Source organism: Bacillus massiliigorillae, assembly GCF_000380245.2.
GTDB lineage: Bacteria > Bacillota > Bacilli > Bacillales > DSM-1321 > Bacillus_AD > Bacillus_AD massiliigorillae.
This window is the reverse complement of record NZ_HG428741.1, coordinates 1,924,775-2,009,716: the sequence shown is the minus strand read 5'-3', so window position 1 is coordinate 2,009,716 and position 84,942 is coordinate 1,924,775. Positions and strand designations below refer to the sequence as shown.

The window sequence follows — 84,942 nt, the reverse complement described above, 5'->3', positions numbered from 1 at the left end:
AAAAAGAAAGAATTATTGCATGCCTAAATAATTTTTTCTATATATTGCATCATATTCATTGAAAGATATATTGAATTTTTTAGTTACTATATCAGCAATCATTTTTGTATCATCATCGTAATAGTCACTTCCGTGTTTTGTTAGTGATCTAAAAAGGTAACTTGCATATTGAAGAACTTCCTTTTCGAATTCAGAAGTAGATGAAGAAAAAAGATACCCATTTCCCGTCCCACTTAAATAAATATTTGAATAAATTTTCTTCTTATCTTTATATAAGGTGCTTTCAGAATGATATAGCCTATTCTTATTCAAGTAAATATTTGTAAAAGTGTAGGTGGATGTATTGGCGTTTACAAGAAGGGTAATGCTTTCTTTTTGTTTTTGGCTTAAGTACTTACTATTACGTATAAAATAACGAAACTGTCTTTGAAAAGCCTCTAAAAACTCGAATTTTTCAATGGTTTTGTAGCCATTATATTTCGAATCTAAAGTAAGAGTAATTTTAATAGTCTTATTATTGTATTGGGATTCAGCTTTTTCAATAATATTTTTAAAGCTGGAAGAATGGGTAAGTTCATTTGTGATTTTTTTGAATTCTCGAACATGATAGTTTTCATATAGACAAATAAAAACAAGGATTAAGAAAGAAATCATTAATCCAATTTTTACACACATAAATTTTTTCATCATATGTCTCCCCTATATAAAATAACCATCGTAGATTATATCAAATTGATAGATATGATTATATAGGTGAACTTTGGAAACAAAAGAGTAATGGAATTTCATAAATTGCTGGTTAGGAGATAGTTATGCAGTTAACTAAACAGGTTTTACTTGATATAGAGCAAGAACGTATTAATCAGGTTTGTAAGTGGGGTAAACAAAATCATTCACTAGAAAAATGGTTTGTCATCTTATCTGAAGAAGTTGGAGAAGTAGCACAAGCCATTCAATCTGATGATGATTGGAGAAAGGAATCGGATAAAAGTAATATTTATGAAGAACTAATCCAAGTAGCTGCCGTTGCCGTGTCAATTGCTGAACAAATCAAGGAAGCGAGTGTGATTCATCATGAAGAAACCAATGTTACCGGTTGTTATACATCGCCAACGAAAACACGAAGCTGAAAGAGCTATTCAAGATTTAGAGAAAAGAGGATATGAAGTTGTTTTTCCTCTTACTGAGATTCATAAGGACGGAAAGAAGTTTAAAACGGATAGTTATAACCGCAAAATATTTATGGAAAACACTTTTGCTAGTGTATGGGTAGCAAAACTAAGAAGAAAGGCAACGTCTTAATCATTATGAATCTTAATTTAGCAAACTTATCAGAATTACAGTATTTAGCTAGATATACAGATTATAGAGAAGAAGCAATTTGTGAGCTGAATAGGAGGATTAATGATGAAATGTCCAATATGTGGTGGTAAAACAAGAGTAATTAAGAAGAAACCAGGAAAAAATGGATCTAATCGTGCCAGAGAGTGTGTAGAATGTCTTACTCGATTTACCTCTTATGAAACATTGGTTATTACTTCTCTTGATCCATATTTGCAAAATAAATACTTTGAACGCTGCAATAAATAAAAAAGCCAGGATTGCTCCCAGCTACGCCAACTTAATTATAACATCGGGAGTGGTTCTGGTGAACGTAAATATTGAAAAAATGATTGTTGAAATAGATTTAAGTGAAAATGCTGCATATGTAGTTATAGATGGTCAATTAACAAAAGTTACGCCTAAACATTTTGGAGAAGATACGATAGTTTGGCAGAACGGCAAGGTGCTTGATGTCATAAGAAGTGAACGTCATCGAATGATAGGACAAACCCAAATTTAATATAGCCTAACGGAAAAACCGAGGGCACTGAATGGGCGCATATAGCGTTTGTTTGGTGCTCTTTTTGTTTTATTACTCTAGGCAATGAATTTACCTTTTTCCATTGATTTTGGCAACAAAAGATACTTTTTAGGAGATGAACATCATGAAAGTTAAGAAACCAGATTGTCCATGTAAATATTGTGTGTGGCTTAACAAAGATAAGTTATGTATGTTTTCTCGTTGCGTTGTTTGTAACGGATGGACTTCTACTAATGATAAGGGAGATGTTAAAAATGATAAGCCAAAAGCAGATTGAGGACATTTTAAAAGACTATCATTGGATGATTAATTCTATAAAAATATTAAACAGTTCTTTGCAAGATGCTGGTGAAGGCTTAACAGCACAATATGGTCTTGAATCATCATTACCAAAAGCAAAAGGGACCAATGGTGATCCAGTATTCCGTGAAGCTGTTAGAAGAGAAAAACGATTTTCAGTTATTGATAAATATAGATATAAGGTTTCAATAATTCAAGATAGAATTCCTTTAATTACAGATGAAAGAGAAACAGAAGTACTACATTGGTTGTTAGAAGGAAAAAGCTATAGATGGATTGGTATGCATATGGGGTTATCTGACCGTCATATTAGAAGAATTAGAGATTCTATCGTTGAAAAAATGTCGGATATGTCGCATTTGTCGAAGACGTCGTGAATTATTTAAATGCTAAAAAATAATGTAACATGGAAGGCAGGTCGGGGAGTTGAAATATTCGTTGATACTAAATAAACATAATGATTTATAGAAAAATATATTATTCTTTTTATCATAAATACCTGGATGATAATCTATGTTTCTTTAATCATCATGTTACCAGATTGATGTTACTCACGAATAACGCAAACTGGATCTTTGCAAAATAATATTTACAGCATTATTTTTAGTTGGGTGTTTTATAAAGTGAAAAAGGCGGTACTGGTAACCTCGATTGGTTCGGCAGTATCGTCTTTTAGTTATCTATCCAATATAAAAACCCTATCAAATGACAGGGTTAAATGTTTTTCTTCATGCCGCATTGTCGACATTCACGTAATAACTTTTTATTACCGATGCTGATTTGAAAGTGTGAGTTTCCGCAGTTGTCGCATTTTCCATCACGAATATCTGGTTGATCTTTATATTCGTAAATAAAATCTGTGCTAAATGTACCGTAATAATCTTCAGGCTTTTTAGGTTTAGAGGGTTCAATTATTTCTTCATTCATTAGTTCGTCTGACATGGTATCACCTACAAGTTTATTTAATCTTATCATTGTATCAAAGTGAGATTGCAGATGCATCAAAGCGTTTAGATGATTTTGTTTTGCCAGCAAGTCATAAGGTTTGCCACTAAAATCCTCCCTGATTTTCCTTGTGGCTTGCTGAGAAAACGAAAAGAGGTGTTATTCATATGGTTGTTATGGCTAGTCATTATCGTTCCAGTAGTGATTTTTAGCGTTATACACTATGAAGCACTTAGAGAACGAAAGTCATTAGAAAAGCTATTAGGAAGTGAATATGAACAGATTAAGAATATAAAGAAGTAGATTATTCACTTTAATTATCATAAGGAGGTAGGTGTTATGTAGTATGAATAAACTTACTGAAAAACAGAAGAGATTTGCTGATTATTATATTGAGCTTGGTAATGCTACAGAAGCTTATTTAAAGGCTGGATATAAAGAGAAAGGCGCTAGAGCTAACGCAGCTAGATTGATAGCAAAAGATAGCATTAGAGCCTATATTGATGAGCGTTTAAAGGATATCGAGAGCGAAAGGATAGCAAAAGGTGAAGAAGTTCTAAAGTTTCTTACTTCTGTTATGCGTGGTGAGTTAACGGAACAAATTCCAGTTGGATTAGGTGAAGGAGCTCAAAGATTAGAAGATAAAGATACTTATTTAAAGGACCGTGTAAAGGCTGCTGAATTATTAGGTAAACGCTATTCTATGTGGACTGAAAAGCAACAAGTAGAATTAACAGTTCCTACGTTTGTGGATGATGTACCAGATGAAGATTAACATGAAAGAAACTATTGGTGGTGGATACAATCGTTTTTGGAATTGTAAGCAGTTCTATCGGGTTGTGAAAGGTTCACGTGGTTCTAAGAAATCTAAGACAATAGCAATCAATAAGATTTATAGAATAATGAAGTATCCTTGGGCTAATCTGTTGGTCATTCGTCGTTTCTCAAATACATTAAAACAATCTTGCTACACAGATTTAAAATGGGCCATTAATAAATTACAAGTAAAGCATCTGTTTAAATTTAATGAATCGATGCCTGAAATCACATATATTCCTACTGGACAAAAGATATTGTTTAGAGGTCTTGATGATCCACTAAAGATTACATCTATTACTGTAGATACAGGTGTTCTTTCGTGGGCTTGGTTTGAAGAAGCTTTTGAAATTGAGGACCAGCATAAATTTGAAACGGTTGTTGAATCTATTCGCGGTTCATTTGATGATAAAGACTTTTTTAAACAAGTAACTGTAAGCTTTAACCCTTGGTCAGAACAACATTGGTTAAAAGCTTATTTTTTTGATGAAAAAACACAAGCATTTGATACATTTGCTGTAACTACTACTTACAAGTGTAATGAATGGCTAGATAAGCAAGATAGAGACCGTTATGAGAGTCTATATACTAAGAATCCTAGACGTGCCAGAATCGTTTGTGATGGAGAATGGGGCGTTGCTGATGGCTTGGTGTATGAAAACTTTATGGTAAATGAATTCGATATATCAGAGCTTAGAGGAAGACCATCTTTCAAAAGTGCTTTTGGTTTGGACTTTGGTTATACGCAGGACCCAACAGCTTTTTGTTGTTCTTTAGTTGATATTGAAAACTCAATCATCTATGTATTTGATGAATATTATGAGCAAGGAATGAGTAATAAGAAGATTGCTCAAATGATTGAATCTAAAGGTTACTCAAAAGAAAGAATTATAGCTGATTCAGCAGAGCCGAAAAGCATTGATGAAATTAAATCGAATGGTATTAGAAGAATTACTGGAGCTAGAAAAGGTAAGGATTCTATTAATAATGGTATTCAATTCATTCAAGGATTTAAAGTAGTTGTCCATCCAACTTGTGTGAACTTCATTAAAGAAATCAATAACTATATTTATGATACTGACCGTAAGACCGGTAAAAGATTAAACAAACCAATTGATGATTTTAATCATTTAATGGATGCTTGGCGTTATTCAATGGAGCAATTCGTTGTGAAGAAGTCGTTAAGAACATTAAACAAAGAATCATTGGGCTTATAGGAGGTGAGGGATTGCTAAGTATTAAGCAAGCTAAGGAATTATATGAATATCATAAAACAAATGAATTACCACGATTACAAAAGCTGTATAACTATTTCATTGGTAAGCATGACATTTTAAATAAGCAAGACCGTAAAGGGAAAGTTGATACTAAGGCAGTTAACAATTTTGCTCGTTATATTTCTACTATCTCTACCGGTTATTTCATTGGTAATCCAGTTACTTATGTCTCAACAGAAAATGAATTTGAAGAGATGCAAAACGTACTCGAAAAGAATGATGAACAAACGGTAAATTACAATAATGCTTTAAACTGTAGCATCTTTGGAAAGGCTTATGAGCTCCAATATTACGACGAGAATGGAGATTATAACTTCATCGACTTAGATACAAGGAACGTTATCGTAATCACTGACAGCAAAGTGAAGCCTAAAATAACGGATGCTATTATTTTTAGTGAAACACCAACAAAAGAAAATAAGTTGTTAGTGAAGATGGATATTTATGATGATATGAATGTGCAGAAATATGAATTTACAGTAGATCGCTCTCAATCAGAAAACAAGAGCTTTGATTATAAGTTTATTGATGAAGAAGCACATGATTTTAATGGCGTCCCTGTTGTTGAATACAAAAACAATACATTTTCGTTAGGTGATTATGAAACAGTTATTTCTCTCATCGATGCTTATAACGATGCTGTTTCTACTAACATTGATGATTTAAAAGACTTTACCGATGCATTTCTAGCATTACGTAATATGTCTGGTACAGAACAAGCTGATATTGATGCTGCTAAATCTTCTAAAACATTGCTATTGGATGATGATGGCGATGCTTTTTGGCTTGTCAAAAATGTGAATGATTCTTATAGCGAAAACATTAAAAATAGAATTAAAGAAGATATTCATAAGTTCTCTTTCGTTCCAGATATGTCCGATAAGAACTTTGGTAATAACCTTTCTGGAGTAGCTATTAAATACAAATTGCTTGCATTAGAGCAATTGAGAGGGCAAAAGAGCCGTATGTTTAAGAAAGGCTTAGTTAGTCGTTTAAACTTCATGGCTGATTACCTTGCTAAAACTGGTGATGGTGCCTTTGCTCATGACATGGTTAAGATTCAATTCAACGAGAATGTTCCTAAAAACCTTCTTGAAATGGCTGATATGATTAGCAAGCTTCATGGTATTGTTCCTACTGAATATTTATATGGTGAATTACCAATGATTCAAGATGTTCAACATGCTATGGAGTTAATGGAAGAAGAGGAATCTAAGAAATTGGTTTCTGTACCTTATGAATTTAATAATCAAGAAGTGAACAATGATGAATAATAGAGACTATTGGTTCAAACGTGCTCAACAGCATGACAAAGAAGTCTATAAAGCCGTTGCTGATTTAGAGAAAGAGTTGAAAAAGCTATATTCAGAGGCATTAGATGAGATTATGAAAGACTTTGAATCATATGCTCAACGTTATGGTATGAATTATAAGTCGCTATGGAAAGAAGCAAGCAAACTAGACCAAAAAGGATTCAAAAAATATGTTGCAGAAAATGCAGAGAAGCTTCGAATGAATAGTTTGGCCAGTGAAGAAATGGTTGATAAGTTCTTTCCTGCTTATGATCCAGCAAGAGTTAACCGTAATGCTTTGATTTATAAGCAGTTATCGATGCGAATAGCTCCATTAGCTTATGCGTTTGAAGAGACATTAACTAAATTACTAGAAAACATCTATGTTTCTACTCTCTTACGAAACAAATATGATTTTGCAAAAGAATTTAATGTATCTTCTCCATTCTATAAATTTGACGAGAAGAAGATTAATGAACTAATGACATACAAATGGTCAGGTGAGAACTTTTCTACTCGCATTTGGGCTAATACTGACGATTTACGCTATGTTCTACAGCAAGAGTTTGTTAAGGCAACTATTAAAGGTGAAAGCATACCGAAGTTAGCTAAAACCGTAAGTCAAAGAATGTCATCAAGTTATCAAGATGCGGTCAGGTTAGTAAATACCGAGGCTGCATATTTTGATAATAAAGCTTCTATCGATTCTTATGCAGAATGCAAGTTAGATAAATATGAATTTTTAGCAACACTAGACAGTCGTACATCTCATGTGTGCCAAGTATTAGATGGAAAAGTATTTTACGTCAAAGATGCTGTTCCTGGTGTTAATTATCCTCCAATGCATGTTCGTTGTAGGTCTACTACAATTCCTTACTTTGAAGATGATGATGAAGAAAGAATAGCTAGGGATAGCAACGGTAAAAACATGATTGTTGATGGGAACATGACATATAAAGAGTATGAAAAATTGTTTTTAGGATGAGGTGTTTTAAATGGATTTTTGCAAGGCATATAAAGAAATGCGAGATGGTAAGAAAATAAAGAGAAAAGAATGGGGTGGTTATTGGGTAATAGAGAATGGAACCATCATGATTTACTGTAAAGATGGAACTGTACTTGATATTTTAGATACAAAAGACTTGTTTTTCACCATAGAGAACATGTTGGAAGATGATTGGGTTGTAATTGATGAAGATATTAGTATTAATGAAATAACGATAAATTTTCAATTGAATAATGTTGATGACATTTTAGCTAAAATGAATGAAATGTTGAAAGAAGATATAAAGAAACACATTGAATTAGCATAGGAAGGAGGTGGTCTACTATCTCCCTTTGGCACTGGGTTAAGTGCCTTTTTTTATGCCTAAATTGTCGTACTTGTGGACGCTATAAACACATGGAATTATAGTCGACGGACTTAAAACGGTGGAGGTTTTATTATGCCAGAATTATTACGATTAAATTTACAGTTCTTTGCTGATGATGTAGATACAAATAACGAAGATTCACAAGGCACTGACCGAACAGGCAGTGACCAAGAAACTGATGTAAAGACGTTTACACAGGATGAAATGAATGCTGTTATTTCTAAGCGTTTGAAGCAAGAACAAAAGCGAATTCGTGAAGAAATTGATAAAGAGTATAAAAAGAAAGCTATGTCAGAAGAAGAACGAAAGCAAGCTGAATTAAAAGAGGCATTACAAGTAGCTGAAGAGTATAAACAACGTGCTCGTATGGCTGAGTTGAAAGATACAGCTGCATCTACTTTACGAAGTTCTAATATTCCAAGTGTATTTGCTGATTACTTACTTGGTGAAGATGAGGAAAAAACGCTTGGAAATGTATCTCAATTTAAGGATGCATGGGAAAAGGAACTAAATAAAGCAGTTAAAGGACGTTTAGCAAAAGAAACGCCAGAAAAGCATGAGAAAACAGAAGAAAATAACAAAGACAATAAACTAACAAGTGCATTCAATGATGCGTTTAATATTTAAGGAGAGTGTTATAGGATGGCGATTACATTAACATCAAAATTTTCACCATTAATTGATGAGAAATTTAAACTTGGGGCACTATCTACTCCAGGTGTAAATAATGATTATGAATTCGTAGGAGCACAAACGGTAAAAGTTACTTCTGTAAATACAGTTGCTCTTACAGATTATGCTCGTTCAGGCGGTTCTCGCTTTGGTACACCTACTGAACTAGAGAATACTATTCAAGAGCTAACACTATCTCAAGATAAAGCATTTTCTTTCACAATTGATAAGATGAATGAAGAAGAAACAGAAATGAAAGCAGCTGAGGCATTAGCTCGTCAATTACGAGAAGTAGTTATTCCTCATGTTGACACATACCGTTTTGCTCAAATGGTTGCTAAAGCTGATAAAAAACATGTCAAAGAGGTTGAACTAACAAAAGATAACGTTCATGAAGAAATTTTAACAGGTACTGAAGCTCTTGATGATGAGGAAGTACCTGATAATCGTATTATTTTTGCGACACCTGCAGGTATTAAGTGGTTAAAATTATGTGATACATTTGTAAAAACATCTGATATGTCTAAAGATGCTATCTTACTAAAAGGACAAGTTGCTGAATTAGATGGTATGCCTGTTATTAAAGTACCTACAACTCGTCTTGGTGCTAATGTGAATTTCATCATTACTCATCGTTCTGCTACTGTTGCACCTATTAAACTTGAAGACTATCGTTTACACGTAGATCCTCCAGGTATTTCAGGAACATTAGCAGAAGGTCGTATTTACTTTGATGCATTCATTCTTAACAACAAGAAAAAAGCAATCTATGTATGTAAAGCACCAGCTGGAGCATGATAGAGGAGTTTATCTCCTCTTTTTGCATTGAGGTGATTTAATGACGAATGAAGAATTATTAGTGTTAGTAAAAGAATTTGCAGGTATTAATGATGATACACAAGATGCACAGATTAATATTTATATCCGTCGTGTTACTAGACGAGTATTGAACTATTGCAATCTATTAGAGATACCTGTTGAACTTGGTGAAATTGTTGCTGAAATGGTTGTGGATATGCTGAAAAGTGGAGGTTCAACAATCATAGAAGGTAGTGGATCTATTAAACGAGTTTCTCGTGGTGATACAACCGTTGAATATGACGTTGGTTCTCAGGTTGTAAATGGTGATTCTGTTGATGATGTACTTACTAACTATAAACAGCAATTGAACCAGTTTAGACGATTGAGGGTGTTGAAATGAACGAAATGGAAGCTATTGAAAGCACCTATTTTGATAAATGTACCGTTTATCGTGATGTTGAAATAACAAATGAGTGGAATGAGACTATCATCGATGAACATGCAACTATCTATAAAAATATTAGTTGCGCTATAAGTAAGAATACATTAGCTACTACTAGTCAAACCGATACTGCAAACACCATTACGTATTCATTACAGCTATTTCTTAACCCTTTATACATCATTGAAAAAGGCGATGAAATAGAAGTTACGTATCAAAATAGAACGATTAAAACCGTTGCAGGACAGCATCATGTCTATCCTTCACATCAAGAGGTTATCTTGAAATATGATGGTGAAATTTAATGGCTAATCGTATATTTGGTTTCGAAGAGTTTGAAAGAGATCTTGAGATTGTTAAAAGACGATTTCCGGAAGAGATTGAAAAGTTCTTAATCGAAATAGCTAATCGTGGATTACGAAAGGTAAAGAAACGTACTCCAGTTGGTGTTTATACTAACGGTAATACTGGCGGTAATTTGCGCCGTAATTGGAAGGTTTCAGACGTGAAACGAAATGGTGATAGATTAAGCATCGAACTATATAACAACGTAGAATACGCTCCTTACGTAGAATTAGGGCATAGGACAAGAAATGGTGGTTTTGTACCAGGTGTTTATATGCTTGAAATGTCTATTATGGAATTAGAAAGAGAGTTACCCAAACATGTTTATGCTCTATTAAGAGAGGTGTTAGGCAAACTATGATTAATATAAGACGAGCAATTACAAAGAAATTAGGCATTTTGTATCCTAATGTAAAAGTATATACAGATAAGCTAGAGCAAGGCATGAAGAAGCCTTGTTTTTTTGTGTTCATTAGGCCTGTTATTGCAGATTCGATATCTAAACTTCAAGAGAGCAACACGTTGCTTATTGAAATTGTTTATTTCCCTAAAGATGAGTACAAATCACAAGATGATTGGTTATCAATTTGTAGCCTATTCAAACGTGAATTTAGAGTCATTAGAGCAATAGACTTTAGTTATCTTACTCGTAATCATCGTGGTAGTGAAGGTGATGGATTTAGGTATCTAATGGACATTGATTATATTGAAATACTTAAGGATACAACGAAATATCCAGATATGGGTGATGTTAATGTCTCTGTTATAAAAGACATACAAATCAAAGAAGGTGATAAGTAATGGGTTTACCTCAAATAAATATGATTTTTAAGAAATTAGCACAATCAGGTGTTCAAAGAGCTGCACGAGGAATCGTGGGGCTTTTTTTATTAGAAACAACTAAAACTGGTGTTTTTGAACTGTATAGTATGGATGATATTCCTGAAGGTTTAACAGAAGCCAATCAAAATATGATACAAATGGCTTTTAAAGGTGGAGAAAACAAACCTCGTAAAGTGATTATTGCATGCGAATCTACACAAGCGAAGGGATTAGCTTTGCTAGAAACAGTTAATTTTAATTATTTAGCCATTCCATCTGTACAAACATCAGATTTAACTACAGTTGCTACGTGGGTAAGTAATCAACGTGATTTGAGACGAAATATTAAGGTTATTCTCCCTGATCATGCAGCTGATAAATTCTTTGTTATTAATTTTACGACTGATGATATTAAAGTCGGAGAAACAACGTATACAACAGCACAATATTGCGCAAGGATTGCTGGTCTTATTGCTGGTACTCCACCTTCTATTGCAACGACTTATCAGGTATTAAATGAAGTTGATAGTGTTAAATCGTTAACTCGTCCAGAAATCAATACAGCTATTGATAATGGAGAGTTTGTCATTTTTCATGATGGTGAGAAAGTAAAAGTTGGTCGTGGTGTTACTTCATTAACAACGGTTACTGCTACTACTCCAAAGGATTTCAAGAAGATTAAGATTGTTGAAATCCTAGATATGATTGATGAAGATGTCCGAATGACATTAGAAGATAATTATATTGGTAAAGTTCCAAATACCTATGATAATAAAGTTCTTCTTATGCGTGCCTTAAGTAACTACTATGGAACGTTAGAAGATGAAGGTTTATTGCAACCAGGAACAACAGTAGAAATTGATGTAGATGCACAAGCTGCCTATTTAAAAGAACAAGGTGTAGATGTTAATTCGATGTCAGAGCAAGAAATTAAAGAAGCAGATACCGATGACAAAGTGTTTATTAAAGTAACTTTACGTGTTGTCGATGCAATCGAAGATGCTGATATCAATGTTTATATGTAAAGGATGGTGATATAAATGCCAGAAAATTATACTGCTGACCAACGCATTTCCGGTACATTTGGAGAGTGTTGGATTGATGGAGAAAAGTGGGCAGAAGTATATGGCTTACAAATTAAGATTAACATTTTAAAAGAAGATGTATTAATTTGTGGTCGTCGTAATGGACGTGGCAAAAAGGTAATGGGATGGGACGGAACTGGTTCTGTTCGTTTTACAAAAGTTAATTCTCGTATACTGAAAAAGCAACTTGAAGCTCTTAAAGAAGGAAAGCCATTGGTTACTGAAATTATTAGTAAGCTTGCTGATCCAGCTTCACTAGGTTCGGAGCGTATCGCTATTACAGGCGTACAATTTGATGATATTACTCTTGCTGATTGGGAATCTAATAAAGTTATTCAAGAGGAAAAACCTTTTACATTTGATGATTATGAATTAATTGATGCTATTGCGTAGGCTTTTGCCTACGCTTTTATTTTTGAGGAGGATTTTAAATGAATACTATTGATTTATTAATGAGCATGGATAAAGGTACGTTTAAACCACATACAAAACAAATTAAAATATCTCGTTTATCTACAGAAGAAAATCCATTCGTTTTAGATGTTAGTGGTTTGTCGCAACCTGAAGTTGAAGAAATAACTGACCAGATTTTGAAGACAGATGCTAATGGAAAACCATTTTATGATAATGCTGAAAGAATTTATTTAATGCTAATAAAAGGTATTAAAAATATCGATTTAAAAAGCACTAAACTAATGGAGTACTTTGGTGTGAAAACACCATATGATTTGATTAAAAAATTATTTCTGCCTGGTGAAATCGATAAAATCGATAGTGCAATAAATGAACTTAGTGGTTATAAAGGCGATGCAATTACTGAAGTAAAAAACTAATAGAGACGGACAGTGAAGCTTTTTACATGCATTGGGCATGGGTAAGGCATCATGTTCGTCCTGATGAGTTTTATAAAATGCCACTTGGTGCTAAGACGCTTCTTATTGCTTGTATAGAAAAAGAAATTAAGGATGAATCTGATTCAACTAAAGAATCTAATACGAAATAGAGGTGATAATATGGCTGATGAAACAAGAATTGGTGCCGAAATCACTTTAGAAAATAGATTTTCTCGTGAAGTAGATAGAGTGCTTGCTTCAAATAGATTAATGCAAGAATCTCTTGAGGGGAGTTTAGAACGAATGCAGAGATTAAATTCTCAAACTGTTCGTCCTCGTATCGAACCACCACGCACAAATGCTTTTACTAGTAAACTAGAGTCTCTTGTATCGCATAGTAAAACTGTTGCAGGAAGGATTACTAGCATTTTTAGTAAGCTTAATCCTTTTAGTGGTATGCAAATGTTAATTGGTGCTGTAGGTGGTATATATGCTGGAAAAAGTGTTTTTGAAAAGACGATTGGACAGGCTATGTCTCGTGAAACACAGCAAGTAATGATTCAAGGAATGATGGGTAACGACAAAAAGGGTAATCAGTATGTAGATATGCTACGTAATATGGCCATTCAATCTCCTGTTTTAAATACTGATGATATGATTAACAACTCAAAGTTTTTCATTAGCTCTACTAAAAACATGGGTGATTTAAAAGAAATGTGGAAGCTAACCGAAAAATTAACAGCATATGATCCAACACAAGGTGTAGAAGGTGCTGCCTTTGCTTTGAAAGAGTTATTTAGTGGTGATGGTGTTTCTATGTCTGAACGATTTGGTATAAGTAAAGCTGATGTTAACCGTATTAAAACATTACCCATCAAGCAGCAAGTGAAAGAGATGGATAAGCTTCTTAATAAGATGGGTATCACGGATAAAACTATTAAGAAGATTGGCAAGACATCTGGTAGTGCTTGGAACCAATTTAAAGAGAGTGCTAATGAAGCACTTATCAAAGTTGGTAAACCAGCATTAGATAAAGCTATTGGTCCGTTTATTAAGAAGTTAAATAAATTCATGGGTGATCCTAAAAAAGTTAATGGCGCTATTAAATTCACTTCTAATCTAATAACAACCATTACAAAAGGATTTACGGAAACGGCATCTGCTGTTGGCACATGGATTAATAAAATTATTAACGATCCAGAATTCCAGAAACTTGATACCATTGGTGAGAAATTTAGATTCTTTTTAGATAAAGCTGGTCAGGAATTCAATAAATGGTGGGATGAGGACGGTAATGAAAAAGTATCTACTTTAATTTCTAAAATTACAAGTGCAACAGCAACTGGTTTAGAAGCAGCAGCGCCTCAAATAGCAACAGCCACAATGAAAATAGGTGGAGCTATTATTGATGGTATTATTCAAGGCCTTAAAAACCACCCACAAGGTCAAATAGTTGCAGCTGCTGTTCTTGGTTATGGTGTTGGTGGTCCTGCAGGTGCTTTATTCGCTGGTGTAGGTATGGGTGTACAAAAAGGAACGGACTGGCTTACTAATAAGATATTTCCGGGAACTAGTGAAGCACGTGAAGAGATTAATAATCGAGCTAAAAACGACTGGGAAAAAGTAAAAAACTTTGTAACTGGCGGAAGTAAAAAAGCTGTTGGAGCTCGTCGAATTACAAAAGATAACACTCCAATTTTAGCTCATGAAGGAGAACGACTATTAACAAAACAGCAAGCCAAACAAGCTGACAGCAAAGGTAGTGGAGGTAACGTTTATACATTTACTGGTGATATTGTCCTTCATGGTGTGGGTGGAGATATGAGAAAAGTATCTAAAGAAATAATGAAACATATTGTTCGCGAGATTGAAATGTCTGGTGGTGCAGGAGCATGATTATGAAAGAAAATCTTAATGTGGAATTTTGGTTGATTTATAATAAGCAGAACCAATTAAGATTACCTGTAAATCCGGAAGCGAATACGTATGAATCACCATTTAATTATGAGGACTATGAAGTAGAGGGGCTTGGTGAGGTTACCAACATTAAACAAAGAGGTTTACGAGAATTCACAATCGAATCTTTTTTTCCATCTGTTTATAATCCAAGTTATTGTGAATATAATAATTTTCCTAGTCCGCAAGATTGCTATTCATTAATTAATGGATTGAGAAATAAACGTGAACCGATTCGATACTTAGTTACAGGTGCTGGTGGTGTTGATGTTAAGGTTACTATTCGTGATTTTAGTATTAATGCTAATAAATATGGTGCTCCAGGAGACATTTACTATACTTTAATTTTAAAAGAATATCGTGATGTGAAAGTAACTGTTACTGATTTATCTAAACCAAATACGAAACCTAATAACGGATCTAGTAGTTCTCGTCCACCAGCTCCAACTCCAACTAAAGTGGCGTCATATACTGTTAAAAGTGGAGATAGTTTGTGGTTAATTGCAAAGAAAAAAGAGATATATGGTGACGGAAATCAATGGAGAAAAATCTATAACGCTAACAAAAATGTGATTGGCTCCAATCCTAATAAATTAAAGATTGGAATGAAGTTGGTGATACCGAGATGAGTGCTTCTTTACCATTTCGTGTAGCACATTATGCTAATAATAAAATCACATATCTTACGTATCTAATGACTGATATTGCATGGAGTGGAAATATCGCTGAATGCGGACGTAGTTGTCAAATTACATTAAAAAATACGATAAATGCTTCTTCTAAAGTTGTGTCTGGTATTGAATGTGGCCATGAAATAAGATGTGAAAAACGTAGTAAAGAATTCTTTCGTGGGAATATTTTTAATACTGAAATGAATAGTGATGGTACGATGACTATTACAGCTTGGGATTCTAATTATTATCTTGCGAAAAACAGCGATTCTAAAGTGTTTAAAAATAAAAAAGCATCTATTATTGCGCAAGAGATTTGCAAGCAATACGGCATTAAATATGGAAAAATAGATGATACAGGATATGTTATTCCTAAACTTATCCTTCGAGATATGACGTTATACGATATGATTACCACAGCCTTAACGGAAACTAAGAAGAAGACCGGTAAGGTTTTTTTGTTGTACAACGAGCAAGGGAACTTAACATTACGTGAAAGAAAAGCACAAATGGTCCAACTTATTGTTTCTGATTCTACTAATCTTTTAAGTGCTACTTACTCAGAATCAATTGAAGATATGAAGAATAGTATCCGTTTAACTGGATCTAGTGGAGAAGATGCAAAAGGTGTTAGTGTATCTGATGCTGCTTCTATACGGAAATACGGCATTTTACGAGAAAAACAACATGAAAGTGAAAAAACAGATGCACAATTGAAACCGATAGCAGAAACATTATTAAAAGAGCTTAACAAAGTAACGAAAGAAGTATCAGTTGAATCTATTGGTGATACTTCCGTATTCTCTGGTAAGTCGGTGAGAGCATATAACCATATGACAGGTATTCAAGGCGGTTTTTATGTTACTGCTGATGAGCATAGCTTTGATGCAGATGGTGTTCATCGTATGTCACTTACATTATCTAGAACATTAGATGTTGCTGAATTGGATTATGAACCACCTGAAGAAAATACAAGCAATGTTGTGACATCTTCTACTAGCAACGCTAATGAAAATGTATCGATTGGTGGTACTAAAGCATCTGCTGTAGTTTCATTGGCTCGCAGTTATGTTGGTAAATTACGTTATGTATTTGGTAGCAAGTCGATTACAAATGGCACTGGTGATTGCTCTGGATTTACAAATTATATTTATAAACAAGCAGCAGGAATCGATATAGGTCATGGTACAAGCTCACAGATTGCTAAAGGAACTAAGATATCTACTGCTAACGCTCAAGCTGGTGATGTAGTCTTTTTCCAAGGAACATACAGATCTGGAGTTTCACATGTAGGAATTGTAGTTTCAAAAGGTACATGCGTTAGTTTAGCTTCAAGTGGTTGTAAAGTTCATTCTTATACAAGTGGATATTGGGGCAATCATTTTATGCAGATTAGGAGGGTTTTATAATGGACAAGCGTTCAACTATAGAAGGTTCACCAGCTGCTAAGATGGTTCAATTAATGAAAAAGCATGGATTTAATAAAGAAATGTCCATTGAAACAGCTACTGTTGTATCTCCGTTACCTAATCTTTCATTACATCTAGAATCTGATGGTATATTACTTGATTGTGATGATTTAATTATCGCAGATGATCTTACAGACCATACTCGATTTATTGAACCGATTATTATAGGTAATACAACGATTTCGCAAGTGACTTTTAAGAGTTGTTTAAAAGCTGGTGATAAGGTAACAGTAATTGGAGATAACGATACACAATATTATTACGTAATTAATAAAGTAGGTGATTAAATGGCGCTTACACCAGAAAACAACAGTTATTTGTATGATGAATATATGGAAAATGAAAATGTAGAAATACCTAGTAAGACATGGTTTATTGATTTTGAAAATGGACGTATTGGTAGCTTTATTGTTGGAGAATTAGCTTTGCGGCAATTTGTACAGAAGGCTATATCGACAGCAAGAAATAAATATCCTATTTATACTGATCAATATGGAAGTGAGATTGAAGAAGAGTTGATTGGGAGAGGAACAACTGAAGGATATCTTAATGCTGTAGTTCCACGTATGATACAAGAGGCACTTATTTATGATGACAGAATTGAAGATGTACAGGTATCTTATGAACGTTTAGATAATAGCTTAGCGATTAGTGTATTCATCGTTCCAATGATTGGAGAAGCGTTCACAGAGGAGGTGTCTATTAATGGCTTATGAGGATAAAACACCTGATTTATTGCATGCTGCTATGCTTGATAATATATCGCATGATGTTGATAAGCGTGAAGGTTCAGTTGCATATGATTTAACAGCTCCTGCAGCTATTGAAGTAGGTAATGCTTATACTGAACTTGATACCGTTTTAGGACTTGGTTTTCCTGATACTTCAGAAGGAATCTATTTAGAATATATATGTACTCCGTTTGGTGTACCAAGAAAACCAGCCATAAAAGCTACAGGTGAGATTACATTATCAGGACCTGCTGGAACGCTAATACCGATTGGCACCCGTTTACAAACAACGGTTGGTGAATCGGTATTTTTTGTGACTAAAGAAGAAGTTACTTTGACAGAAACGCCTAGTATTGTAACTGCAGAAGCTGAAATAGCTGGTGCTGCTGGAAAAGTAGCTGCTGGAGAAATAAATGCATTAGCTCCAGGCGATTTATATGGAATTGTTACAGTAATTAACGAGCAAGCTTTTGAAGGTGGAGTAGATGAGGAAAGCGATGAATCATTACTGAAAAGACTTAAAAATCGTGCTCAAAATCCTGCTACTAGTGGTAATGCTAATCATTATAAGCAGTGGGCTCTAGAAGTATCTGGTATTGGTGATGCAAAGGTGTTTCCTACTTGGAATGGTGGAAATACAGTAAAAGTAGTGCTTCTTGATGACAATAAGCGATGTCCAGACCAAACAATAATTGATGCAGCTGCTAATCATATTGAAGAAGAAAGACCAGTCGGACCTACTATTACAACAATAGGAGCACCAGAAGTAAATATTAATGTTTCAGCAACTCTTACACTAGCGACAGGAAAAACATTAGATGAAGCGAAACAAGAATTTATAGAATTACTAACGGATTATCTAAAGTCTCTAGCTTTTAAAGATCCGATTGTTAGATACGCTAAAATAGCTAGTTTATTAATAGATGTACCATCTCTTATTGATTATTCAAACCTCACAATAAATGAAGGAACAACTAATATTACTATTACGAGTGAACAAGTAGCTGTAGTTGGAACGGTGACGTTTACATGAGCGATTATAAACGAGATATAAAACAATCAATGATGAATTATCTACCTTACTACTATCGTGACATTAGAGAGGCTAATGAAATCATAAGAGTTGAATCAGAAATGATAGATCAACTGAATGCTGATATACAAGATTTACTTTTGCAATTTAGTGTAGAGACAGCCACGTGGGGATTGTCGCGATGGGAAAAGTTATGCGGTATAAAAACAGATGAAAGCAAGCCTATTGATCAGCGTCGTAGTGTTGTTCGTTCTAAGCTTCGTGGTATTGGAACAGTCACGGTTGATTTAGTGAAAAATGTAGCTGAATCATATTTAAATGGAGAAGTTGAAGTCGTTGAAAATAGTGCAGAGTATACGATATTAATTCGTTTTGTTGGAAAGTTAGGTATTCCACCAAATTTAGATGATATTAAAAACGCTTTGCGTGAAATCATTCCTGCTCATCTTCTTATTGACTATGAATTCACGTTCACAACATGGGACCGATTTGATTCTTTTAATTATACATGGGACCAAATAGATGCATTAAATAAAACATGGGATGAAGTAGAGGTGATGTAACTTGGCAACGAATACTCCAAATTTGAACATACCTAAACCAGATGGTAATGAGTATTTTAATAGAACACAATTTAATGCAATTTTAGATGTAATCGATTTGAATGCAGCAACAAAACAAGAAGTTCAAGACGCAGTTGGCAACATTGATTTAAGTAAACTCGCTACTAAAGAAGAAGTTAATACAGTTGATAGTGCGCTTACGTCACATAAGAACGATTATTTGCCACATAAATTTATAGATGGAGCAACAACATATCGTTATGGATTTAGCGTAATAAATGGTGTTCTTACTTTTAATTATGAGGAGGTAGTGTAAGATGCCTAGTATTGGTATTGCAGATAAAACTACATTAGATAGTGTTAAGAATGATACAACTAACATTAAAACAACTACGACAAATATTAAATCTGATACTACTAATATTTTGACTAAAGTTAATGGAATGGGTGATGGATATGATCCTTCTTTTAAAATGTCAGCGTATGCATCTACAGCCGCAAACGACACGAGTAATGCAAAAGAAGTTTTAAATGTTACTGGTAAATGTAAAATAGTAGGTGTAGTAATAGGAAATCCTAATGGTGGTTCTGAATTGCGAATTAAAGTAGCTAGTACAGCAATCGAAACTTATGATTTAGGAATAGGAATCCACCGTACTTATATTCCTATTAATAGAGAAGGTACTAACATAATTGTAAGTATTAGAAATTCAGGAAGTGGAACAGGACAGGGTTCTTGTGGCTGTACCGTATTATATAAATTATTATAGTAGGTGATGAAATGATTATTCTAAATGAATATATTGAAGGTAATATGAACGTAATAGAATATTCACGAGATGGAGTAACAGTTTCGCATGTTGTAAAAACAACTATACAAGTAGATGTTCCTATAGAACCACAACCAACAATAGAAGATTTGCAAATGCAAACACTTTTAAATACAGAATACCTAGTAGCGTTAGCAGAAATAAAAGGATAAGGAGAGATTTATATGAGCTGTTACAAATTATGTAAAACAATGATTGAAAAAGGCAACTACGAATACCAATCAATGATTGGTAAATTGGATGCCTTTTTATTAGTAGGAAGAATTACCCCTGATGAGTACACTGAGTTAGTTGGTTTAATGGATGCTCAGAAAACTGCGTAAGGCAGATTTTATAGAGTAAAGTTGAATAAATTCTTGTTGCGATTTATGGTATATTGAAGAAAAGTTTAAGGAGTATATTATGAGTTGGACTAAGAGGATTTATTTTGATGAAGGTTATAGAGATAAACCAAAATGTAAAAAAGCGTTATTAAATGTAGGAGTTCGGTTTGAGTATTTTGAAACAAGAGTTAAAATTACACATGGAACGTGGGAAATTATTTCAAATGAAAAGGCACCGTATTACTTATGTCGAAAAGTGTTAAAAAATGGAAATTTATCTTCAAGTAAAACATTGCAAAATCAAAGAAATTTTAGTGAGTCTGAGATTTATAGAGTCCTTAATTAAAAGGCTCTTTTTTTATACGCTATAGGCAGATTATGCGACACAAACATAGCACCTTAAGAGGTGTATTTTTTATGCCTAAAACAAGGAGGTTAACATGAAAGAGGAACTGATTTATAAGTGGGTAGCAATTGCGGCAGGCGGTATATTTGGATATTTAGGTGGTTTAGATAAATTGTTAACAGTATTGATTACATTGACAGTATTAGATTATGTAAGTGGTATTATTGCAGCTGGTGTGATGGGTAAATTAAAAAGTAAAGTTGGGTTCAAGGGCATCGCTAAAAAAGTGATGCTCTTTTTATTGGTTGCTGCTGCACATGTAGTTGATCAAGCGATTGGAAGTAATGCAATGTTCAGAGAAGCTGTTATTTTCTTTTTCATTGCAAATGAGCTTTTATCATTAATTGAAAATGCCGGAAACATTGGTTTGCCAGTACCGCAAGTACTTACAAATGCTGTAGAAATTTTAAAAGGAAAAGGTGAAGGAAAATGAAATCAGTAGTAATAAGCTCTGGACATGGAAAGTACGTGTCTGGAGCAAGAGGATATATAGATGAAGTAACAGAAGCACGTAATGTCGTTGTACGTGTAGCAACTTACCTCAAACAGCTTGATGTAGAAACATATGAGTTTCATGATAACACTTCGAAATCACAAAATGAAAACCTAAAAACAATCGTAAAATACCATAATAGTAAGCAGCGTGATCTAGACGTATCTGTCCATTTTAATTCTGGAAATACAGAAGAAGGTGGCGTAGAAGTATATTATTATGATGATAGTTCATTAGCTGCTAAAGTTTCGAAAGCTATAGGTGATGCAACAGGTATGAAAAATCGTGGAGCTAAACAAAATAAGGAGCTATATGTATTAAAGAATACGTCCAAACCAGCTATTTTAATTGAAGTATGTTTTGTAAATGTAAAATCAAATACAGATGCATATGGTAAACATTTTGATGCTGTTTGCAAAACTATTGCAGAAACACTTGCAAATAAAAAACTAGCTAATTCATCTGCTAACCAGCCTACTAATAATAAGAGATATCGTTTGTATACTGGTACATTCGCTACAGAAGCATCTGCTAAAGCATTTAAAGAAAAAGTAGAAAAAACATTTGATGTTACTTTGCAGATGCGAGAAGAATAAATAAAAAATCCATCTTACTCTATCGTATTATGTGGTGCATAGGATGTAATACGATAGAATATGATGGATTTTAAATTATTTAAACCAATCAAGTGCTTCTATTTCATCTATATCGATTTCGTTCTCAGCACATAATTCATTAATAGCACCTAGTGCCCAGGATTTTCTAGCTAAAGCTTGATGTTCTATTGTCCACTCAGGACCGTTTTTTTCGATATTGAATTGTTTTTTTAATTCAGGTAAAAGCACAGCGTATAACATTAAGGAGCCAAGATCTAAATTTAAATAAAAAGGAATAACTTCTCCATTAGTTCCATTGAGTCCAGATTCATAATTATTTATTATAGCCTCTCCATTTGCCAATAGGTGAAATCTAATTGTTCCTTCAGACGTAATTAAGGTAGTTCCAACTTGGCCAACAGTTGTGTTAATACCTAGACCTGTTTTCGGTACAGCTTCATCCAAAAGATTTTTTCCTGTACTTTCATGAGTTATATCTTTACGGTCGACTGATTGAGAAAGATTTCTTATATCGCTAATACTAATTTTTAATAAAGAGTCACATTCTTCTTTTTCACAACATCTTTCCTCATTACAACTGGAAACCTCTTGATTTTCTTTACTAATTAACCAATAAAAAAAATCACTCGAAAAAGAATAGTTAGGTATATCTTTGAATTGTACTTTTTTCCATTCTTTATGAGCTTCATCTGCTTTTCGTCCTGCTCCCATAAGTACAGATCTAATAGATCTAATTTTGTATTCAGGTCCTTCTACGATTACAAAAACTCTGCCAAATGATTCGAAAAAGAACACATTTTGAATATTTTGATGTATTCTTTTCGAACGAGGAATTACATAATCGTTATATATGACTTCTCCTTCGGGAGCTGATGTTTCAATAAAGCTTTTAGTTGGAATACACTTTATTTCTTGCCCTAGGATTGTATAGGTTTGAATTTTAAATTCTTCTTCATCATCTGAAAAAGGTTTCCAACTATTCACTAGTGTTCTATCATATCTAGGAATGTCATTTCTATTACTCAAGTAATCTATTGTTTTAGAATAATTCAGTTTTAATAGAGTAATAACATTTTCTAATGATAGTTCAGGATCTAATGCCCATAGAGTTAATCTTGTTTCTTTGCCAGCCAATATTATATCTCCCATCTGAAGTTTACTATATGTTCGGACGTGTTGGATTTAATGAAAAAATTAAGCCAAAAAGGTGCTACTTTTCCGTTTAGCATAAGTGTTGTTATTATTTGAATAGTTTCAGTACTTACGATATTTGTAATATCTTCTGTGATAAAATAATCACAGCCTTTGCTGTTCTCTATATCAATATTAGCTCTTTCGAGAATCTGGGTAACATAGTTATGGAGTAGTATTTCAAATCCACTTGGTGTTGATTCTATGTCTTGGCGTAAAGATTCGTTAGTCGCTTCAAGTAAAATACCTGGAGTTACTGGTTCAACAAGAATAGACAGTTTCAGCCTTTTTAATATTTTACAGCAAATCCACATCCATATTGAATTTCTTTTCAAAAGACCGATTTTTAACTCTACGATTCTTTCATGGTCTTGAGTTTTTTTACTACCATTAATAGAAAAATTAGTATTAGGTTGTTCGAAATGTTGATTGTATTGTTCAATGACTATATCGATAGGGCGAGTAAATATAGTTAGCGCTATTGATACAATAAAAAGTATTATCCCGATTAAAAGGAAGGTAATTAGCTCTTCTGCCTTATCTTCAAACCAATTGGAGTCCTTCCAAATAGCTTTTGTAATAAAGTAAAATAAAACGATTACGATTGTATCTTTAACTAAAAGAGTAAGAGTTTCTTGTTTATTCAATCATACCTCTCCATTCTTTTCTTCTGTAAATGGAAAATATGTTCCAGCTAATAGTCCAATAGGTCTGCTTGAAATTATATCTTCAAGTTTATTTTCCTCAATTTCGGCAGTTAATACAGCATTTCGAGAAAATGATATATTTTCATGAATTCTTTTTTGTTTATCTTTGAATGTTATTTCCTCGATGTCATTTCCGAACTCGTACCTTTGCTCATTTACAAACTTTATCAATCCATCAATATCTTTTGAACGGATTAGACTTAATAAATCTGCATGTTCATCATCAAACAGGTCATTTGTAAAGGATATTTTAATCAAATCAGCGTTGAATTTATCAAGAGATAAGAGAAGCTGGTCGAATTTATTTTGGCGAACTTCAAAAGGTTTGATTATATACTCATTTCTGAAATTTTTTATTTTATGATCTTTCCAGTTGCTTCGATCAAGACCTAAAATTGTATTGTTTTCCGAAATAAATATACCGTCATCCAAATTAGTGTGTAGAGGAGGCTTATTTTGATTGTATTTACTTAGTAATTTAAATAAATATAACTTTTTAACCATAAATCATTCCTCCTTTTTCTAAACTAAAAATTGTTGGTAAACAGTTAAATTATAAATCAGCGTAAATTTTTATACAATATAATATGTACAATAAATATTTTCACCGTTAACCTAATTTTTAAACATATTAGTTATTAATGTATTGGGTTGTATTGGGTTTATTCCATTAATCAAAATTGAATTTGGAAGCAATATTACTCGATAATTCATTTTTTTCTAAAAGATTTCATGTATGATTAGTTTGAAACCATCCAGAAAAGAGCTGATTGTTTATGAAAAAGATTATTACATTATGTATTATTATTTTAGCTGTTATTGGATTAGCAGGAGCATTTTTTAATAGAGATAATACTCCTTCGTTTAAATCGGCAGAAGGAATGACCAAAGAGGAAAGAGTTGAAAATGATAATTCCATTCTAAAAGAAGAATTAAAAGATGTAGATCGTATTGATGTTAGACATGATGATGATGCTATTGTTATTTATATTCCATATGAAAAGTCTAAACAGAATATAGATGAAATTGCTGCTAATTATGTTGATGATGTAAAAAGTGCTTTGATTGATAGGAAAAGTGATTTAACTTTAGAGAAAAATTCTTATTTAATTTATATTTATAGTTCAGATGGAAGATTGATTGATTCTGCTTCTAGTTAATAATGATTTGATTATTGACCACATTATTGACCACATTTTATCTAAAACAATATGGAAATATATGAACCGACATTCTGAAGTCTGTATGAAAATCTATGCACAATAACTGTTTTCGAAATTAATTAAAAACTGATGAAATACATTGAAAATAAGGGATACTTGTGTGCCTTTAACAGTCAAGGTGATTTAACATTTGATGTTGTGGCAACAGGAGAATCTGGCTATCACATTATTGATTTATATCCGGGGATTTATAAGCAAAAAGAAAAATCTACAGATATGACATTAATTCCACAACTTACTTATTCAACGGATCATCCAGGTTCGGCAATGCCTGCTATTCGATTAGGGTTTGAAGTAACGAAATAAAAAACAGAGGCTATTCTCTAAGCTGATTGTATGACTTAGAAATAGCCTCTATTTTATTAGTAATCATAAATTAATTATTAATAGTTGAAGGTGTATGTGGAGGATGTGATTGTTTACCTTTTCGTAAGATGAAACTGTTATATCCAATATAGTAAACCATCAAAATAAATAAAATAATAATAGTTGATGGATCTTTCGTAAAATGTTGACTATATTGAAGACTATTCATGTCGGTTACTTCGTTAGAAATTTGAAGTAAGATGATTATTCGATAAATAAATCGACCTAGGAAGAGTGCAAGTACTAAAGATTCAATCCATAAATGAGTTCTGTAATAAAATAAATAATTTCTAACTTCGAATTTACTATGTTTAATAGCATATGACACTAACAAGACTCCTAATATGAGTCCAATTGCAACATAGAGAAAGGTTACAGGGTGAAGAAAACAGCTAGTAAGAACGAATAATGAGACAAGACTGAAAATAATAATTCGAAATATTAATCTTCTTGGTTTATAAAGTTGAAAGCCAATGGAACGTTTTACTTTTCTGTATAAGATGAAACCAACTAATGCAATCGTATATGAATATTGAAGTGCTATATTCATTCAATACACCTCCTAAGTGAAGCCTGATTAAATCATAAAGCCAAAAACCATGCAAGTAAATATGTTTTTGCTAAATTAAGGAAAAAACAGAGTGTGCATCGGGGTATTTTTGTATTTTGCAGTACTATTACGAAGTCATGAAAAACATAAGAAGATATAATGTTGAAATATAATAAAATTATAATAATTTTTATTTTTCTGTTAATTATGTATTGACTATTCTATTCTATCTGTATATTATTGTGTTTAATTACATAAAAACAAGCGAAGATTGGAAATAGTAAAGGGATTTATAAACTTTTAGAGAGCCGATGGTTGGTGGAAATCGGTAGTTATAGCCTTTGAACTCATCCATAAGCTACTCCCTGAACATAATCAGTAGGGGAAGTCGGTTTTCTACCGTTAAGAAGATAGGTGGTAATAGCCACCGAAAATGAGTGGGTTAATATTATTATTAATCAATTAGAGTGGTACCGCGAGCAATGCCTCGTCTCTATATATAAATAGAGACGGGGCTTTTTTATTTTCTTAATAAACTAAATAATATAAATAAAAAAGGTGGGAGTATTGATGAAAAATATCGAAAAATATACTAGAGGTTACTTTATGCCCCCAGTGAAAAGCTTGAAATGGACAGAAAAGGAATATATTACAGAAGCGCCTACATGGTGTAGTGTGGATCTTCGAGATGGAAATCAAGCTTTGATCGTACCTATGAATCTGGAGGAGAAGCTAGAGTATTTTCAATTACTTTTGGAAGTGGGCTTTAAAGAAATAGAAGTAGGTTTCCCTGCTGCATCAGAAACAGAATACGCTTTTTTACGTACATTAATTGAAGAAAATTTGATTCCAGATGATGTGACAATTCAAGTATTAACACAGTCAAGAGAACATATTATCAAAAAAACATTTGAAGCGTTACAAGGTGCGAAAAAAGCAGTGGTGCATTTGTACAATTCCACTTCAGTGGCACAGCGTGAGCAAGTATTTAGAAAATCTAAGGAAGAAATTATTAATATAGCAGTTACTGGAGCGAAAATGCTAAAAAAATATGCTGCTGAAACGGAAGGGAATTTCCAATTTCAGTATTCTCCAGAAAGCTTCACAGGTACAGAAGTAGAGTTTTCACTTGAAATATGCAATAAGGTACTAGATATTTGGCAACCTGCAGAGGATAACAAGGTAATAATCAACCTTCCAGCTACAGTATCAATGTCAATGCCACACGTATACGCAAGCCAAATTGAATATATGAGTGATAATCTTAAATATAGAGACAATGTCGTTCTATCACTTCATCCACACAATGACAGAGGAACAGGGGTAGCAGATGCCGAGCTAGGTATGTTAGCTGGAGCGCAAAGAGTCGAAGGAACACTGTTTGGAAATGGAGAAAGAACAGGGAACGTCGATATCGTAACACTTGCATTAAACATGTACTCACACGGAGTAGATCCAAAGCTGAATTTCGAAAATATCCCTGCTATTATTTCTAAATATGAAAAATTAGTGAGAATGACAGTACATGAAAGACATCCATATGGTGGTGAACTTGTATTTACTGCATTCTCTGGCTCTCACCAAGATGCTATTGCCAAAGGAATGAAATGGCGTGAAGAAGAAGACTGCCAATATTGGACAGTTCCTTATCTATTAATTGATCCAATGGATATCGGAAGAGAATATGAAGGAGACATCATCCGAATTAACAGCCAATCTGGTAAAGGTGGAATTGGTTATATCCTTCAACAAAATTATGGAATTGACCTTCCTAACGAAATGCGTGAGAGCTTTGGATATAGTGTGAAGAATGTTTCGGATCATAACCAGAAAGAGCTTATGCCGAATGAAATTTATGATATTTTCATGAATGAATACGTCAATATTAATACACCTTTTGAATATATTCGTTATCAATACAAGCAAAATGGTCAATACGAAACAATTGTATCGCTTCGAGTCAATAATGAGGAATGTGAATTAACAGGTTATGGTAATGGTAGATTGGATGCAATTAGCAACGTAATCCAAACACAACTAGGAATTGATTATAAAGATTTAATTTATAAACAGCATGCATTAGAAATAGGCTCAGGTTCTCAGGCTGTATCTTATGTAGGAATTACTTCAAACAATGGTACTGTATATTGGGGTTGTGGAATTGACACTGATATTATGAATTCATCAGTAAAAGCGCTGTTTAGTGCTGTTAATAAAATGGTAACTAGCTTACAACTTTCTGTAGAAAGAGAATTAATTAAATAAGTACAGAGAGATAGTAAATATTCAAATTGAATTTTTGAAAAGGACAATTACTAACAATTGTGCAATGATTCAAGTTTTTAGAAACAATTCAAACTAAAATGATGCCTGCCGACTAACTTTAAAAACACTAAAGAAGGTACTTATTGTAATAAGATATACTTAAAAAGACAGTGAGCAACTTAAAAGCTCACTGTCTTTTAATTTGAATAATTAAATATCGAGTTTATTAGATTTGAGATTTCTTTTGGAAATAGACTATTAAGAAGATAGAAAAAGTTATATAAATGGGAGTATATGCAAGGTATTGCAAATATACTTGTGTTTATATTCGATATAGGTCTAATAGAAAAGATATTAACTAGGCGAATCTGGACTAGTATTTAACCGTTGAAATAAAAAGGATGTTTTGACACCGTATAGACTGATTAAGTGTATCTAAGAATATAAAAAATATTATAGTATAAAAAAGCACATTATCAGATTAATGTGCCTTTGCATAAATGACCAATCTAATTGGATTTTGGGCTCCTATATAAAACATCTTGTCTTTTTATAATCATTGTTTTACATATTTTACGGTATATTTTAATTCTTGTTCATATTGGTTGATTAAACTACCGTTCTCATACTTATCTAAGTATTCTATGATTGACTCCCAAATTCCTACACTCATTATATCCATTAAATTTGACATCTCAGTATCTCTATTTGCACTTTGTATTTTCTTTAATTCAAGCATACGTTCAGCTATTTCCTTGAATCCAGTTAGTGAGACCTCGTCTTTGTAAATTAAATTCCTTTCTAATTCAGTATTTTTAAGTTCTTGTTTGTATTTATTTATTGTTTCTATTCTATGCTTTTGTGCCATGTCAGCTTGATATTGTAATGGACCAAAACGGAAATTTGTTCTCCAACGTACAAATGTATCTTCTGGAACACCTAGTTCCTTGGCACCATCCCATTTCTCCATACCTCTTTCTATGCATATCTCATACATTATTTCTTTTAATGGTTTATTAAATTTTTTCTCTATTATTTCTTTATATTCATTATTAGTTAGCATATTACTCCTCCATAAGTTAAATTATAAGAACAAATGTTTCTGTTTTATTATAACCCTTTATTACTTTTATTAAAAATTATTGATTTGGGTTGTGTAGGCATAATTACTAGCTAGTAATTAAAGGGTGAGTGATTGAGGGGGCAGGCTAGTTTTAACGGGAGGATTATTAGGGATTAGAGTACATGATACGGCATTTATATGTAAGGGGAAATAATGATTCAATAACTTTTTTCAATGTAATACTGTTAAGTCGTTTGCGTCTTTCTGTTGGAGATGAATTGGAAATTCAGATGATATCCTCATTAATGAAAATGGACATATATTTGACATGAATTTAAAATAGCTTTGAATTCAAAATTGGAAGGTCAATTATGGCTGGATTCAACAGAAAAGTGAGAAAAACACTGGTCGGGTGTTTTTGTATAGTGTGAATTTCTTATAAACCTACTTGCAGATATCGATCCGATAGTTCAGTGGGAGGATACATCCTTGACAGGGATGGGGTCGGGGGTTCGAATCCCTCTCGGGTCATCACTTTTTAGGCGCCAGAAACCTTTATATATCAAGGGTTTCTGGCTTTTTGTTTGGAGTAGTTTTTCTTGGTTGGTGCTCCGTTCTGGCGAATTGCTCACATAATGCTCACATCAGGCTGTTTTTTCTGCATCAAGGCGTTGTGGAAGATATCGGCGACTTGATCTTGATCATTTGGTATCAGGTGAGCATACGTATCTAATGTTGTTTTAGGTTTGGAATGACCGAGGCGATTTGCGACTTTGACGATATCTACACCTTCTCTAATCAAGATAGAGGCGTGAGTATGGCGAATCTCGTGTATACAGATTGATGTGACATTTGCCATTTCGCATAATCGCTTCATTACACGTAATAAATTACGTGGATCTTGAAAGGTTCCTTGTTCCGTACAAATAACCAAGTTGTTATCCTGATAGGTTCCACCTAATCGATCTTTCCACTCTTCCTGCTGCTCTTTATGAGTGATTAGCTCATTTAGGATGTAATCAGTAATAGGAACTTGTCGCCTCGACTTGAAAGTTTTCGGAGAAGATAGTTGATAGCCTTTTTCAGGAATGTGAATCAATGTGCGTTCTACACGGATGATTTTTTTCTTGAAATCAATATCACTCCATTTGAGCCCAAGAATTTCACCTCTACGCATTCCGGTATAGATGGCAAGTAAGAAGGTGATGTAATGTCTCTCTTCCTTACAGTGTTCAAGAAAGCGGTGTATTTCATCAAAAGACCATATTACTGTGTCTTTTGTTTTTACTGATGGTGGATCCGCATCAATCACCGGATTGTGAGCTATTTTCTTCCACTTAACCGCTTGTTTGAAAGCTTGATTCAGTAATTGATGGATTTTGCGTATGGTATTGGTGCTATATCCCTCATCTAACTTGTCGTTGTATAAAGCATCTATCATTTCTGTTGTAATTTTTGAAAGCTCTTTGTTTGCAAACGGATTTTCTCGAATAAGATGTTTGTCCATTGCATACTTTCTATTGGAGATTGTTGATTCTTTAACGCGTTTTTGATAGTGAGAAGTAAACCAATGCTCCATATAGGAAGCAAATGTTTCTTTACTTGGTTCCACGTAACGGTTCTCATCTAATTCAACGAGCCATTTGCGAAGGAATGATTCAGCATCTCGCTTTGAAGTGAAACCTGATTTTGTTTTTTGTTTTCGCTTACCTGTATAAGGATCTCTTCCTATATCTACGACTACTTCGAATCTGCGTCCTTTTTTTGCTTTTCTTTCTCTAATATGGCCTTTCATTTCGCTTTCCTCCTAGATTATTAATCGAGCATTGGAAAGCAAGTGATCTATCATCAGTTTGACCACTTGCTTGATTATTTATAATGCTTGGACTTACTGTTGTGACAACCAATCAAAGAAATCTTCTCTTCGGACTCGCTTGGTTCTACCTATACGAATTAATGGAAATGTAGAGTGCTCCATTAATTCGTAAGCTGTTGGTTTAGAAACCATTAAGATTTCTGATATATGTACAGCTGTTAGCATCAGTGGATAATCTTCAATGTGTTTGTTCATCTAATACTCTCCTTGTTGTAAATTCTCAATTTAATAGATTGATAATTGCTTATCGATAAAACGATGTGTGCCTTAATACAGTTTAAATAGGTCTGCTATCAAAGTGGAAAAAAGATAATAAAATGATGAAAAAATTTTTCGAACAGATTATATTGCGGTATTTTTGAAAAACCAACGGATGGGGAAAATTTATTGTGGCTGTTTTGTGAACTTATAAATGATTAATTTAAATTCTGTTTTAGAAAAGGTATAGGGACTAAAAATATGAAGAAAATAAAGAGATAGTAATATTTATATTATCATTCTCAAAAATGTCACATCAGAATATAAGGAAGAGTTTGGTCGAATATCTTCTGAAGAAAAGTATTAATGGTAAGCTGTTAAGTACTTGAAAATCTCTAGGATGAGGAGATTTTTAAATATGACTAATAATGAAAAAGATACATATTTAGAAAGAGCTTTGCGACAAGCCAAAGCATCACTAGAATTAGAAGGCTTTAATATTACAGATACCCATACAGAACTAGTCCGTTCGCTATTATCTAGTGCAATTACTGAAGAGGAATACCGAGAGAAAGTGATGAAAATGGTCAAAGGTAATGATGATTAAAAAAAGTGGTTTATTACTAAATCATTTTTGCTTTGCTCTTCTTTAACTAACTGTGCAGCATTCCTGTAATTAATGAAACCAATGAGTTTTTCATTCAATAAGCTACATCAGTACATTTTGTCGAAAAAACACTTAAACAAACTGGTGTGTTAGAGAAAATAGAAAACAAATCGGACCACAACATTTTAGATATGTTAAAGGAATACAATTATGGTACTTTTGTATATACTAAAAAAGTGTGATACTAAGCGCCTTTAGTAGTATGTAATCGCACACTGGGCGGTTGATTCAACTGAAAATATTGTTTGTAAGAAGAACCTTCATCCGTGCTAGTGGTATTGTGATTCTTCTTTTTGTAAGGCTATGTTCTAAAAGAATGTTGCTATTGAAAGAAAATTATAAGCCTGTATCTTTGATGCACTATTGATACAGGCTCTTTTCTATTTATGCGTCACTTTCTTCTTTTTTAAATTCTTAAATAGATAAAATCCTCCTATTATAAGAACTAGAATGATAACTATTGATATAGCTCCGAATTGTAAAAAAGCTTTGGCTATTGCAGATAAAAAGCTCATATTACCCCCCCTTAAGAAATGTATAATAAGTAAAATTATAACATCTATAAAGAGAAAAATGTAAAATGGTGGTTATTAAATAACTTGAGCGATTTTTCTAATATCCTTTACTGATGTGAAATTTGCTTTTTTACAAGCATTCAATAACAACTCATTTATATTTTCTTTAGAGGACAATTTTTTGTTTATTTCAAGGAAACGATGCCAAATTAAATAGTTGTTCAAAAATTTGGTCGCAACGCCATTAAATCGTTCCATCCAAGTTTTTAATCGACGATGATAACTGTTAACGTGTTGGACGTGATAGATTTTTTTACGAACATATTCTTTATTACGTGCATTTATAGCTTCGTGTTTTAACCCTTTCATAGTAGCAAACTTTTTATAGTTTGTAGCTGTGTCTGTACATAACAAAGAAGACTTATCTAAGTAGTCACCTAATACAGCACATCAATTTCAAGTGCAGTAATGCGACCTTTTCCAGCGACTTCAGAAAGTATTTGACCATTTCTATCGTGAGCGACAACTACACATATTTGTTCTTTAGATATACCTCTTTTGGACGCAGAACCGCCTCTTTTTCGTGGTTTACGATGAGCAATTTGCTTTTTGCCTTTTTCACTTTCTAAGAAATATGTCTCGTCACTTTCAATGATACCTAAAAGCTTTTGATGTCCAAGTGATTGCAAGGCAAATAACACCTTATGTCTCCAATAGAATGCGGTACTCAGATGAATCTTTAACTCTTTAGCGATTGTTCTTAATGAGCAACCATCTATCATCATTTCGATATATTTAATCCACTTATGCGGATATTTCGTTCCAGACAAAGGGCTTCCAGTCATATCATTAAACGATTTACCACAATCCTTACAAAGATAACGCCCGAACATAGCCTTTTGTAAAGAGCAATTAACTACAAGGAGTTTCGGAATCTGAGGTTCGAAAGAAATGTGCAAATGTCGAATTGATTGCAACACAGGTAATGCCCAACAGCCCGATATGGCAGATAGACACTCGTCAGATGATCGGTGAGAAAAATTGGGATGCGTTTTTAGAAAAGAGGAAAGCTTTGAAAGACCAGTCGATTAAGTTATGTGAACTAATGTTATGGTTCTTAGATGAAGAGGATGGAAATAAAAAAGACTAAGATCGCCCTTATATTTGGGGTGTCGTTAGTCTTTTTGTGTTTTATTTACCTCTGTATTTTTGTTTGATTTCTAATAACTCGAGTGGTGTTAGGTCGTAGCAATTATTAGCTCAATCTTTTTCATCCGGAAAGTTTGAATATAAACAGCACTTGATATAGATGTTGTGCTGGGATTATTTGGATGATTCTGCTGTGCTATGTACAAATACAGCAACTAATTATAAGAATTTTGCGGCTATGGAAGGATTAAAACACGAAGTTATAAATGCACGTAATAAAGAGTATGTTTGACAAAAAATATATCAGGTTCAGCACGGTAATAGTTATCATCGACAATTAAAAGATTGGATGGAACGATTTAATGGTGTAGCAACAAAATACCTAAACGGCTATTTGATATGGCACCGTTTCTTAGAATTAAATAAAAAGTTTCCCTGTAAAAAAAATATGAATGAAATAATATTGAACGCCTGCCAAAAAGCAAATTTCACAACAGTAATCGATATTAGAAATTTCAACTGATGTATTTTACTTATAAGGATTATTTCACTATCGGAGCAGGATAGTTCAATAAGGATATGGTATATTAAGGATAATGTGATGGTGATGTATTTATTAAATGTCATTAGAATATCTATAAGGGTGGGTTTTATATGGATAGTAGGAAGAAAGTTCAACTTTACTTTGCTGGTCTCTTTGTTGTATTCCCTATAATTTTTATTGTCAGTTCTTTCTTGTGGAGAACAGTAATACTAAATAAAGGATTTGCTATGGTAGCAACAGATGCTTTCTCTATAATAGGTATCTACTACCTAATCATTAGTCTAATTTTTATGTTTGTAAATATAAAGAATATAAAGTCTTTAATAACCTAGAACTAACCACAAAAATGTTTTTATTGGCATATAATGTATACTAATTAAGGAGGAAAGGAAATTATTATAATGACTGATGTGAAAACTAATCAAAAGAAATTCAATGTCCCATTAGTATTCGCTTGTGCTTGTGTGGGTGCTTTTTTAGGACTAGTTGCTTATGTGAAAGATTGGATATAAACGTTAAACAACTTTAAATGGTAAATGTGAATAAACGTACTTAAACAAACAGGTGCAATAGCAGAAGATCAGAGCTGTCATTTAGATAGCTTTTTCTTGTGCAGCTAACGTGGCAGTTTAGTTGAATAACACTTATAATATAGATTTAGGTGGTATAAAAAATGCGAACAGAAGAAATTATGGAATTGATATTAAAAGTTGCCGAGAAAGATGAGAGAGTACGAGCTGTTGCAATGAATGGTTCTCGAACAAATTCTAATGTGCCTAAAGATACTTTCAGAGATTATGATATTGTTTATCTTGTATCTGACCTTCAATCGTTTCTAATCAATCCTTATTGGGTAAATGTTTTTGGGAAAAGAATAATAATGCAAACACCAGAGGATATGGCAATGTTTCCACCTGAATTAGGTGGAAGATTCACATATTTAATGTTATTTGAGGATGGGAATAGAATTGATTTAATGCTGATACCGATTGAGGAAAAAGATATTTATTGTTCTGAAGATGGATTAACAGTTATTTTATTAGATAAAGATGGGAATATGCCTAAGCTTTCGGAACCAACAGATAAAGATTACTGGGTAAAGAAGCCTTCTGCTGAATTTTTTGCTGATTGTTGTAATGAATTTTGGTGGGTTTCAACTTATGTAGCAAAAGGGTTATGGAGACAAGAAATACTTTACGCTTATGACCATTTAAATAGTGTAAGAGAAATGTTACTAACAATGCTTGAGTGGAAAGTTGGTATAGAAACCAATTTTTCATTGAGTGTAGGGAAAAACAGCAAGTACTTAAAGAGCTACCTTGATAACGACATTTGGGAAAGATTGATGAAAACATATCCTAATGGAGATTACGAACAAGTTTGGAATTCGTTATTTGAAGCAATTGACATATTTGAGCAAGTAGCTATTGAAGTAGCTAATATTCTCGAATATCAATATCCTTTTGAAGATGCGAATAAGGTAAAACAATACCTTACTAAAAATTAAACTCACTTTGTGAATCTATACACTTAAACAAATGGGTGCTAGAGCTTAAGAAAAAGGCTGCTTTTATAGTAGCCTTTTTCCTTATGCTACTAACGGTGCAGCATTCCTGTAATAAAGGAACTGATGAATTATGAAAAACCAACCCGATTTTGTGAAATTATACACTTAAACAAACAGGTGCTTTACTTTAATAAAGAAGCTGTAATGAACAGCTTCTTTTAAGTTCTTGAGAGAAAGATTCTTCAATGGTCTTTTATATTATATTTCTTTATTAGTTTCTTAGCTTCTTCAATCCCTTCGTCTGTTAGGTAAACAGATTTTGAACGCTTGCTATCACGAATAAAATTGTTTCCAGCTAACTCATTTAGAGATTCGAAGGGATAGCCTTTCCAACTTCTTTGAGCTTCACTTAATCCATAATCTTCTTTAAAAGAGGTTAAATACAACAATAATAATGTTAATTCATCGATTTGTTCTTTCATCTAAACGAGTCCTTCCTTTTTCCTTTAGTTTAACTTCATTTATGTAATATTCCAAACCTAACATTATTTTTGATAGATATTCAATGATGCACTAACGGGCAGGATAAGGAAGAAGAAAGTAACTAATTTCTAATTTTCTAAAGTAGTATATACTAATTAAACAGGGAGGTTATCTAATGAAAAATAGGTTAAAAATAGGAGAATTGGTATGTGCTATTTACTATAAGCGATTAGATGAGGTAGAACGATTGATTCAAGAAGGTGTAAACGTTAACGGAAAAGATGAAGGAGGATATACACCTCTTCATTGGGCGGCGCAGAGTGGTAATGTTGATGTCGTCGAACTACTTTTATCTTTTGGTGCTGATGTTAATGCAAAAGACGAAGAGGGATTTTCTCCTCTATCTTATGCTAATTCACAACGCAATGCACAAATTGTAGATTGTCTTTTACAGTACGGAGCTGATAGTAATGAACTAGAATCTAGTAACGAGATTACTACCGTTCTATTTGCCTGCTGTGATGACGAGAATGAAACAGAAACAGAGGAAGTAGAAGATGGCTTAATTTTCAACTCAGAACAAGATTATGATTATTGGGGGACTTCTTCTGATGAGGAAGAATATGAAATGGATCCTCCTTCAACGACACTACTTGAGGAAACGTTAGGAGCATTAGAAGCAAGACTAGATATTAATCCTGTTTGGAATGTACAAACAGAAGAAGGATATACATATAATGCACAATTTACTTTTAACAAAGGTGCTTCTGAAGAGGAAATTAATACGTTTGAAAATACACTAAAGGTAAAATTACCCGTTGATTACAAAGAATTTTTACAAAGACATAATGGAGCACACATCTTTATTGACGATAAGCAAGGAATGGCTTTTGAATTACTCTCTCTCAATGAAATTCTAGCTACTTGCGATTACGCCGATTATCCTGAAGGATGGTTTGGCATAGCATATGGATTTGATGGAGGAATGTTAGCAGTAAACACGAATGATATCAATAATGATGAAAGAAACGCTAAATATTTGTACTGGGTGGATTGCTGTGCTTATGAAGATGGTGATAGGCTAAATACAAATTTTGAAACGTTTTTAGACAGATTCATAGTATGTCAAGGGACAGATTATTGGAAGTGGTTTGTTTAATAAAAAGGGATAATTGTTAAATCTCTTTTATTATGTGAAATAATTCACTTAAACAAACAGGTGCTAGAGCTGAAAATCAAGGCTACTATTTAGTAGCTTTTTTGCTATGCAGCTACGGAGCAGGTTAGTTGCATACGAATGTTGAAATTTATAACTTATAAAAGAAGAATTATTAACTTTTTACTAAATTTCTGTTCATAGCTTTTTATAAAAATAGTATGATTGATTCAAATGTTTATTAATGGAGGAATAGCGCAATTATTATGAAGGTAAATTATGAACAATTATATACATTCGAAGACCCAGTAGACTTTTTTGAACCAGCTTTTAGGGTAAAAAGTATCGATAAAAAAAATCTTGATATCTCAATTCCTTTATTAAAAGGAGAAATCAAACCAGATAATCAGATTTCTTTTCAGTATTATATGGGTAATACCAAACCTTCAAGCATTATTTATTCTGGAATGTTTGATGTACTTATTGAAAAGAGCATTGCAGAATTACTAAGAGAAAACGGAATTACAGGATACAGATTATATGACGTTATAGTTTTCGGTGAAAATATGGAGAGGTATGAAAATTATTATGGTTTAAGCATTACAGGGCGTTGTAATACCCTTGATTATTATAGGAGTAAGCTAATTCATTTGGGGTCAGCCAACGTCCCTTATCTTAAAGGAGTGTTTTTTGTAAACGATTATTGGGATGGTAGTGATTTCTTTGTTGAAGAACCTGATGAAGAAGGAAATTATAATATGAGTGTATATGTAAGCGAGAAAGTAGTTAATTTGTTTAACAAGTACAAAGTACAAAATATAGAATTTGAGAAATTAAGTGAAAGTACAACCAGTTTAAGCTCTGTACAAAGTGGGAAAAAATATAAGTTACCACCAGAGTTACGAGATATGGAATAATGTTTAATAATAGTACAGCCCATAAAAGGTTGAAATAATTATTTGTTCGAACATTATATTTGTGAAGAAATTCACTTAAACTAACAGATGCAATAGCAGAAGATCAGAGCTGTCATTTAGACGGCTTTTTCTTATGCAGCTAACGTGGCAGGTTAGTTGAAGAGTGTTATTTATCTTGTGTTCAACTTTCAGACCATATTACCGAATAGTTGTAAACTGGCATACAACAATTGTTTTGTTATATGCCAGTTTTTTCTTCATATTCGAGTATATCACCAGGCTGACAATTTAATATCTGGCAGATTTTTTCTAATGTGTCAAAGCGAATACCATGCGCTTTACCTGTTTTTAGTATTGATAAGTTAGCTTGGGTAATTCCAACTTTTTCAGCTAACACTTTTGAAGAAATTTTTCTTTCTAGCATTACTCGGTCTAGATTAACTTTTATCATTAGGAGCTCCCACTTAAATCATATTGTTGGAATCTTCTTGCAAATATATTCCGTATTTAAAAACCACATAAAGCGTATAAATGATGGCTAATAGAAGAATGTTTCCTATTAAACTTGGACTAGAATTTGAAAAAATATTACTGACATTGTAAGCGTGTAGTTTTGCAAAGAACAGCTGACTAATGAACTGCAAAATGGTAAAGCTAGTAATCGCGATTAAGATTAGTTTGAGGTACTTAAGATTTTGGGATACAAAGAAGTCTTGTACATAAATATTACCGATCATTTTATGGAGAGAATACATAATGATAAACAAGCAAGCAATGATTGCTAGCGCTACTAAGCAAGAAAGTACTAACAACCATACTGATGGGTTTGTGTTTGAGTTTAAATCTACATACTGTAGTAATTGTTGTTTGACTCCGTTCGGAACTAACAATAAAGATCCAGCCGCAAATAGTAATATTAATCCGGCAAACGCACATAAAAATTGAGCAATTAGAGACATAATTGATAAAAATTTCAAAACAGTCTTGGTAAAAAGATTCATTAGATATAGCTCCTTTTATCATTTTACAATATTTTACTTTTTATTATAAAACAATTAAAGAAGCTGAAATCATCAGCTTCTATTTTATGCAACAAACGGAGCAGGTTAGCTTAACAACAAATTTAAATTGTAGGTGATATTTTAGTAAATGAATTGGGTAAAAGAAAATAAGGAGGAATACATATGACAAAAAATAAAGTAAGTCTTTATTTAGAAATCCTAGTATGGTTAGTCTATATTTTTCTTGTAGCTCCATATCTAAGAATGTCTTTTTTTCTTATATCAGTAGTTGTCTTAGCGATAAAAAGTTTAGCATTTTTTATTGCTACTAAGAAACGGAATACTATAATCATAGGAATATCAATAAATGTTGTTATGATACTCGGCTCTATTTTAATGTGGTACATCGGACCAATATTTTAGATAGTTTGTTTAGAGGTAATCCTAGTCGAATCAAGTAATGATATGTGAAATAATTCACTTAAACAAACAGGTGCTTGAGTTGAACAAGGCTGTCGTTTTGACAGCTTTTTTCTTATGCAGCTAACGGGGCAGGATAGTTGAATAAGAGAATTCTACATATGTAATAAAAACTAGTAAAAATAAGCAGGGAAATTTCCCTGCTTATCTTAAAACAAACGTTCATATATTTCGTTATTTCTTTTGATTTACTATCAAGTTCATCAACACAGTTAAGTCGTATTTTTTATATCATTTTTATGGTTTGCAGTTTGTACATATATAAACAAAAAGATAAGTAGTTAAACTACCACTTATATGGCTTTAAGAGTACAAATTAATGATGATCTGTAAATTGTGTATTTCAATTAAACATTCTAGATATTCCATAATGTTTAATTGTCTCTAAATTAAGTTTCTAACTTCTAAATGCCATCTTTAATGACAGATATTTTTTAATCTTCAAACAAAGGTGCGGTTAAATTTCCTGATACAAGCATATATATATAATATAAACTAATTATTATCACAATCAGACTAACTACTATTGTGCAGTACTGAAGTTTCCTGTTGCTTTTAGCAATTTTTTTTGAGAATACTATGAGAACTATCCCTAGTATTAGAATGAAGAGCATAACTGATAGAAATATTTTAATCAGTCTCCTTTTAATGATGATAAATCACTTCGATACTACAATCATCATTACTTCTCTTCTTGCCTCTTTTTGTTTGACATAAATATATCATTCATATCTTGTGAAAGTCCTCACAAAAAAAGAGACATTTTCTATTCTAATTGTCTCTTTTTTGTTATATTCTATGACGTTCATGGAAAGTAAATAGAAAGAGCACTAGGTGAACTGACTAATTACTTAAAATCAACTAAGTTTGTGAAGAAATGTTCTTAAACAAACAGGTGCGTTAGTGGAACAAGGAGATGGCTAAAAAAGCTGTCTCTCTTGTATTAAATCGTTAGCAACAATCTTTATGAATAGAGCCTAATAAAATCATCTTTAAATCCTCTTTGATGTGTTCGTCACCTTCTAGAATGAGTTTTGATCAGTTCTTTTTCATTCATTCAACTATTACCTTCTTTTTTAAAGGCTCTGTTCATATAATTTGTTGCTGAGAAAGACATACTGTTATAATAATTAAACTGATTATGACAGTAGCGAATTTGAAATGTTGCTAGATATGTATGAACAATTTTCAGACCTTCCCAAAGATGAACAACTGAAGCTTTTCTTTGCTATGAAAGAAGATTTGTTTCCTGACTCTACTACCAACATCTCAAATAAGATTGTGGATATTCGGGAGAAACGGTTTTCTAATGGATTAGCCTGTCTACATTGTGGGAGTATGTCTGTTAAAAGAAATGGTACATATAAAGCTCGTCAACGTTATCTTTGTAAGGATTGCGGTAAATCGTTTAACGATATGACTGGTAGCCCTTTGTCTGGTACTAAATATCCTCATAAATGGCTTAAATACATTGAAATGATGGTGGCTGGTAGTTCGCTAAGAGTTATCGCTAAAGAATTAAAAATCCACTTGAGTACCGCCTTTTATTGGAGACATAAGGTGCTATTTGCCCTGCAATCACTTGGTCATCAGAAACTGTTAGGCATAGTCGAAAGCGATGAAACCTTTTTCTTGGAGAGCGATAAAGGCAAAAAGAATCTTACTCACCGAAAACCTCGCAAAAGAGGAGGTTCTGCATCTAAAAGAGGTATATCTAAAGAGCAAGTATGTGTAGTTGTCGCCCACGATAGAAACGGTCAAATCCTTTCAGAAGTTGCTGGTAAAGGACGCATAACAGCACTTGATATAGATGCTGTACTAGGAGATTATTTAGATGATTCTGTTTTACTCTGCACAGATACAGCAACTAATTATAGGAAGTTTGCGGTTATGAAAGGATTGAAACACGAAGCTATTAATGCACGTAAAAAAGAATATGTTCGTCAAAAAATTTATCACGTTCAGCACGTTAATAGTTATCATCGACGACTAAAAGATTGGATGGAACGATTTAATGGTGTAGCAACAAAATATCTAAATGGCTATTTGATATGGCATCGTTTCTTAGAATTAAACAAAAAATTTTCCTCTAAAGAAAATACGAATGAAATGTTATTGAACACTTGCAAAAAAGCTAATTTCACAACCGTAATCGGTATTAGAAATTTCAACTGATGCATATCGTTTGTTTCAACCATTGGGCAGGTTAGCGGAAGAAGGATAATTTGAACAAGATATAGAACTATTAAAGTATGTAGCTTAGAGCAATCACGGAGGGGGAGAATTATTTTTATGCGGTATTTACGTTTATTTGTTTTATCATTTGTTCTTCAAATTGCGTACTTTATGCTATTAATAAAAGATGAGAGTATAACAATGTTAGAAATGGTTGGTTTCTCTGTAATCTTTACGATTATTTGGTATTTAACGGATAAAATACTTCCATCTAGAAACAAAGAAATAAATTAGAAATATAAATAAAAGAGGACCCAAAGGGTCTTCTTTTATTTAATACAGTAGCAACAATCTTTTAGAACATAGCCTTTTTAAAACAGTCTCAAAGATTATTCTTGAAAGAATAATTCTCTAAAGAATAATCTTTATCATTCCTTTGATTTGCGTTATAGACCATCATATTTTTTTATGTATACGACAGTAATTTCTTACGATATCTCTCTAACTAGAAAGTCTAGTTCTTTTATTTTTTCCTTATATAGGAACGAGAGTTTGTAGAAATATAGTAGAAAAATCAATAGGAAAAAGAGTAATAACTCTTTTTCAAAGTATAGTTTTGGAAATCTACTAAATAGAGCTATTAATGATGGGAATATAGGAAATATTTTAGATATAGAAGAACGTGAAAGAATAAAATAGCAACAAAGGGAACAAGCTTACAAAGAATATAACAAGGAAACCGATGAAGTACGGTTCCACCAAGATACTGAAAGAAAGTATAGCAAGTCTCCTAAAAGTCGCTTAACTATTGGGGTATTAAACCAAGTAGGATTAACACTGTTTTATTTGGAGATATGCACTAAATAGAGGAGTTGGTTGGTAGAAGATAAAATTATACGGTATATATAAGGAATTTTTAATGTATATTTTTTCGGTAATATGAGTACTATGTAAATATTCGTTTCGGCAATATACTTATCGAAGTATCCTAAGATAAGTGCATTACCGAAATTAATAGCCTAAAAAAGCTTGATATCAAGGGATTTATCACTTGTTCGATTTAGAACTATAATGTATCGACTAAGCTAGTTCGGTAATGTAAGCAGTGTTCGGAATACTTTTTCGGCAATGTAAGCAGTTGTATTTTAGGGCATAAGAGGAAGCAGTATTTGATTAACAGAGAAAGTTGTTGGTTAAGTGGGACGGCGGTGTTCAGATAATAATTGAAAATCCTATCTGATGAAGTTAAGCTGGAGGCTTAATCAGTTGTAGGGCTTTGCTCTATTACAAGGTGGACAACGGGCTGAGGTTCCTCTAGCTAAATGTACAAAAGACTGTTGCTTATAATAAACAACAGCCTAACTTGTCTTCATTTCTAAAGAGTCATCCATTAATGTTTCAATCTCGACATAAGGGCTTAAACGATATTCGATGTTGAAATGGTCCCGCTTGAAATCAAACTCAATTTGTTTGATAGACAGTAGAAAAATGGAACGTTTTTCTTCGGTGCTATAGCGGTATATGTCTAGCAAAAAACGTGCTATTATTTCTAATAACATCTGATCCTTGGATAACTCTTCAATCCGCAAGAGAACGCTCTGGTAATACAACTTCTGTTTTTCCTGAAACTTTAGTTGTGATTCAACAGCTTGAAGAAGCTCTTCATAAAATTCATCAGTTTCCTTTAATGTTCCTAATTTATAACGTAGAACATCTATATCGTCTTTTAAAGATTGGATTGTTTTCGCACACATTTGTTTCCAATTTGATGATACTTTTTTAAACGTTTGTATTTGAGATTTTAATCCTCTAGCCCATCTCATAGCAAAATCATTGATTGTTTTTTGATGTAGAGTATCTTTTCGAACTTTACATTTGCAATTGGAACAAAAATAAAAGGAACTATCATTCTTCGATTTGGCAGACGTTTGGTTCTTGGTTTTCAATGTTTCACCACAATCCTTACAAAAAACAAGATTTCTCAATAGAAAAGGGCTATTCATTCGATCCTTATTCTTTGAATTCCTAAAAAATTGAGTGATTTCCCAAAGACTAGAACCTATTAAACCTTGATGATGGTTGGAAAACAAAGAGATTTCTTCAATTGATTTCTTTTTACTGTTCGAGTAACTTGTTCGTGCAAACCAAGTTAAGTCTCCTTTATACCAGTGATTCGTTAAGATGTACCTTATGGATGAGTCATTCCAGTGGTTGTATTCAGAAGGAGAAGGTACATTTGAATTTTCCAATAAGGTGGCTATTTTCTTTTCACTATAGCCGTAGCTATATAGATAGAAAATGAATTGAACAATAGAAGCATTTTCATCAGGAATTAGTTCGATATCCTCTTTTGATAACTTTGTGTATCCATAGGGATAGCGAGAACCAGGTCTTTTTGGTTTACCATCGTTAGGAGATTTGTTAATAACACCATTATGGTAGCTGTAAGCAGTGCTAGATTTTCTAGCTGATTCCTCATAAGCAAGTGTTAATCTCATTTGAACAATGGGGTCGTTTTCGTCCCATTCTCCTTCCAGTTTAGTAGAATATAATGTTAGAGTGGGTATTTTTTCTTTTACAGGTACTATGAAACCTGTATAAAAATCTTCAATAAGTCGGGTGACCCGTGATTCATCGAAAAAAATAACAGAATTTGCATTTGGATTTCTTAAAATGAATTCTTTCATTTCATTCATTTTAACTCGGTGTTGTGCTGTTGTGTGATAAGCGGATGTGGCAGCTTCGACAAATATAATGACAACAAGAAATCCTAGGGATTTTGCTTTTAATAAAATCTCTGCTTCCTGGATAGATAGAGAGTGACCTGTATTTTGTTTCTCCTCGGTTACTAAGTAAACCCCATTCATATTGTAAGAGTATTTATGCTGAATCCTCATTTGAAAAATCATTCCCTTCAATATAATTGCTGAAAGTAGTATGGTAAATTAGGGCATCTGTGCTTACTTCAACTTTTGAAAATAGAAGAGCGAATACATACTCAATTTGATAATTTTGTAATTCGTCTGTAACTCGTTGTTTAACTATAGATACAAATCTATCAATGCCACTTTGTGCTTGCCCAATTTTTTCTAACAACATATCAAGTTTGATCATTGCCTTTTCGATAGATTTGCCCTGCTCAATTAATTGTTTTAATGTTGTTGTTTTATTAGAGCCGATTAAATCCGTCACTTCTCGATGTGTTGTGTTTAACTGGTTTTGTAGAAAAGCAAGTTCTTGCTTATAATGTTTTTCCAATTGGAAAAGGTAATTGCAAACATCTTTTTTTAATTCTTTCACCTGGATGCGCTCTAATACATCTGTAAGGTGATTGGTGATTAATTGATTAAAAAGTCTCACTTCTATTTGAATCTTCGGATGTTTTTTCGAGCATACATAGTATCCGCTTTTTCCTAATTCAGTTGGACGAAAGTGCATAGGTTTTTTACAAATATGACAAATAGGAGTGTTAATTCCATTGTTAGTGGAACTAGCTATGGCGTTTTGTAATTCTTGCTCATATTTTGCTAAAACTCTTTGAATCTTTAAATACTCTTCTAAAGAAATGAGTGGTTCTACGTAAAGAAGTGGTATGTATTCATCTTGATATTGTAAGTGACCTGAATAAAAAGGATTTTGTAGGCATTTGAGAGCTTTTTCTGGATTTTTAAAAAACTTCCTATGCTTAATGAACAACTCAATTAAATTTTCAGGTGATTGGCTATCGATTACAGAATAAAAAAAACTTTTTAATTCATTCGCTTTTTCCTGATGTGGAATATACCGCTTCTCATTTCTTTTTCCGATTACATCAAAACCAAGGATCGCATTAGGATATCGCAATCGAGTTTGTTGGGTTCTTCTTGCAATAGTTCGACCATCAAATTGAGGGAATATTCCGTATAAAGATTCAATAGCTAATACTTGAGAAAATAGTGGTTGTCCAGGATCTGTAAAAACAACCTTCACTTTAAATTGATGTAGTTTTTTGACTAGCTCGACATATTCATAAAAATTACGAGCCAATCGATCTCTGCTTTGAACTAGTAATGTGTCCACTGTTCCACTCATTATTTCTGTTAAAAGTTTTTGGAATTCTGGTCTATCTTTGGCAGCTAGTTTATTTGCAGAAACGTTATCATCAATAAATCGTTTTACAGTGTCTGTAGTGATGTCGTTTTGTGATAAGTAAATTTCAGCTAAAGTAATTTGCTTTAGTATGTCTTGTTCAGCAGTTGATACACGGCAATACAAAACAATATTTTGGGTATACAATTTTTTGACATCTATGTAGTCCATACATCTACTCCTTTTCCATTATGTCTTTGTTATGAAGCAAAAACGCTCCTTTCATTTGTGGAGGTAGCTCAAGTTCATCTAAAATAATTTTTTCTATGAGTCTTTTAAGAAAATAAACGGATTCCTCTTGTGCATCTTCATTAAATGAAACTTTTACTACTGGTTTATGTGACATTTCAATCATCCTTTCGTCAATGAATTAGTACAATCATTGACGAAAGTGATTTATTTTATACTATTGTTTTTTACTATGATTATTGAAATCTAGCTCCATTTGGTAGTGAGCTGATTGGTCAGAGTCACTATCAAATGGTGTTATAAAGATGCCCTCAGTAATTGCTGGCACCTCTAGTTCTTTCAATAAATGAATCAAGTTATTCATTCAAATCCTCACTTTCTGATAGATAGTACTGTACAAAACGATGAATGATTTGTTTTGAAATACCAAGGTTTTCACAGTTTTCCAATATTGAATCAATCCAATCTAAATCGTGTTGTTTTTCTTTCATTTGGTGCTCCTTAGTTTACTATGAATTTTTCGAACGAATTATATTGCCGGAAATTTAGGTTTTCAATAGGTGATGCTAGAAAACTTCTTTTTTTTGCCAAATTATTGAGTAAAGATTTTTCGTTAGGTGTAGCGATTGATCTTTTGAATCATCTACTACATTTTTTACGATGCTTGGTTTTGTTGTTGAGCAAGCCAATCGAAAAATTTCGTTTTAAGTACACGTTTTGAACGGCCGATTCGGATTATAGGAAAAGACTCTTGTTCCATATATTCATAAGCAGTTGGTTTTGAGACGCATAAGATTTCTGCCAAATGAGCGGCTGTTAATACGAGTGGATATTCTTCTATAGTTTTATACATTTACATTCTCCTTTAATAAAAAACAGATTAATTGTTTGTGATTTCAATTGATACCTATCATTTTAAAATGGTTGGAACTCGAAGTGGAAAAAAAGATTTTTTAATAGTCCACGAATCGATGAGTGGATTATATACCAACTGAGATTCGCAGATGAAAAAAGATTTTTTAAGCAAGTCCACGAATCGATGAGTGGATTATATACCAACTGAGATTCGCAGATGAAAAAAGATTTTTTAAGCAAGTCCTCGAATCAATGAATGGATTATATACCAGCTGAAATGTGAAAATGAAAAAAGTTTTTTTAAAAAACTGAATCAATGATTAGATTCAGGTTGTAATAGATTTTCCATAAATAAAGCCTACTATTATATATCAAATAAACTATGCAAGGTGAAAAAATTTTCATAGTACGTGTTGCTTCATTAAAAATTCTATATTGTACATCATTTGAGTTTAAAAGTGGGAAAAACTTTTGGGGTTTAATGCTCTGGAGATTTTATGCGGTATTATAAATGATTTTGATGTAGAAGTGGAGAAAAAATGTTTCCATATTAGAGGACGTTTTGTGAATTTATTGAGAATATGTGAGTGATTATATAAATGATCAGAGTTGTGTATGGATAAAATAAAATTATTCTTAAAAGTTATTTTAAGAATATTAATCAGCCAATTGAAATCAATTTTGTTTTGTAACTCATTTTTAAAAAGGGCAGTCAGTCCTCTAACACGAGGTGTTCTTCTTTTTTATATTTCATTTTTTATCCATTATGAATAGACCGGGTATTATAATACTAAGAATCAACAAAAATGTTAAAAAAGAACATTTTTGGGTGTTTTGTAGTATAATTTCGACGTAAAGAAAAATAAACAACCGAGTAATTTTACTTATAATGATATGAATATGTATTTGTTGAAAGGAAGAGAATTATGAAATTAAAGAGCTTAGAAATAGAAAACTTCAGAAATTTTGAATTTGCAAATATAAATCTAGCAAATCAAAATGTTATTTTTGGTATGAATGATGTAGGTAAGACAAATTTTATGTATGCCCTTCGATTCTTATTAGATAGAGAAATACGTAAGAATGGATTTAGAGAATCAGATTATTATAAAAACAATACTGAAAATGAAATTAAAATTACGCTTGTAGTCAGTTTAGAAGATAGAGAATTTGATGATGATTCGCAACATATAATTGCGAAGGTTGGTGGATCAAGGGCAACTAATAATGGGGAGCAGGATTTATTTTATTTTCGTGTAACTGGGGAGTATGACAAATCAGAAGGTGTTGGAATTACAAAATTATATTGGGGGAATAATATACAAGAGTTAGATGAATTGATTCAAAAGGGGATTTACAGTCCTTTAGATAAACTTTTTAAAATTGTTTATGTAGATCCAACTATTGACCTTGCTGAAACGTTTGCTAAGAATAGGAAACATTTTTTTGACCAAACAAAATTGAATGAATCAGATATTACTATATCAAAAGAAATCAAAGATCTTAGTTTAACATTAAATGAAAAGATTAGTAGTATGGAGGTTATAAAAAAATTCCAAGAAAATTTAACCAGTGAGTACAAGAAACTTAAAAAAGAGAATATTTCTATAGAAATGAAATCGGAAATTTCTATAAATGGATATTTTGGAAATTTAATACCATATTTAAAAAGAGAAAATGATGATAATATCTATCCTACTTCAGGAGATGGAAGAAAAAAAATACTGGCATACTCTATTTTAAATCATATTATCCAAGAGCAAACAGGGAATCAAATAATAATTTATCTTATTGAAGAACCTGAAAATAGTTTACATAGATCAATGCAAATTGCTTTGTCTAAACAGTTATTTGAATCTGCAGTATATAAGTATTTCTTTTTGTCTACACATTCTTCGGAATTATTATATGAATTGGATAATGCTTCATTAATTAGGGTGTTCTCTAAAGGAAAAGTTAACTGCGAATCGTATGTATACTGTGTTGAAGATAAATATAAGAATGTAAAAAAAGAATTAAACAAATCTTTATCTACAGCATTGTTTGCTGAAACAGTTCTTTTGGTGGAGGGTCCCTCAGAAAAGGTTTTATTTGAAAAAATCCTTGAAGAGATTTATCCAACATATGAATTGGATGGGGGATATTTATTGGATGTTGGTGGTATAAACTTTGAACCTTATATCAAAGTATTAAAAGCATTAGATATAAAGCCTATTATCAAGACAGATAATGATTTAAAAGCTAAAAGAGGTAATCCAACAAATTTTGACTTAATAGGTCTCAATAGATGTTTAGGAGCAATGGGTTTGCCCAAGAAAGAAAGTGTAATCTTAGATTATATGGTGCCAGATGACTTAGGTGAGTTGAAAAAAGATGAGAATCTCAAGATAGAATTGATTTTTGAAGAAAAGAAAAATATTTTTGCGAAATACAATAATGATATAGAAGAGTTAAAGAAAAATAATATCTTCTTGTCAGAAATTGATTTAGAACACGATTTATATGAATGTATAGGTGATAGGATGACTGCTATACTTGGCGAAAATCCTATTAAATATCTTCAAAGTCACAAACTAATAAATATGATTGAATTGACAAATAGTCTTTGTAAAGATGATTGTAAAAAAATATTAGAACATAAACATTTTGAAGCTCTTGGAAAGTTGGTGCCAAGTGATGCAAATTAAACAAAAAAGAAAGATTATAGACCAGGAACAAAGAGATGCTATTCTTCAAGATAGAGAAAGTATAGTTGTTTCCGCTAGTGCAGGTTCAGGAAAAACAACAATAATGGTTCAGAAACTAGGTTTAGAATTAAACAACATTAAAAACCATAAGACAGTAGCTGCAATTACATTTACTGTTAAAGCAAAGGAAGAAATAAAGAAAAAGTCTAGTAGTATAACAGATGAAACTTTTGTAGCTATGACAAATGATTCGTTTGTAGAAAGTGAAATAATTAGACCGTTCATACAAGATGCTTTTGGAAAAGAGTATAGCAAAGAATACACAGTAGAATATGGGGCTGATTTTAAATTCGACTCTTTTGAAGACGGATTAGAGCAACTTAAACAACAAAAAATTCTTGGAACCTTTAGAAATAATAAAGAAAACTTTAACTTTAGGTTAGCATTAAAAGTTTTAGAAAAGTCTGTAGCTTGTCAAGAATACCTAAAAGCAAAATATGAAATGATTTTTATAGATGAATATCAAGATTCTGATTTAGATATGCATTTATTATTTATGAAATTAAAGGAGTCTTTAAATATAAGATTATTTATTGTGGGAGATAAAAAACAAGCTATTTATACGTGGCGAGGAGCTATGCACAATATCTTCGACTTACTAGATCAAGGATTCACGAAATATGAATTGGTAACAAATTTTCGTTGTGATGAAGAAATAGAAAACTATGCTAATCTTATACATAATCACAAATATTTTAAAGTATCAAGAAATGAGACTAGTAATGTTATTTTTATGAATAGTAACCATAATTCCTTTAATTTTAATAGCTTTTCTGCTGATTTTCAAAGATTACTTGATAATAATAGTATTGATATTAACAAAGAAATTACAATCCTTGCTAATTATAATAATGATGCTATCAACATAACAAATAGATTAAATGAAGCTGGATTTAATTTTGTTTTTATTCCAAGGACTCCAATTGATGAAGGTCTCCCTAATGGATTAATTTTAAAAGAATTAGCATTTTTTATAAAAAATACGAATTCTGTTTATTCAATTCACGATTTTTTGGAAAAGTTGCAAATAGATGATAAAAGACAAGTTAGAATTAATATTGAAAATATCATTAAAAAATTAAGAAACAAAGAGGTAGTTAAAGCAGAATATATCACAAATGTATTGTATGAGTTATTTGCCTTTTTAGGAGTTAGTATAAGTGAAGAGGAAATATCAAAATTTTGTATTAGTGTTTGCGATGATCAATATGATATGGCATTTAGATTAGCAGAAGAAAGACACAAAGTAATGACTGTTTTTGCTTCCAAAGGATTAGAATTTGATCAAGTAATTAGTTTTTCAAAGTATTATAAAATATATAATAATGAAAACTTAGAAAATCATTATGTTTGTGTTACCCGTGCAAAAGAAAAATTTGTTATGTTTATCGATGATTTCTTATATTATGAATATATAGCTGAGTTATCTAAAGACTCAAAAATAGAAAATCTTAATCGAATATTATGTTATAAGGATTAAAATAAAAAGGTAGCTTTATAGCCTTTACTTCAACAAAAAGATTGTGAATTAACAAGAAATGTACAATTGAACTTTAAACACCCTCAATTGAGAGTACTTAAAGTTCAGTTGAAATGTTTACCAATTTCTCTTTACCGAGAATTCCGACCCTTATACCTTCTTTTATAAGTTCTATTAATATTCTTCTTCTAAATCTAATGGACTTGGGACAAAAATCTCTTTACCATTTTTATCTTTTTTATAATAAGCAAATCTTATCTCTTTCCTTGTTTAAGTAAATCGCAATAATCAGTCGATTTTATAATCATATCCATTCACAAAAACTCCTTTTGCATAAAATACCATATTTTCTATTAGTGGAAAATTTCATAATTATAAGTATATAGAAAGAAACTAGTATTGTGAAAAGCCAAAGTGTGTAGTTGGATAATTGAAATAAAAGGTATATAAGATAATTTTAACTAGTAATTCAGATAGCTATGCTAAGTTTTTATTAAACAAAGTTCTATATTTAATATAAATTAGAATAAAAGTCAGATTGATACAATGTTCTTTTTTAGGCGCTTAGTAATAAAATTTTTATTATAGACCACTTACTAACCAAAAATGCTCACACATTTGCTCACCAAATTATTTTATTGAGCTTAATTTATTTAACTAGCTTGATTTATACACCCTTCAAAACCTTATTTAATCAAGCTTCCTTGAAGGTATTTAACTGAGCTTATTTCACCAAACAAAATTGACAGGGATGTGGTCAAAGATTCAAATCCCTCTCCAATAATCACTTATCATGAGCCAGAAACCTTTATGTATCAAGAGTTTCTGGCTTTTTGTTATTCATACAAATAATTGTATGTTTAAAACAAAGAGTTTGAATAACTTGTTAGATTTTAAAACAAGTCTAATGATATAATCTAAGCTAAGAAAAGTCATTTCAGATGTAAGCATGGAACGAGAGGTAAGAAATTTTGGCTATTAAAATAAATGAATTAATCGAGTATTTTGCGACTTCAACAATTGAATTTAAAAATGCTTTTAAAAGTACATTGCCTGTAGGGAAAATAGATACGAATCGAAAGACAGCCTTTCAACTTTGTGGATTAATTATTCCGTTAAGGGGGACTGCGCGTTTTTCTTTGAACGGTGTTCCTTATCATATAGATGTAAATACGATTGTACATGCTGGAGAAGGTATGGATATAAAGATAAAAACATATGAAGAGGATTGGACATATGTTGTTGTTCACTATCAGGTAATACAAGCCAAGGATGAGTTGAAATCATTTGTAAATCAACATTTCTCTATAGAAATTGATAATATGCATGAAGTTCAAGAAATTCTTAATCAATTATTAACCAAAAATATGAATCCAGATTATTTTTCTCAATTTGAATTAAAGGTTATTTTTATGAATTTGCTACAATCTATTTTAAATGGTGCTAGAAATAGTCAATATAATCTTACTTTGCAGCAGGTTACACAAATATTAGATTATTTCCACACTCACTATGAAGAGGAAATAGTCATTAGTGAAGTAGCGGATATGTTCGATATTGATCGAAGAAGAATTGCTTATTTGTTCGAAAAAATAACAGGGTTAACGCCTATCCGATATTTGACGAGGTATCGAATCTCAAAGGCGAAGGAATTACTTACAGCTAGCGAATTGTCAATTGCCGAAATATCAGAAGCAATAGGTTATCAAGATAGTTTTTATTTTAGTAGGGTGTTTAAAGATTTAACTCAAATGTCTCCTAGTCAATTTAGGAAAGTGCATCAAAGTTAAATTTTGTATACGAAAAATTATCAGAAAAATAAACATGTATAAGGCAATATTATGGGTGTTTCCGAAATAGGAAAGTCCATTGATATTGCCTTATTTTATTATCAAACTATAGGACTGTTGAAATGTTAAGATATGCATAAAAAAACAGACCCTTTAAAAAGTCTGTTTAAGCAGGATTTTCCTTTCTCCTCCCAAAATATGAAATTACTAATGCAATTGAAGGAGCAAGAGGTAAAAAACCGATGAAGTAAAATATAGGACTCAAGAAAGCCATCCCACCAAGGAACCTCGTGAACTGGGATTTTTTCTGCACCCCTTGAACAAACAGTAATACTCCTACTATTATCATAGTCACCAAAAAGCTATTTAGTAAATATATATTAATTCCCTCCAGTGTATCGATAAACTTAGATATATTATATGCCAATTATTGTGAAATGGAATATAACAGAAATACATAAAACTATAAAGTTTACGAAAACAACCTTAATAAATATTTTATGGTGAGATAGTATTTCAAAGGTCTTTAATTCAAACATTATGCTAGTTAGAGTTTCAAATGTTCTCGTAAAGTGTTGGCTTTTTCATTAAACCACATCGTATGATACACAAAATGGAATAGTCTGATTCTCGATAATAGTAGCATTAATTTGGAATACATCATTTAAGACTTGTTGTGTCATAATTTCTTTAGGTGAACCAATTTTAATAATTTCTCCATCTCTCATCGCAATAATGGTATCTGAAAAGCGTGCAGCTTGATTGATATCATGTAAAACCATTACCACAGTACAGCCATGTTCTTCATTTAATTTTTTTACAATTTTCAGCACTTCTACTTGGTGAGCCATATCTAAATAAGTAGTTGGTTCATCTAATAGAAGAATATCTGTCTTTTGTGCTAACGCCATTGCTAGCCATACACGTTGTCTTTGTCCACCCGATAAATGTGAAAGTTCACGTGATTCAAACTCCGTTGTCTGTGTAACTTCCATCGCCCAATTAATAATTTCTATATCTTCTGGGGATAGTCGATTAATATTTTTTCGATGCGGATAACGACCGTATGAGATTAACTCACCAACCTTTAGCTGTGGTGGAGCGGAAGGGGATTGAGCTAAAATAGCAAGTTGTTTTGCGATTTCTTTCGTTGATAGTGTTTGTAAGTCTTGTTCTTGAAGAAATACTTTCCCTTTTTCTTTATTTAATATTCGTCCAATTGTTTTTAATAAAGTAGACTTACCACAGCCATTTGGACCTATAATCGTTGTTACCTTTCCTTGTTCAATTGAAGCATATAAGTTTTCAAAAATAATGTTACGTTCATAACCTGCTGTTAATTCCTCAATGCGAATGGCTGTTTGCATTCTATTGTCCTCCTTTTAACGAGATTTCACTAGTAGATATAAGAAGTATGGAATACCGAGAATGGAAACGACGATTCCAACAGCTAACTCAGATGGAGCAAATAATGTTTTCCCAACAAAGTCTGAGAATACGAGCAAACCTGCTCCGATTAATGCACTTACAGGTACGACTAGACGATGTCGAATGCCAACCAACTGACGAGCGATATGAGGTGCCATTAAGCCAATAAAACCTATGCTTCCTGATACAGATACGCAGGCACTCACTAAACCAACACTTGCCAGTAATAATTTGATTTTTTCTCTTTCTAATTTAATTCCTAAGCTAATTATGGTGCTTTCTTCAAGTTGGAAGTAGTCTAGTAAATGTGATTTTCTAAATACATAGATTCCTAAGAAAATAATCCATGGTAGCATCGAAATGATAAAGGTCCAGTTGGCATTATAAATGCTACCTGCCTGCCATAGAGCGGCAGCTTCAAAGTCTTTCTCATTCATTTTTAATGAAATATATAAGGATAAAGCGCCAAACCCGCTGTTTATTGCAATCCCAGTTAACAAAAGTCGTTGAACATCAAGACGACCATATTTAAAAGAGAATGCAAAAATGATGGCTGCGGCTAATGTGCCACCAACTAACCCGAAGAAAGGCATTAACATAACATTTAGCCATTCAGAACCATCTGTACGAATAGCTTGGAATTGAAACAAAAACATAAAAATGACTACAGCTGCACCGGCACCCGCATTAATACCAAGAATACCAGGATCGGCAAGGTCGTTTTTCGTAATTCCTTGTAATACACAACCTGCTAAAGCTAGCCCAATGCCTACTAAAATGGCAATAATAATTCGTGGAAGACGTAGCTCAAAAATGACAAGTCTAAATTTCTCATTGTCGTCTAAAAAAAAGATAGTTTTAAATACTTGTGATAAGCTCATATCAAACATGCCATTTGTAATATGTAGATAGAACCCAATAATAATAAATGTGCATATTAAGACAATTTTTAAAAATATGTGTTTCTCCTTTTGTCTAGGCATGTTTACCACCCCCACGAGATCGAATTAAGTAAAGGAAGAATGGTATTCCAATGAAGGCTGTTACGACGCCAATAGGTGTTTCAAAAGGATAGTTTATAAATCGTGCAACTAAATCACAAAGACTTAGGAATAGGGCTCCAATAAGTAGGGAGCAAGGAATAATGTAACGATAGTCAACTCCTACCAGAAATCGAACAATATGGGGGATTACCAGTCCAACGAAAGCAATTTTTCCTACAAGTGCAACAGATGTTCCTGTTAAAAGGACAACGGAAAACATAGATAAGTAGCGAATAAGTTTTGTTTTTTGTCCAAGTCCAGTCGCTATATCTTCTCCTAAAGAAGTAATGGTAATGCCACGTGCACAAAACAAGGCAAGTATTATCCCGACTACACCAAAAGGAATGGAAAGTAGTAACATTTGTGTATCAATCATATGAATTTTTGTATTATACCAAGCAGCAACCGTTTGGGAAATTTGGAAATACATTGCGATTGCTGATGCTACACTGCTTAAAAAAGTTCCAATTACTGTTCCAATGATAGCTAAACGGACAGGGGATAGGCCATTTTTGATGGCGGATCCAAATCCAAAAACTAATCCTGCACCTAAAGCTGATCCAAATATAGATATAATAATCATTTGATAAGGCGGTAATCCAGGTGCTAGGATAATAGCCAATGTAATAAGAAAAGCTGATCCATCATTTACACCCATTAACGATGGAGAGGCAAGATAGTTACGCGTAATTCCTTGCATAATTGCACCGGCAACAGCTGAAAAGCCACCGACGAATATAACCGCAATAGCTCTTGGGATTCTACTTGTAACAATAATTTGATGATCTGGATTACTCGGATCAAAATCACTCAGAGTTTGCCAAATTGTTTGTATGCTAATTTCTTTTGTTCCATATAGAATAGATACAATCATAATTCCGATGATTAAGAAAGGAGTTATGAGCATAATAATACTTGGAATGATTGGTTTTTGATTCAACTTTTTACACCTATCTTTGATGTGAAGAATGTAAGCTTAATTACACTAAGCTTACATTCTTCTAATTTACATTATTTTACTATCTTTTCTTCTGCAATATTTAAGAATGTTGTTTTAGACCAAGCTGTACCGCCTTCAGCAAGAGGAGCGATTGTATTTACATAGATTTCATTACTTTGAGATGCTTTTAAACTTTTGAAAATAGCATTTTTCTCAAGGTCTTCTAATGCAGTTTTTGCCTCAGCATTTTCTGATTCTTCAAACTGTAAGAAGATAATATCTGGGTTGATATCTGATAAAGTTTCTAGTGATAGTTCAGCTTGTGCTTTAGCTTTTGCTACAACTTCAGGGACTTTTAAACCTAAATCTTGATAAAGAACAGGGTTAAAGTAAACATTCTCAGGATATACATACATTAAGCCGCCTCGAATACGAATCATAAGGACGGATTTTTCACTAACATCAGAGTTGGCGATTTTTTCTTTTGTATCAGCAGCTTTCTGTTCGTAATCTGCAATGATTTTTTCCGCTTTATCTTTTTTATTCGTTAGTTCGGCTAACGCTAATAAATTATCTTTCCAATTGGCAGAAATATGAGAGTAAGGTAGGGTAGTAGCTAATTTATTCATTTGAGCCATAACATCTTCTCCCCATTTAGATGTTCCAATAATGGCATCTGGATCTAAAGAAAGAATAGTTTCAGCACTAGGCGCTCTTTTATTACCAATTAATGTAGCACCTTCAAGCTCTCTTAAGTATTCTGGAACTTTTCCTCCTACTTCTAAAACACCAACAGGTTTTATATCTAGTGCTACTGAATCCTCCATAGATTCAAAGCTTGCTGCTACGATATTTTTTACAGGATTAGGAAACGTGTAATCATTTCCTAAATAACTAACTTTTAGTTCTGTAGCTTGTTCTTCTGTTTTAGCCATTTTCTCTTCTTTTGTTGAGCTCCCTTCAGACGTATTACAAGCAGCCAATGATAATGTTAATAAAGTAGCTGCTCCGAATTTTAGATACTTTTTCATGTAACTTCCTCCAATTAAGAATGATTTTCATTATCAATGCAGGTTCCATTCTATCAAATTGGTATAGGTAAATGAATAGATATTTGCGCATAGAATTATGGATTTTTATATTCCATTTAATTTCCATTAATTGTGATAATGACAATTTTTTAAGGATTTATCTAAGAAATATTTTGATATAAATGGATTTTTTTCGAGTGGGAATTTAGATTTCTATATTGTTTTTTATTGTAATTCATTGAACATCAAAAAAATGGTATATAAAAAAATAGTTATATATAGTATTGTTTGTTATTGAGGTTCCGGATTTTTCAGACTATTTGAGGTGCGTTATGTAATTTACTAGAATGATTCTAAAAATCTTATAAATAGAAGAAGGTCGAATATAATGCAAAATACAGAATATACATTTCAAATTGCTTCTAAAGCAACAGAGTATGAATATACGATTCAAGTTTATGTGCCGAATGAGAATCCACCGAAGGAAGGATTTCCGATTATTTATGTGTTGGATGGTCTATACTATTTTGACTTTGCAAAAAATGTAGTTAAGCTTCAATCGTTAAATACTTTAAAGACTAAAATTGAAGCAAGCATCGTTGTTGGTGTTTGTCATCATGAAAAAGATATGAGGGAGAGACGTTTCTTTGAATTCACTGCTCCTGCAAAACAATATATTTTCCCTGAACATGCAAAAGGGAAAAAATTGGACCTAGGTAAAAATGGAGGTGCATCTCTATTTCATCAATTTATAGAAAATGAACTAAAGGTTACTATTGAAGGAATGTTCAATGTCAATAATAATAAGCAAACATTATATGGGCATTCTTTAGCTGGATACTATACACTATGGTGCTATTTGACGCACTGTTATGATTTTCAAAATTATATTGCGATTAGCCCTTCAATTTGGTGGAATGGTAAAGAACTGTATCAGTATTTGGAAAAGGCAAATCATAATAGCTTACAAAAACTATATATTGCTGTAGGGGAATGTGAAGGTTTTATGGTTGAGGATGCGAAAATATTTTATGATAAAATCCCAACTGTTGCAAAGGATCTATATATTGCATTAGGGGAAAATCATTCATCTGTAGTCCCAACAACAATGAGTAAATCTTTTCGATTTGTTAATAACATCAATTGATAATGATTATCATTTTCGTTGACAAACACTTTCTCTCGTTAGTAAACTAAACATATTACAGAAAGGGAGAGATATATGTTTATTCAAATGAGAAGATTTACAGTGGCGGAAGGAAATGCACATCATGTGATTGAAAAATTTAGTAAAGGGGAAAGTCCTGTTTCAAAGCAAGAGGGATTTATCGATTTAACAGTAATGGAGAAAAAAGTGCGTCGTGGTGATGAAGAAGTATTAATTATGATTCGTTGGGCTTCTGAAGCACATTGGAAAGCATGGGAAAAGAGCCCTGAGCATATTGCGGGTCATCGTGCTAAACGAGGGCAAGAAAAACCTGAATACATAATTAACGTTGATGTGGCAGCATACGAATTACGATAATAGATTGGTTGAGCATCCCTATGAGGGATGCTTTTTGTTTACATGCTTGTATATAAACTGATTTCTTCTATATTGTATCGTCTCATAAAGTTTATTCTCCCGTCGCTAAGTATAAGAAGAATGTATAGATTTCGCATACTCTCTTAAATCTTCTTTTCTCCAGTAAGTTACCATCTTTAAATCAAAGTGTAGAACTGAGTTATGATTAAATGAAAAAAGGTGATTGACAAAATTATCAAAACCTTCTAATATTCATATAGACTTAATGCTTACTAAATAGGTGGGTTTTATAAGTTAAATTAGTTTTAGTAGTGTTACTGAACAAAGGGGGAAAACAAATGAGGGGGAGAAAGTTCGGGTTCTTAATAATAATGTTTGCTTTAATGACATTTTTAGCTGCCTGCAACAATGATGAGAAAGCTTCCACTAAGGAAGGAACAAAAGAAAATGCGAAGTATAAAGAGGAAATAAATGTAGCTGTTACTGCACAGCCACCGACATTAGATTCGGCAGTGACTGTATCAGCTGTAGCACTTGATATCACTGGTAATATTTTTGAACAGTTATATACATTGAATGCAGATTATGAACCAACACCGATGCTTGCAGAATCGGTTGACGTAAGTAAAGATGGTTTAACTTATACATTCAAGCTTCGAGAAGGTATTAAATTCCACAATGGTAAAGAGATGACTTCAGAAGATGTAGAAGCTTCTATGAACTACTGGTTAAAAACATCTTCACGTGCAAAAACATTATTAGAAGGTGCTAAGTTCACTGCCGCTGATAAATACAATGTGAAGTTAACAGTGAAACAAGCAAGTTCTGATGTACTTATTTTAATGTCTTCACAAGCACAATTTCCGTCCATTATGCCTAAAGAGATTATTGAGGGAGCTGGTCCAGATGGAGTTAAAGAGTACATCGGTACAGGTCCATACAAATTTGTAGAATGGAAGCAAGATCAATATATTCATTTAACGAAATATGATGGATATCAATCTGTTGATAGTAAGCCGAGCGGATTTGCTGGTAAGAAAGAAGCACCGACGAAAGATTTATTTTTCCACTTCGTTACAGATCATGCAACGCGTATTGCTGGCGTTCAGTCAGGCCAATATGATTTAGCGGATAGTATTCCTAATGAAAACTATGATCAATTAGATGCGGATAAAAATGTGAAATTAGATGCACTACCAAATGGAACACTAACAGCGTTTTTCAATACAAATCAAGGTTTATTGGCAAATGAAAAATATCGACAAGCCATTTTAGCGGCATTAAATAATGATGAAATTATGCTAGCAAGTTTTGCTAAACCTGATTTATATTCGCTTGATGCAAGTTATATGAATCCGAAACAGACTCAATGGGCAACGAATGCTGGCAAGGAATACTACAATCAAGCAGATACAAAAAAAGCAAAGAAATTGCTAAAAGAAGCTGGATATAAAGGAGAACAAATTACTCTATTAACAACAAAAGACTATGCTGAAATGTATTCAGGTACTCTTGTGATTCAAGAGCAATTAAGCAAAATCGGTATGAATGTAAAAGTAGAGAATTTTGATTTCCCTACGTTCCTTGAAACGAAAAATGATCCTAGTAAATGGGATATCTTCTTAGCAAGTACAGGCTATCAATTAACGCCAGCTCAATTATTACCTGTAACACCTGATTGGGCAGGTTTGAATAATACTACAGTTAAAGAGGGATTAGCGGCGATTCGTGGGGCGGCATCACAGGAAGAGGCGAAAGCAGAATGGGAAAAGGTACAAGCTTATTTATATAAATATGGTTCTTCTTCTGTATTAGGTCATTACTATAGTGTGGTGGCAACTACGAATAAGATGGAAGGTTTCGAATTATTTGAGGCTCCAATCGTTTGGAATGCAAAAGTAAAAGAATAATTTCTGACTGAGGGTGTTTCTTATCTAGTTTATTGAATAGCTAGAAGACGCCCTCTTTTATAATGTCAGAAGAAGGAGATTAAAAAGGTGTTAGCGTATAGTGTGAAAAGATTACTTTCTTTAATCCCAGTGTTATTTGTCGTATCGATTGTGATTTTTTTTATCATTCACATTACGCCTGGTGAACCAGCAGCAACTATTTTGGGAATGGAAGCTTCACAGGCAGATATGGATGCATTAAATGCGAAGTTTGGTTTTGACCGACCGATTTATGAACAATATATAAGTTGGATTTCCGGCGTATTGCATGGGGATCTTGGTAATTCAATATTTATGAATATGCCTGTTTCAGAGGCAATTGCTGAACATCTAGGACCAACTGTATCAATGGCGATATTAGCACAGTTTTTTGCCTTAATCTTAGCAATTCCATTCGGTATAATAGCAGCAGTTAAACGAGGTTCCATAACGGATGTGACATTAATGGGAGTCTCGTTAATTGGTATGACAGTACCAAGTTTTTTATTAGGTCTCATATTAATTCTTGTTTTTGGAGTGCAATTGCAATGGTTACCTGTTGCAGGTTATGAACCATTAGCAAATGGTTTTTGGCAACATTATCAATACTTAATATTACCTGCTATTTCGTTAGGAACAATTCAGGCAGCATTAATTACCCGCATGACTCGTTCCTCCATGTTAGAGGTACTTAATTTAAACTATATTAAAACAGCACGAGCAAAAGGCTTGAAAGAATGGAAAGTTATTTTGAAGCATACCTTTCGTAATGCATTCTTACCGATTCTAACTATCATTGGCCAATCTTTCGGAACATTAGTAACGGGTGCAGTTGTAGTTGAATCGATTTTTAATATACCAGGTTTAGGACAGCTCATTATGAATTCTATCGTACGTCGCGATTTTACCGTTATACAAGGTGTGGTTCTAATAGTGACGTTTATTTATGTTTTTATTAACTTAATTATTGATTTATTATACGGTACAGTAGATCCACGAATTCGTTTGGACCGCAAATAAGAGAGGAGGTTTCAGATGCCTACAGCTGAAGAAACGGTTGATATTACAAGTTTAAGTAAGCAGTTAAAAAAAGAACAGCGCATTCTTCGTAGGAAGCGCATACTGACTAACTATCCTTTAGTGGTCGGTAGCGTGCTGTTTATTCTATTAGTCTTTATTGCTCTAATAGGACCAATTGTAATTAGCGTAGATCCAAATTCAATGAGTGTGAAGGATCGTTTACTAGGATTAAGTGCTGTCCATCCGTTTGGAACGGATGAATTTGGGAGAGATGTGTTAGCGCGACTCATTTATGGAGCACGTGTCTCACTACTTGTAGGGCTTGTTGTGGCAGTATTTTCTTCTGTATTTGGCTTAATTATTGGGCTTTATGCGAGCTATTATAAATTACTTGATCATATATTGATGCGCATTTGTGATGGTTTAATAGCCATTCCTGGTATTTTGTTAGCGATCGCGTTAATGGCGGCTCTTGGTGGATCTGCGTTGAATGTAATTATAGCTTTGACAATTGTGTTCACACCGAGTATTGCAAGGACCGTCCGTTCTGCTGCATTAGTTATTCGTGAACAAACATATATTGAAGCATTGCAAGCGCAAGGAGCAAGTGACTCACGAATTATTTGGCTTCATATTGCACCTAATGTGCTTTCACCGCTTTTGGTACAAGCGACATTTATATTTGCAGAAGCTATCATTTCGGAGGCTGCTTTAAGCTTTTTAGGGGCTGGTATTCCTGCACCGGAGCCGAGTTGGGGTAATATGCTTCAAGCTGGTAAACTCGTAATCTACAAAGCTTGGTGGATGGTTGTTTTCCCTGGCGCCTGTATATTCATTTCCGTACTAAGCTTGAATTTATTGGGAGATGGGTTACGTGACTTTTTAGATCCACGTTTAAAACAAAAACCAAAAAGATGGTCTTTTAAAAAATCATAAAGGTTCGGAGGTATAGAAATGAATCAGCAACCTTTATTAGAGGTGAATAATTTATCCACGCATTTTCATACTGAGCGTGGTGATGTGACGGCAGTTAACAATGTTAGCTTTACAATTAATAAAGGTGAAATTATTGGAATTGTTGGAGAATCCGGATGCGGGAAAAGTGTGATGAGTCAATCTATTTTACGTATATTAGAACATACGGACCCAATTTCTTATAAGGGAGAAGTGCTTTTCGAGGGACAAGATTTGTTAAAGCAACCGCTAAACAAGTTGCAAAAAATTCGCGGTAATGACATATCCATTATATTTCAAGATCCATTATCATCATTAAATCCAGTATATACAATTGGCAACCAAATTATTGAGGTACTACGCCTTCATCGAAAGCTTTCAAAGAAAGAAGCCAAGAGAAAGGCTATCGAATTATTACAATTAACAGGTATTCCTTCGCCTAAGGTTCGCATTAATAATTATCCGCATGAGCTATCAGGAGGCATGCAACAACGTGCTATGATTGCAATAGCACTCGCCTGTGAACCGAAATTACTAATTGCCGATGAGCCGACAACTGCTCTGGACGTAACGATTCAGGCACAAATATTAGAGCTCATTGTTGAAATAAATCAGAAGCTTGGAATGGCTGTTCTCTTTATTACTCATGATTTAGGTGTCGTATCAGAGATTTGTACATCAGTAAAAGTCATGTATTTAGGAGAAATTGTCGAAGAAACAGTGACAGAAAGTTTATTTGAAACGCCGCTTCATCCATATACAAGAGGGTTAATTCAATCGATTCCACGATTGGATGCTAATCGTAACGAAAAGCTTCATGTTATTGATGGTGTCGTACCATCATTAACAAATGTACCGAAATGTTGTCGATTTTCAACTCGTTGTCCATATGTGACAGAGTTATGCCGTACAGAAGAACCACCGATGATAGAAGCGAACGAAAAGCATAAAGTAAAATGTTTTCATTATAAAGAAATTCAGCAGAAGGAAGGGAGAACTCAGTGAGAAACGAACAGCCGATTTTAGAGGTAATCTCCCTTGAAAAAAAATTTCCTGTTTACGGTGCTTTTGGAAAGATTGGTGGCACGAAAGCATATGTTAATGCTGTGAAAAATGTGTCCTTGAAAGTGTATGAAGGTGAAACGTATGGTTTAGTAGGAGAATCCGGTTCAGGGAAAAGTACAACAGGTCGCACGATTCTCGGTTTAACTGAAGCAACTTCCGGACAAGTGCTTTATCAAGGACATAATTTAGTAGAGTTATCAAAAAAAGAGCTGCGAAAATTTAGAAGAGATTTGCAGATGGTTTTTCAGGATCCATTTTCTTCATTGGACCCTAGACAAAAAATAGGTGATTTATTGGAAGAACCGCTCATTATTCACCGTCTAGGAGAGAAAAAGGAACGTCAGCAAAAAGTTTTTCAATTACTAAAAAAAGTAGGGCTACAGCCTGAGCATTATTTTCGATATTCTCATGAATTATCAGGTGGACAACGCCAAAGACTAGGTATTGCACGTGCTCTTATCATGAATCCGAAAATCATCATTTGTGATGAGCCAGTTTCTGCATTGGATGTTTCTATTCAATCGCAGATTTTAAATATTTTAAAGGAATTGCAAGGAGAACTGAAGCTGACTCTATTGTTTATTACTCATGATATAAGTGTAGTTCGTTATATTTCAGATCGTGTTGGGATTATGTATCTAGGTACGATTGTGGAAGAAGGAATGACGGATGACTTGTTTGCACGTCCGCTTCACCCATATACAAAGGCTTTATTTTCAGCTGTACCGGATTTTTTGAAAAAAAGTCTGAAGGAGCGAGTTATTTTAAAAGGAGAAATTCCTTCACCGCTTAACCCGCCTAGCGGCTGCTTATTCCATACCCGCTGTCCATATGCAACTGAGCGTTGTAGAAATGAAATACCAGTAATGAGGGAAGTAGAGTCTGAGCATAGCGTAGCATGCCATTTAGTAGAATAAAGGAGAGAGCAATAAATGACAACTATTATTCATCGTAATAATCAAGCGAAAATTGCAAATCAAGAAGGGGTACAGGTAGTAGGAACTAATGCTCCTAATTTAAACGGCTTAAATCCAAAGGAATTACTTGAAGCTTCAGTAGGCCTTTGTACATCTATCACGTTGCAGAAAATATTGGAGCGTGATGGTCATAAAGTTGATTCATCAACTATCACGATAGACGTTGAAGCATTGAAAGGGGAAAATGTGACAAATCGTTTTACGAACTTTGATATTAAAGTAACGTTACCAGACGAGCTAGATGAAGCGTACAAAAGAAAACTATTAGTATTGGTTGAGCGTGGTTGTACAATAAGCAACACTTTAAAAGGAACAGCAACTGTTGAGTTGCTTGAGGTATCGAAAGCAACAAGTGTAAATATATAGACTAAAAGAAAGTGGAGGGGATGGCATGGTTTTTTCGTCAAAGCAAGAAATTGTAGATTCGATTACAAAGGATATGAAGGAGAATTTTGAAATATCGGTAGACTGGAGACGTCATTTACACCAACATCCTGAATTATCCTTTAAAGAATATAAAACTAAGGAGTTCATTGTTGAGAAATTAAGCGAGTTTGGATTAGAGGTGAAGACAGGAGTTGGAGGCAATGGAGTAATAGCTACCTTACAAGGTGCACAAGAGGGACCGACAATTGCTCTACGTGCAGATTTTGATGCATTACCAATTACTGATTTAAAAGATGTTGCGTATAAATCACAAAATGAGGGTGCCATGCATGCTTGCGGTCACGATGGACATACAGCAGCATTGTTATCAACTGCCAAAATATTAGCTAAATATCGTGATATATTACATGGGAAGATCGTGTTTATTTTTCAGCATGCCGAAGAAACACCACCAGGCGGTGCGAAGTTTATGGTAGAAGATGGTGCCTTAGATGGTGTTGATTATGTATTTGGAGCACATTTAGACTCTTCTAATCCAGTAGGAAATCTATCCATTGGAGATGGATATCGAATGGCTGCTGTCGATAAATTTAAAATTACATTGCAAGGACTAGGTGGACATGGTGCAAGACCTCAAGATTCAATCGATTCCATTGTATTGGGTGGGCAAATTGTAACAGCTCTTCAGCAAGTTGTTAGTCGTAGATTGAATCCATTCGATCCTGCAGTTGTAACAGTCGGCGTGTTTCACGCAGGTAGTGCCTTTAATATTATTGCTGATTCAGCTGTGATAGAAGGAACTGTGCGTACGATGACGAAGAAAGTTCGTGAAAAGGTGCAGGAAGAAATTTATGCTATAGTAAACGGACTGACGGAGGCTGCACATGCACAAGCGACAATTGATTACTTGAATGGGTATCCGGCACTTTATAATCATCCGAAAGAAACCGCAGTACTAAAACAGCTGTTTGAAAAAGTATTCGGTAAAGAGCATATTGGTGAAATGGAACCATCAATGGGTGCTGAAGATTTTGCTTACTATTTAGAAGAACGACCAGGTAGTTTTTTTAAAGTAGGATCAAATAACGGAGATAGTAATACAAAATATCCTCATCATCACCCTAAGTTTGATTTTGATGAGCGCGCTTTACTTGAAATTCAAAAGGCATTTTTGGAAATCGTAGCTTATTATTTAATAACAGAATAATGATACTTGTAAAACTCCGTGGTAAGCTACCACGGAGTTTTATATACTTATAAAATAAAATTCAGTAAAACCATCTAGTAAATATCATAAAGGTGGTTCTTGCTCAATGTATCACATATTATTTTCCTATGTTATAATAAATACTCATCAATAGAAAATATCATTGGATGGAGGCTTTTGTAATGGGTTGTGGTTGTTCTAAATTAAAAGATGGTAAAGCTGTCGTAGACCATGTGAAAAGTAAAGGAAAAGAAAATTTTCCACCAAAAGTAGCTCATAATCTTACTTGTGAATGTGGAGAAACATTTACATTAGAAACGGTAATTATGAACTGCCCGAAATGTGAAATGACATATGCAGTTACACCTTGTGGCTCAGATTCAATAGAAAATATTAAACCAGCAGGTATTAAATACGCATAATATATAGCCTTCTTGCTTATTAGCAAGGAGGCTTTTTAAAAATTTCGAAAAAAGTAAATAAAAAGATTTACAGATAGACAACATCGGAGTATTATAATGTCTAGTTTCATATTTTCGAATCGCTTAATCCGTAAGGAGCGGGGGACCCAATTGTATGGATAGTTTAATCCATTAGGGGTGAATCCTATGTCAAATAGGTAGGGATACTCTATGTCCCGAATCCGACAGCTAACCTCGTAAGCGTTATGAGAGGGGAAGGTGAGGCTTGTGAGACAGCTACGATTAGTCCGCAACGCACTTAACTGTGCCTTGGGGGCTTTTTTGCCTTTATCAGCATCTCCATAGGTAGTAATCATTATATTTAACTTCATTCAATACGGATAAATGCATATTAGGCATATGAGAGAAGTTAATGGATATGTATTGCTTATTAACTAGAATTTTAGTTCAGATGGAGATGTCATTATGTTAATGGGTGTTAAGAAATTTCTAATTGGTCATCCTTTAAAATCAAACGAATTAGGAGATCAGAAACTCAATAAAAAGAAAGCTTTAGCTATTTTATCATCTGATGCATTGTCATCAGTCGCATATGGTCCAGAACAAATATTGATTGTTTTAATGTCAATAAGCGCTGTTGCATATTGGTATTCTATACCGATTGCAGGCTGTGTGTTAGTTTTATTACTTGCGCTCATTTTATCTTATAGACAGATTATTTTTGCTTATTCACATGGCGGTGGAGCTTATGTTGTTTCAAGGGAAAACTTAGGCGTTAATTTTGGCTTAATTGCTGGGGGCTCCTTACTAGTTGATTATATTTTGACGGTTTCTGTAAGTGTATCAGCAGGAACAGATGCGATTACATCGGCATTTCCAAATTTACATCCGTATAAGGTGATAATCGCTTGTATATTAGTTGCCTTATTAACGTTATTAAATTTGCGAGGGATTACGGAGTCAGCTTCAATACTTGCTTATCCCGTATATTTGTTTGTATTAGCCTTATTTATTTTAATAGGTGTCGGTTTATATAAGATTATTACAGGTGATGTATCACCACAATTACATGAATCGCTTGGTACACCAGTTGCGGGAATATCGTTATTTATTTTGCTAAAAGCCTTTGCATCTGGTAGTTCTGCTTTAACGGGCGTTGAAGCTATCTCAAATGCAATTCCAAATTTTAAAGATCCAGCTCCGAAAAACGCTGCAAAAACATTAGTGGCTATGGGTATTTTATTAGCCATCTTATTCACTGGAATTGTTTTCTTAGCGTATTATTATGGCGTGGGTCCTAAGCATGATGAAACAGTTGTTTCACAAATTGCTAGTCAAACATTTGGACGAAATGGAATGTACTTTTTTATTCAAGGAACTACTGCCTTAATACTTGTATTGGCGGCTAATACAGGCTATTCTGCATTTCCGTTACTTGCATATAACCTGGCGAAAGATAATTATTTAGCAAGAATGTTTACAAATCGTGGAGATCGATTAGGTTATTCAAATGGTATCATTTTTCTTGGAATTGCATCCATTCTTCTCATCATTGCATTCCAAGGGCATACAGAAAAACTAATTCCTTTATATGCAGTTGGAGTATTTATTCCATTTACACTCTCACAAACTGGTATGCTAGTGAAATGGATTCGCGAAAAACCAAAGCACTGGCCTGTTAAATTAACGATTAATTTCGTTGGTGCATTAATTAGCTTTACGGTTATGATGATTTTCTTTATCACAAAATTCACTCAAGTTTGGGCAGTGCTGATTTTTCTACCATTGTTGATTTTGGGCTTTCATATGATTAAAAGACATTATGATTCAGTTGGTCCTCAATTACGAATAGATATGGAGAATCCAGCAGTCCCAATTGAAGGAAATGTTATTATTGTGCCAGTGGCTGGTATAACAAAAGTAGTGGAAAACTCATTGAATTATGCTAAATCATTAAATGCTCAAGTCATTGCTGTTCATATATCGTTTGATCGTGATAATGAGAAATGTTTCGAAGAAAAATGGAAAAAATGGCAGCCTGATGTTCGTTTAGTCACAATTCATTCGAGCTATAGAAGTATGGTTCAACCACTCACAAAATTTATTAAGATTGTTGAACGCAAAGCTAATGAAGCGAATCATCGTGTAACTGTATTAATTCCACAGTTCATACCGAATAAAAGCTGGCAAAACGTCCTTCATAATCAATCAAGCTTGATTATCCGGACAGTGCTTCTTTATCAAAAGGATGTCATTGTAACGACTGTACCTTTTCATTTAAAAGAATAAAATATAAATTATTAAAGCTCCAACATTTTCTGTTGGGGCTTTTTTTGTGAAATAAAAATAATAGATGATTCTAAATTATATTATGAAAATTTTAAACATAATTATATAAAAAGCTGTTCATCTATTATGAAATGGTAAGTGTGAAATTTATTACTTTAAAGAGATAGAGGAATAAAGAGAAATAGGACTTATTTCTATTTTTATTCTATCAATTGTTGTAAATATAGGAAAATACAAATACGTCTAAAGTCGGTATTTAAAAGAATACAAAGTTATTTTTGTAAAATTTATTGACGGAAATCAGAGTGATGTATTAATATTCTTTAACATACAGAATATTTAATTAATGTAAAAATAATACTATTGGATTTTGTTAGATTTTTGTTTATCATTAAAAATTTATGATAAAAGTCATCTATGGAAAGGAGTCAAATGTCATGGGTTCAGAACAAGATTTATTAGCTATTCATAACTTACATACAGGTTTTCGTATTAAAGATTCGTTTTACAATGCTGTTGATGATGTATCTCTTTCTTTGAAACAAAATGAGATATTAGCAATAGTTGGAGAATCTGGCTGTGGAAAGAGTACATTAGCAACATCTGTTATTGGATTACATAATCCAAATAATACGAATGTTTCAGGTGAAATCATTTTTAAGGATATGAATTTAGTAGCTCTAAATGATCGGGCTTTTAATACGATTCGGGGTAATGAAATTGGTATGATATTTCAGGATCCTTTGTCAGCATTAAATCCATTGATGAAAATAGCAGATCAAATTGAAGAAGCTTTATTGTACCATACAAATTTAAATAAGGAACAAAGAAAAGAACGCGTACATGAATTATTAAATCAAGTAGGTATAAAGAATGCAAAAAGAGTTGCTAGGCAATACCCTCATGAACTTTCTGGAGGTATGAGGCAAAGAATTATTATTGCAATTGCTCTATCATGTAAACCTTCAATTATAATTGCTGATGAACCTACAACTGCATTAGATGTAACGATTCAAGCGCAAATTTTAGATTTATTGAAAGAATTACAAAAAGAATCAGGAGCAGGCATTTTATTGATTACTCATGATTTGGGCGTAGTAGCAGAAATGGCTGATCGTGTAGCTGTTATGTATGCTGGTCAAATTGTTGAAGAAGCTCCTGTAGTAGAATTGTTTCAAAATCCCCTACATCCATATACGAAATCATTGTTTAAATCTATTCCACAAATGGATAAAGAAGCAGATAAATTACAAATCATTAAAGGTTTAGTTCCATCATTAACGAGTCTACCACGAAAGGGTTGTCGTTTTTCTAATAGAATTCCATGGATTGACTCTTATCATCATGAAGAGATACCAAAATTACATGAAATATCACCAGGGCATTATGTAAGATGTACGTGCTGGAAGCATTTTTACTTCGAAGAGGAAGAGGGGGGCAACTAACATGAGTTTTTTGAAAATTGAAAATTTGTGTGTGCATTATCCAATTCGTGGTGGTTTTTTCAATCGAATAATTGATTATACGTATGCGGTTGATGGAGTAGATATGGAATTTGAAAAAGGTAAAACATACGGCCTAGTCGGAGAGTCTGGATCAGGTAAGTCAACAATTGGAAAAGCTATCATTGGTTTGGAGAAGGTGACATCAGGAAATATTTATTTCGAAGGTGTTAATGTTTCTAACAAACGGCATAAAAGATTGTCCCAATATAGTCGTGACGTTCAAATGATTTTTCAAGATTCTCTTTCGAGTTTTAATCCACGTATGAGAGTTCGTGATATTATCGCTGAGCCGATTCGGAATTTTCTTAATCTAAGCGACCAGGAAGAAAGAAAACGCGTGATTGAATTGCTATCAATTGTTGGTTTGCCTGAGGATGCGCAGTATAAATATCCACATGAATTTTCAGGTGGACAAAGACAGCGCATTGGAATTGCAAGAGCTGTGGCATGCAATCCTAAACTAATTATCGCAGATGAACCTGTTTCTGCATTAGACCTATCTGTACAAGCTCAAGTATTAAACTTCATGAAAGATATTCAGCAAGAATTTGGATTAAGCTATTTATTTATTTCACATGATTTAGGTGTTGTTAAACATATGTGTGATTACATATCTATAATGTATAAAGGTCGATTCGTCGAAACTGGTACACGTAAAGAAATTTATACATCTCCTCAACATATATATACTAAACGTTTATTATCTGCAATTCCTGATATTAATCCATCTGAGCGTATTAATAAACAAAGAAAAAGAAAAGAACTTGAAGCATTATATGCACAAAATGAATCCAATTACTTCGACCAAAATGGTAGAGTATATAATTTGAAACCGGTGACTGAGACGCATTTTGCAGCAATACAAGATACCGAAATGGGAGGTGTCTAATATGTGGAAAGTCATTTTACGTCGATTTCTTCTAATGATTCCACAGTTGTTTGTGTTAAGCTTACTCATTTTTATTATGGCTAAATTCATGCCAGGGGATCCTTTTACAGGATTAATTACACCAGATACCGATCCTTCTAGAATAGAAGAACTTAGACAAGAAGCAGGATTCTACGATCCTTGGTATGTTCAATACTACAATTGGATTTCAAATGCCTTGCAAGGTGATTTTGGAAGAAGTTATACGTTCAAGGTAGATGTAGCAACACTAATTGGTGAACGTGGTATGAATACGTTATGGTTAGCTATTTTAAGCTTCATATTAATTTATATAATTGCTATACCTCTTGGCGTATTAGCAGGACGTTTTCAAAATACATTAGTAGATAAATCGGTTGTGCTGTATAGCTACATAAGTTATGCAATTCCTACATTCGTATTATCGTTGATTTTTTTATATCTTTTAGGATATAAATTTCCGCTATTCCCTACTAGCGGAACAGTTGATGTTGCATATGAACCAGGTACTTATGATTACTTTAAAAGTAAATTTTATCATTTACTTTTACCTGCAATTACTTATGCCTTACTTAGTACGACAACAATCATTCAATATTTGCGATCAGAAATTATCGATGCACAAACACAAGATTATGTTAAGACAGCGAGAAGTAAAGGTATACCGATAAATAAAATTTATAATAAGCATATTTTCAGAAATTCTTTACTTCCAGTAGCAGCATTTATAGGATATACAATGTCAGTTTTACTTGGTGGATCAGTTTTTATTGAAACGATATTTGGTTATCCGGGAATGGGACAACTATTTATTCACTCTATTCAAGCTCGCGATTATAGCGTTATAACAGCTCTAATATTGCTTTTCGGTTTATTAACTTTAATTGGTAGCTTAATATCTGACATTATTATGAGCATTGTAGATCCTAGAATTCGAGTAGATTAATAAATATGGATAGTAAGAGGTGATGAAAATGGATAATCAAACAGAAGTAACTGTAGGAACATCAGTGCAAGCATCAATACCTGAAAGTCCACCTCTTGGATTTCGGGTCATTGCAAGGGAATTTACAAAAGATAAGTTAGCAATGGGTTCACTTATCATGATTATTATTGTGCTATTAGGAGTCTTCATAGGGTCAGCTTTTATAGATCAAGCACAATTAATGAGAGTTAGTTTACTAGATAAATATGCTAAACCAGGAGAAGGGTTTCTTTTGGGAGCTGATCAAGCCGGTCGTGATATATTTGGTCAATTAATAATAGGGGCCCGAAATTCACTTGCGATTGCCATTTCAATCACTGTCATTACAGGTATAGTTGGTGTCGGAATCGGCTTAATTACAGGTTACTTTGGTGGAGTAATTGATAATATCATTATGCGTATTATTGATTTTTTTGCCACATTACCTACTTTAATGCTAATCATCGTATTTGTTACGATTGTGCCTAAATACAATGTAATGACATTTATTCTTATATTGAGTATTTTTTTATGGGTTCCTACTGCACGGTTAGTGCGTAGTAAGGCACTCTCTGAGAGTCGTAGAGATTATGTAAATGCATCAAAAACAATGGGGACTAGTCATGCTTCAATTATTCTTAAAGGGATTATGCCCAATCTCAGTTCAATTCTAATTGTTGAGCTTACATTAAGTTTTGCCGGAAATGTTGGAATTGAAACAGGTTTATCATTCCTAGGATTTGGTTTACCGCCATCTGTTCCTAGCTTAGGCACTTTAGTAAGCTATGCAGTAAATCCCGAGGTATTGTCAACTAAGTTATGGATTTGGTTACCAGCATCATTACTAATTCTAGTATTGATGTTAGGCATAAATTACGTTGGTCAGGCGCTTCGCCGTTCTGCAGACGTTAAACAAAGACGAGGATAAGGGGGAAAAAGTATGAGAAGTAAGAAATGGTCAATTGTAGGGATTTTAGTTGTATTAACGCTACTACTTAGTGCATGTGTTGGTACTAAGAAAAGTGAGCAAGTAAGCAAAGAAGTGAAAGAAGAAGGAGGAGGAATAAAAGAAACATCATTCATGTCGTTTCCTATGCAAACAGACAACAAAGATAAAGCTATAAAAGGTGGCACTTTAAATGTAGCATTAGTTACAGATTCACCTTTCCAAGGAGTTTTTTCTGATACATTATCTGAAGATAATTATGATCAAGAAATTCAGTATTATATGGGTAACTATATTTTTGAAACAGATGGTGACTTCCTTGTTAAAGATGGAGGAATCGCTTCTTTAAATGTGGATACTAAAAATAAAAAAGCGACTATCAAAATCAAAGACGGTGTGAAATGGTCTGATGGAGAACCATTAAAAATTGAGGATTTAATGTATCCGTATTTGATTATCGGTCATAAAGATTATACAGGTGTACGCTATGACGCTGAAAAGCAGAATATTGTAGGAATGACTGAATATCATGACGGTAAAGCAGAATCAATTTCAGGCTTGAAAAAAGTAGATGATAGAACATTAGAAATTTCATTAAAAAAAATAACACCGGGTATATTTACGGGACAAGGTGATGGACTTGTAAATTATGCAGAGCCGTATCATTATTTGAAAGATGTACCTGTTAAGGATTTAATTAAATCAAACAAAATTCGAAAAGCTCCATTATCACTAGGTGCTTTCAAACTTGAGAGAATTGTAAATGGTGAATCTGTACAATTAATAGCTAATGAATATTATTTTAAAGGGAAACCAAAAATTGATAAAGTTGTGATTAAAGTAGTGCCTTCTTCTTCTAGTGTAGCAGCCTTAAAAGCAGGTGAATATGATATAGCGTTAAGTATGCCGACAGATATTTATCAAACGTATAAAGATATAGATAATGTAACAAATTTAGGTCGTCCAGAAATGTCTTATACGTATTTAGGATTTAATTTAGGTAAATATGATAAAACCAAAACTTTATCCATAATGGATGATCATGCGAAAACAAATGATGTTCAACTTCGTCAAGCTATTGCATACGCTTTAAATGTTGAGGAGTTGAATAAACAATTTTATGATGGCTTACGTACTCGTGCAAATTCTATAAATCCTCCTGTTTACAAATCATTCTATGCTGAATCTATTGAAGGTTATAAGTATAATCCTGATAAAGCGAATAAATTACTTGATGAAGCGGGCTATAAAGATATTAATGGCGATGGTATCCGTGAAGGAAAAGATGGCAAACCATTTGAATTAAAATTCGCATTTATGGCTGGTGGAGAAAATGATACAGCAATGGCACAATTCTACATTCAAAATTGGCAGGATGTAGGTTTAAAAGTTTCTTTAACAACAGGTAGACCAATTGAATTCAATAGTTTTTATGATAAAGTCCAAGCAAATGATAAAGATATTGATTTATTCGTTGCAGCATGGGCTACAGATAATAATCCGTCACCAAGTGAAGTGTATTCAAAAGAAGCAGAATATAATTTAACACGTTTTACTAGTCCAAAAATGGATAAGTTAATTGCTGACATCGATTCTGAAAAATCAGTTGAGAGTCAGAAGCATCGTAATGATGCATTCCTGGCATGGGAAAAATATATGGAAGCACAATTACCGGTTGTGCCGCTTCAATTCCGTACACAAATAGTTCCTGTTAATAAGCGAGTTAAAGGTGTAGATATGGAATACGGTATATACCATTATAATTATCAGAATTGGGAACTAACTGCTGAAAAAGCTGTTAAAGCCAGCAAATAACAAAAGCTAATAACAGAAAGCTGAGTAATAAGTAGAGTGATACTTATTTATACTCAGCTTTTTTCATTGATAAATAACCAAAACTTCATCTTCGTATCACAGAAATATCGTTTTTTTATGGTAAAAGTGAAGTATTCGAAATACTTAGGGAGATTTATAATCTTTCAGAAATGAGGTGTTTAACATGGCATTTGTAGAAATAATAGATTGCTATAAAAGATATAAAATGGGAGATACAATTGTTGCAGCCAATAATGGTGTAAACTTTGAAATCGAAAAAGGTGAATTTGTAGTCATAGTGGGACCATCAGGTGCAGGGAAATCGACGGTGTTAAATATCCTTGGAGGTATGGATACTTGTGATGAAGGTCAAGTCATTGTAGATGGGACTGACATAGCGAAGTATAATTCTATTGAATTAACAGGTTATCGTAGGTCGGATGTTGGTTTTGTTTTTCAGTTTTATAATTTAGTTCCGAATTTAACAGCGAAGGAAAATGTTGAGCTTGCTTCACAAATATCAGCTAAAGCATTAGACCCTATTGAAGTCTTACGAGAAGTAGGATTAGCTAATCAGCTTGATAATTTTCCTGCTCAACTTTCTGGGGGAGAACAACAACGGGTTGCAATTGCAAGAGCAGTAGCAAAAAGTCCAAAGTTGTTACTATGTGATGAGCCTACAGGAGCTTTAGATTTTGAAACGGGAAAAGCTGTTTTAAAGTTGTTACATAATATGTGCCGTAATAAAGGGACTACGGTGATTGTTATAACTCATAATCTAGCAATTGCACCAATGGCAGATCGAGTTATAGAAATTAATAATGCTAAGGTTCGTCATGTGAAACTAAATGCTAATCCTACTCCAATTGAAGCTATTGAGTGGTGATTAATATGAAGAAAAAATCGTTATATAAAGATATAAGCCGTGAAATCTGGAATTCAAAGGGAAGATTTTTTTCCATTCTTATTCTAACCATGCTTGGTGTCGCTTTTTTTGTGGGTCTAAAAGCGGTAGGACCAGATATGCTACATACTGCTGATCAATATTATAAGAAATACCATTTAGCTGATGTAGAAGTTTTATCTACATATGGACTAGACGAAAGTGATGAGAAATTATTAAAGAAGGTTTCAGGAGTTCAAACTATTGAATTTGGTTATTCAGCAGATGTATCGCTCAATGATTCTAATTTAGTAGGTAAAGTCTATTCAACTTCAAAAAAGCAAAAAATTAATACGTACCAAATTAATAAAGGGCGTCTTCCATCTGTATCAGGTGAAATTGCAATAGATAATAAGCTTTCTAATCAATTTAAAATTGGTGATACAATTACATTTTCAGAGAATAAGGATCAGAGTTTAAGTGATACATTTCACAAATCCACATATAAAGTTGTGGGATTTGTAACATCAAGTAAATATATTGAAAAAAGCGAGCGTGGCGTAAGTACAATTGGAAAAGGGAAGACGGATGCATTTCTCATCATTCCTGAGCAAGATTTTAAAATGAATGTTTATACAGTTGCAAGTATTGTATTCGATAATACGAGTAATGATGCAGCATATTCGGCTCAATATGAAAAGCAAATTGATAAAAATATTAAAGCGATAGAAAAAGCCTTAAAGAATCAACCACAAGAAAAATTAGCTACTATGAAACAAAAGGCTTTAATAAAAATTAATGAATCAGAAACGAAACTCAATAAAAGCAAACAAGAGCTAGCAAATAATGAGCAACAGCTAGCTAATGCTAAATCCAAGATTTATAAAGCTAGAGAAGAATATCGAAGTGGAGAAACTGAGTTATACAATCAATTACAGGTTGCTGAATCAAAGCTAAATCAAAGCGAAGCACAATTAAACGCTTCTAAAAAAGAATTAGATGAAGCTCCTAGTAGAATAGCAAATGGTAAAAAAGCGATAGCTGAAGGACAAGCTAAAATTAAAGAAGCAGAACAAGTATTAGATACAAAACAAAAACAGTTGGATGCACAGAGACAGCAACTCGAACAACTTGGTTTATTACATGGTGACAACCTGGCTAAAATTAAGGCTGCTCAAGCACAATTAACGCTTGAAAGGAACAAGCTTCTAGGTGCGAAACAACAATTAGCTAATCAAGAAGTGGAAATAAGACAAGCTGAGAATGCATTAAAGATTGGAACTGAAAAGTATAAAGAAGGTAAAGCACAATTAGCTGCGGGAAGAGAACAATATGAAACAGAAAAAGAGAAAGGAATGCAAGAATTAGCTAATGTCAAAGCAAAAATTGATGCAAGTGAACAAGAATATGAAAAAAGTCTTGCACTATTTCAAAAAGAAAAGCCAAAGGCAGAGAGAAGAATAGCCGATGCTGAAGAAAAAATTGTACAAGCAAAAGCTGATGTTGCAAAGTTAGAGTTACCTAAATATTATGTGAATGACCGTTCTAATAATCCAAGATATACGGATTTTAAAGATAACGCAAATCGTATCACATCACTTGCTTCCATCTTTCCTGTGCTGTTCTTTTTAATAGCAGCACTAGTTTGCTTAACAACAATGACAAGAATGGTAGATGAGCAACGTACACAAATAGGATTGTTAAAAGGACTTGGGTATCATAATAAAGATATTATATCTAAATACTTTATTTATGGTTCTTTGGCGTCTGTTATTGGCTCAATCTTTGGATTGCTTATCGGTTTACAGCTTTTTACTAGAATCATATATAATGCGTATTTAACGATGTTTGATATGCCGAAATTAACCATTTTATTTGATTTTAAAACGATCTTACTGGCTGTTATTGTAGCATTACTGTGTACAAGTGTTACTGCGTATGTTGCTACAAAATCCATTTTACGGTCAAATGCGGCAACCCTTATGCGTCCAAAAGCACCTAAAAATGGTCAACGAATACTATTAGAAAAAGTAGGATTCATTTGGAAGCGTCTTAATTTTACTAGTAAAGTTACAGCAAGAAATCTATTTCGTTATAAGAAACGAATGTTTATGACCATTATCGGCGTTGCAGGTTGTACCGCATTAATGTTTACAGGATATGGGTTAAGAGATACGATACAAGACTTGGTTCCGCTACAATATAATGAAATTATGAAATATGATGCAGCGGTTTTATTATCAAATGATATAGATACACCTCATAAAAAGTCATATGATCAATTAATAGAAAGTAATAAAAATGTATCTTCGAAAACCAGTGTATTTCAAGCAAATATGACAGCAGTGAAAAAAGGTGTCAACAATCAAGAAGTAACTATTATGGTACCTGAGAAAAAAGAAGAGCTAAATACTTTCATTACACTACGTCATATGGACAATAAAAAATCAGTGCACGTTCCAAATGAAGGAGCGGTTCTTTCTAAAAAATTAGCTTCTTTATATGGTGTTAATCCTGGAGACACTTTAATTGTAAAAAATAGTGATGATGAACAAATTAAAGTCAAAGTCAAGGATATAGTAGAGATGTATGCAGGACATTTTATTTTTGTGTCACCAACATACTACCAATCCATTTTCGGTGATAAGCCAATCTATAATGTAGAGTTATTAAAATTGAAAAACACAAAGGCAGATTGGCAAGATAATTTTGCAGAGCAATTAATGAATAATAGCGGAATACTTGCCGTTAGTTATACGAATACATTTAGCAATTTGTTACAAGATACGATGGATAGTTTAAATGTTGTTGTTATTGTGTTAATCGTATGTGCAGCATTACTTGCATTTGTTGTTCTATATAACTTATCTAATATAAATGTGTCTGAACGAATTCGGGAACTTTCAACAATTAAAGTGTTGGGATTTTACCCAAAAGAAGTAACGATGTATGTGTATCGAGAGAATATCATTCTCACGATATTAGGAATTGGCTTAGGATTTGTTTTAGGTAATGCGCTACTTCAAATTGTCATTACAACAGTTGAAGTAGATGAAGTGATGTTTAGTCATGTAGTACATTGGACAAGTTATGTTTATTCGGCAATATTGACAATCATTTTCTCTTTATTAGTTATGTTAGTAATGCATATAAAGCTTAAGAGAGTGGATATGATTGAAGCATTGAAATCAGTAGAGTGATAATAGAAAGTTGAGTGATAAATTGAAATCATTCAGCTTTTTATTATTTAACAATAGTAGTATTTCTTATTATGCTGGATCCCTTTTTGTGCAACAATCTGGGAAGTATAGTCCAATAAGGTTAAAACATACTAAAGGTAAGATAACTAAAAAATTGAAAGAAGTGTTAAATTTGAAACAACTGATTATGGTGATATATGTTTCTTCAATTTTTATGCTGTGCCCGATATATTCAAAGGCGGCAACAACGCCTTGTAGTATGGTTTTGGAACCAATTGATAAAAAACTTACGAATGCGAAAGGCTCAGCTTTAATTTATAAAGTTCAGTTACGCCCACCGAGTTTTGCACGAACAAATATAAGTATTCTTGGTGTACATCTTCCAGAACCCTCTTCTTATGGAAATTACGATAGTTATGAAGGTTTTGCATTTATACCAAATGAGATAAGTTGGCGTTTCAGACTTTATCCATCTCCGGAAGAAGATAGTCCAACTTGGGCTGGAAGATTTGATGAAATAACAGCGAAAATGAAAAATGTAGAAGTACAGGTGCGACTTTCTAATTTAAAAACCGAAAAATTAGGTCCAAGTGTATTAAGCGGTAAAATGAAATATTGTAAGTAGTAACATTCTATAAAACTCTTAGGAGCGTTTTTTCTTCATTAGAATTGTTTTATATGTTAAAATATTATCAAACACAAGATAAGGTGGTGAAGTCATTCGGCATAGCAGTAGTTTGTCAATCAAAAACTATGTTATGACTGGAGAAGAGTCTAACAATCATTTAACTGTATACTAAAAACATTTTGCATTTTCTTCCTGTAAAAGGAGGTTTAAATGTTTACTTTAGTATGCGTTATTGTTGTTATACTCTTCGGAAATGACTTAGCTTTTTTAACCGTAGAGTATAACTCTACGGTTTTTTTGTGTTTTCAACCAAAGAGGAGGAATTAATATGATAAACGAGTTATTTAAACAAATGCGAACACCAGAAGTGTTTAAACCATCTGAAAAGGTATTTTGGCAAGATGCTCATATAGCCAACTATTTATTGGCTGCCCATCTTGACTCAAATTTCGAAGGGGCTAGCCGAAACCCATTCTTTATTGACAAATCTGCTGATTTTATAACGAATCTAGTTGCTGATCCACAAGGTCAAAAAATGATTGATTTTGGTTGTGGACCAGGTTTATATTGTGAACGTCTCTATAAAAAGGGATTTGAAGTTACAGGAGTAGATTTCTCTGAGAATTCTATCCTTTATGCGAAAGAAAAAGCAATGAGTCAAGGGCTACCTATTGAATATCGATATGAAAATTACTTGCAGCTAAAGGATCAAAATCAATATGATATGGCCATCTTTATATATTGTGATTATGGAGCACTGAGTAAAAATGCACGTCGGCAAATACTACAAAATATTTGGTCTAGTTTAAAAAAAGGTGGACAATTATTTTTTGATGTTTTTACCGAAAATAAATACGAATCATTCTCTGAAGGAAAACAATGGAGTTTTAATGAAGATGGAGGGTTTTGGTCTCCACTTCCTCACATCGAATTAAATCATAATGTAAAGTATGATAACTATATTACATTGGAACAAACAGTAGTATTAAATGAAGAAATGTCAGATGTCTATTACATTTGGAACCAATATTTCACAAAAGAAATGATTATATCAGAAGTAACAGAAGCAGGTTTTACCGTAAAAGATATTTTTAGTGATGTGACAGGTAAGAAGTACTCCGATAAAAGTGATACTTTAGCAATACTGTTAGAAAAATAAATAATTGTTATTGAAGTAAGGGATGCTTGAGCAGAAGAGAAAGGCTGTCATTTAGCCGTTTTTTTTGTTTTGAACATTGAGGGAGTTTAGTTTAATAAAGAACGAGAGCTTGCTTAATTTATACAATATTACAAATAAAACATATTGCATTATAATATAGTAGAGGTGGCTTTAAATGAAGAGTTGCATTGAATTGACTGGGATAGTTAAGAAACCATACTAATTTAACAGGAGGATTTTACATGACTATTCCAGATAAACAAATATATCCCCGTACAGGAGATAAAGAAACTATTTATTTAAAAAATGTAATTACTAATCCGAATATAATAGTTGGCGATTACACAATGTATAACGATTCTGTAAATGATCCAACATTATTTGAAAAGAACAATGTATTATATCATTACCCTATAAATCAGGATAAACTTATAATTGGAAAGTTTTGCTCATTGACTTGAGGTATCCGATTTCTTTTTAATAGCGCCAATCATACTATGACATCATTATCCACATATCCGTTTCCTCTTTTCTTTGAAGAATGGGATTTAGACTCTAAAGATGTCGCTACTTCTTGGGACAATAAAGGAGATATCATTATTGGAAATGATGTATGGATAGGCTATGAGGCTGTTATTTTGGCTGGTGTTACTATAGGAGATGGGGCAATTATTGGATCTCGTGCATTGGTTACAAAAGATGTTCCACCATATACTATTGTCGGAGGAATGCCTGCAAAACCAATAAGAAAACGATTTTCAGAGCAAACTATTTCTTCATTACTCGAAATAAAGTGGTGGAATTGGTCGAAAGAAAAAATTTCAAGAAATATTAGTGCGATTCAATTTGGTAGTATAGAACAACTAAAATAAAGTTAGCTACTCCAGCCAGACTGTGAATAAATGTACTTAAATCATTGTGTGCAATTGCGTAAGGGGAAATTTGTAATTTAGGCAACGTTGAAATAGGAATGCTTCATATATCTAATCTAGAAAAAGGAACATTTATTTACTTTGCTAGAGGTTTAGCAAACTCGATTGACATAACTATAAGTGATGGTATGGTGAAGCAAATTTTGTCTGCTGGAGAATATGTAGTATGTAGAGTTGACGTAGAGTCCTTTGAAGAACTTGTTACAACACCCTTAAATCAAGCAAATAAGTATCATTGTATTAACTATATAAGTTTATAAAGTATCGTCATTTGTTGTACAAGAGAAAAGGATAGATGAACAGGGAAGTATACCTGTTTACATCTATCCTTTTTTTATTATACAATGGTGATATTTTCAAACCCTTGGATTTCCGCCAGGTTTTTTAACTCTAACATTTCGCTTTTTGTCGGTGTTCGCGAGTTGGAAAGAGGACCTCGAACACCATGATTACGGAAAGAGATTAGTTTTAATGGAATGTCTTTTTTTCTCTCTTTAATGATGCTAGCAATGCCCTCTATGGCATCATTAGCATCAACATAATCAGGGACATAAACAATACGGATTTCCTTTAATAAATCATGATTGGCCAAGTATTTTAAATTCTTTTTCACTATTTTATTAGAAGAAGCTTTTGTCAGACGCTGATAGACTTTCACGTCCCATGCTTTTATATCAAGCATAACTCCGTTTGTAACTTTCATTAACTCTGGATACTTCTGCAAATCAACCATTCCATTTGAATCCATTAAACAAGTTAAAGATGCTTTTTGTGCGAGCTGAAATAACTCTGTTAGAAACTGAGGATATAAACTGCATTCACCACCTGAAACAGTAATTCCGCGAATAAAAGGAATGTTTTTTTGAATTTCCCCCATAAGTTCACTTGCTGTCATTGTGTTCACTTTTGGTGAGGCATTATTAGGACAGTTCTGTATACAAGTATCACAATGAATGCATAGTTCTTTATTCCATACAACTTTACCGGATTCTATCATTAGTGCACCGGTTGAACACTTTTTTACACATGCGCCACAATGGCGGCACATTTTTTGCGTTTCTGGATTATGACAATACAAACAGCCGATATTACATTGTTGTAGAAAAACAGCTGTTCGTGCACCAGGCCCATCAACGGTGCTTATTGGTATGATTCGATTAATAGGAGATTCATTTGATTTTTTTAGTACATTCATTAGTCAATCCTCCGAAGCATTAAATCATTCGCACTTTTCGTTCAGCTAATTTATTAACTTCATAGGTTGGTGCTCCCAAATGCGTCGTATTTTGTAAAACTGCTTCATCCATATTATATTTTTCTATTTCACTGCGTTTAACAAGATATCCAGTGATGCGGACTAAATCAGAATCTGCAGCGTAGAAGCTCATATAGTGGACGCCTTGCATAAATGCACCTTTCACTACATCTAGCAAGGAAGCTGGATTTTGCTCTACATTGGTTGCAATAGGGAAAATGTCACCCACTCCAGATGGAAAGTATTTATGATAGCGAGCGGAATGTGTCAAGTGATCGATAAAGCTCTCAGGTTCCTCTCCAACAGGAATACGGACACCTGAGGTAACGCCAATATCAGATTCTAATCCCACCTGTGCGTGCAGTACGAATTTTCCGTCTGTCAACGGAGAGTAAAGGGCAGTCAACCCTTGGACTTGAACATGAACAGTATCCATAATTTTATTCGCCAATTGATCCGCTTCTAAATCTCGGCCATATTTCAAATCCTTGTCTTTCAGTAATGTATTTACACATTCTGCTAAACCAGTTATTCCAAACATTGCAACAAAGCGATCCTTTGAAATTAAACCTTCTTTTACTAAGAAATTAGATTCAAAGAAGCCAGATTCTTCAACAAGAAAACGTATGCGTTCATTTAAGTAATCACCCATGCAAGAAATACTATCTGGAAGTAACTCATCCATAAATTGCTCTAGGCTATCTGCTTCTAGTGCTAGTTTAGTCAGTGTTAATCTAACCAGAGTATAGGCTCCACCACTTACTGGTAAAATGTTATAGCAACTAGAAATTCCATATTCTCCTTCGTAGTACTCTTTATTAGCCTTATGATTACAAATAGCTGGATTAGAAGAGATAAGAGAGCACTTAATAGCTTCTTCTGCAAAAGCATCTGAAGTAATATCTGGGTCATATTTAATTGTAAAGTTAGGAACAGCGTTCTGTAGTTCTTTCTCCACCTTCAGTAATAATCGTCCTGCTCGTGTTTCTTCAGGACCAATATTAGCATGGCAGAAAGAATCCGTAATGGTTCGATCTAAGTATGTTAAAAACAACTTCAGCTTTTTACAAACCTCTTCATCTGAGTAATTATCTAAAAATGGATCTATCATCTTATCTAAATTACCTAAATAAACTGGAAAATTAGTGATGGAAGGCACATGTCGATAAAGAATCATTAAGCTTGTAAGTAATTCATCTAAATCTGTAGGCGGATTGATTTGTAAAAAGTCACTTCCATTTTTGATAAAGCGATTATAATCGGGCATGATATACCTTGGTCTATATGGAGCATGTCCTTCGAATAAATCATTAATGGATCCGTTTTCGAAGAATAATTTTGTTTTTTGAGG

At 33.1% G+C, this 84,942-nt stretch carries 94 protein-coding genes, 1 tRNA gene, 3 pseudogenes, 1 riboswitch and 1 other annotated feature (1 of these 100 running past the window's edge); of the genes and pseudogenes, 72 read left to right on the top strand and 26 right to left on the bottom strand.

The features are described from left to right. Nucleotides 1-12: 12 nt before the first annotated feature. On the bottom strand, nucleotides 13-690 hold the full coding sequence (locus tag TX86_RS09300) for a hypothetical protein (RefSeq protein ID WP_154663093.1): 678 nt from the start codon (nucleotides 688-690) through the stop codon (nucleotides 13-15). Between the two features lie 122 nt (nucleotides 691-812). Here TX86_RS09300 and TX86_RS09295 point away from each other — a divergent pair, with 122 nt between their 5' ends. The 5 genes from TX86_RS09295 (at nucleotide 813) to TX86_RS09275 (ending at nucleotide 2,541) form a co-directional block, all read left to right on the top strand. Next, nucleotides 813-1,130, top strand: coding sequence for a MazG-like family protein (locus tag TX86_RS09295; RefSeq protein ID WP_154663092.1), 318 nt, complete (start codon nucleotides 813-815; stop codon nucleotides 1,128-1,130). A gap of 274 nt (nucleotides 1,131-1,404) precedes the next feature. Further along, nucleotides 1,405-1,590, top strand: a complete 186-nt coding sequence (locus TX86_RS09285; RefSeq protein ID WP_230203603.1) for an NrdR family transcriptional regulator — start codon at nucleotides 1,405-1,407, stop codon at nucleotides 1,588-1,590. Nucleotides 1,591-1,648: 58 nt separating this feature from the next. Continuing rightward, nucleotides 1,649-1,843: a DUF3954 domain-containing protein gene (locus TX86_RS09280; RefSeq protein WP_042348277.1), complete on the top strand. Its 195-nt coding sequence runs from the start codon at nucleotides 1,649-1,651 to the stop codon at nucleotides 1,841-1,843. Nucleotides 1,844-1,988: 145 nt separating this feature from the next. Further along, complete coding sequence (locus TX86_RS27000; RefSeq protein WP_195892882.1) at nucleotides 1,989-2,141, top strand: hypothetical protein; 153 nt, start codon at nucleotides 1,989-1,991, stop codon at nucleotides 2,139-2,141. Beyond that, nucleotides 2,119-2,541 carry a LuxR C-terminal-related transcriptional regulator gene (locus tag TX86_RS09275; protein WP_230203602.1) on the top strand — a complete coding sequence of 141 codons (423 nt, stop codon included), beginning with the start codon at nucleotides 2,119-2,121 and terminating at the stop codon, nucleotides 2,539-2,541. Before TX86_RS27000 ends, TX86_RS09275 begins: the two co-directional genes overlap by 23 nt. Nucleotides 2,542-2,878: 337 nt before the next feature. On the opposite strand, the gene TX86_RS27565 is transcribed toward TX86_RS09275, so the two are convergent. Further along, on the bottom strand, nucleotides 2,879-3,091 hold the full coding sequence (locus TX86_RS27565; RefSeq protein ID WP_042350346.1) for a DUF8096 family protein: 213 nt from the start codon (nucleotides 3,089-3,091) through the stop codon (nucleotides 2,879-2,881). A gap of 364 nt (nucleotides 3,092-3,455) precedes the next feature. Between TX86_RS27565 and TX86_RS09265 the strand changes: the two genes are divergently transcribed. The 29 genes from TX86_RS09265 (at nucleotide 3,456) to TX86_RS09135 (ending at nucleotide 21,938) form a co-directional block, all read left to right on the top strand. Further along, the gene (locus TX86_RS09265) at nucleotides 3,456-3,884 is read left to right on the top strand and encodes a terminase small subunit (RefSeq protein ID WP_042348275.1); all 429 of its coding nucleotides are present in this window, start codon (nucleotides 3,456-3,458) and stop codon (nucleotides 3,882-3,884) included. After that, a complete protein-coding gene (locus TX86_RS09260; protein WP_042348272.1) occupies nucleotides 3,865-5,142 on the top strand; it encodes a PBSX family phage terminase large subunit in 1,278 nt (425 codons plus the stop codon). Before TX86_RS09265 ends, TX86_RS09260 begins: the two co-directional genes overlap by 20 nt. Nucleotides 5,143-5,153: 11 nt before the next feature. Further along, the gene (locus tag TX86_RS09255; RefSeq protein WP_042348270.1) at nucleotides 5,154-6,476 is read left to right on the top strand and encodes a phage portal protein; all 1,323 of its coding nucleotides are present in this window, start codon (nucleotides 5,154-5,156) and stop codon (nucleotides 6,474-6,476) included. Further along, nucleotides 6,466-7,479 carry a minor capsid protein gene (locus TX86_RS09250; protein ID WP_081707619.1) on the top strand — a complete coding sequence of 338 codons (1,014 nt, stop codon included), beginning with the start codon at nucleotides 6,466-6,468 and terminating at the stop codon, nucleotides 7,477-7,479. The genes TX86_RS09255 and TX86_RS09250 overlap by 11 nt, the downstream gene beginning before the upstream one ends. 10 nt (nucleotides 7,480-7,489) lie before the next feature. Next, entirely contained in the window at nucleotides 7,490-7,807 is a 318-nt protein-coding gene (locus tag TX86_RS26995; protein WP_052343607.1) for a hypothetical protein, read from the top strand. A 132-nt stretch (nucleotides 7,808-7,939) separates the two neighbouring features. Further along, nucleotides 7,940-8,494: a DUF4355 domain-containing protein gene (locus TX86_RS09240; RefSeq protein ID WP_042348265.1), complete on the top strand. Its 555-nt coding sequence runs from the start codon at nucleotides 7,940-7,942 to the stop codon at nucleotides 8,492-8,494. Between the two features lie 15 nt (nucleotides 8,495-8,509). Next, complete coding sequence (locus TX86_RS09235; protein WP_042348263.1) at nucleotides 8,510-9,337, top strand: major capsid protein; 828 nt, start codon at nucleotides 8,510-8,512, stop codon at nucleotides 9,335-9,337. Nucleotides 9,338-9,377: 40 nt separating this feature from the next. After that, entirely contained in the window at nucleotides 9,378-9,740 is a 363-nt protein-coding gene (locus TX86_RS09230; RefSeq protein ID WP_042348261.1) for a phage head-tail connector protein, read from the top strand. Further along, a complete protein-coding gene (locus TX86_RS09225) occupies nucleotides 9,737-10,087 on the top strand; it encodes a hypothetical protein (protein WP_042348259.1) in 351 nt (116 codons plus the stop codon). Before TX86_RS09230 ends, TX86_RS09225 begins: the two co-directional genes overlap by 4 nt. Continuing rightward, nucleotides 10,087-10,488, top strand: a complete 402-nt coding sequence (locus TX86_RS09220) for an HK97 gp10 family phage protein (protein ID WP_042348257.1) — start codon at nucleotides 10,087-10,089, stop codon at nucleotides 10,486-10,488. The genes TX86_RS09225 and TX86_RS09220 overlap by 1 nt, the downstream gene beginning before the upstream one ends. Next, nucleotides 10,485-10,928, top strand: a complete 444-nt coding sequence (locus TX86_RS09215; RefSeq protein ID WP_042348255.1) for a phage tail terminator family protein — start codon at nucleotides 10,485-10,487, stop codon at nucleotides 10,926-10,928. The genes TX86_RS09220 and TX86_RS09215 overlap by 4 nt, the downstream gene beginning before the upstream one ends. After that, entirely contained in the window at nucleotides 10,928-11,974 is a 1,047-nt protein-coding gene (locus TX86_RS09210) for a phage tail sheath subtilisin-like domain-containing protein (RefSeq protein ID WP_042348253.1), read from the top strand. Before TX86_RS09215 ends, TX86_RS09210 begins: the two co-directional genes overlap by 1 nt. Before the next feature lie 15 nt (nucleotides 11,975-11,989). Beyond that, nucleotides 11,990-12,427, top strand: a complete 438-nt coding sequence (locus TX86_RS09205) for a phage tail tube protein (RefSeq protein ID WP_042348251.1) — start codon at nucleotides 11,990-11,992, stop codon at nucleotides 12,425-12,427. A gap of 38 nt (nucleotides 12,428-12,465) precedes the next feature. Beyond that, nucleotides 12,466-12,867, top strand: coding sequence for a phage tail assembly chaperone (locus TX86_RS09200; RefSeq protein ID WP_042348249.1), 402 nt, complete (start codon nucleotides 12,466-12,468; stop codon nucleotides 12,865-12,867). 26 nt (nucleotides 12,868-12,893) lie between these two features. Then, a complete protein-coding gene (locus TX86_RS26670; protein WP_154663088.1) occupies nucleotides 12,894-13,037 on the top strand; it encodes a hypothetical protein in 144 nt (47 codons plus the stop codon). Between the two features lie 10 nt (nucleotides 13,038-13,047). Beyond that, complete coding sequence (locus TX86_RS09195) at nucleotides 13,048-14,763, top strand: hypothetical protein (protein ID WP_042348247.1); 1,716 nt, start codon at nucleotides 13,048-13,050, stop codon at nucleotides 14,761-14,763. Between the two features lie 2 nt (nucleotides 14,764-14,765). Further along, nucleotides 14,766-15,452: a LysM peptidoglycan-binding domain-containing protein gene (locus tag TX86_RS09190; protein WP_042350343.1), complete on the top strand. Its 687-nt coding sequence runs from the start codon at nucleotides 14,766-14,768 to the stop codon at nucleotides 15,450-15,452. Continuing rightward, the gene (locus TX86_RS09185) at nucleotides 15,449-16,903 is read left to right on the top strand and encodes a C40 family peptidase (RefSeq protein ID WP_052343605.1); all 1,455 of its coding nucleotides are present in this window, start codon (nucleotides 15,449-15,451) and stop codon (nucleotides 16,901-16,903) included. Before TX86_RS09190 ends, TX86_RS09185 begins: the two co-directional genes overlap by 4 nt. Beyond that, nucleotides 16,903-17,250: a DUF2577 family protein gene (locus TX86_RS09180; protein ID WP_042348245.1), complete on the top strand. Its 348-nt coding sequence runs from the start codon at nucleotides 16,903-16,905 to the stop codon at nucleotides 17,248-17,250. Before TX86_RS09185 ends, TX86_RS09180 begins: the two co-directional genes overlap by 1 nt. Continuing rightward, nucleotides 17,251-17,679, top strand: a complete 429-nt coding sequence (locus TX86_RS09175) for a DUF2634 domain-containing protein (RefSeq protein WP_042348244.1) — start codon at nucleotides 17,251-17,253, stop codon at nucleotides 17,677-17,679. Beyond that, nucleotides 17,669-18,727, top strand: a complete 1,059-nt coding sequence (locus TX86_RS09170; protein WP_042348241.1) for a baseplate J/gp47 family protein — start codon at nucleotides 17,669-17,671, stop codon at nucleotides 18,725-18,727. The genes TX86_RS09175 and TX86_RS09170 overlap by 11 nt, the downstream gene beginning before the upstream one ends. Beyond that, nucleotides 18,724-19,290 carry a YmfQ family protein gene (locus TX86_RS09165; RefSeq protein WP_042348239.1) on the top strand — a complete coding sequence of 189 codons (567 nt, stop codon included), beginning with the start codon at nucleotides 18,724-18,726 and terminating at the stop codon, nucleotides 19,288-19,290. The genes TX86_RS09170 and TX86_RS09165 overlap by 4 nt, the downstream gene beginning before the upstream one ends. A gap of 1 nt (nucleotide 19,291) precedes the next feature. Continuing rightward, nucleotides 19,292-19,606 (top strand): hypothetical protein, encoded by a 315-nt coding sequence (locus TX86_RS09160; protein WP_042348238.1) that lies wholly within the window; start codon nucleotides 19,292-19,294, stop codon nucleotides 19,604-19,606. A 1-nt stretch (nucleotide 19,607) separates the two neighbouring features. Further along, nucleotides 19,608-20,060, top strand: coding sequence for a hypothetical protein (locus TX86_RS09155; protein ID WP_042348235.1), 453 nt, complete (start codon nucleotides 19,608-19,610; stop codon nucleotides 20,058-20,060). 11 nt (nucleotides 20,061-20,071) lie between these two features. Continuing rightward, the gene (locus TX86_RS09150; protein WP_042348233.1) at nucleotides 20,072-20,272 is read left to right on the top strand and encodes a hypothetical protein; all 201 of its coding nucleotides are present in this window, start codon (nucleotides 20,072-20,074) and stop codon (nucleotides 20,270-20,272) included. Between the two features lie 12 nt (nucleotides 20,273-20,284). Further along, entirely contained in the window at nucleotides 20,285-20,443 is a 159-nt protein-coding gene (locus TX86_RS26990) for a hypothetical protein (protein ID WP_195892881.1), read from the top strand. A 79-nt stretch (nucleotides 20,444-20,522) separates the two neighbouring features. Continuing rightward, nucleotides 20,523-20,789, top strand: a complete 267-nt coding sequence (locus TX86_RS09145; RefSeq protein ID WP_042348232.1) for a hypothetical protein — start codon at nucleotides 20,523-20,525, stop codon at nucleotides 20,787-20,789. 94 nt (nucleotides 20,790-20,883) lie between these two features. Further along, a complete protein-coding gene (locus TX86_RS09140) occupies nucleotides 20,884-21,282 on the top strand; it encodes a phage holin family protein (protein WP_042348230.1) in 399 nt (132 codons plus the stop codon). Continuing rightward, nucleotides 21,279-21,938, top strand: a complete 660-nt coding sequence (locus TX86_RS09135; RefSeq protein ID WP_052343604.1) for an N-acetylmuramoyl-L-alanine amidase — start codon at nucleotides 21,279-21,281, stop codon at nucleotides 21,936-21,938. Before TX86_RS09140 ends, TX86_RS09135 begins: the two co-directional genes overlap by 4 nt. Before the next feature lie 75 nt (nucleotides 21,939-22,013). Here TX86_RS09135 and TX86_RS09130 read toward each other — a convergent pair whose 3' ends face one another. The 3 genes from TX86_RS09130 to TX86_RS09120 are packed head-to-tail and all read right to left on the bottom strand — an operon-like array spanning nucleotide 22,014 to nucleotide 24,361. After that, nucleotides 22,014-23,093, bottom strand: coding sequence for a hypothetical protein (locus tag TX86_RS09130; RefSeq protein ID WP_042348228.1), 1,080 nt, complete (start codon nucleotides 23,091-23,093; stop codon nucleotides 22,014-22,016). A 2-nt stretch (nucleotides 23,094-23,095) separates the two neighbouring features. Beyond that, complete coding sequence (locus tag TX86_RS09125) at nucleotides 23,096-23,797, bottom strand: hypothetical protein (protein WP_042348226.1); 702 nt, start codon at nucleotides 23,795-23,797, stop codon at nucleotides 23,096-23,098. Then, complete coding sequence (locus TX86_RS09120) at nucleotides 23,798-24,361, bottom strand: hypothetical protein (RefSeq protein ID WP_042348225.1); 564 nt, start codon at nucleotides 24,359-24,361, stop codon at nucleotides 23,798-23,800. 272 nt (nucleotides 24,362-24,633) lie between these two features. Between TX86_RS09120 and TX86_RS09115 the strand changes: the two genes are divergently transcribed. After that, the gene (locus tag TX86_RS09115) at nucleotides 24,634-25,017 is read left to right on the top strand and encodes a hypothetical protein (RefSeq protein ID WP_042348223.1); all 384 of its coding nucleotides are present in this window, start codon (nucleotides 24,634-24,636) and stop codon (nucleotides 25,015-25,017) included. A 159-nt stretch (nucleotides 25,018-25,176) separates the two neighbouring features. Further along, nucleotides 25,177-25,386, top strand: a complete 210-nt coding sequence (locus TX86_RS09110; protein WP_042348222.1) for a hypothetical protein — start codon at nucleotides 25,177-25,179, stop codon at nucleotides 25,384-25,386. 70 nt (nucleotides 25,387-25,456) lie between these two features. On the opposite strand, the gene TX86_RS09105 is transcribed toward TX86_RS09110, so the two are convergent. Further along, nucleotides 25,457-25,996, bottom strand: a complete 540-nt coding sequence (locus TX86_RS09105) for a CcdC protein domain-containing protein (protein ID WP_042348220.1) — start codon at nucleotides 25,994-25,996, stop codon at nucleotides 25,457-25,459. A gap of 258 nt (nucleotides 25,997-26,254) precedes the next feature. Beyond that, nucleotides 26,255-26,494 (top strand) — a binding site (T-box leader). Between the two features lie 72 nt (nucleotides 26,495-26,566). Between TX86_RS09105 and TX86_RS09100 the strand changes: the two genes are divergently transcribed. Then, entirely contained in the window at nucleotides 26,567-28,261 is a 1,695-nt protein-coding gene (locus tag TX86_RS09100; protein WP_042348218.1) for a 2-isopropylmalate synthase, read from the top strand. 556 nt (nucleotides 28,262-28,817) lie between these two features. Here TX86_RS09100 and TX86_RS09095 read toward each other — a convergent pair. Then, a complete protein-coding gene (locus TX86_RS09095; RefSeq protein WP_042348214.1) occupies nucleotides 28,818-29,324 on the bottom strand; it encodes a hypothetical protein in 507 nt (168 codons plus the stop codon). Between the two features lie 459 nt (nucleotides 29,325-29,783). On the opposite strand from TX86_RS09095, the gene TX86_RS09090 reads away from it, so the two are divergent. Then, nucleotides 29,784-29,855 (top strand) — tRNA-Val (locus TX86_RS09090). A 97-nt stretch (nucleotides 29,856-29,952) separates the two neighbouring features. Here the strand turns inward: TX86_RS09090 and TX86_RS09085 are convergent. Continuing rightward, nucleotides 29,953-31,119 carry a site-specific integrase gene (locus TX86_RS09085; RefSeq protein ID WP_042348210.1) on the bottom strand — a complete coding sequence of 389 codons (1,167 nt, stop codon included), beginning with the start codon at nucleotides 31,117-31,119 and terminating at the stop codon, nucleotides 29,953-29,955. 93 nt (nucleotides 31,120-31,212) lie between these two features. Then, a complete protein-coding gene (locus TX86_RS09080) occupies nucleotides 31,213-31,395 on the bottom strand; it encodes a helix-turn-helix domain-containing protein (protein WP_042348208.1) in 183 nt (60 codons plus the stop codon). Nucleotides 31,396-31,816: 421 nt separating this feature from the next. Between TX86_RS09080 and TX86_RS09075 the strand changes: the two genes are divergently transcribed. Then, nucleotides 31,817-32,005, top strand: coding sequence for a hypothetical protein (locus TX86_RS09075; protein WP_042348207.1), 189 nt, complete (start codon nucleotides 31,817-31,819; stop codon nucleotides 32,003-32,005). Between the two features lie 440 nt (nucleotides 32,006-32,445). Here TX86_RS09075 and TX86_RS27425 read toward each other — a convergent pair whose 3' ends face one another. Together TX86_RS27425 and TX86_RS09070 are read right to left on the bottom strand one after the other, a co-directional pair. Then, the gene (locus tag TX86_RS27425) at nucleotides 32,446-32,580 is read right to left on the bottom strand and encodes a hypothetical protein (protein WP_268258245.1); all 135 of its coding nucleotides are present in this window, start codon (nucleotides 32,578-32,580) and stop codon (nucleotides 32,446-32,448) included. Between the two features lie 75 nt (nucleotides 32,581-32,655). After that, a pseudogene (locus TX86_RS09070) lies at nucleotides 32,656-33,464 on the bottom strand (IS1595 family transposase); the annotation flags it as partial. 409 nt (nucleotides 33,465-33,873) lie between these two features. Between TX86_RS09070 and TX86_RS27235 the strand changes: the two are divergent. Both TX86_RS27235 and TX86_RS09055 read left to right on the top strand, forming a co-directional pair. Beyond that, nucleotides 33,874-34,252 (top strand): annotated as a pseudogene (locus TX86_RS27235) (IS1595 family transposase); the annotation flags it as partial. A gap of 694 nt (nucleotides 34,253-34,946) precedes the next feature. Further along, entirely contained in the window at nucleotides 34,947-35,780 is an 834-nt protein-coding gene (locus tag TX86_RS09055; RefSeq protein WP_042348200.1) for an aminoglycoside 6-adenylyltransferase, read from the top strand. A gap of 242 nt (nucleotides 35,781-36,022) precedes the next feature. Here TX86_RS09055 and TX86_RS09050 read toward each other — a convergent pair whose 3' ends face one another. Further along, nucleotides 36,023-36,262, bottom strand: a complete 240-nt coding sequence (locus TX86_RS09050) for a DUF6429 family protein (RefSeq protein ID WP_042348198.1) — start codon at nucleotides 36,260-36,262, stop codon at nucleotides 36,023-36,025. A 176-nt stretch (nucleotides 36,263-36,438) separates the two neighbouring features. On the opposite strand from TX86_RS09050, the gene TX86_RS09045 reads away from it, so the two are divergent. Then, a complete protein-coding gene (locus TX86_RS09045) occupies nucleotides 36,439-37,422 on the top strand; it encodes an ankyrin repeat domain-containing protein (protein ID WP_042348196.1) in 984 nt (327 codons plus the stop codon). 263 nt (nucleotides 37,423-37,685) lie between these two features. Then, nucleotides 37,686-38,336 (top strand): hypothetical protein, encoded by a 651-nt coding sequence (locus TX86_RS09040; RefSeq protein WP_042348194.1) that lies wholly within the window; start codon nucleotides 37,686-37,688, stop codon nucleotides 38,334-38,336. 238 nt (nucleotides 38,337-38,574) lie between these two features. Here TX86_RS09040 and TX86_RS09035 read toward each other — a convergent pair whose 3' ends face one another. Both TX86_RS09035 and TX86_RS09030 read right to left on the bottom strand, forming a co-directional pair. Then, on the bottom strand, nucleotides 38,575-38,787 hold the full coding sequence (locus tag TX86_RS09035) for a helix-turn-helix domain-containing protein (RefSeq protein ID WP_042348191.1): 213 nt from the start codon (nucleotides 38,785-38,787) through the stop codon (nucleotides 38,575-38,577). A 13-nt stretch (nucleotides 38,788-38,800) separates the two neighbouring features. Continuing rightward, entirely contained in the window at nucleotides 38,801-39,337 is a 537-nt protein-coding gene (locus TX86_RS09030) for a DUF2975 domain-containing protein (protein ID WP_042348189.1), read from the bottom strand. A gap of 183 nt (nucleotides 39,338-39,520) precedes the next feature. Here TX86_RS09030 and TX86_RS09025 point away from each other — a divergent pair, with 183 nt between their 5' ends. From TX86_RS09025 to TX86_RS26665, 3 genes are all read left to right on the top strand, one after another. Beyond that, nucleotides 39,521-39,760, top strand: coding sequence for a hypothetical protein (locus tag TX86_RS09025; RefSeq protein WP_042348187.1), 240 nt, complete (start codon nucleotides 39,521-39,523; stop codon nucleotides 39,758-39,760). Nucleotides 39,761-40,978: 1,218 nt separating this feature from the next. Then, nucleotides 40,979-41,992, top strand: a complete 1,014-nt coding sequence (locus tag TX86_RS09020; RefSeq protein WP_042348185.1) for an IS1595 family transposase — start codon at nucleotides 40,979-40,981, stop codon at nucleotides 41,990-41,992. Between the two features lie 117 nt (nucleotides 41,993-42,109). Then, nucleotides 42,110-42,286, top strand: coding sequence for a hypothetical protein (locus TX86_RS26665; RefSeq protein ID WP_154663087.1), 177 nt, complete (start codon nucleotides 42,110-42,112; stop codon nucleotides 42,284-42,286). A 1,064-nt stretch (nucleotides 42,287-43,350) separates the two neighbouring features. Here the strand turns inward: TX86_RS26665 and TX86_RS09015 are convergent. From TX86_RS09015 to TX86_RS09005, 6 genes are all read right to left on the bottom strand, one after another. Further along, entirely contained in the window at nucleotides 43,351-44,889 is a 1,539-nt protein-coding gene (locus tag TX86_RS09015) for a recombinase family protein (protein WP_195892880.1), read from the bottom strand. After that, nucleotides 44,873-46,291 (bottom strand): recombinase family protein, encoded by a 1,419-nt coding sequence (locus tag TX86_RS09010; protein ID WP_042348180.1) that lies wholly within the window; start codon nucleotides 46,289-46,291, stop codon nucleotides 44,873-44,875. The genes TX86_RS09015 and TX86_RS09010 overlap by 17 nt, the downstream gene beginning before the upstream one ends. A gap of 4 nt (nucleotides 46,292-46,295) precedes the next feature. Next, nucleotides 46,296-46,466 (bottom strand): hypothetical protein, encoded by a 171-nt coding sequence (locus tag TX86_RS26660; RefSeq protein ID WP_154663086.1) that lies wholly within the window; start codon nucleotides 46,464-46,466, stop codon nucleotides 46,296-46,298. Between the two features lie 60 nt (nucleotides 46,467-46,526). Next, nucleotides 46,527-46,673, bottom strand: a complete 147-nt coding sequence (locus tag TX86_RS26655) for a hypothetical protein (RefSeq protein WP_154663085.1) — start codon at nucleotides 46,671-46,673, stop codon at nucleotides 46,527-46,529. Continuing rightward, nucleotides 46,666-46,800, bottom strand: coding sequence for a hypothetical protein (locus TX86_RS27420; RefSeq protein ID WP_268258244.1), 135 nt, complete (start codon nucleotides 46,798-46,800; stop codon nucleotides 46,666-46,668). The genes TX86_RS26655 and TX86_RS27420 overlap by 8 nt, the downstream gene beginning before the upstream one ends. 164 nt (nucleotides 46,801-46,964) lie before the next feature. Then, nucleotides 46,965-47,162 carry a helix-turn-helix domain-containing protein gene (locus TX86_RS09005; RefSeq protein ID WP_042348178.1) on the bottom strand — a complete coding sequence of 66 codons (198 nt, stop codon included), beginning with the start codon at nucleotides 47,160-47,162 and terminating at the stop codon, nucleotides 46,965-46,967. Between the two features lie 928 nt (nucleotides 47,163-48,090). Here TX86_RS09005 and TX86_RS09000 point away from each other — a divergent pair. The 3 genes from TX86_RS09000 to TX86_RS08990 all read left to right on the top strand — a co-directional run bounded on the left by TX86_RS09000 (nucleotide 48,091) and on the right by TX86_RS08990 (nucleotide 53,181). Then, nucleotides 48,091-49,851, top strand: a complete 1,761-nt coding sequence (locus TX86_RS09000) for an ATP-dependent nuclease (protein WP_042348177.1) — start codon at nucleotides 48,091-48,093, stop codon at nucleotides 49,849-49,851. Next, nucleotides 49,841-51,391 carry a UvrD-helicase domain-containing protein gene (locus TX86_RS08995; RefSeq protein WP_042348176.1) on the top strand — a complete coding sequence of 517 codons (1,551 nt, stop codon included), beginning with the start codon at nucleotides 49,841-49,843 and terminating at the stop codon, nucleotides 51,389-51,391. The genes TX86_RS09000 and TX86_RS08995 overlap by 11 nt, the downstream gene beginning before the upstream one ends. A 971-nt stretch (nucleotides 51,392-52,362) precedes the next feature. Continuing rightward, entirely contained in the window at nucleotides 52,363-53,181 is an 819-nt protein-coding gene (locus tag TX86_RS08990) for a helix-turn-helix domain-containing protein (protein WP_052343603.1), read from the top strand. Between the two features lie 587 nt (nucleotides 53,182-53,768). On the opposite strand, the gene TX86_RS08980 is transcribed toward TX86_RS08990, so the two are convergent. The 4 genes from TX86_RS08980 to TX86_RS08965 all read right to left on the bottom strand — a co-directional run bounded on the left by TX86_RS08980 (nucleotide 53,769) and on the right by TX86_RS08965 (nucleotide 57,623). Then, nucleotides 53,769-54,548, bottom strand: coding sequence for an ABC transporter ATP-binding protein (locus tag TX86_RS08980; RefSeq protein WP_042348171.1), 780 nt, complete (start codon nucleotides 54,546-54,548; stop codon nucleotides 53,769-53,771). 15 nt (nucleotides 54,549-54,563) lie between these two features. Continuing rightward, entirely contained in the window at nucleotides 54,564-55,592 is a 1,029-nt protein-coding gene (locus tag TX86_RS08975) for a FecCD family ABC transporter permease (protein ID WP_042348169.1), read from the bottom strand. After that, on the bottom strand, nucleotides 55,585-56,559 hold the full coding sequence (locus tag TX86_RS08970; RefSeq protein WP_042350337.1) for a FecCD family ABC transporter permease: 975 nt from the start codon (nucleotides 56,557-56,559) through the stop codon (nucleotides 55,585-55,587). Before TX86_RS08970 ends, TX86_RS08975 begins: the two co-directional genes overlap by 8 nt. Nucleotides 56,560-56,663: 104 nt before the next feature. Next, nucleotides 56,664-57,623 (bottom strand): ABC transporter substrate-binding protein, encoded by a 960-nt coding sequence (locus tag TX86_RS08965; RefSeq protein ID WP_042348167.1) that lies wholly within the window; start codon nucleotides 57,621-57,623, stop codon nucleotides 56,664-56,666. Nucleotides 57,624-58,011: 388 nt separating this feature from the next. On the opposite strand from TX86_RS08965, the gene TX86_RS08960 reads away from it, so the two are divergent. The 23 genes and pseudogenes from TX86_RS08960 (at nucleotide 58,012) to TX86_RS08855 (ending at nucleotide 82,596) form a co-directional block, all read left to right on the top strand. Further along, complete coding sequence (locus tag TX86_RS08960) at nucleotides 58,012-58,770, top strand: alpha/beta hydrolase (protein WP_042348165.1); 759 nt, start codon at nucleotides 58,012-58,014, stop codon at nucleotides 58,768-58,770. 75 nt (nucleotides 58,771-58,845) lie between these two features. After that, nucleotides 58,846-59,148 (top strand): antibiotic biosynthesis monooxygenase family protein, encoded by a 303-nt coding sequence (locus tag TX86_RS08955; protein ID WP_042348163.1) that lies wholly within the window; start codon nucleotides 58,846-58,848, stop codon nucleotides 59,146-59,148. 338 nt (nucleotides 59,149-59,486) lie between these two features. Further along, nucleotides 59,487-61,058, top strand: coding sequence for an ABC transporter substrate-binding protein (locus TX86_RS08950; protein WP_042348160.1), 1,572 nt, complete (start codon nucleotides 59,487-59,489; stop codon nucleotides 61,056-61,058). A gap of 87 nt (nucleotides 61,059-61,145) precedes the next feature. Beyond that, nucleotides 61,146-62,096, top strand: coding sequence for an ABC transporter permease (locus TX86_RS08945; protein ID WP_042348158.1), 951 nt, complete (start codon nucleotides 61,146-61,148; stop codon nucleotides 62,094-62,096). 15 nt (nucleotides 62,097-62,111) lie between these two features. Beyond that, entirely contained in the window at nucleotides 62,112-63,032 is a 921-nt protein-coding gene (locus tag TX86_RS08940) for an ABC transporter permease (protein ID WP_042348157.1), read from the top strand. Between the two features lie 18 nt (nucleotides 63,033-63,050). Further along, nucleotides 63,051-64,055: an ABC transporter ATP-binding protein gene (locus TX86_RS08935; RefSeq protein ID WP_042348155.1), complete on the top strand. Its 1,005-nt coding sequence runs from the start codon at nucleotides 63,051-63,053 to the stop codon at nucleotides 64,053-64,055. Beyond that, entirely contained in the window at nucleotides 64,052-65,032 is a 981-nt protein-coding gene (locus TX86_RS08930) for an ABC transporter ATP-binding protein (RefSeq protein WP_042348153.1), read from the top strand. The genes TX86_RS08935 and TX86_RS08930 overlap by 4 nt, the downstream gene beginning before the upstream one ends. Nucleotides 65,033-65,047: 15 nt before the next feature. Continuing rightward, nucleotides 65,048-65,458, top strand: coding sequence for an OsmC family protein (locus tag TX86_RS08925; RefSeq protein ID WP_042348151.1), 411 nt, complete (start codon nucleotides 65,048-65,050; stop codon nucleotides 65,456-65,458). A 25-nt stretch (nucleotides 65,459-65,483) separates the two neighbouring features. Then, entirely contained in the window at nucleotides 65,484-66,686 is a 1,203-nt protein-coding gene (locus tag TX86_RS08920; RefSeq protein ID WP_195892879.1) for a M20 metallopeptidase family protein, read from the top strand. 182 nt (nucleotides 66,687-66,868) lie between these two features. Beyond that, nucleotides 66,869-67,108 carry a hypothetical protein gene (locus tag TX86_RS08915; RefSeq protein ID WP_042348148.1) on the top strand — a complete coding sequence of 80 codons (240 nt, stop codon included), beginning with the start codon at nucleotides 66,869-66,871 and terminating at the stop codon, nucleotides 67,106-67,108. 110 nt (nucleotides 67,109-67,218) lie between these two features. Next, nucleotides 67,219-67,367: riboswitch (cyclic di-AMP (ydaO/yuaA leader) on the top strand. Between the two features lie 206 nt (nucleotides 67,368-67,573). Then, on the top strand, nucleotides 67,574-69,397 hold the full coding sequence (gene kimA / locus TX86_RS08910) for a potassium transporter KimA (protein ID WP_042348146.1): 1,824 nt from the start codon (nucleotides 67,574-67,576) through the stop codon (nucleotides 69,395-69,397). A 437-nt stretch (nucleotides 69,398-69,834) separates the two neighbouring features. After that, nucleotides 69,835-70,842 (top strand): ABC transporter ATP-binding protein, encoded by a 1,008-nt coding sequence (locus TX86_RS08905; RefSeq protein ID WP_042348144.1) that lies wholly within the window; start codon nucleotides 69,835-69,837, stop codon nucleotides 70,840-70,842. Nucleotide 70,843: 1 nt separating this feature from the next. Next, nucleotides 70,844-71,791, top strand: coding sequence for an ABC transporter ATP-binding protein (locus TX86_RS08900; protein ID WP_042348143.1), 948 nt, complete (start codon nucleotides 70,844-70,846; stop codon nucleotides 71,789-71,791). A gap of 1 nt (nucleotide 71,792) precedes the next feature. Then, nucleotides 71,793-72,755, top strand: coding sequence for an oligopeptide ABC transporter permease (opp4B, locus tag TX86_RS08895; protein ID WP_042348142.1), 963 nt, complete (start codon nucleotides 71,793-71,795; stop codon nucleotides 72,753-72,755). Between the two features lie 28 nt (nucleotides 72,756-72,783). Continuing rightward, nucleotides 72,784-73,701, top strand: coding sequence for an ABC transporter permease (locus tag TX86_RS08890; protein WP_042348139.1), 918 nt, complete (start codon nucleotides 72,784-72,786; stop codon nucleotides 73,699-73,701). A gap of 12 nt (nucleotides 73,702-73,713) precedes the next feature. Then, on the top strand, nucleotides 73,714-75,534 hold the full coding sequence (locus tag TX86_RS08885) for an oligopeptide ABC transporter substrate-binding protein (protein ID WP_042348137.1): 1,821 nt from the start codon (nucleotides 73,714-73,716) through the stop codon (nucleotides 75,532-75,534). A 184-nt stretch (nucleotides 75,535-75,718) separates the two neighbouring features. Then, nucleotides 75,719-76,420 (top strand): ABC transporter ATP-binding protein, encoded by a 702-nt coding sequence (locus tag TX86_RS08880; RefSeq protein ID WP_042348134.1) that lies wholly within the window; start codon nucleotides 75,719-75,721, stop codon nucleotides 76,418-76,420. 5 nt (nucleotides 76,421-76,425) lie between these two features. After that, a complete protein-coding gene (locus tag TX86_RS08875) occupies nucleotides 76,426-79,617 on the top strand; it encodes an FtsX-like permease family protein (RefSeq protein ID WP_042348132.1) in 3,192 nt (1,063 codons plus the stop codon). A 172-nt stretch (nucleotides 79,618-79,789) separates the two neighbouring features. Then, on the top strand, nucleotides 79,790-80,242 hold the full coding sequence (locus tag TX86_RS08870) for a YoqH family protein (protein WP_042350333.1): 453 nt from the start codon (nucleotides 79,790-79,792) through the stop codon (nucleotides 80,240-80,242). A 331-nt stretch (nucleotides 80,243-80,573) separates the two neighbouring features. Beyond that, nucleotides 80,574-81,404 carry a class I SAM-dependent methyltransferase gene (locus TX86_RS08865; protein WP_042348131.1) on the top strand — a complete coding sequence of 277 codons (831 nt, stop codon included), beginning with the start codon at nucleotides 80,574-80,576 and terminating at the stop codon, nucleotides 81,402-81,404. 242 nt (nucleotides 81,405-81,646) lie between these two features. Beyond that, nucleotides 81,647-81,865: a hypothetical protein gene (locus TX86_RS27815; RefSeq protein WP_268258243.1), complete on the top strand. Its 219-nt coding sequence runs from the start codon at nucleotides 81,647-81,649 to the stop codon at nucleotides 81,863-81,865. A 126-nt stretch (nucleotides 81,866-81,991) separates the two neighbouring features. Then, nucleotides 81,992-82,276: pseudogene (locus TX86_RS27810) on the top strand (CatB-related O-acetyltransferase); the annotation flags it as partial. A gap of 98 nt (nucleotides 82,277-82,374) precedes the next feature. Continuing rightward, nucleotides 82,375-82,596 carry a hypothetical protein gene (locus tag TX86_RS08855; RefSeq protein WP_042348128.1) on the top strand — a complete coding sequence of 74 codons (222 nt, stop codon included), beginning with the start codon at nucleotides 82,375-82,377 and terminating at the stop codon, nucleotides 82,594-82,596. A 77-nt stretch (nucleotides 82,597-82,673) separates the two neighbouring features. Here the strand turns inward: TX86_RS08855 and TX86_RS08850 are convergent, their stop codons facing one another. Together TX86_RS08850 and TX86_RS08845 are read right to left on the bottom strand one after the other, a co-directional pair. Continuing rightward, nucleotides 82,674-83,531 (bottom strand): YjjW family glycine radical enzyme activase, encoded by an 858-nt coding sequence (locus TX86_RS08850; RefSeq protein ID WP_042348125.1) that lies wholly within the window; start codon nucleotides 83,529-83,531, stop codon nucleotides 82,674-82,676. A gap of 19 nt (nucleotides 83,532-83,550) precedes the next feature. After that, a protein-coding gene (locus TX86_RS08845; RefSeq protein ID WP_042348124.1) for a YjjI family glycine radical enzyme crosses the window boundary here: on the bottom strand, nucleotides 83,551-84,942 show its 3' portion. 114 nt of this gene lie beyond the right edge of the window; 1,392 of the gene's 1,506 nt are visible here — the last part of the coding sequence; its start codon lies beyond the right edge, outside the window — the gene reads right to left on this strand; it ends in the stop codon at nucleotides 83,551-83,553.

What these genes read in the sequence shown, in the direction of transcription:
- TX86_RS09300 (WP_154663093.1), bottom strand. Translation starts at nt 690, where the DNA reads ATGATGAAAAAATTTATGTGTGTAAAAATTGGATTAATGATTTCTTTC.
- TX86_RS09295 (WP_154663092.1), top strand. Translation starts at nt 813, where the DNA reads ATGCAGTTAACTAAACAGGTTTTACTTGATATAGAGCAAGAACGTATT.
- TX86_RS09285 (WP_230203603.1), top strand. Translation starts at nt 1,405, where the DNA reads ATGATGAAATGTCCAATATGTGGTGGTAAAACAAGAGTAATTAAGAAG.
- TX86_RS27000 (WP_195892882.1), top strand. Translation starts at nt 1,989, where the DNA reads ATGAAAGTTAAGAAACCAGATTGTCCATGTAAATATTGTGTGTGGCTT.
- TX86_RS09275 (WP_230203602.1), top strand. Translation starts at nt 2,119, where the DNA reads ATGATAAGCCAAAAGCAGATTGAGGACATTTTAAAAGACTATCATTGG.
- TX86_RS27565 (WP_042350346.1), bottom strand. Translation starts at nt 3,091, where the DNA reads ATGAATGAAGAAATAATTGAACCCTCTAAACCTAAAAAGCCTGAAGAT.
- TX86_RS09265 (WP_042348275.1), top strand. Translation starts at nt 3,456, where the DNA reads ATGAATAAACTTACTGAAAAACAGAAGAGATTTGCTGATTATTATATT.
- TX86_RS09260 (WP_042348272.1), top strand. Translation starts at nt 3,865, where the DNA reads ATGTACCAGATGAAGATTAACATGAAAGAAACTATTGGTGGTGGATAC.
- TX86_RS09250 (WP_081707619.1), top strand. Translation starts at nt 6,466, where the DNA reads ATGATGAATAATAGAGACTATTGGTTCAAACGTGCTCAACAGCATGAC.
- TX86_RS26995 (WP_052343607.1), top strand. Translation starts at nt 7,490, where the DNA reads ATGGATTTTTGCAAGGCATATAAAGAAATGCGAGATGGTAAGAAAATA.
- TX86_RS09240 (WP_042348265.1), top strand. Translation starts at nt 7,940, where the DNA reads ATGCCAGAATTATTACGATTAAATTTACAGTTCTTTGCTGATGATGTA.
- TX86_RS09235 (WP_042348263.1), top strand. Translation starts at nt 8,510, where the DNA reads ATGGCGATTACATTAACATCAAAATTTTCACCATTAATTGATGAGAAA.
- TX86_RS09230 (WP_042348261.1), top strand. Translation starts at nt 9,378, where the DNA reads ATGACGAATGAAGAATTATTAGTGTTAGTAAAAGAATTTGCAGGTATT.
- TX86_RS09225 (WP_042348259.1), top strand. Translation starts at nt 9,737, where the DNA reads ATGAACGAAATGGAAGCTATTGAAAGCACCTATTTTGATAAATGTACC.
- TX86_RS09220 (WP_042348257.1), top strand. Translation starts at nt 10,087, where the DNA reads ATGGCTAATCGTATATTTGGTTTCGAAGAGTTTGAAAGAGATCTTGAG.
- TX86_RS09215 (WP_042348255.1), top strand. Translation starts at nt 10,485, where the DNA reads ATGATTAATATAAGACGAGCAATTACAAAGAAATTAGGCATTTTGTAT.
- TX86_RS09210 (WP_042348253.1), top strand. Translation starts at nt 10,928, where the DNA reads ATGGGTTTACCTCAAATAAATATGATTTTTAAGAAATTAGCACAATCA.
- TX86_RS09205 (WP_042348251.1), top strand. Translation starts at nt 11,990, where the DNA reads ATGCCAGAAAATTATACTGCTGACCAACGCATTTCCGGTACATTTGGA.
- TX86_RS09200 (WP_042348249.1), top strand. Translation starts at nt 12,466, where the DNA reads ATGAATACTATTGATTTATTAATGAGCATGGATAAAGGTACGTTTAAA.
- TX86_RS26670 (WP_154663088.1), top strand. Translation starts at nt 12,894, where the DNA reads ATGCATTGGGCATGGGTAAGGCATCATGTTCGTCCTGATGAGTTTTAT.
- TX86_RS09195 (WP_042348247.1), top strand. Translation starts at nt 13,048, where the DNA reads ATGGCTGATGAAACAAGAATTGGTGCCGAAATCACTTTAGAAAATAGA.
- TX86_RS09190 (WP_042350343.1), top strand. Translation starts at nt 14,766, where the DNA reads ATGAAAGAAAATCTTAATGTGGAATTTTGGTTGATTTATAATAAGCAG.
- TX86_RS09185 (WP_052343605.1), top strand. Translation starts at nt 15,449, where the DNA reads ATGAGTGCTTCTTTACCATTTCGTGTAGCACATTATGCTAATAATAAA.
- TX86_RS09180 (WP_042348245.1), top strand. Translation starts at nt 16,903, where the DNA reads ATGGACAAGCGTTCAACTATAGAAGGTTCACCAGCTGCTAAGATGGTT.
- TX86_RS09175 (WP_042348244.1), top strand. Translation starts at nt 17,251, where the DNA reads ATGGCGCTTACACCAGAAAACAACAGTTATTTGTATGATGAATATATG.
- TX86_RS09170 (WP_042348241.1), top strand. Translation starts at nt 17,669, where the DNA reads ATGGCTTATGAGGATAAAACACCTGATTTATTGCATGCTGCTATGCTT.
- TX86_RS09165 (WP_042348239.1), top strand. Translation starts at nt 18,724, where the DNA reads ATGAGCGATTATAAACGAGATATAAAACAATCAATGATGAATTATCTA.
- TX86_RS09155 (WP_042348235.1), top strand. Translation starts at nt 19,608, where the DNA reads ATGCCTAGTATTGGTATTGCAGATAAAACTACATTAGATAGTGTTAAG.
- TX86_RS09150 (WP_042348233.1), top strand. Translation starts at nt 20,072, where the DNA reads ATGATTATTCTAAATGAATATATTGAAGGTAATATGAACGTAATAGAA.
- TX86_RS26990 (WP_195892881.1), top strand. Translation starts at nt 20,285, where the DNA reads ATGAGCTGTTACAAATTATGTAAAACAATGATTGAAAAAGGCAACTAC.
- TX86_RS09145 (WP_042348232.1), top strand. Translation starts at nt 20,523, where the DNA reads ATGAGTTGGACTAAGAGGATTTATTTTGATGAAGGTTATAGAGATAAA.
- TX86_RS09140 (WP_042348230.1), top strand. Translation starts at nt 20,884, where the DNA reads ATGAAAGAGGAACTGATTTATAAGTGGGTAGCAATTGCGGCAGGCGGT.
- TX86_RS09135 (WP_052343604.1), top strand. Translation starts at nt 21,279, where the DNA reads ATGAAATCAGTAGTAATAAGCTCTGGACATGGAAAGTACGTGTCTGGA.
- TX86_RS09120 (WP_042348225.1), bottom strand. Translation starts at nt 24,361, where the DNA reads ATGGTTAAAAAGTTATATTTATTTAAATTACTAAGTAAATACAATCAA.
- TX86_RS09115 (WP_042348223.1), top strand. Translation starts at nt 24,634, where the DNA reads ATGAAAAAGATTATTACATTATGTATTATTATTTTAGCTGTTATTGGA.
- TX86_RS09105 (WP_042348220.1), bottom strand. Translation starts at nt 25,996, where the DNA reads ATGAATATAGCACTTCAATATTCATATACGATTGCATTAGTTGGTTTC.
- TX86_RS09100 (WP_042348218.1), top strand. Translation starts at nt 26,567, where the DNA reads ATGAAAAATATCGAAAAATATACTAGAGGTTACTTTATGCCCCCAGTG.
- TX86_RS09095 (WP_042348214.1), bottom strand. Translation starts at nt 29,324, where the DNA reads ATGCTAACTAATAATGAATATAAAGAAATAATAGAGAAAAAATTTAAT.
- TX86_RS09085 (WP_042348210.1), bottom strand. Translation starts at nt 31,119, where the DNA reads ATGAAAGGCCATATTAGAGAAAGAAAAGCAAAAAAAGGACGCAGATTC.
- TX86_RS09080 (WP_042348208.1), bottom strand. Translation starts at nt 31,395, where the DNA reads ATGAACAAACACATTGAAGATTATCCACTGATGCTAACAGCTGTACAT.
- TX86_RS09075 (WP_042348207.1), top strand. Translation starts at nt 31,817, where the DNA reads ATGACTAATAATGAAAAAGATACATATTTAGAAAGAGCTTTGCGACAA.
- TX86_RS27425 (WP_268258245.1), bottom strand. Translation starts at nt 32,580, where the DNA reads ATGAGCTTTTTATCTGCAATAGCCAAAGCTTTTTTACAATTCGGAGCT.
- TX86_RS09055 (WP_042348200.1), top strand. Translation starts at nt 34,947, where the DNA reads ATGCGAACAGAAGAAATTATGGAATTGATATTAAAAGTTGCCGAGAAA.
- TX86_RS09050 (WP_042348198.1), bottom strand. Translation starts at nt 36,262, where the DNA reads ATGAAAGAACAAATCGATGAATTAACATTATTATTGTTGTATTTAACC.
- TX86_RS09045 (WP_042348196.1), top strand. Translation starts at nt 36,439, where the DNA reads ATGAAAAATAGGTTAAAAATAGGAGAATTGGTATGTGCTATTTACTAT.
- TX86_RS09040 (WP_042348194.1), top strand. Translation starts at nt 37,686, where the DNA reads ATGAAGGTAAATTATGAACAATTATATACATTCGAAGACCCAGTAGAC.
- TX86_RS09035 (WP_042348191.1), bottom strand. Translation starts at nt 38,787, where the DNA reads ATGATAAAAGTTAATCTAGACCGAGTAATGCTAGAAAGAAAAATTTCT.
- TX86_RS09030 (WP_042348189.1), bottom strand. Translation starts at nt 39,337, where the DNA reads ATGAATCTTTTTACCAAGACTGTTTTGAAATTTTTATCAATTATGTCT.
- TX86_RS09025 (WP_042348187.1), top strand. Translation starts at nt 39,521, where the DNA reads ATGACAAAAAATAAAGTAAGTCTTTATTTAGAAATCCTAGTATGGTTA.
- TX86_RS09020 (WP_042348185.1), top strand. Translation starts at nt 40,979, where the DNA reads ATGTTGCTAGATATGTATGAACAATTTTCAGACCTTCCCAAAGATGAA.
- TX86_RS26665 (WP_154663087.1), top strand. Translation starts at nt 42,110, where the DNA reads ATGCGGTATTTACGTTTATTTGTTTTATCATTTGTTCTTCAAATTGCG.
- TX86_RS09015 (WP_195892880.1), bottom strand. Translation starts at nt 44,889, where the DNA reads ATGAGGATTCAGCATAAATACTCTTACAATATGAATGGGGTTTACTTA.
- TX86_RS09010 (WP_042348180.1), bottom strand. Translation starts at nt 46,291, where the DNA reads ATGGACTACATAGATGTCAAAAAATTGTATACCCAAAATATTGTTTTG.
- TX86_RS26660 (WP_154663086.1), bottom strand. Translation starts at nt 46,466, where the DNA reads ATGTCACATAAACCAGTAGTAAAAGTTTCATTTAATGAAGATGCACAA.
- TX86_RS26655 (WP_154663085.1), bottom strand. Translation starts at nt 46,673, where the DNA reads ATGAATAACTTGATTCATTTATTGAAAGAACTAGAGGTGCCAGCAATT.
- TX86_RS27420 (WP_268258244.1), bottom strand. Translation starts at nt 46,800, where the DNA reads ATGAAAGAAAAACAACACGATTTAGATTGGATTGATTCAATATTGGAA.
- TX86_RS09005 (WP_042348178.1), bottom strand. Translation starts at nt 47,162, where the DNA reads ATGTATAAAACTATAGAAGAATATCCACTCGTATTAACAGCCGCTCAT.
- TX86_RS09000 (WP_042348177.1), top strand. Translation starts at nt 48,091, where the DNA reads ATGAAATTAAAGAGCTTAGAAATAGAAAACTTCAGAAATTTTGAATTT.
- TX86_RS08995 (WP_042348176.1), top strand. Translation starts at nt 49,841, where the DNA reads ATGCAAATTAAACAAAAAAGAAAGATTATAGACCAGGAACAAAGAGAT.
- TX86_RS08980 (WP_042348171.1), bottom strand. Translation starts at nt 54,548, where the DNA reads ATGCAAACAGCCATTCGCATTGAGGAATTAACAGCAGGTTATGAACGT.
- TX86_RS08975 (WP_042348169.1), bottom strand. Translation starts at nt 55,592, where the DNA reads ATGCCTAGACAAAAGGAGAAACACATATTTTTAAAAATTGTCTTAATA.
- TX86_RS08970 (WP_042350337.1), bottom strand. Translation starts at nt 56,559, where the DNA reads ATGCTCATAACTCCTTTCTTAATCATCGGAATTATGATTGTATCTATT.
- TX86_RS08965 (WP_042348167.1), bottom strand. Translation starts at nt 57,623, where the DNA reads ATGAAAAAGTATCTAAAATTCGGAGCAGCTACTTTATTAACATTATCA.
- TX86_RS08960 (WP_042348165.1), top strand. Translation starts at nt 58,012, where the DNA reads ATGCAAAATACAGAATATACATTTCAAATTGCTTCTAAAGCAACAGAG.
- TX86_RS08955 (WP_042348163.1), top strand. Translation starts at nt 58,846, where the DNA reads ATGTTTATTCAAATGAGAAGATTTACAGTGGCGGAAGGAAATGCACAT.
- TX86_RS08950 (WP_042348160.1), top strand. Translation starts at nt 59,487, where the DNA reads ATGAGGGGGAGAAAGTTCGGGTTCTTAATAATAATGTTTGCTTTAATG.
- TX86_RS08940 (WP_042348157.1), top strand. Translation starts at nt 62,112, where the DNA reads ATGCCTACAGCTGAAGAAACGGTTGATATTACAAGTTTAAGTAAGCAG.
- TX86_RS08935 (WP_042348155.1), top strand. Translation starts at nt 63,051, where the DNA reads ATGAATCAGCAACCTTTATTAGAGGTGAATAATTTATCCACGCATTTT.
- TX86_RS08925 (WP_042348151.1), top strand. Translation starts at nt 65,048, where the DNA reads ATGACAACTATTATTCATCGTAATAATCAAGCGAAAATTGCAAATCAA.
- TX86_RS08920 (WP_195892879.1), top strand. Translation starts at nt 65,484, where the DNA reads ATGGTTTTTTCGTCAAAGCAAGAAATTGTAGATTCGATTACAAAGGAT.
- TX86_RS08915 (WP_042348148.1), top strand. Translation starts at nt 66,869, where the DNA reads ATGGGTTGTGGTTGTTCTAAATTAAAAGATGGTAAAGCTGTCGTAGAC.
- kimA (WP_042348146.1), top strand. Translation starts at nt 67,574, where the DNA reads ATGTTAATGGGTGTTAAGAAATTTCTAATTGGTCATCCTTTAAAATCA.
- TX86_RS08905 (WP_042348144.1), top strand. Translation starts at nt 69,835, where the DNA reads ATGGGTTCAGAACAAGATTTATTAGCTATTCATAACTTACATACAGGT.
- TX86_RS08900 (WP_042348143.1), top strand. Translation starts at nt 70,844, where the DNA reads ATGAGTTTTTTGAAAATTGAAAATTTGTGTGTGCATTATCCAATTCGT.
- opp4B (WP_042348142.1), top strand. Translation starts at nt 71,793, where the DNA reads ATGTGGAAAGTCATTTTACGTCGATTTCTTCTAATGATTCCACAGTTG.
- TX86_RS08890 (WP_042348139.1), top strand. Translation starts at nt 72,784, where the DNA reads ATGGATAATCAAACAGAAGTAACTGTAGGAACATCAGTGCAAGCATCA.
- TX86_RS08885 (WP_042348137.1), top strand. Translation starts at nt 73,714, where the DNA reads ATGAGAAGTAAGAAATGGTCAATTGTAGGGATTTTAGTTGTATTAACG.
- TX86_RS08880 (WP_042348134.1), top strand. Translation starts at nt 75,719, where the DNA reads ATGGCATTTGTAGAAATAATAGATTGCTATAAAAGATATAAAATGGGA.
- TX86_RS08875 (WP_042348132.1), top strand. Translation starts at nt 76,426, where the DNA reads ATGAAGAAAAAATCGTTATATAAAGATATAAGCCGTGAAATCTGGAAT.
- TX86_RS08865 (WP_042348131.1), top strand. Translation starts at nt 80,574, where the DNA reads ATGATAAACGAGTTATTTAAACAAATGCGAACACCAGAAGTGTTTAAA.
- TX86_RS27815 (WP_268258243.1), top strand. Translation starts at nt 81,647, where the DNA reads ATGACTATTCCAGATAAACAAATATATCCCCGTACAGGAGATAAAGAA.
- TX86_RS08855 (WP_042348128.1), top strand. Translation starts at nt 82,375, where the DNA reads ATGCTTCATATATCTAATCTAGAAAAAGGAACATTTATTTACTTTGCT.
- TX86_RS08850 (WP_042348125.1), bottom strand. Translation starts at nt 83,531, where the DNA reads ATGAATGTACTAAAAAAATCAAATGAATCTCCTATTAATCGAATCATA.